This is a genomic window from Paraburkholderia aspalathi (genome assembly GCF_900116445.1).
Taxonomy (GTDB): Bacteria; Pseudomonadota; Gammaproteobacteria; order Burkholderiales; family Burkholderiaceae; genus Paraburkholderia; species Paraburkholderia aspalathi.
In genome coordinates, this window is the sequence record NZ_FPBH01000004.1 from 115344 (window position 1) to 230686 (window position 115343).

The window sequence follows — 115343 nt, forward strand, 5'->3', positions numbered from 1 at the left end:
AGCCACAGGCCCGTCAGGATCGCGAGCACCGGGAAACCGAGCGTGAGCACCGTGCCCTGATGCGCGATGATCAACATCACGGTGATCAGCCACAGTAAGGCCTCCGGCAGCCACTCCTTGCGAGCGCCGGACAGTACCCGCTCCGCGTTATCGCCGCCTCGCGCAATCGTCGACATTGTTTAGAGGCCTCCGCGTGATTCGCGCGGGCCCGGGCGTTGGCCTTGCCCCTGGCTGCCCGCGCGAACTCGCGCCGGTTGGTTCACCGCGGTACGCGGCGCCTTTGCCACGGCATCGGCGTCGGCCGCAGCGGCCACAACACGTCCGCGCGACGCTGCGCGCGCCCGCAGCATCTCCTGCGTGATTCTCACGTGCTGCATCGCATAGTTCTGCGTGGTCAGATCGCGCGACAGCAAACCGGCGGCGGCCGCCTGTGCCTGGTGCAACGCATCCGCCGGCGAGGCGGCGAGCTGGTCCACCGCCTCACGCAACGCCTGCGGGTTGAACGGCGGGATGTAAGCCGCCTCGCCCGCCGGAAAGTAATCCTGCAACGCGCCGACGTTGGTGACCACCATCGGCTTGCCGACCGCCGCCGCCTCCAGCATCACGGTGATCCCTGAGGCGTGCGAATTCGGCCGCAGCGGCACGACGATCACGTCGGCCCAGTCGTAGAGTTCGTGCTGCTTCTTGATGCCGGAGAACAAAGCGATCTCCACGTTCGGCGCGCGCAGCGAGGCGGGAATCCGCCGGCGTGTCGCAAGCTTCACCGTATAGCGCGCATCGTTGCCGAAGGCCTTGATGAGCGTTTCCCAATCGCGGTCGCGATCGTTGCCGATCGCCGCGATGCGGATCGGCGTATGCGGCGTCCATTCGGTCGGCGCCTTCACGGGAAAGTCCTGCGTGTTCAGGCCGTACAGGAGCGGCTTCGCGTCGCGATTGAAAAAGCGCTGGCACAGCTCGGCGTTTTCGCTGGCGAGCGTCGTCAGCTGGTCGGCGCGCGTCATCAGCTTGCGATAGAGCCAGCTGCGCAGAATTCCATAGGAAGGCCATTTATCGAGCAGCCACACGCTTTGCGCCAGCAGCAAGGGGCTCGCATTAGCGCCCGCCTTGCGGCCACTCAGCAGCAGCATCAGCGCGGCGGACAGCCATTCCTGCTCGGTATGCGTCCAGATGACGTCCGAGCGCAGCATCTCGTCGCGGTTGCGCCACGTATGGATGAAGTCGAACCCGAACGCCGCCTTCAGCGCGCGGCGCAGCAAACGCACCGGTTTGCTTTCGCGCGCGTCCTGCGAATAGGTCAGCCTGAACGCATCGGATTCGGCATGGTGATACCCGTACAGGCAGCCGATGTTGTCGCCGGGCCGGTAAAAGCGCGGGTCGGCGCCGTAAAACAGATGAACGTGAACTTTCGTACTCATGCAGACACTCCGCTCTGCCGGTGGAAAGGGGCATCGGCCTGCGCGAGCAGGCGCCAGTGCCGATGCACGAACGTGCAGGACGTTGGGGACACGTGAGCGCTCTGGAGCTTCACGCGGTCCGCGACAACGCGCGACGCGCCTCATGCGCGCCGGTGCGCACCGCACGCCAGCGCGACAGCCTCAGGCTCGCCTGTTTCGACACCAGCGCAAGCGCGGCGTGCGTGAGGCCCGGATAAACGCGCGTGCCCACCAGCGTCCACCACCACCACGCAGTTTCGCGGCGCAGCGGCGGCAACTGGTCGCGCAGGATCAGGTGGAAGTTGAAGGCGGCGTTACGCAACGCCGCCATGGTTTGCGCGTCGCGCCGGTCGTCGTCGAAACGCTCGGCCGGGAAATGGTCGACGGCCACGCGCGGGTCGTACATCAGCTTCCAGCCGGCGTTCTTCACGGCGAGGCTGAAGGCCATGTCGTTATGAACCTGGGCACCCGCGCCACGCAGGCGCTGATCGAAACGGATCGTGCGGACCGCGTCGCGCCGGTAGCTCATGTTGGCGCCCTTCAGGATGTCGACTTCGCGTGCGCCGCCCACACCCAGGTGGTGATTGCCGATGATCTTGCCGTGCGCCGTGACCTTGCCGACCAGCGGCCGCTCGCCGTCGAGCACGCGGCCTTTTTCGTGCACCCAGTCGCGGCCGCCCAGCGCACCCAGGCGCGCGTCGCCTTCGAACGCGGCAGCAATCCGCTGGACCCAGTCGACGTGCGGCGCGGCGTCGTCGTCGGTGATCGCAATCACGTCGCCTTTGGCCGCATCCAGTCCGCGATTCAAAGCCGCGACCTGGCCCGGCACCTCCACCAACGCGACTGACAACGGCAACGTGCCCGGCACAGCGGGATCGCGCAGGCAGGTGTGGGTCGCTTCGTCGTCGGCGCGCGCGACCACCACCACTTCGTCCGGCGCGCGCGACTGCCGTTGCAACGCCGCAAGGCAGCGCGCCAGGTCGGCCGGGCGGCGGTAGGTCGGAACCAGTACGGTGACTTTCATCGTGATGTCCTTTTCTATCGTGTTTGCGCTGGCATCAGCACACTGGGCTCAGCCTCGTGGCTCAGGTGCTCAGATATTCCTGGACCGCCGCATAGCCACGGTCGTAGCCGCCGCGCGAGCGCGCCGGCATACCGTTGAAGATGCCGCCCTGCACGTGCACGCCGGCGGCGCGCAGGCGCTTCAACGCCTCGGCAATCTCGCCTTCGTTATGCACGCCCGAACGCATCACGAAGAAGGTCGAACCGGCATAGGCGCCGATGATCGACGCATCGGTCACGGCCAGCACTGGCGGCGTGTCGATGAGAATCACGTCGTAACGCTTGGCAAGGCCCTCCAGGTATTGCGGAAGACGCGGCGACATCAGCAGTTCCGACGGATTCGGCGGACGGCGGCCACACGAGATGAAGCTCAGGCCTTCGACGTTCGAGGCGCGGATCGCTTCTTCGAGCGAGATCTGCCCGCTCAGCAATTCCGACAGGCCGTTGTCCTGCGCGCCGCCCACATAACGTTCGAGCGCACCGCGACGCATATCGCCGTCGATCATCAAGACGCGTTTGCCCGAATTCGCGAGCAGCACCGCCAGATTGACCGTCAGGAAGCTCTTGCCGACGCCGGCCATGGGGCCGGTCAGCATGACGATGCGGTTCTTCGCGTCCATCATCGTGAACTGCATGGACGTGCGCAGACTGCGCAGGCTCTCGATCGTGACGTCCTTCGGCCGCGCATCCGCCAGCACCGAACGCAGGCGTTCGCCGCCGCGCTGGAAGCTGCTTTCGAGCAGAGCCTGTTCGGCGCTTAAGGGCACGAGACCGTACACCGGCAGATGGAATGCGCGCTCGATATGGTCAGGGTCGTCGATGCCCTTGAACATATTGCGGCGCAGGAACACGAAGCCGGTGCCGCAGATCAGGCCCAGAATCACGGCTGCCGAGAGAATCAGCACCTTCTTCGGCTTGACCGGCGCACCCGGACGCATCGCCTGGTCAACGATATGCACGTTGCCGCCGGTACCGGCCTTCTGCACCGACAATTCCTGCACGCGGTTGAGCAGCAGCACGTAGATGTCTTCCGCCACCTTCGCATCGCGTTGCAACTGCACGGCCTTGACTTCGGTTGCCGGCAGATCGCGGAAGCGGTCAGCGTATTTGGCGCGTTGCGCCTCCAGTTCGGCCATCTGCTGGCGCGCGGCCACGAGCATCGGATGGTCGTCGCCGTAACGCTCGGTCAGTTGCGCCATCTGCAGACGCAAACCGGCGATCTGCTGCTCGTACTGCACGCTGCCTTCGAGGTAGACCTTGGCTTCATCGCTCGCATTGATCGAGCCGGATTGACGCTGGTAAGCGGTCAACGCGGCTTCGGCGCGTTCGAGATCGGCCTTCAGGCGCGGCTCTTCGCTCTTCAGGAAGTCGAGCATCTTGCTCGCGTCGACCTGCTTGTTCGACACGTGCTGACGGACATACGACTGCGCGAGCGCATTGGCCACCAGCGCGGCGTGCTCAGGACTCTTGTCTTCCAGCGAGATCTGGATCACGCCGGTCTGCTTGCCCTGCTCCTGCACGGTGATCGCCGACTGGAACGCGGTGATCGCGTCGAGGTCGTTAAAACGCGTCACGGTGAACTCTTCACCCGGCCGGGCCACCAGCTTGTTGACGAGGATCGTCACGCCGCCGCCCTGCTCCTGCTGGCCCACCTGGCCGCGCAGCAGCAGCGTGCCGTTCTTTGCGTAGAGCTCGTAGTGCTGTTCGTCGAACACCTTCATCGTCAGCTTCTCGCCTTCGAGCGCCGGCACCACGTCGAGCGAATCGATGTCAGCCTCTTCGCCGCCCCAGGCGTACGAAGCCAGACCCAGCCACGGCTGCGCCGGCTGGCCCGGCGTCGCCAGATGCGCCGCAATGCTGCCGAGCAGCGGAATCGTCTTCGGCACGACGCTGAAGTTCAGCTTCAGTTGCTGGACCACCGGGCCGACTACGCCGCGACTCTTGATGATTTCGATTTCGGCATCGGTCGGCAGCGAAGTCGAGCCGGTGGTGATGGCCGCGCCCGTTTGCGTCTGCGTGAGCGCCTGCGAGGTGTTGTCGGACTGCTCGACCCGCACATGCGCATCGGCCGAATAGATCGGCTTGGCGAGGAAACAGTACGCGGCGGCCAGCGCGACGATCGCCGCGGCGATCGTGATCAGCCACCAGATGTCGTCGAGGATCACCTGCACCAGTTGCCCGAGGACGACGTCCTCTTCTTCGGTCTTGATTGGACCGGCCATGTGTGGAGAGATTTGGTTGCTCACAATTCGATCCCGTTTCGGTTGCTTCGGCGTGGGCTTCAGCGGGTGCTCTGGCATGGGCTTGCGCGTTTGCCTCGGCGTTTGCTTCGGTCCCGCGCCCTTTGAGAGCGGCGCGGGCCTGTCGACGGCTCAGACAGTAGTTATCTCGTCAACTGCTTCAGGTAGAACAACGTCTGTACGCTCGGCAGGACTTGCTGCAACACACGGTTGAACGTGGTCGAAGCGGCGGTGCCCACATACACGACATCCATCGGCTGCAACTGGAACTGGGACGACAGCATGATCGCGTCGGGCTGCGTCATGTCGAGGCGGTACACGTCCGGCGTGGTCGGATGCTCGCGCATGCCGCGCATCACGAAGATCTGGCGCGGATTGGCGTCCGTGTCGAGAATGCCGCCCGCCTGGGTCAGCGCGTCGGCGATCGTCAGGCGGCCCTTCACCATCGGCAGCTGGATCGGCGTCTTCACTTCGCCCATCACGAAGATGCGGCTGTCGTTGTGATCCGGCACGTTGATCACGTCGCCGTTTTGCAGCATGACGTTCTGCGTGGTGTCGCCCTGGTCGAGCATGCGGTTGGCGTCGAGCACGTACAGCTTGTTGTTGCGCGTGAGACGCACGCGCTGGATGTCGGCGTCGCTGTTGGTGCCGCCCGAGCGCGTGATCGCGTCGACCAGCGTGAGCGGCACGTCGCTGATGGCGAGCGGGCCCGGCGTCTTCACGTCGCCGGTCACCTGCACTTTCTGGCCGCGGTACGACAGCACGCGCACGTCGACCTGCGGATTGCGGATGTAGCGCACGAGGCCGGAGCTCAACTGATCGCGCACTTCGCCCACGGTTTTGCCCGCGGCCTTGATGCGGCCGACGAACGGGAAAAAGATCGTGCCGTCGGGGGCAATCGTCTGGCCGTACGGATCGGCCTGGCCCGGCAGCGCGGCGGTATACGGCTGCTGCAAGGCGCCGCCGATCGACTGCGTGGTGTTGCCGCCCGCGGACAGCGTGCTGCCCTGCGGGGTGGTCAATTCCGGGTGGTCCCACACGGTGATGCCGAGAATGTCCTGCGGCGAGAGCCGGTACACGTACTGCGACGGATCGCTATAGTGCGAAGTCGGCAGCGCCTGTTGCGCGGCAGTGGCTTGCGCCTGAGCTTGCGCCGCCACCAGCGGGCCGTCGATCAGATGCACCGGATAGGTTTCGTTAGCTTGCTGACTCTGGTGCTGGCCGTCGTCTTTCAGACGGGACGTGTCGAGATAATTGCCAGGTGCGGTAGCGCAGGCCGACAGAAAGGACGTCAGCAAAAGCGTGGCGGCGAGTTTCGAATTGACGTTCGCGAATGTGTGTGCAGTGCGTTTTTTCATCAGCATATTTTCTTCAGCCATCCCATGACCAGGTGTTCGATGAGCACGAGACTCTCCCTATAGTCGGCTTCCTTGCCGCCGTGCGGATCGGCGACGTCGGAATCGTCTTCCCACTTGCCGAGCGGATAGACCTTGCCGCGCGAAGCCGGATCGAGCGCTTCAACCGCGCTCACCTGCGAGCGCTCGCTGACGAGTACGAGATCGGCTGCGCGCACGAGCTGGCGGTCGAGGCGCCGCGAATAGTGGATGCCGGAGGCGACGCCCTGCTCGGCGAGCAGGCGCCGCATCACCGGGTCCATGGCGTGGCCGTTGGTGGCGCGGAGACCCGCCGAATGAAACGCGATCGGCGCTGAGGACGGCCGCGACGGCGCGCGCTGCCGGGCCTTGAACAGCATCTCGGCTGCGGGCGAACGGCACACGTTGGCGTGGCAGACGATCAGAACGTTGGCGAACATGGCGGGCTCCTTAGTGAGGCTTTGGCTACACGGCGGCTTATTGGCCAACTCATTGGCCAACTTACTGGCCGACCTCGGCCGTATCGGCCGCGTCTACCGTGACCGGCAGGCCGTTCGCACCGACTTTCGCCGGCGCATTGCGCAGCGCGTGCTGACGGCCGATCGCGTGATACTCGATACCGAGTTCGAGCAGCGCGTCCGGTTCGTACAGATTGCGGCCGTCGAAAATCAGCGGCGTGGTGAGGCTCTCCTTGAGCGAACCGAAGTCCGGACTCTTGAAGACCTTCCATTCGGTGAGGATTACCAGTGCATCGGCACCCTCGGCCGCTTCCATCTCTTCATTCACGAACGACAGGCGCGCATGCTGTTGCGGCACGTCCTTCAGATCGAGTGCGAACACGCGCTTCGATTCGTCGATCGCGACCGGATCGTAGGCCTTCACGCGTGCGCCGCGGCGCAACAGTTCGGCGATCAGCGGGCGGCTCGGCGCTTCGCGCATGTCGTCGGTATTCGGCTTGAACGCGAGGCCCCACACGCCGAAGGTGCGATCCGACAGGTCTTCGCCCAGACGGTCGACGATCTTCTGCGCAAGGATCTTTTTCTGCGTGTCGTTGACGGCTTCCACCGCTTCGAGAATGCGCAGATTGGCCTTGTGGTCGGCTGCCGTGCGAATCAGCGCCTGCACGTCTTTCGGGAAGCACGAGCCGCCGTAACCGCAACCGGCATACAGGAAGTCGTAGCCGATGCGCGGATCGGAACCGATGCCGCGGCGCACCGCTTCGATATCCGCGCCGACGCGGTCGGCCAGATTCGCGAGTTCGTTCATGTACGAGATACGCGTGGCGAGCATCGCGTTAGCCGCGTACTTGGTGAACTCGGCCGAACGCACGTCCATGTACAGCGTGCGTTCGCGATTGCGGTTGAACGGCGCATAGAGGCGCTTCATCAGCTCGCGTGCTTTTTCGCCCGGCACGTCTTCGTCGCAGCCGAGCACGATACGGTCGGGGCGCGTGAAATCTTCCACGGCCGCGCCTTCTTTCAGGAATTCCGGATTCGACACCACGGAGAACATGTGGCTCGCGTTGCGCGCGGCCAGTTCCTCGGCGATCACGTCGCGCACGCGCGAAGCCGTGCCGACCGGCACCGTCGATTTGTCGACGATTACCTTGAAGCCCGTCATATGGCGGCCGATATTGCGCGCGGCGGCCAGCACGTATTGCAGGTCGGCGGAACCGTCTTCGTCGGAGGGCGTGCCCACCGCGATGAACTGGATGTCGCCGTGCGCGACCGCGGCCTCGATGTCGGTCGAAAACTTGAGGCGGCCGGCCTTGCGATTGCGCGCAATGATTTCCTGCAGACCCGGTTCATGGATCGGCACGCCGCCGTTGTTGAGCACGTCGATCTTGCGTTGATCGACGTCGAGACAGAACACGTCGTGGCCGATGTCGGCGAGACATGCGCCCGTTACGAGGCCTACGTAGCCACTACCGATGATCGTCAGGTTCATGTATTACACCTCGGAAAATGGAGTTGATTCGGGAGAGCGGCCGCGCGTTGCGCGGCTGCGCCTCAATATGCGTTGCTGCCCACAAAGCCCTTCCACAGCGTCAGCACGACGATCTTGATGTCGAGCCAGAAGGTCCAGTGCTGCATGTAGTACAGATCGAGCTTGACGCGGCCCATCATCTTTTCGATGCGATCGGTTTCGCCGCGATAGCCGTTGATCTGCGCCCACCCGGTGATGCCCGGCTTGATCCGGTAACGGTGCATGTAGCCCTTCACCAGATCCTTGTAGATGTCGTCGTGTTCGAGCGCGTGCGGACGCGGACCCACGACCGACATCTCGCCGCGCAACACGTTGATGAACTGCGGCAATTCGTCGAGGCTGGTGCGCCGCAGGAACGCGCCGACCGCGGTGATGCGCGGATCGCGCCGGGTCGCCTGGGTGATCTTGCCGGCCTCTTCCTTGTGCATCTTCATCGAGCGAAACTTGTAGATCTCGAACTGGTTGCCGTCGATGCCCTTGCGCTTCTGGCGGAAGAACACCGGGCCCGGCGAGCTCACCTTCACCATCACCGCGATCACCAGCATCACCGGCGACAGCGCTGTCAATGCCGCCAGCGCGAACAGCCGGTCGAAGATGCGCTTGGGCAGCACGCGCAGATCGGTGATCGGCGAGGCGGCCAGGTTGATCGCCGGCACACCGAGCAGGTCCACCATCGGCTGATTGAAGAGCGTGAGGCTGCGAACGTCCGGAATGAAGCGGATGTTCACGAAGTCATTCTTCAGGTCCATCACGAAGCGATGGATCGCCTTCTCCTTCGAGATCGGCAGCGCGAGCCACAGTTCGCGAATCGCGCGCTGACGCACTAGTTGAAGCATCCGCGAGTAGTCGCGCTCGACCGGCACGCCTTCGATCGCATCGCTCGCATCCGGATCTTCATACGGGTTGATCGTGCCCTCCTCGTCGAACAGCACGACGGGGCTAAAGCCAGCTTCCGGGCGGCTGCGCATCTGTTCGATCAGGAAGCGCCCATACGGCGCGCCGCCGACGATCGCCACCGCGCGCTGATTGAAGCCTTCGCGGCGCAGTCCGCGCAGGATCGAATAGACGATCACCTTGGTGACGATCAGCAGCACGATCGTGGCGATCGCCCAGTAAAACAGCCACAGACGCGACAGGCTGTCCGAACGGTGCAGGCTGAAGCTGATCAGGATGCCGGTGATCTCCACCATCACCCAGCCGCCCGCAACGCGGCACAGCAGGTCGTACAGCGGCTTGCCGCGCCACGACTGATAGATCCCGAGCGCAGGGAAGAACACCACCACGAGCAGGCAGTCGAACGCGAGCGACACGCTTTGGACGTCGTCCAGCCACACCAATTTCCCGCTGTGCACGGCCGTCGCGATAGCCGCGCCGAGCGCGACCATGGCGATGTCGATGATTCTCGATAGAACGCTCAGCATGAGCTGCCCCTCAGTTCGTCAGTCAAGTGCCATCCGTTGGTTGGTTGAATTCCCGTCACACTCATCACGTCCTGCCACCGGGAGCGCAACGCCGGTATTCGCGCCCGCAGATCGATGCGCGGCGCGAAACTGATTGACCCGGTGTTAATTACCCTGCCGCTTTCCGGATTAAAAAAATTCCTGAACGGACGATCCGGAAAACAGGTGTCGAAATGAGTGAATACCCTTGTACAGGTATAGATAAAGCGGTATTAAAATTCGGACTGCAAGACAGCAAAATATCTCAAAATGTATCGGTCATTTTTTCGATATTTTTTCGGAATTTTGCGCGGCAATTGTTACCGATTTCGCGTTTGAGAGGCCGGTTTCTTGCCTTTCTGGAAGCGGATGTGAGCCAGGCTGTCCGTTTTCCTACGAAGCTTACGCCCCGCCTTTCGTCCCCATTCTGCGTCATTCCGCCGGATAAAAAAATCACCTGTTATTTTTTTCGGGTAATTTTTCTTTTTTAAAAATTGGCCGGACATTTTTTCTTCACGAAACAGCCAATTTTATTAGACGGTTTATATAGTTTCTATTTAACGCGCTTTTATTCATTCTTTACTTCGTGATAAAACTCGACGCATTCACCCAGCCTCGAGGAGTCCATCATGACAGCTCCGGTTACGGCCACACCTGCCGACACCCGGTCCACGCAAGCTATGCACCTAAACGTCAAGCTCAAAGTTCATCCCGTGATTCTGGCGGGCGGCTCCGGTACACGCTTGTGGCCGATGTCGCGCGAGCAGCATCCGAAACAGCTGATTGGCCTGCTCGGCGACGACTCGCTGCTGCAGTCGACCACGCGCCGGCTCGACGGGCTCGAAACGGGCCATCCGCTTGCGGAGCAACTCGTCGTGGTGGCCAATGAAGAACAGCGCTTCACCACAGCCGAGCAATTGCGGACGAGCGGCAAGCCGACCCGGCTGATTCTCGAGCCCGCCGGCCGGGATACGGCGCCGGCGCTAACGGTGGCCGCGCTTTCGATCGCCGCGCAGGACGAGGACGGCATCATGGTCGTGATGCCCGCCGATCACGCGGTAACCGACAGCGCAGGTTTTCATGCAGCGGTGGCGGCCGGCGTGCAGCATGCGGCAGCCGGCCATATCGTGACGATGGGCATCGTGCCGACGCGTGCGGAAACGGGTTATGGCTACATCCGCATTGGCGCGGCGCTTGGCATGCCTAATGACGCTCGCGCAACGGACGGCGATGCGGCCGGAAAGGTCGGCGCGCACAAGCTCGATCGCTTCGTCGAAAAACCGCATCTGGAACTGGCGCAGCGGTATATCGATTCGCAGGAATACTGGTGGAACAGCGGCATTTTCATCATGCGCGCCTCGACCTGGCTGAAGGCGATCCGCCACTTCCAGCCGGCGATTTACGAAGCCTGCGATGCGGCCTTCGCAGGCGGCAAAGCGGACGGCGATTTCTTCCGCCTGCAACGCGACGCGTTCTGCGCCTCGCCGTCGAATTCGATCGACTACGCGGTGATGGAGCAACTGGGTAACGATCAGACCGCCGCATCCGGCGTGGTTGTGCCGCTGCAAGCGGGCTGGTCGGACGTGGGTTCGTGGGACGCGATCTGGGACATTTCGGAGAAAGACGCCGATCGGAACGTGGGGCGCGGCCGCGTGATGTTCGAAGGGGCAAGCTCGACCTTCGCGCATTCGGAAGGACGCCTGATCGCCTGCGTCGGCACGCAGGATCTCGTGGTGGTCGAAACGGCCGATGCGATTCTGGTCGCGGACAAATCGCGCGTGCAGGACGTCAAGAAAATCGTCGGACGGATTCGCAACGATGGCGGACTGGAAGCGACCAACCATCGCAAGGTGCATCGCCCGTGGGGCAACTACGATTCCGTCGATACCGGCGAGCGCTTCCAGGTCAAACGCATCGTCGTGAAACCGGGTGCGCGACTCTCTCTGCAAATGCATCATCACCGCGCGGAACACTGGATCGTCGTGCGCGGCACCGCACTCGTCACGCGGGGTGAAGAGCGCTTTATCGTCTCCGAAAACGAATCAGCTTATATTCCGCTGGGCGTCACTCACCGTCTCGAGAATCCGGGCAAGATGCCGCTCGAAATGATCGAGGTGCAGTCGGGCTCATATCTCGGCGAAGACGATATCGTGCGCTTCGACGATACGTATGGACGTCAATGATTCACAACGAATGAAGCGGGAACCTGCGGCTGTTGCTCCTGACGGCCGCGGGGGTATTGCTGTATCGCTAACCGCCGTGCTCACCCCGCATGGGAGATGAGTTCTGGATAGGACGGAAAACGATCTGATGCACTGCTTTCGGTTGCGGTTGCAGGTGCGGCCGGTTCGCTGGGATAACGGCGCAGCGGTCCACGGAATGCATTGAGCGGACCGTGCAAAGGCCCACCGTGATTCACCGCGACCGGCTCCGGCACATGACGCATGGCCGGCAACGGACGCGCCGCTGCAGCAGCCGCCGCAGTGGCATTCACTGCAGGTGCGGCCTCGGCTGCAGCCTGCGTACGGCATTCACGGTCGATCCACTGCCGCGCCCATTCGAGCGCGTATTCCTCCGCCGCGTCGGCCTCGGCAAAGCGCGGGCCCACGAGGCCGGAACGCTCGACGCGTTTGCCGTCCTTCATGATCTCAGCCCACGCGCGATACATGGCGTTGGGCACCTGCTCCGCCGCAACGTAGATCACATAGCCGCGCCGGTCGGCGACCTGCGTGCCGCGTGGCGCGAGGCTCATCGACAGCGAGCTGCGCTGCTGATCTTCAAACTGTTGCGTGCGGCGTGCCGACGTGATGGCCGAATCCAGGCTGTGCATTGCCGCGCCCACCGCCCGTGCTTCTTCCATGCTTTGCAGACCGGCGCGCATGACGGGCCGGTGCGCAGGTGGCGCGGATGTCGAGCTGGCCGAAGGTGTACGCGACACCGGCGGCGCGTTTGTCATACCCGTCGTCATGCCCGACAACTGGCGCGTGATATCGGCGAACGGATCCGCCGAACGCCAGTTGCTCAGGCTGCTCGATACGCCGGGCGCCTGCCACGATTCGGGGCTCTTCCACGACACACCACGCAGACCTTCGTCGCGCACACTAGGGGTTTCGGCTACCGGTGCTGCCGGTTTGGCCGCGACAGGCGGCGCCGGTTGCGGGACGTACGCGAAGGTACGCCCGGTTTTGGACAACAGCCGAACCATCTCGAGCAGCGTGCCGTTTAACTGCCATTCTTCAAAACGGCGCCGGCATGTAGGACCTGACGGATAGCGGCCCGGCAGTTTCGACCAGGGTTCGCCAGTTGTCAGGATCCACAGAACGGCATTCGCCACGATACGCGGTTCGGCGCGGGGCCGGCCGCGTCGGTTCAGACGGACGGCCGGCTCATCAGAGACAAGCGCTGCCAGCAGCGCCCATTCGTCATTGCTTAGCTCATCGAAAAACATTGGGTTTTCTCCACGCAGCCTGGCCGGGCCGCGGCTTTGGGCGGCCACGGATTCAACTTTCACGATCCGTGTGCAGCCCGCGGTTGCACAAATATGTTTTGTACGTTCTGTTTGCGGGTCAATAGCGCACTGGGTTAGTGCGGTTTGTCCCTATTGCGAAGCACAAAACGTGGTCTCACTCGTGCATGGGAGAATTTGTGCACGAAGCATACCACCACCAGGGTTTGCGTGAATATGATTGAGACAAGTGTTACGGATGGAAACAATCTTGTCCTTTTTGCTGCGTCATTTCTCGTATTGCCGTAACAGAACTGCCGTCGGTTCCGGCGCCGAAAGACGCTGTTGCACAGCACAACAGCGCGGCAACGATGGCGAATTGCGTTTACGAAATTTATATTTGAGCCACAACGCATTTCGATGCATTTTGATGGCATTTCCGCCTGGCTGCGGGATGCCTGGGCGCAGTGTTTTGGCAGCAACTGGGTGACATCGAGGTGCGATTGCCGTCGAAGCGAACACAGCGCTTCTTCATGCCGTTCGCATTCCTCTCGACGCCGCGCGAGCGCGGCGGTTTGGTTTGCTTCTAACGCACGGGGTTCGCCGCGCCCTCACCCACCACGGTCATCCATGGGCGTACGCGCCAGCGCGTCACGAGCCCCGCGAGCACATACGGATCGGCTCTGGCAAAGGCTTCGGCGGCTTCGGGCGTGTCACCTTTGAAGAGCAGCACGGCCGTGTCCACAGGCTCGGTCAAGGCTCCGCCCAGTTGCAATTCACCGCGCTCGGTGGCCGCCCAGGCGAGCGCCAGATGGGCGTCGCGATACGTGCCACGCCTCTCGAGGTAGTCCGGCACGAGGTCATACATCAACAGGTAGTGCATGGCGAGCCTCCTTTGGCTTGCGTGACTGGGACGACGGGCGGCGCATCTGCGCGGGAATTTCCGTCAAGATTACCCCTGCGATCTTCAACGGGATTTTCTGCCGATTTCCTATTCATTTGCACCTGCAGCAATGCAAATTGGATGTTTAGAATTTGATCGCCCATATGGAATGACGACGGCCTAATTCATTTGCATACGCCTTACCAATTAATCCGGATTGCATAACTTATTCTTGCACTGCCGTGATTCGGCCGTTTTATCGCCCGGGAGCGCCGCCAACCCCGCTCCGTAGGGGAAAACCAGCGTGCTCGCGTGTCAACCGGAATGGCATTCCGTCCGTTCTGGCAGACAGCATTTGCCATAATGGACGTGCCGAGGGGTCCTGGACGCCGTTGACGCCCACGCGCATGAACGACCAAAAACGTTTTCACCACCGATGGAGTGTCACATGAAAATCCAATCCGCTATCGCTGCGCTGGTGCTGGGTACTGTCCTCGTTTCGCCGGTGTTCGCGCAGAACAGCCAGCAAACGAAAATGGCTGACTGCAACAAGCAGGCTGCCGACAAGAAAGGCGACGACCGCAAGGCTTTCATGAAGACCTGCCTGTCCGCGAAGCCGGCTGCCGCAGCGCCAATGAGCCAGCAGGACAAGATGAAGGCGTGTAACACGCAAGCGGCCGGCAAGAAAGGCGACGACCGTAAAGCCTTCATGAAGACCTGCCTGTCGTCCGCACCGGCTAACTAAACACGAGGCAATCGGCGCGGGCCCCACGTCACGCGCCTCGCCGCGTAATGCTCGAACAGAGCCGCGCCGTTTTCCGGCGCGGCCTTAGCCTTCCTTCTGTCCCGACGCCTGCGCTCTCTCGCCGCTGATCTCCAGGCGGCCGCCCTCGCGCTACCTCTCCCTTCGCAGCCCATCCGCGCGAACGCGCCGTTTTTCTTCTATGATGGCTGCGGAGACGGCCCACCCCCATACACAACATTAGACGGGCCGCCATCTTGTCGTTGGTGCTGCAGAGCATCGATCGGAGGCAAGGATGGTATCGAAGCATAAAAACCGCTGGTTGAGGCGGTGGTTGGTCGTCATCATTTTCTGGGCCGTGCCCGTGGCGATCGTTGCAGTCAGCGAGATCCGGGAGGAAATGGCGTATAACGCCGTCGACCTCGACCGTGCGCTGACCACCTGGAATTTCACCGACGCACAACGCGCCGCCGGCGCGCCCGCGCGCTGCCACGGCAAGCCCGACGAGGCGCAAGCCGCCGGCTGTCCGGCCGATGTGCTGGCGGCCAATGCGCCCCGCCAGCAGGACGCCCGCAACGAATACAGCGTGCGCCGCTCCACGCTTATGGGTTACCTCTGGCATGCGTTCGTCGGCTACTGGATCGTGCCGGCCGTCACGCTGTTCCTGATCGGCGTATTGATCGGCATGATTCGCCGCGTGCTGCGGCGCCCGCCGGTCAAAAGTCCGGCAAACCATGGGTGAGGACGCGGGTGCGAATGCAGCGTCGAGGCAACACTTTCAATTCGATTTCAATGCGAATCGTGGACGCGGAAAATCGGTAAAAACCGGTCTTCGATACGGTTTCAACCCGGCCGCCGATGAGCCGGTCCCTGGGCGATTCGATTCGCCGGAAGCCCATTCGAAGGCGCTGTCCGAGCGTCTTTCAACGCCCTCCCGCCACCGGTCAAAATTACAGCAGCGCGCCTGGCGATGGCTCGCAAACCCCCGCCCCGCAAGGCTTTTCGCCGAACGACGAAGTACGCTCTTCACGCTTGCGTGTGATATAACTTAAAAGCAGCCCGGCAACACCATATGAGGTTGCGCCCAGGAACCATGATGGAGAAAAACGATGCAAAGACGAAACTTCATGCTGAAGACTACCGCTGCGCTCGCTTTCGGAGGCCTTGCACTCGCTGGTTGTACGACTAACAGCGGCAACCCCAACACCCCCTCCACAGATGCCTCCAAACGCCAGTCGATCGACGCCAGTGTCGACGGCACCATGTCGCGCCTGTTCACGACCGTGAAGGGTTCGCGCGAACTCGTATCCAAGGCGCGCGGCGTCCTGGTGTTCCCGTCGGTACTGCAGGTGGGCTTCATCGTCGGCGGCCAGTATGGCGAAGGTGCGCTGCGCGTAGGCGGCGGCACGGTCGGCTACTACAGCACGGTTTCCGGCTCGTTCGGTCTGCAGGCGGGCGCGCAATCGAAGGCCATCATCTTCCTGTTCATGACGCAGGACTCGCTCGACTCATTCCGCAATGCCGACGGCTGGTCCGCGGGCGGCGACGCCTCCGTCGCGTTGGTGAAGATGGGCGCCAACGGCGCGATCGACACGACCACGGCAACGGCCCCGGTCGAAGTATTCATTTTGACCAATGCCGGCCTGATGGCCGATGTCTCGCTGCAGGGCACCAAGGTAACGCGCCTGAAGATCTAGGCGCGCGGTCCTGCGCTGTCCCGCGCGGTCCGGTTGCCGACCCCAGGCACAGCGGCAATAAAAAAACGGCGATGCGTAGTGCACATCGCCGTTTTTTTCAGACCGCCGTGCGGGCCGGTTTTACGCCGCTCAACTCCCCGACGTATCGATCACCTTGAAGCGCGAACGCTTCTGCGCGCGAATCACCGACTGATACGCATCCACATACTGCTGCGCCATCCGGTGCGACGTGAAGCGCTCTTCGAAGCGTTGCCGCACGCCCGCCCGCGGCATCTTATGCAGGCGATTGACCGCCGCCACCGCGCCGATCTCATCTTCGACGATAAAGCCCGTCACGCCGTCGTCGAGCACTTCCGGCACCGAGCCGCGGTTAAACGCAATCACCGGCGTGCCGCACGCCATCGCTTCGATCATGACGAGGCCAAACGGCTCCGGCCAGTCGATCGGGAAAAGCAGCGCATGCGCGCCGGATAGAAACTCGGCCTTCTGGTTATCCGCGATCTCACCGATGAATTCGACATGCGGCAAGTCCAGCAACGGCCGGATTTCGCGCTCGAAGTATTCGCGGTCGGCAGAGTCCACTTTCGCGGCAATGCGAATCTGCATGCCGCAGCGTCCGGCAATCCGGATCGCGGTATCGACACGCTTTTCCGGCGAGATACGGCCGAGAAACGCGAGGTACTTCTGCTCGACCGGTTGCGGCGTGTAGAGCTGCTCCGGCAGACCGTGATAGACGGTGGTAAGCCACTTGGCCTGCGGCAAGGGATGACGCTGCGCATTCGAAATCGAGATTACGGGCGCGGTGTTGAAGGTGTCGAACACCGGCTGTTGCTCGGGCAAATCGAGCCGGCCATGCATCGTCGTGACGAAGGGTGTCTCCTGGCGCTTGAAGACCGAAAACGAGTAATAGTCGAGGTGAAAATGCAGCACGTCGAAGTTTTCGGCCTGGCGGCGCACCAGTTCCATCAACAGCATATGGGGCGCAATGCGGTCGCGGATACCCGGGTCCAGACGCAGCGCGCGCGGCCAGACGGCTTCGAGCTTCGCGCTCGTAACGGAGTCGCCGCTCGCGAACAGCGTCACGTCATGGCCGAGATCGACCAGCGCCTCGGTGATATAGGACACGACGCGCTCCGTGCCGCCGTATAGCTTCGGCGGCACCGATTCGGTCAGAGGGGCGATCTGCGCAATCTTCATATTTTGTCTCCGTGAACTGACGGCTCGCGCCAATGGCGGTGCACGTCAGCGGCGCTGCTTATGACAGCGCCGGTCCTTCTCCATCAATGCAGTGGACGCCGGGCGTCCGCCTGCACCATCCGCATCACACCATTATTCACCAGGGTGGAACAAAAAGCCCCTAGCCTTGCAATTCCTGTGCGCTGTTACATTCAGCTTACATCCGATGGCGTGCCTATTATCCGCTCAGGTCCGTAGCTTAGGCCCGGGTAGCTCGCTTGCCTGTTGCCCTTGGCCGGATCGCCTCGCCACGGCTATCGCGCCGGCCATTTCCACGGCGGCAGGTCGCGATCGTCCGCGTCGGTGATGCGCGTGGCGCCGAAGTGCTTCTCGAGCACGATCGACTGGCTGCCGTCCTCCCGCTCGAGCGCCGCGATCAGCCGCGCCGCGTGCGACACCACCAGCACCTGGGAATGCGCGGAAGCACGCGCGATCAGGCGCGCCAGCGCCGGCAGCAGATCCGGATGCAAGCTCGTCTCCGGTTCGTTCAGCACCAGCAACGCCGGCGGACGCGGTGTGAGCAACGCGGCCACCAGCAACAGATAACGCAAGGTGCCGTCCGACAACTCCGCACCCTTTAGCGGCCGCAGCAGGCCGTGCTGCTGCATCGATACTTCGAAGCGGCCGTCCTGCGTGGCGACGTCGAGCTGCGAACCAGGAAAGGCATCGTCGATGGCGGCATCGAGCGCAACCGGGTCGCCGATCTCGCGAATGGTTTGCAAGGCGGCGGCGAGATCCGCGCCGTCGTTCGAGAGCACCGGCGTGTGTGTGCCGATCTGCGGCAAACGCACGGCCGCTTCGGCATCCGTACGGAAGTGGTCGTAAAAGCGCCACGAACGAATCTGCTCGCGCACCGTGATCATCTCGGGAGCGGTTCGTGGGTCGGAGAACTCCGTCATCATGCTGTCGAAGCTCGCGACAGGTTGAGGGATGGTTTGCCACTCCCCCTGCTCGTCGCGCGTACGTAGCGCTGCGCCATGCCGGTCGACCAGCAAGGCCGACGGCCGCAGCACCGGGCCGCTCCAGATGCACTCGCGTTTGATGGTGGGGTCGAGCGGGAAGCGGGTGGCCCTGTCGAGCGGCGGCAAGCCGAGATCGATCGCATAGCCGAACTCGTCGCCGGAAAATCCAAGCCGCAGACTCACCGGGTCTTTGCGGCGCGTGCCCTCGACGGGCAATTCCCCGGCCAGCATCGCGCGCGAGAAACGTTCGGGCCCAGCCCACAAGGTGGATTGCAAACCACCCTCACGCGCAAGCGATGTAATCACCCCGCCGCGCGCCGTCTCAGCCAGCAACCGCAATGAGCGATAGACGCTCGACTTGCCGCTGCCATTCGCACCCGTGATGACATTCAACTGCCCGAGCGGCACGATCAACTCGCGCAGCGACCGATACCCCGCGATGGCCAACGTCCTCAGCATGCGGCCACCTTTCGGTCAAACGCGCGCTTTGGCGCGTTCATTAAAACAACTCTGTTCAAACACACCATCACTTATGCCCACCGCCCTTGCCCGGTGTCTGCACGGGCACACTGCGCAAATCGTTCAGGAAGGTATCGCGCCACACGCCGAGATCGTTCTTGCGCAGCGCCGCCATATTGATCTCGTGACGCCGCTGGCGTGCATCGAGCGGCATTTGCAGCGCGCGCTGCAAGGCCTCGCACATGCCGATCGCATCGTGCGGATTGACCAGCAGCGCGCCCGTCAACTCCGCCGCCGCACCGGCGAAAATCGACAGCACCAGTACGCCCGGATCCTCCGGATTCTGCGCGGCGACATACTCCTTCGCGACGAGATTCATGCCGTCATGCAAGGGCGTGACAAAGCCGATCTGCGACTCGCGAAACAGCGACATCAGTTTCCAGCGGTCGTACTGCTGATTCAGATAACGGATCGGCGTGTAATCGAGGCCCGAATAACGGCCGTTGATGCGCCCTGCTTCATATTCGAGATCCTGGCGGATCTTCTGATAGGTGGCGACGTCCGAACGGGTCGGTGGCGCGATCTGCACGAGCGTCACGTTGCCGCGCCATTCGGGCGAGCGTTCCAGCAGTTGCTCGAAGGCACGAAAACGTTCGACGAGGCCCTTCGAATAATCGAGCCGGTCGACGCTCATGATCAGCTTGCGACCCTCCAGACTCTGTTTCAGGTCGAGCACGTGCTGGCGGCTTTCGTAGCGCTGCGCCTGTTCGGCGATTTCATCGGGGAACACGCCGATCCGATAGACACCCGTGCGCAGCTTGCGGCCGAAAGCTTCGACGTGATTGCCTTCGCTGACGGTGCCGCGCGCGTGGCGCGTCACGTAGTCGTGGAACGCAAGTTCGTCAGTGGCGGTCTGGAAGCCCAGCAGGTCGTAGCACGAGAGCGATTTCACCAGCTCTTCGTGCGGTGGAATGTTGAGCAGAATCTGCGGCGCGGGAAACGGAATGTGCAGAAAGAAGCCGATGCGGTTCGTGATGCCTTCGGAGCGCAGCGCTTCGGCGAACGGGATCAGATGGTAGTCGTGAATCCAGATCACGTCGTCGGGTTCGAGCAGCTTGATCAGCTTGTGCGCAAGCCATGCGTTGACGCGGCGGTAGCCCGCGTATTCTTCGCGCTCGTAGCGTGCGAGGTCGTTGCGGTAGTGGAACACCGGCCACAGCGTCGCGTTCGAGAAGCCGCGGTAGTACTGGTCGTAATCCTTGCGCGTGAGTCCGACGGTCGCAAAGGTTACCGCGCCGTCCTGCTCCAGCGTCGGACCGGCGTTGGCCACGGTCTCGCTCACCACGTCGCCGCTCCAGCCGAACCACACACCGCCCGCGTCCTTCAGCGCGCCGAACACGCCGACCGCGAGGCCGCCCGCCGACCCCTTGGTTTCCGTCGGCGTAGCGACACGATTCGACACGACGATCAGTCGGCCCATGTTGGTAGTCCTCCTTGGTTCGCACGGCGCGGCGTTCGCGCTTCAGCGGCTTGTGACGCCTCGAGCGTTGCAACACTTCGATGACGTCAAGCGGCCGAACAACACGCGATACCGCGCCAGGTTCGTGAGTCAGATGGACGGTTCGACCACATCGGCGTCCGATCAGTTGCACTCATCTGATCTGCGCGGCACGCGGCGCTACACCTTTTCCTTGACGTGCTGCAACGGATCGCTCGCCTGATGACGACCGGCGCGGCTTGCCACGGGATCGGCCTCGGTGTGGGCGGCAGTGCTGCCGGCGGGCGTCTGCGTGCTGCGCGGCACCCAGTCGGGCGCCTCGCTCTTGCCGGTTTCGAGTTCGGCCGACACGTCGGCGCGCGCCCGCGGCAGATACTGCGGATAGCGTTGCTGGACGAAGTCGAGCAGCCCCTCGCGCACGCGGCAGCGCAGGTCCCAGTTCAGACCGGAATCGAGTGAGCTGACCAGCGCGCGCAACTGCATCGCGCGCTCGGTGCCGTCGGTAACCTGCAACACCTGCACGCGGCGATCCCACTCGGGCGCAGCTTCGACGATGCGCGCGAGCTCTTCGCGCAACGGCGCAAGCGGCATCCGGTAGTCGACGTACAGGAACACCGTGCCGATGATCTGCGAACTGCTGCGCGTCCAGTTGGCGAACGGGTTTTCGATAAACCATTGCAGCGGCACGATCAGCCTGCGCTGGTCCCACAAGCGCACCGAGACATACGTGCCGGTGATTTCCTCGATACGTCCCCACTCGCCCTGAATCACGACGACATCGTCGAGCCGGATCGGTTGCGAGAGCGCGATCTGCAAACCGGCGATCAGATTGCCGAGCACTGGCCGCGCCGCAATACCGGCGACCAGACCGGCCACGCCGGCCGACGCCAGCAGACTCGCGCCGATCTGCCGTACGTTCGGAAACGTCATCAGCGCGCCACCCACGCCGACGATCACGATCACCAGCATCACCGAGCGCGCCAGCACGCGCGCCTGCGTATGGATGCGGCGCGCCTGCAGGTTGTCGGCGGTATCGAGCGGATGGGCCTGGATGATCGCCTCGCCGATCGCCGCCGCCGAGCGCACCGAAAGCCACGTGATTGCGCCGATCAACGCAATCGCGGCGGCGTCGCGCAGCGGCGTGATGAAGGTGAGCGTGTCAGGCGCTTCCCACCACACTGCCTCCAGCATCAGGATCACGAGCACGAAGAGCGAGGGCTTGTCGATATAGCGCAGCACGACGCTGGTGAGTGGGTACGGTCGCGCAATCCGCGTGATGATGTGTGCGCCGACTCGATGGATGCCCAGCGCCAGCACGATCGCGATGGCCGAGACGATCAACGCGCCGAGCCACGTATGCAACGGGGCTTCGGCGATACGGCTGAAGTCGTCGGGAGTTGGCATGGAGGGCGTGTTCCTCTTGGTTCGAAGGTGAACGGAATCGCAAGCCCGAAGCGCGACGGTGGCGTTGCGTGGGGCGGGCGCTACGCGGGCGAAGCCGTCGGGCCATCCATCGGCCGACCAGGCGGCAAAGCGTCGAGGAGGCGAGCATGAGCGCGAATGCCACGCTCCTCTGATGACGCTAACGCTAACGAGCGCTGAAGCAGCGGCACGCCGGCCAGGGTTCGATGCTTCCGGCGCGGCATGCCTGTAGACATCTTAGGCGTTCGTCCGCCAAGACCAGGGAAAGGTGCTCAGGCCGGCAGCATTCTGAATGCGGCCGGGTTTGAGCCAAAATCAACTACGCGATCAGCTACCGCTCTTGCAAGGAAATGCCTTGCCGAGCCCGAGCGAGATCGCCGTGCTGGCGTTGTAGCCCGCCACGATCGGATTCTCGGCGATGTACTTGCGTACCGCGTCGGTGAGTTGCGCCGAGCGCGCGTCCGGCGGCAGGCAGTAGTACTGGCCGACGCGCGGCCCGGTGGTGCCGCCGATTGCGTCGATCGTATTGAAGATGCCGTCGGCAGCTCCCTCGATATACGCGGCACACGCACTACGCGATGCCACATCGGTTTTCGTGCACAGCTTGTTGAGGTCGCCTCCCGTAAACGCGGCTGCCGATAGCGGTACGGCAAGCGCGCTGGCGAAAATCAAAGCCCGCAGCATGGTGTTCCTTTCCAGGGTCGTTTATCAGGCGGTCTTGCGCCGCATCGAACCGGCGCGCCTCGCAACGCGCCAAGTCGTCATTCTGCACTGTTTTGCGAAGCCGCAGGCATGCCAGCAGGTGCTATCTTCAGGCAAATTTTTGGTCCGGGGAACCGGCGGCCGGCTATCCAGCAGCCGGTTCTCCGGATTTTCTCGCAGTTCACTTCTGTTGCATCTGCTGCAGGCGCGCGGTGAGGCCTTCAACCACGTCCGGTTCCTTGTAGGTCTTCGCGAAATCGAGCGCGGTCAGGCCGATCTGGTTCTTCACCGTGAGGTCCGCGCCGTTATCGAGCAGGAGCTTCACCGTCGACACATGACCGCCGCGCGCGGCCATCATCAGCGGCGTGGTGCCGTTCGGCGAACCGGCATCGACGTAGGCCGAATGGTCGAGCAGCACCTTGACGATATCGTCGTGGCCGTTCGCAGCCGCGTAGTGCAGCGGCGCCCAGCCCTTCTTGTTGACTTCGGCGTCCTTCGCGATCAACAGGTTGACGAAGTTGAGGTCGCCGGCCAAGGCGGCCATCATCATCGCGTTCTCGCCGGCCTTGTCCTCGATCTCGATGTTGGTCTTCGGATTGGCGAGCAGCGCGGCGCCCACCTTGTCCGATTTCTCACGCGCGGCGAGCACTAGCAGCGGGATGCCCTGGTTGTCGACGCTGTTCGGGTCCATGCCCTTGGCAAGCAGCTTGTTGACGCCATCGACGTCGTCGAATTTCACCGACTTGATGAGCGAGTCGATCGGCGCGGCCTGAACGGGCGCCGCGACCAGCGAGCTCAGCGCGGCGCAGACGAGCGTAGCGGCCAGCGCGAGGCGCGAGGCGCTGCGGCGTGCCGAACCGAGGGCCGTTTGCGCTGCTGAAGTCTCTTGAAGCGCAGCCGTCGAAGTCGAATAATTTGTCATATTTTACTTTAGGAAACGTCCCTATCCATTTGATATTTATTGGCTTTACCGATCACACACCAGCCGGCGCGGGAATCTTGAAGAGCCGGAAGAAGTTTTGTGTCGTCGCGGCGGCCAGCGCCGTGTCCGCCATCTCGCGCTGTTGCGCGATGAAGCGTCCGACATAACTTACGTACGCAGGTTCATTAGGCTTGCCGCGATACGGCACGGGCGCGAGGTACGGCGAGTCCGTTTCGATCAGCAAACGCTCGAGCGGCACACGGCGCGCGACGTCCTGCACGTCGGTCGCGCTCTTGAACGTGACGATGCCCGACAGCGAAATGTAAAAATTCTGCGCCAACGCCTGCTCGGCAACCGCCCACGGCTCGGTGAAGCAATGCATCACGCCGCCCGGCTCGCTCGCGCGCTCCTCGGCCATGATGCGCAGCGTGTCTTCCGACGACGAGCGGGTGTGGATGATCAGCGGTTTCTTCGTGGCGTGTGCCGCGCGGATATGGGTGCGAAAGCGCTCGCGCTGCCATTCCATATCGGCGATCGTGCGGCCTTCCAGACGGTAGTAGTCGAGTCCGGTCTCACCGATCGCGACCACCTTCGGATGTTCGGCCAGCTCAATCAGTTCGGCGAGACTCGGTTCGCGCATGTCCTCGTGATCGGGATGCACTCCAACTGACGCGTAGACGTTCTCGTACTGGTCGGCGATCGCCAGCACGGACGGCAGCGTCTCCAGATCGACCGATACGCACAGCGCATGCGTGACCGAATGGCTGCGCATGTTCTCGAGCACCTGCGGCAGGCGGTCGGCGAGTCCTTCGAAGTTGATATGGCAGTGTGAATCGACAAACATGATGATGTCCTGCTGATAAGTAGCTGGGTGTGAACCAGGCTGTAAATCGTGGCCGTAAATCAGGCCGCGGCCGGCTCGAGCCGCTTGCCGAGAATCACCAGATCGCGCTCTACGCCGTCCAGCACCGCGACGCGCGGCAGCGACCCCCATGTGTCGAAACCGAAGCCGCGGAACAGGCGCAGGCTCGCGTCATTGTGGCCAAAGATAAAGCCCAGCACGGTGTCGATGCCGAGCGTCGGCGCCACTGCCAGCGAGGCGGCCAGCAGTTGTTTGCCGAGCCCCTTGCCACGCGCGCTTTCGTCCAGGTAGATGCTGACTTCGGCGGTGCGCAGATAGGCCGGGCGGCCGTAGAAATCCGAGAAGCTCAACCACGCGATCACTCGGCCGGACTGCTGCGGATCTTCCACCACCCACAGCGGACGCTTGTGCGGCCCGTGCGCATGAAACCACGCCAGACGGCTTTCGACGCTGACCGGTTCGAGATCGGCAGTGACTTGCCGCGACGGCACGGTCGAGTTGTAGATGGCGACGATCGCGGGCAGATCGTCGAAAGTGGCATCGCGGTAGGAAAGGCTCATGGTGCTTTGACGTGAGATGGAAGGCAAATCAGCGGACGGATGCACAGGTCGGCGCGGCGGGTTAAGGCACGCCAGCCTTGCACACACCGTCGGCCACCCAAGTTGATTTATGCAAACAGCTCGCGGTAGCCGATAAACAGTTCTTCGAACACCAGCCGCGCGTTCAGCGGATGGTTCTCGACAGCGCGCTGGCGCGTCACGGTGCGCATGAAGCGCGCGAATGCGCTGGCATCGGCTTGCGACGCACAGCGCGACAAGGCAGTCGACGCCTGCGGAAAATAACGCGGTGCGCCGGCCGTGCGCTGCGCCAGCAAATCGTACATCCAGCGTTGCAGCCAGCCGAGCACGAGTGGTACCGGCAGCTTCTGCAGCGCCTCGCCGCAGGCGAAGGCGTCGCAATCGGCGCCGGCGGCCAGTTGCTTCAAGGTCCAGTCGCGCAGCGTGCGGTTCTCGTCACTCGCGAGAGCGAGGGCCGTGAGCGGCGCACCGCCGGCTTCGGCGAGCAGCACTGGCGCTTCGGCGACGCCTTGCGCGGCGAGCCACTTCGTGGCGACTTCCGGCGCGGGCATCGTCATCGGCCATTGGCGGCAACGGCTGATGATGGTGGGCAGCAGGCGGTCGACGCGCGCCGACACCATCAAAAACACCACGCCGGCCGGCGGCTCTTCGAGCGTTTTCAGCAGTGCGTTGGCCGCGGCGATGTTCAGCCCCTCGGCGGGATACAGCACGACCACACGCGCACCGCCACGGTGCGACCCGACGCCGACGAAATCGAGCAAGCCACGAATCTGCTCGATCTTGATCTCCTTGCTGGGCGCGCGCGTTTTCTTGCCTTCATCGCCGTCGGCCTTTTCGGCTTTTTCGTCCGCGGCGCCGGCGAGTCCGGCTTCGGCGGCCAGCGTCTCGGGCACGATGATCCGGTAGTCGGGATGATTGCCCTGCGTGAACCAGTTGCAGGCGACACAGGCGCCGCACGGCTCACCGTTGGCCTGCTGGGCTTCGCACAAAAGCCCCTGCGCGAGGTGCTGCGCAAAGCGCAGCTTGCCGATCCCCGCCTGGCCATGCAGCAGCAAGGCATGCGGCCAGTGCCCACGCAACTGCTGCAGGCGGTTCCAGTCATCGGCTTGCCACGGATAAATCATTGTTTCTCTTTTAAATCAATCGGTTGACGACATTTTATGAGACATAACACGAACTTCGCCATCCGTCATAACTCAGGATTATATTCTTTTAAAATCAAAGAACTGCAATCAATTCTTCAAGCTGCTTCTGAATTCGTGCGATGGTCTGCGAAGAGTCAATGATAGCGAACCGGTACGGCGCTTCTTCCGCGCGGCGCAGATATTCGGCACGGGTGCGGTTGAAAAATGCCTCCGACTCGCTTTCGAAGCGATCCGGATCGCGCGCGGCGCTGCGCCGTTCGCTGGCCACCTCCGGCGTCAGGTCGAACAGCACCGTCAGGTCCGGCTGAAAACCGCCCTGCACCCAGCGCTCCAACGTTTCCAGCTTGTCGCGCGGCAGGCCGCGGCCGCCGCCCTGGTACGCGAAGGTCGCGTCCGTGAAGCGGTCTGACAGCACCCAGTCGCCGCGCGCAAGCGCCGGCTCGATCACCTCGGCCAGATGCTGGCGGCGCAGCGCGAACATCAGCAATGCCTCGGTTTCGAGGTCCATCTTCTGATGCAGCACGATTTCGCGGATCTGTTCGCCGAGCGACGTGCCGCCCGGCTCGCGCGTCATGACGACCGAGCGGCCGGTGCTCGCGACTTTCTCTTCGAGGCGTTCGCGAAACCAGCCCAGATGGGTGGTCTTGCCGGCACCGTCGATGCCCTCAAACGTGATGAATTTGCCCCGCGCCATCATTGCCCTCGAATGTATTTGTCCACGGCCTTGTTGTGATCGCCGAGGGTGTCAGAAAAGATACTGCTCCCGTCGCCGCGCGAAACGAAGTACAGCGCGGTGGATTGCGCCGGGTTCATCGCCGCCTGCAGCGATGCGACACCGGGCAGCGAGATGGGCGTTGGCGGAAGCCCCATCCGGGTGTAGGTATTGTAGGGAGTGTCGGTCTGCAGGTCTTTCTTCCTGATGCGGCCGGCGTAGCTGTCGCCCATGCCGTAGATCACCGTGGGGTCGGTTTGCAGCGGCATGCCCACGCGCAGACGGTTCGCGAACACGGCCGCGACCATCGGACGGTCCGATTTCTTGCCGGTTTCCTTTTCGATGATCGACGCCATCGTCAACGCATCATACGGAGTCTTATACGGCAAGTTCGGCGCACGCGCGGTCCACGCTTCGTCCAGACGCAGCCGCATCAGACGGTACGCGCGGCGATAGATGTCCAGATCGCTGGTGTTCTTGTCGAACAGATAGGTGTCCGGGAAAAACAGCCCCTCGCCGTTGCCGATCGGAGCTTCCGGCGCGTTGATCGCGTTCATCAGATCGGTGTCGCTCATGCCGGCCGTGTCGTGCTTGAGCGCCGGATTGGCGTCCAGCTCGGCGCGCATGCGCTTGAAGGTCCACCCTTCGATGATGGTCGCCACGTATTCGTTGACGTCGCCGCGGGCGATTTTTTGCAGCACTTCGTACGGCGTGATGCCCGTCTTGAACTCGTAGTTGCCCGATTTCAGGTCGCTTTGCAGACCGAGCAGCCGCGTCATGATAACGAACAGCTCAGGCTCGACCGGCACGCCGCCGCGATTGAGCTGCAGCGTGACGCTGCGCAGGCTGCTGTGCGGCTTGACGGTGACATCGAGTTGCGCGGGGGTCAAATCGAGCGGGCTGGTGGCCCAGTGATATCCGCCTGCGATTGCGGCTGCGGCCAGCACAATGACGATTGAGCCGGCGACGAAACATTTCTTCAGAAGGGTCATGCGAAACTGGGCTGGGTTGGACCTCATATAATACTTGTTTGCCTTAGCTAAAGTCAGAATTGACTGTTCCCGGAATCCATGAACACACCGCTCGCTACCGCTTCAGGCACGCTTTCAGTTGCGCCCGCAGTTGCTCACACGGGTACCGCCGCCACGGCACAGGCTTCCGCGCCCGTCCGACTTCCAGTCTTGCCGCGCCCCGCCGCTGACGAATTCGACGCTGTCATCGGGCAAGGCGCCTACATGCCGCTGACGCAGTTCGGCGTGATCGACGCAACCGGTGACGACGCAGCGAGCTTCCTGCACGGCCAGTTGACCAACGACACCCAGCATCTCGACGCCGCCAATGCGCGCCTCGCGGGCTATTGCTCGGCCAAGGGCCGGCTGCTGGCGTCGTTCCTGACGTGGCGCACCGGCGAGACGATCCGCCTGCTGGTGTCGAAGGACGTGCAGGCCGCCGTGCAGAAACGGCTGTCCATGTTCGTTCTGCGCGCCAAGGCCAAGCTGGTTGATGCGAGCGGCGAACTGGCGGTGGTGGGTCTGGCGGGCGACGTGCGCAAAGCGCTTTCCGGTGTGTTCGACGCGTTGCCCGACGGCGTGCACGTCCAGGTGGACGGCACGGCGGGGTCGCTGATTCGCGTTCCGGATGCGCTGGGCCGGCTGCGCTATCTGTGGGTTGGCCCGAAGGCCGCGGTCGAGGCGCGCCTGCCCTTGCTCGACGAAAAGCTCAAGCGCGTGTCGCCGGCGGTATGGGATTGGCTCGACATTCGCGCAGGCGAACCGCGCATCACGCAACCGGTGGTCGAGCAGTTCGTGCCGCAGATGGTCAACTTCGACGTGCTCGGCGCGGTCAATTTCCGCAAAGGCTGCTATCCGGGTCAGGAAGTGGTGGCGCGCAGCCAGTATCGCGGCACGATCAAGCGGCGCACCTCGCTTGCGAACGTGACGGGCGAACTCGAGACGGTCAAGGCCGGTACCGAACTGTTCCACTCAGCCGATCCGGGCCAGCCGTGCGGCATGGTGGTGAATGCGGCGTCGGCGCCGGAAGGTGGCGTCGACGTGCTGGTGGAGATCAAGCTGGCGGCGCTCGAAGGCGGCACGGTGCATCTGGGCGCGGCGGAGGGTCCGGTGCTGACATTCCTCGCGTTGCCGTATGGGTTGCCGACTGAGGTTTAAACGCCCCAACCCGAGCGGCGCAATCGAGCGCCGCTTTTTCATGGCATCTGTCTCTGTTCCGCCACCGTCCCCACCGGGAGACTCCACCCGATGTGCCTGATCGTTTTCGACTGGCGGCCCGATGCGGTCGACGGACCGCTCTTCACGCTCACCGCGAATCGCGACGAATTTTTTCGCCGCACGGCCGAACCGATCGGCTGGTGGCATGACGCACCGACCGTGCTGGCCGGACGCGATCTGGTGGGCGGCGGCACGTGGCTCGGCATGTCGCGCGATGGCCGCTTCGCCGCGCTGACCAATTACCGCGCGCCGCACGAAATGCGCGCCGATGCGCCGACCCGCGGCACGCTTGTCAGCGACTGGCTCAGTGCCTCGGCAAAAGACTCGCACAACGGCACGCACGAAACGCCGCTCGAGTATCTGCAACACGTCGCGCAAACCGGCGATATCTACAACGGCTTCAATCTGCTCGTCGGTGACTGGACGCGCCGCGAACTCGGCTGGTACTGCAACCGGTCGAACACCGCGCCCACACTGCTCGAGTCCGGCACGCACGGTATCTCGAACGCGGTGCTCGATACCGCCTGGCCGAAGCTGGTCAAAAAGCGTGCGGAACTGGGCGCCATGCTTGCGCGTGATGCGATGCCGACGCTCGAACGCCTGATCGATCTGATGCGCGATCCGCACCTCGCACGCGATGACGAATTGCCGTCCACCGGTATTCCCCTCGAACGGGAGCGGGCGTTGTCGGCGGCGTTTATCGAAACGCCGGAGTACGGCACGCGCGGCACGACCGCGGTGCGCGTGGTGGCGCATGGCGAGGTGATCAGCGTGGCAGCCGCCGAACGCAGCGACGATAACGGCTCGCATCGGATCGTGCGGCCCGGAGACTTCGAACGAAGCTTTGCGTTCAACGTTGAACGCGAGATCGCCTGAGGCGCTACCAGCAGCGGCGATTACTCCACGCCAAACGCCACCCGCAATGCCGCGGCGGCATCCGCATGCGCCTCTGCGACCTCGGCTACGTAGCCACCCATCTTGAAGAACTCGTGAATCATGCCCGGGTAACGTTTCAGCGTGACCCGGTTGCCCGCTGCGCGCAGTTTCTCCGCATACGCATCGCCTTCGTCGCTTAAAGGATCGTATTCGGCGGTCGCGATCCATGCCGGCGCAAGGCCGCCGAAATCAGGTGCGCCGCGCGTGCCGTCGAGCGGCGCGAAACGCCAGTCGTCGCGGTCACTTTTATCGCGCACGTATTGGTCGAAGAACCATTGAATCGTGTCGCCCGACAGCAGGAAGCCATTGGCGAGGCGCGAGTGCGAATCGGTTTGCTGATAACCCGTGGTACCCGGATAGATCAACAATTGCAGCGCGAGCTTGATGCCCGCGTCGCGTGCCAGCACTGCGCACACCGTTGCCAGCGTTCCACCCGCGCTATCGCCACCCACGGCTAGCCGCTCCGCATCGATGCCGTACTCCGCTGCATGCGCGTGCAGCCAGGTCAACGCATCGAATGCGTCTTCAACGGCGGTGGGAAATTTGTACTCGGGCGCGAGCCGGTAATCGACCGACAACACCGTGCACTTGCCGTCGCGCGCGAGCATCCGGCACAGCGCATCGTGCGTATCGACACTGCCAACCGTGAAACCGCCACCGTGGTAATACACCAGCGCCGGCGCAGGCTCGGCCCAACTCGGCTCAACCGGCTGATAAAGCCGCGCGCGAATCGTCGCGCCGTCGCGCGTCGGCACGCGCAGATCTTCGATCGCGAACATCGGCGCACTCGCAATCTCCAGAATCGGCGCGCTTTTTTCGTAGGACGCGCGCGCCTGTTGTGGAGTCAACTCGTGAAGCTGCGGGCGTTTCGCGCGCGCGATCATGTCGAGCACCTGCTCGATTTTCGGGTTCAGCGGCATTGGGCGTCGGGTGGCGCGTGGGCGGCGAAGGTTAGTGGATCAAAAGTGAGAAAACAGCACCTAGCCTGCATTCTTCACTTCGGGCTTCAGCGACATCGGATCAGTCGGGTTACGCAACTGCTCGATGTCCTCATGACGCAGCTTCACCGTCGCCATGATGCCCGGATGCGTGACGATGTAGAAACGCCGCGCAGCGATCGCTTCGAACGTGATCTCAGCGACGTCGGCCGCGGTCAGCTTGCCCGATTGCACCGCGCGTTGCAGTTGCTTGCCGGCGGCGATCTGCGAGCGGGTCGGCCTGCTATCGTTGCGCAAATCCGCGGGCCTCGCGCGTTCCGCATCGGCGATGCCGGTCGGCACGAAGGCCGGGCACAACAATGAACAGCCGACTGTGCCGCCCTCCGTACTCCCGGCTTGCGCCAGCTGCAGGTCGTGGTAAAGCGTCTCCGTCAACGACACGACGGCATGCTTCGAGGCGTTGTAGATACCCATCGCAGGCGGCGACAACAACCCCGCCACCGACGCCGTATTGACGATATGCGCGGGTTCGTTCTGCCGCAACATGATCGGCGTGAAGGCGCGCACGCCGTGCGCGACACCCATCACGTTGACGTTGAACACCCACGCCCAGTCGTTCGCCGTGCTTTCCCAGAGGAAGCCGCCCGAGCCCACGCCCGCATTGTTAAACAGCAGATGGACTTTACCGAAGGCATCGAGCGCCGCTTGCGCGAGCGCTTCGACCCGGGCGGCGTCGGACACGTCGGTCGGCACGCCAATCGCCTCCGCACCGCCGGCGCGCAATGCGTCGACGGTTTGCGCGAGCGCCTCGGGATTCACATCGGCCAGCACGAGCTTCATGCCGAGCGACGCGCCCTTCTCCGCGAACGCCCGGCCGAAACCGCTTGCCGCACCGGTGATCACCGCCACCTTGCCTTCAAATTCGAACATCCTTCCTCTCCTGGATTTAGCGGTCGGGGATTATCGGCTGGGAACCGTCTCAGCCGATACGTTTATCGGCTGGACGCCATCGACATCTCCCGCATGCGCGGCTCGACGACCGCCGAGCTTAGATCAGCTTGACGAGCTGCTTGCCGAAGTTTTTGCCCTTCAGAAGACCGATAAACGCCTCGGGCGCCGCATCGAGCCCTTGCGCGATGGTCTCGCGATATTGCAGCTTCTTCTGCGCGACCAGCGTGCCAAGTTGCTTGAGCGCTTCCGGCCACACATCCATATGCTCGCTGACGATGAAGCCCTGTACCAGCAGCCGCTGCGTGAGCATCAGCGACGGATGCTTGAGCGGCATCGGCTGGCCATCGTAGCCCGCGATAAACCCACACAACGCGATGCGGCCGAACGCATTCATGCGCGCAAGCGTCACGTCGAGCACTTCGCCGCCAACGTTCTCGAAGTAGCCATCTACGCCGTCCGGCGTCACGGCTTTGAGCTCCTGATACAGGTTGCCGGCCTTGTAGTCGACGCAGGCGTCGAAGCCGAGTGTCTCGACCACATAGCGGCACTTATCCGCGCCGCCCGCGATACCGACCGCACGCGCACCGGCCAGCTTCGCCAGTTGCCCGACTACGCTGCCCACGGCGCCACTCGCCGCGCTGACCACCACCGTGTCACCCGCCTTCGGCACGATAATCTTGTTCAGGCCGTACCAGGCAGTGACGCCGGGCATGCCGACCGGGCCGAGATAGGCCGACAACGGCACATGCGTATCGTCGACCTTCTGCACGCCCGCACCGTTCGAGGTGCCGTACTCCTGCCAGCCGAACATCGCGACGACCTTATCGCCGACCGCGAACTTCGGATTCTTCGACTCCACCACTTCGCCCACCGTGCCGCCGATCATCACTTCGTTCAGCGGCTGCGGCGCTGCGTACGACTTGCTGTCGTTCATCCGACCGCGCATATACGGGTCGAGCGACAGGAAGTGATTGCGCACGCGGAATTCGCCTTCGGCAAGCGGCGCCAGCGGCGTTTCGACGAGCCTGAAGTTATCGGGCGTAACAGCGCCTTGCGGACGCGAAGCCAGCACGAGTTGACGGTTGATCTGGGGCATGACGATCGTCTCCATGAGTTACCGATGTGATCGGCGAATAGTTCGAACCAGCAGCGTCTGCAAAAGAGGAGTCAGCGCGCGGCGCTCGACACGCACGCTATTCGTCCGGTGATTAACCGTCGCTTGGACCGGGTTTCGCCGAAGGGTCGCTGCGCAGACGCTGTTGCGTCACGTCGCGGCCCACGGCGAGGCGCCGCATGTATTTGAAAGTGCCGAGTGCTTTGGCGACGAAGTGGCCTTCGCTGTCGCGGATCTCGCCTTCGCAATAGGCCATGGTGGTCGAGCGGTGCAGCACGCGGCCGGTGGCGCGCAATTCGCCGCGGCCCGGCTGCATGAAGTTGACTTTCATCTCGACGGTGACCACGCCGACGCCGTCACCGGCCAGACTGCGCGCGGCCATCGCGAGCGCGACGTCGGCGAGCGTCATGGTCACGCCGCCATGCGCGACGTCCCACGTGTTCATGTGATCGGGTTGCAGCGGCAACACGACTTCGCTGGCGCCGTCCGCCGCCGACAACAACTGCGCGCCGAGCCGGTCGACGAACGGGCTTTCGGGCAGCGTCGCGCTGCTCGCTTTGGATGAGGATGAGTCGGTCATTGCGGATTTCAGATTTCGTAGTCGACACATTCACGCGATTCACGCACCGCACCGGTGAAGCCCTTCAGCGCCTGGTGCTTCGGATGGACCTGATAAGCGTCGAGCGCGGCCTTGTCGGTGAAGTCCGACACCATCACGATGTCGTAGGTCGATTCGAGGCCCGGTGCCGCGATGCCCACTTCGAGCTTGAGCATGCCCGGAACAATGTCGCGGCAGCCTTCAAGTTTTTCTTTCAGCTTCAGGACGTTTTCAGCACGCGACGCACCTTCGGCGTGTTCTTTGAGTTTCCACATCACAATATGACGGATCACAGAATCACCTTCTTCGATTCAATTCGTGGGGCCAGGACTCGGCACAGCAGGAAATCATAACCGCTACGGCGTTCGCGCATGCGCCACCCTCCGTGCCGCCAGACGCCCTAACCTGCGCACCGCGTCATCGGCCTCATCGAGATCCGTACTCGGGCAACTCAGGCGAATGAAATGATCGAAGCGCCCGGCGTTCGAAAACACCGTGCCCGGCATCACGCGAATGCCTTCGTCCAGAGCCGCATCGAAAAAAGCAGCCGATGACACGTCACGCGGCAGCTCGATCCAGAAAAACATGCCCCCGCCCGGCGGCGTAAAGCGCGTGCCCTCGGGAAACGAAGCGGCGATTGCTGCGGCCATCCGTTCGCGCTGAATCCGCAGACGGTCGCGCAAACGCCGCAGATGCCGTTCATACGCATTCGTTTCCAGAAATTCGGCGAGCACGACTTGCGACAACTGCTCGTTATGGCGCGACTGCGCGAACTTGAGCATGCCGATGCGCGGATGCCAGCGTCCGCCGTTGATCCAGCCGACCCGCATGCCAGGTGCGAGCGTCTTGTTGAACGACGTGCAATGGATCACCGTGCCGTCGGTGTCCCAAGCCTTCAGCGATCTGGGCGGCTGCGCGGCGTCGGAGAGTTCGCGGTAGGGATCGTCTTCGATCAGCGGAATGCCTGCTCGCGCGCAGAGTTCGACGAGCTGTGCTTTGTGCGTGTCGGGCATCACGCTGCCGAGTGGGTTCTGCAGATTCGGCACGACCACGACCGCCTTGATGTCGGGATGCGTTTGCAGTGCGAACGCCAGTGCTTCGATGGCAATGCCGGTGGTTGGACTGGCCGGAATTTCGAGCGCACGCAGGCCGAGGCTTTCGAGCACCTGCAGCAAGCCAAAGAAGCACGGCGATTCGACCGCAACCGTGTCGCCCGGCTGCGTGACCGCGCGCAAAGCCAGGTTCACTGCCTCGATGCCGCCGTGGGTCATGATCACGTCGTCCATGCCGATCTGGATGCCGGCGTCGAGCGCACGGCGCGCGATGATGGCGCGCAGTTCAGGATCGCCCTGATCGGGTCCGGCCGCGGTCAGCAAGGTCGGCCGTCGGCGCAAAGCGCGCAGTGCGGCTTTCTGCAAAGCGTCGGTGGGATAAAGATCGGGCGATGCGGTGGCACCGCCGAGATTCAGCGCGTCGGGATAGCGCTGGAATTTCGACACGATCGCCGAAATCGCCGAATGGATACCGACGAACTGCGCGGCGCCGGGCGCGACGGCAAGATCGGGCTCGGTTGCCGCGGGCAGCGCCGCCGTTTGACGGGCGCGCACGAAATAACCGGCACGCGGCCGGGCGTCGATCAGCGCCGCGCGTTCCAGGGTTCGATAGCTCTCGGTCGCGGTTGCGAGGCTCACGCCGTGCCGCTGCATGAAGGCGCGCATCGACGGCATGCGGTCGCCGGGACGCAGCACACCGTTATCTATGGCGCGGCGGTATTGGTCGGCCAGTTGGCGGTAGAGGGGGCGGCCATCCGGGGGGCGGCCGTCGGCGGGCGACGCTTCCGTGCACGTTGCCGCTTGTGCGTCGGGTATCGAGGTAGAAGTGCTCATGAGCCGATGGTGCGGATAGTTAGGGCGTGGCGACAGATACACATCCGCGAGATTCCAACCGATACAGCACGTTTAAACCTCGCCTTGTACCGGTTCACATTGTCCATTATTGCGCCTGTTTTCACCTGGACGGACTCAATAAGCTGTGTGGCATGAAAACGGTTTAAAGGAATCGGTCATGCCCCTCACTCAGCCTCGCACCGGTTTACCTCACGATGCCACCACCTCGCGCGTTGCCGGCGGTCAGATGGCCGTGCACGATCTGCGCGCACGAACCTCGATCGTGGCCGTCGAAGGTGATCTGCAACTCGCCTTTCGCGATCATTCTCTCGCGTTGCTCGGAGACGCCGTGCCGGTCACGTCGGTCACGCTGCACGAAGGCGAACGCTATGTTGTGCCACAGCGCGGCATCATGTCGATCAGCACAGCGCATGCAAAATCCGCCGTGTTCGTCGTCGAGCCATGGCGCGCTGAACACGAATGGCACCGCTCCATCAGCCAAGCCGTGCGCAAGCTGACGAGCCTCGTGAAAACGCGGCTGCAGCGCGCCACCTGAAGCGTCGCTACCGGCGCACAACGGCCCGCTACAATGCATGACCCAAGCCGCTTCCTTCGAGGTGCCGGTCATGCCCTTCTTCCGCGTACTGCTGTCCCGCCCCGACGCCCGTTATGCCCGTTACGCCCGTCTGGCCGCGATCCTCGCCGTCATCACGCTGGCGCTCAACGGCTGCGCCGGTCTGTTCGGCGGCGACCCTTTGCGCGTGAGCGTGGCCGGCATCGAACCGGTCGACGTTCAGGGTCTGGAGATGCGCTTCAACGTCAAACTACGCGTACAGAATCCCAATGAATCCGCTGTCAACTTCGACGGCGTGTCGCTTGCGCTCGAACTGAACGGCAAGCCGTTCGCCAGCGGCGTCAGCGATCAGAGCGGCACAGTGCCGCGCTTCGGCGAAACGGTCGTCAACGTACCGCTGACGGTGCCCGCCTTCGCCGCGGTTCGTCAGGCATTCGCCTTCGCTGGCGCCGCGCAGTCGGGACAGATTCCGTACATCCTGCGCGGCAAGCTTGCGGGCGGGCTGACAAGCACGACACGTTTCGTCGATCAAGGGACGTTGAGCCTGCCGGCGCTCGGTATGGCGTTGCCTTGATTTGGCCCGGTTCGCGCCGCCAGTCGTCGCGCTAGTGATGCATGCCCAATACCAAAACAAGCCCGACCCACGCGTATAAAAAACGGGCGCCGTAGATTCAATGCCTGCACATCCCATCGCACCGAACCACACGACACCCGCTTTTAATCAAACCCGCTCTCGCGCCTGATCACACCACTTCGAACAGGCCCGCCGCACCCTGGCCGCCACCGATACACATCGTCACGACGACCAGCTTCGCACCGCGCCGCTTGCCTTCGATCAGCGCATGGCCGGTCAAACGCGCGCCCGACACGCCATATGGATGGCCCACCGCGATCGCGCCGCCGTTCACGTTCAGACGGTCTTGCGGAATGCCGAGCTTGTCGGCGCAATACAGCACCTGCACCGCGAACGCCTCGTTCAGCTCCCACAGGTCGATGTCTTCGACTTTCAGGCCCGCCTGCTTGAGCAGCTTCGGCACCGCGAACACCGGGCCGATGCCCATCTCGTCCGGCTCGCAACCGGCCACCGCAAAGCCGCGGAAAATGCCCAGCGGTTGCAGTCCTTCGCGCTCCGCGACCTTCGCGTTCATCACGACGCAAGCCGACGCGCCGTCCGAGAACTGGCTCGCATTGCCTGCGGTGATCACGCCGCCCGGCATCGCGGTACGAATCTTCGACACGCCTTCGAGCGTCGTGTCGGCACGAATGCCTTCGTCGGCGCTGACCGTGACTTCCTTCGTGAAGAGACGCCCGCTCGCTTTGTCGGCGACGCCGGCCAGCACCGTCAGCGGCACGATCTCGTCCTTGAACTTGCCGGCTTCGAGTGCGGCCGCGGCGCGCTGTTGCGAGCGCACGCCGTATTCGTCCTGACGCTCCTTCGAGATCGAGTAGCGCTTCGCGACGTTCTCGGCGGTCTGCAACATCGACCAGTAGATTTCCGGCTTGTTCTGGCTGAGCCAGCCTTCGGTCACCATGTGGCGGTTCATCTCGTTCTGCACGCACGAGATCGATTCCACGCCCCCCGCGACGAACACATCGCCCTCACCGGCAATCACGCGTTGCGCGGCCAGTGCGATGGTTTGCAAACCGGATGAACAGAAACGGTTCACCGTCATGCCCGGCACGCTAACCGGCAAACCGGCGCGCAGTGCGATCTGGCGCGCGATGTTCATGCCCGTCGCGCCTTCCGGATTCGCGCAGCCCATGATCACGTCTTCAATGCGCGCCGGGTCCAGCTTCGCGCGCTCGACAGCGGCCTGCGTCACATGCCCGCCGAGCGTCGCGCCGTGCGTCATGTTGAAACCGCCGCGCCATGATTTGGCGAGGCCCGTACGGGCGGTCGATACGATTACGGCATCAGTCATACATCTCTCCTGTGTCGACCCGAGTTGGCGCTCTAGCTCTTACTCGGGTCCCATGCAAAGCGGTCGCCCAAGTTGGTGCTCTAGCTGTCGACCCGAGTTGGCGCTTTAGCGCTTACTCGGGTCTCATGCAAAGCTCTTACTCGGGTCCATGCAAGTTGGCTAGTGATGGCGGGCGCGCTGGCAGATCGCCCAATCGCCCCACTTCATTCATTTCACTCATTTCGCCTGAGCGGCGGCGATTCAGCCGTTGAACCCACGGCCCTTCGCCGCGAGCTCCGCAATGCTCGGCGCCAGTTGCCACGCATCGCCATTCGGGCGCGACGCATAGCGGCGAATCGCGCGCTCGACGTTGTAGAGGCCGACCGTATCCGCGTACAGCATCGGACCGCCGCGATAGAGCGGGAAGCCGTAGCCGGTCAGATAGACCATGTCGATATCCGACGCCTTCGACGCAATCCCTTCCTCGAGAATCTTCGCACCTTCATTGACGAGCGCGAACACGAGACGCTCGACGATTTCCTCGTCGCTGATCTTGCGGCGCTCGGCGTTGATTTCCTTCGAGAACGACGTGATCATCTCGTCGACCACTTTCGACGGATACGCCGTGCGGTCACCCGCCTTGTAGTCGTACCAGCCGCCACCGGTCTTCTGCCCGAAACGCCCCGTCTCGCACAGACGATCGGCGATCTTCGAGTAGTGCATGTCAGGATGTTCCTGATAGCGGCGCTTGCGGATCGCCCAGCCGATGTCGTTGCCGGCCAGGTCGCTCATGCGGAACGGGCCCATCGCGAAGCCGAACTTCTCGATCGCCTTGTCCACTTGCGCGGGCAATGCGCCTTCTTCGAGCATGAAGAGCGCCTGACGGACGTACTGTTCGATCATCCGGTTGCCGATGAAACCATCGCACACGCCCGAGACCACCGCGGTCTTCTTGATCTTCTTGGCGAGCTTCATGACGGTGGCGAGCACGTCTTTCGCCGTGTCCTTGCCGCGCACCACTTCGAGCAGCTTCATCACGTTGGCGGGACTGAAGAAGTGCATGCCAACCACGTCCTGCGGACGCTTGGTGAAAGCGGCGATCTTGTCGACATCCAGCGTCGACGTGTTCGAGGCCAGGATTGCGCCGGGCTTCGCCACTTCGTCGAGACGCTTGAACACCTGCTCCTTGACGCCGAGTTCTTCGAACACCGCTTCGACGATCAGGTCGGCGTTTTTCAGGTCTTCATAGGAGAGTGTCGGCGTGATCAAGGCCATGCGTTGTTCCAGCGCCTCGGGCTTGAGCTTGCCTTTCTTGACGGTGGCTTCGTAGTTCTTGCGGATCGTGCCGAGGCCACGATCAAGCGCTTCCTGCTTGGTTTCCAGCAGCGTGACCGGAACGCCCGCGTTGATGAAGTTCATCGCGATGCCGCCGCCCATCGTGCCGGCGCCTATCACGGCCACCTGCTTGATGTCGCGCACCGGCGTGTCCGACGGCACGTCGGGGATCTTGCTCGCCGCGCGTTCGCCGAAGAACGCATGGCGTAGCGCGTGGCTTTCCGGCGTCTGCACAAGCGCGATGAAGCATTCGCGTTCGAATGCAAGACCCTTGTCGAAACCGTTCTGCACACCCGCTTCCACCGCGTCGATGCACTTCAGCGGCGCCGGGAAATTCTTCGCAATCGCCCCGACCGTATTGCGCGTGAACTGGATGAAACCGGCGGCATTCGGATGCTCGATCTTGCGGTCGCGCACCTTCGGATGCGGGCCCGTCTTCGCGCCGACCTTGCGGGCAAACGCGAGCGCGGCTTCGGCCAGATCGCCTTCCACGACTTCATCGAACAGGCCTGAATCGGCGAGCTTTTCCGACAGTACCGGCGCGCCGGAGACGATCATGTTGAGCGCGGCTTCGAGGCCGATTGCGCGCGGCAGACGCTGCGTGCCGCCCGCGCCCGGCAGGATGCCGAGTTTGACTTCCGGCAGCGCGATCTGCGCGCCGGGTGCGGCGATGCGGTAGTGCGCGCCGAGCGCCAGTTCCAGCCCGCCGCCCATGGCGACGCTATGAATCGCGGCGATGACCGGCTTGGCGCTGCCTTCGACGGCCTTGATAACCGTATGGAGGGTCGGTTCCTGAGTCGCCTTCGGCGTATTGAATTCGGTGATGTCGGCGCCGCCCGAGAAGGCCTTGCCGGCGCCCGTCAGCACGATCGCCTTGATGGCCGGATCGTTCTGCGCGCGCTCGATCCCTTCCACGATGCCGGCTCGAGTCGAAAGGCCGAGCCCGTTTACGGGGGGATTGTTCAGCGTGATGACGGCCACGCCGTCATGAGTTGTGTAGTCCACTGCCATCTGCCTGCCTCCGTGCGATGAGGCGGCGCATGACGCGCCGCCTGTCCGGTTGATCGAGTCGGCTCATTGTCCGACTTTAGCTCCGATTTCCCCGGGGTCAGCAGGCAGAATACACAAAAAAGCACGCTCGTTCAATTTATCGTTAGACGGGGTTTCCCCTGGCAAGCGGAGTCAGGGGGCAATCCTTCTCGTCTTCGAGCGCGGACGGCAGGATGTGGTCGCGGAAAATGTCGCGCAGTTTGAGTTTCTGCAGCTTGCCGGTGGCCGTATGCGGGAGTTCGTCGACGAAGACGACGTCGTCGGGAATCCACCATTTGGCAACTTTGCCGTCGTAGAACGCGAGCAGTTCCTCGCGTGTCACCTCGAAACCCGCACGCTTGACAATCACCAGCAACGGCCGTTCGGTCCATTTTGGATGCGCACAGGCGATGCACGCGGCTTCGGCCACCGCCGGGTGCGCGATCGCGACGTTCTCGATGTCGATCGAACTGATCCACTCACCGCCCGACTTGATCACGTCTTTCGAGCGATCCGTGATGTGCAGGAAACTATCACGGTCGATGGTGGCGACGTCGCCGGTCGGGAACCAGCCGTCCACCAGCGGCGAATCGTCCTTGCGGAAATACCGGTCGATCACCCACGGGCCGCGTACGTGCAGATCGCCGAACGCCACACCGTCCCACGGCAGATCGCGCCCGTCTTCGCCGACGATCTTCATATCGACGCCGTACAGCACATGACCCTGCTTTTCGAGCAATTTGCGCTGCTCTGCCAGGGGCCGCTGACTCTGTTCCCACGTCAGTTTCGACAAGGTGCCGAGCGGCGACATTTCCGTCATGCCCCATGCATGGATCACCTGTATGCCGTATTCGTCTTCGAAAGCTCGCAGCATGGCCGGCGGGCAAGCCGAGCCGCCAATCACCGTGCGATTCAGCGAAGAAAAACGCACCTTGGCTTCGCGCAGATAGTTGAGCAAGCCGAGCCACACGGTCGGCACGCCGGCCGAATACGTGACGCGCTCGTTTTCCATCAATTCATACAGCGATTTACCGTCGAGGTCCTTGCCGGGAAAGACCAGCTTCGCCCCGGTCAGCGGCGCGGAATGCGGAATGCCCCAGGCGTTCACATGGAACATCGGCACGACCGGCAGCACGGAGTCGCGCGCGGACAGGCTCATCGCGTCGGGCAGCGATGCACCGAACGCGTGCAGCACCGTCGAGCGGTGCGAGTACAGCGCGCCTTTCGGATTGCCGGTGGTGCCGGACGTATAGCAAAGATAGGAGGCCTGCCGTTCGTCGATAGCCGGCCAGTCGTAATTCCCGTCCTGCGCGTCCACCAAGGTTTCGTAGCTCAGCACCGGCGTTTGCATCGCCGGCAGATGCGCTTCGTCGGCCAGTGCGATCCAGCCGCGCACTTTCGGGCACTGCGGTGCCAACGCATCGACGAGCGGTGCGAACGTGGTGTCGAACAGTACGTAGGCGTCGTCGGCGTGGTTGATGATGTAAGCGATCTGATCGGGGAAGAGCCGCGGATTGATCGTGTGACACACGGCGCCGAATCCTGTCGTGCCGTAATACGCCTCCAGATGCCGGTAGCCGTTCCAGGCCAGCGTGGCCACCCGCTCGCCGGGTTCGACGCCAAGCGCGATCAGCGCCTGCGCCAACTGCTTCGCGCGCTTTTCGCAGTCGCGGTAGGTGTAGCGATGCACGTCGCCTTCGATGCGCCGCGACACGATCTCGGTGTCGCCGAAATGCCGCGCGGCATGCGCGAGCAACGAGGACACGGTGAGCGGCACGTCCATCATCTGGCCAAGCAGCGGCGTCGTCATAAAGAGAGGTCTCCTCGCCTTGTTTGCGTCGTTGGGGTTGTAGCTCGGGGGCCGCGCGCACTCCGCTGCGTCGCGCGCGACGCTTAAGGTTGGTCCGCAAGGGACGCTCCGGTTGGTCGCGCGGCCGTGCTCTGAAGCGGCGCGGAAGCGCTCCGGCAGGAGACGTCCGGCACGCAGGCGTCTGTCCGGCCAAACCTCGGACTGAGAGCCGGCCAGCACCGCCGCGGGCGCGGACTTACAATATCGGTTAATCCAGAGGCGCTCAACATGTCGTTTTCCCCAAGCATTGCAGGGTTATCCGGGCCTTTAGCGGCTCTTTCCGACGCACTGATCACCTCGCCCGAAAGCGCATTCGCGCGGCTCGGCAGCGTGTTTCTGACGCGGATGCCGGCTGCGCCGCTGAGTGCGCCGTACGTGGTCGGGTTCTCCGCAGAGACCGCCGCGCTGCTCGGTTTAGAGCCCGGGCTCCAGAATGATCCGGGCTTCGCCGAACTGTTCTCAGGCAACGCCACGCGTGAATGGCCTTCCGAAGCGCTGCCGTATGCGTCGGTGTATTCAGGGCATCAGTTCGGCGTGTGGGCGGGCCAGCTCGGCGACGGCCGCGCGCTCGGTCTCGGCGAAGTCGAACACGATGGCCAGCGCTTCGAGCTGCAACTCAAAGGCGCGGGCCGCACGCCCTATTCGCGCATGGGCGACGGCCGCGCGGTGCTGCGTTCGTCGATCCGCGAATATCTGTGCTCGGAAGCCATGCATCACCTCGGCATTCCGACCACGCGCGCGCTGTGCGTGATCGGCTCCGACCAGCCGGTGCGCCGCGAGGAAGTCGAGACCGCGGCGGTCGTCACGCGCGTCGCGCCGAGTTTCGTGCGCTTTGGGCACTTCGAGCATTTCTATTCGAACGATCGCGTCGATGCACTGCGCGCGCTCGCCGATCACGTGATCGAGCGCTTCTATCCGCATTGCCGCGAAACCGACGATCCGTATCTCGCCCTGCTGAATGAAGCCGTGAATTCGACCGCCGATCTGATGGTCGAGTGGCAAGCCGTGGGCTTCTGCCACGGCGTGATGAATACCGACAATATGTCGATTCTCGGTCTCACGATCGACTATGGCCCGTTCGGTTTCATGGACGGCTTCGACGCCGGCTACATCTGCAATCACTCTGACTCGCAAGGCCGCTACGCGTACAAGATGCAGCCGCAGATTGCGTACTGGAACCTGTTTTGCCTCGCACAAGGGCTGCTGCCGCTGCTGGGCGTCCAGCATGAAGAAAGCGTGCGCGGCGAGAAGGCGATCGAAGACGCGCAGCGCGTGCTCGGCGGCTTCAAGGAGCGGTTCGCGCCGGCGCTGGAAAAACGCATGCGCGCCAAGCTCGGCCTCGAAAGCGAGCGCGATGGTGACGACACCCTGATCAACCGTCTATTCGAAGTGATGCACGCCAACCGTGCGGATTTCACGCTCACCTTCCGCAATCTGGCGCGTATTTCGAAGCACGATGCGAGCGGCGACGCGCCGGTGCGCGACCTGTTCCTCGACCGCGCCGCATTCGACGCGTGGGTGAACGACTACCGCGCGCGACTGTCCGAAGAAACACGCGACGACGCCGCGCGCGCCATTGCAATGAACCGTGTGAACCCCAAATTCGTACTTCGTAATCATCTGGCAGAAACGGCGATCCGCCGGGCGAAAGAGAAGGACTTCTCCGAAGTGGAACGCCTGGCAGCCGTCCTGCGCCGCCCGTTCGACGAGCAACCGGAAAACGAGGCGTATGCGGGGCTGCCGCCGGATTGGGCCAGCTCGCTGGAAGTGAGTTGCTCTTCGTGACGAGCCCCCAGAACAATCTTGAGACAGGAACCCCGACCATGAACAAACCCGACGACCTCAACACCGGCGCCCCCGCCGTGCAGAAAGACGACGCCGAGTGGCGCAATCAGCTCTCCGACATCGAATACCAGGTGACGCGCCATGCCGCCACCGAGCGCCCCTTCACCGGTCGCTATCACGATCACTGGGACCGCGGCATCTATGACTGCGTCTGCTGCGGCACGCCGCTGTTCGAATCGGACACCAAGTTCGACGCCGGCTGCGGCTGGCCGAGCTACTTCAAGCCGATCAACGGCGAAGTGATCGCCGAGAAAACCGACCGCACGCACGGCATGCTGCGCATCGAAGTGCAATGCAAGAACTGCGGCGCGCATCTTGGTCATGTGTTCGAAGACGGACCGGCGCCGACCGGTCTGCGTTACTGCATCAATTCGGCTGCGTTACAATTCGAGCCCAAGTAACGCAGCGTGGAGTCCGGCGCCCGTTGAATGATGCGCGGCCGGCGTCTGTCATCAGGCGCGCGCCGGCCGCGACACCCTTCATCCGGCTTGCAATCCGGTCACCCCAGCGGTCAGCCGGCGGTCGACCCGGCACGGCAATCATGCTACGAACAGCGCAATGCGCCGTTCCCGGCTGCCGCGGCGGGTTTTAAGCAGCATCCCTGCCACCGACGCCCCGCGCCGCGTCCCCAATTCTCCAACTCTCCAACCCACTCTCCGAATTCCCGACCAGATAATGAAATTCCTGTTCGATCTGTTCCCGATCATCCTGTTCTTCGTCGCCTTCAAGATCTGGGGCATTTTCACGGCGACGGCAGTGGCGATCGTCGCCACGCTGGTGCAGATCGCGTGGGTGGCATTCCGCCACCGCAAGGTCGATCCGATGCTGTGGGTGAGCCTCGGCGTTGTCACCGTGTTCGGCGGCGCGACGCTCGTGCTGCACAACGACACGTTTATCAAATGGAAGCCGACCGTGCTGTACTGGGCGTTTTCGGTCGCGCTGATCGTCTCGCAACTGGCCTTCAACAAGAACCTGATCGAAGCGATGATGGGCAAGCAGATCACGCTGCCGCACGCGATCTGGGGCAAGCTGAACATCGTCTGGGCGATTTTCTTCGTGCTGCTCGGGCTGGTGAATCTGTTCGTCGCGTACAACTACACGACTGACCAGTGGGTCAATTTCAAGCTGTTCGGCGCCACCGGATGCCTGGTGGTATTCATCGTCGGACAGAGTTTGTGGCTGTCGAAGTATATGAAGGAAGAATGACATGACGAGCGATGTGTTCATGCACGCCACCACCGCCGAGCGCGCCGCGCTGATCGAGGCGCGTCTTACCGCGGCGCTCGCGCCGGTCGCCTCGATCCGGATCACGGATGACAGCGCGCAGCACGCGGGCCACGCCGGCGCGTCCGCCGGCGGTCATTTCTCTGTCACGATCGTGGCTGCCGCATTCGCCGGGAAAGCCCGCGTGGCGCGGCATCGCATGGTGTATGATGCGCTGGCCGATGCCATGCAGCGCGGCATTCACGCCCTTGCAATCACGGCGTATACGCCCGAAGAATTTGCTTTGTTGCCCCGCTAGGAAACCTTTCGATGACCTTGAAGAAAACCCGCCTTTGGGTATTGCTGGCTGCATTTGCGGCCGCACCTGCATTCGCACAGAACATCGCCGTCGTGAACGGCACGCCGATTCCGAAAGCACGCGCTGACGCGCTGATCGATCAACTGGTTCATCAAGGCCAGCAAAACACGCCGCAACTGCAAATGGCCGTGCGCGAAGAGCTGGTGAACCGCGAGATCCTGATGCAGGAAGCGCTGCGCCGTGGCCTGCCGAATCGTCCGGACATCAAGGCGCAAATCGCCGTCGCGCAACAAACCGTCGTGCTGCGCGCGCTGATCGAAGACTTCGTAAAGAACAACACGCCGACTGACGCGGAAGTCACCGCGCGTTACAACGCGCTGATCAAGGACGCGGGCGGCAAGGAATATCACCTGCACCACATCCTGGTCGACAATGAACAGCAAGCGAAGGATCTGATCGCCAAGATCAAGGCCGGCGCAAGCTTCGAAGACCTCGCCAAGCAATTCTCGAAGGACCCGGGATCGGGCAAGAACGGCGGCGACCTGGACTGGTCGGACCCGAAGGCCTATGTACCTGAATTCGCGGACGCGGCCACGCACCTGCAGAAAGGCCAGATGACCGACACGCCGGTGCACACGCAATTCGGCTGGCACATCATCCGTGTCGACGACGTGCGCAACATCACGCCGCCGCCGCTGGAACAAGTGCGTCCGCAGATCGTGCAGCAGATCCAGCAGGAAAAGCTGCAGGCGTTTGAAGAAGGCCTGCGTAAGAACGCGAAGATTCAGTAAGCGGTTTTTGCGCTGCTGCGTCGGAATAAAAAAACCGCCCTCGGGCGGTTTTTTTGTTTCTGCGGGTTCTGCTTTACTTCGCTTCTGCTACAGCGAGGGGACCGCCGCGACGAGCGGCGGCCCTCATCGCATCATCAACCCAGCCAGCGGCGTGCGTTCTGGAACACGCGCAGCCACGGGCTCGCGTCCGTGCTGCCCTCGCCCCAACCTTCCGGATGCCAGCTCATCTGCACCGCGCGATGCACGCGCTCGGTGTGCGGCATTAGCACGCTGAAGCGGCCATCAGGCGTCGTGACCGACGTGATACCGTCCGGCGAACCGTTCGGGTTGAACGGATACTGCTCCGTTGCCTGCCCACGGTGATCGACGTAACGCATCGCCACGGCCACCTTCGACGCATCGCCTTGCTGCGAGAAGTCCGCGTAACCCTCGCCGTGCGCAATCGCCACCGGAATGCGTGAGCCTTCCATGCCGGCGAAGAAGATCGACGGCGAAGCCTGCACCTCGACCAGCGAGAAGCGCGCTTCGAATTTCTCCGACTTGTTGCGGGTGAACTTCGGCCAGGCTTCCGCGCCCGGAATCATCGAAGCGAGGCTGCTCATCATCTGGCAGCCGTTGCAGATGCCCAGCGCGAACGTGTCTTCGCGACCGAAGAACGCAGCGAACATATCGGCGAGTTGCGTGTTGAAGCGAATTGCCTTCGCCCAGCCTTCACCGGCACCCAGCGTGTCGCCGTATGAGAAGCCGCCGCACGCCACCGCGCCGGCGAAATCCGCCAGGTTGGCGCGGCCGGCCAGCAGGTCGCTCATGTGCACGTCGTGCGCGTCGAAGCCGGCGCGGTCGAATGCATAAGCCGTTTCGAGGTGCGAGTTCACGCCTTGCTCACGCAGGATCGCGACACGCGGACGTGCGCCCTTGCCGATGAACGGCGCGGCGACGTCTTCAGAAGGATCGAACGTGAGGACCGGCGAGATGCCCGGATCGGCGGCATCGGAGAGCGCGTCGTATTCGGCATCGGCACACGCCGGGTTGTCGCGCAGACGCGAAATACGCCAGCTCACTTCGCTCCACGCACGATGCAACTCGGTACGCGGCGCGTCGTAGATCTTCTTCGCGTCGCGATAGATTTCGATCGTGTCACGATCGTTGATCTTGCCGATCACGTGCGAGCACGCCGACAGACCGTGTTCGCGCAATGCGCCCAGCACCGCGTCGCGGTCCGCTGCGCGCACCTGAATCACGGCGCCAAGTTCTTCGGTGAAGAGCGCGCGGATCGTGCGGTCTTCACGACGGCCGCTGGTCTGCTTCGCCCAGTCTTTCGCATCGCCGTAATCGGATTCATGGTTCGGATCGAGCACCAGCATGTCGACGTTGAGCGACACGCCCACGTGACCCGCAAACGCCATTTCGCAAACCGTCGCCCACAGGCCGCCGTCCGAGCGGTCGTGGTACGCGAGCAGCTTGCCGTCGCTATTGAGTGACTGGATCGCGGTAAAGAAACGCTTCAGATCTTGCGGATCGTCGACGTCCGGCACCGTGTCGCCAACCTGCTGTGTGACTTGCGCGAGGATACTGCCGCCCAGACGATGCTTGGCGCGGCCAAGGTCGATCGCGATCAGCACGGAGTCGCCCGCGTCGCTTGCGCTGCGCAGTTGCGGCGTGAGGTGCTTACGCACATCTTCGACCGGCGCAAATGCCGAGATGATCAGCGAGACCGGCGCGACGACTTCCTTCGCCACGCCACGGTCTTCCCACTTGGTGCGCATGGACAGCGAATCCTTGCCCACCGGAATGCTGATACCCAGCGCCGGGCACAGTTCCATGCCGATGGCCTTGACCGTGTCGTACAGCGCGGCGTCTTCGCCTGCTGCGCCGCATGCGGCCATCCAGTTGGCCGACAGCTTGAGCTTATCGAGCGACGCAATTGGCGCCGCCGCGATGTTGGTGACCGCCTCGCCGACCGCCATGCGGCCTGACGCCGGCGCGTTGATCACGGCGAGCGGCGTACGCTCGGCCATGGTCATCGCTTCGCCGCGGAAGCCTGCGTAGTCCATCGTGGTAATCGCGACGTCGGCCACCGGCACTTGCCACGGGCCGACCATCTGGTCGCGCGCGGTCGTGCCGCCCACCGAGCGGTCGCCGATCGTGATCAGGAACGACTTGCTGGCAACCGTCGGATGACGCAGCACGCTGACCGCCACTTCCGACAACGCGATGCCGGTGACATCCACCGGTTCGAGCTTCTGCTCGACACGCTTCACGTCGCGATGCATGCGCGGCGCCTTGCCGAGCAGCACTTCCATCGGCATGTCGACCGGCTCGTGTGCGGTGTCGCTGTTCGATTCGGAGTCGATCACCTTCAACTGACGTTCGGCCGTAGCCGTGCCGACCACTGCGAACGGGCAGCGCTCGCGCTCGCACATGGCCTGGAAGGCCGGCAGATCAGCCGGCGCAATCGCCAGAACGTAACGCTCCTGCGCTTCGTTCGACCAGATTTCGCGCGGCGACAAACCGCTCTCTTCCAGCTGGATCTTGCGCAGATCGAAGATCGCGCCTTTGCTTGCGCCGTCCACGACTTCCGGGAAGGCGTTCGACAAACCGCCCGCACCCACGTCGTGAATGCTCAGAATCGGGTTCTTCTCGCCGAGCTGCCAGCACGCGTTGATCACTTCCTGCGCACGGCGCTCGATTTCCGGGTTGCCGCGCTGGACCGAGTCGAAGTCGAGTTCGGCCGTGTTGGTGCCGGTCGCCATCGAGCTGGCGGCGCCGCCGCCCATGCCGATGCGCATACCCGGGCCGCCGATCTGGATCAGGAGCGAGCCTTCCGGCAGATCGTGCTTATGCGTGTGCTGATCCGAAATATTGCCGATGCCGCCGGCGATCATGATCGGCTTGTGATAACCGCGCACCAGACCCGCGACGTTTTGCTCGTAGGCGCGGAAATAGCCGCCCAGATTCGGCCGGCCGAATTCGTTGTTGAACGCGGCGCCGCCGAGCGGGCCGTCGATCATGATTTGCAGCGGCGACGCGATGCGGTCAGGACGGCCATACGCTTCGTGCTTGTCGTCCGGGTTCCGGTGCGCCAGCGGCTGCGCGGCGTCACGGGCGTTTTCCCATGCTTCGACGCCATCCGGCAACTCCAGATTCGACACCGTGAAGCCCGCCAGACCCGCCTTCGGACGCGCGCCGCGGCCCGTCGCGCCTTCGTCGCGGATTTCACCGCCCGCGCCGGTCGAGGCGCCCGGGAACGGCGAGATCGCGGTCGGGTGGTTGTGCGTTTCCACCTTCATCAACGTGTGCGTCAGTTCGACGTTACGGCGATAGTGTTCGGGCAGCGCGCCGGGTTCAGCCGGCGCGCGCGGGAACCAGCGCTCAGCCACGCCGCCCGCCATGATCGCCGAGTTGTCCGAATACGCGACGATCGTGCCCTGCGGGTTCAGCTTTTCCGTGTTGCGGATCATATTGAACAGCGAGATGTCCTGCTTCTCGCCGTCGATCGTCCAGTCCGCGTTGAAGATCTTGTGACGGCAATGTTCGCTGTTGGCCTGCGCGAACATCATCAGTTCCACGTCAGTCGGGTTGCGGCCGAGTTTCGTGAAAGCGTCGACCAGATAGTCGATTTCGTCGTCCGCGAGCGCAAGGCCCAGTTCCGTGTTCGCCGCTTCCAGCGCACCGCGGCCGTTGCTCAACACGTCGACGGTTTGCAACGGCTTGGCCGGCAGTTCGTCGAACAGATGCAGCGCGTGGTCACGCGAGGGCGCCACGCTTTCGGTCATGCGGTCGTGCAGCGCTGCGGCGACGGCCGCGCGGGCTTCGTCGGAGAGCGCCTTCTTGCCGCCCAGCAGACCGCTTTTCAGCGTGACCGTGTATTCGACGCCGCGCTCGATACGGCGCACCTGCGTGAGACCGCAGAGGTGGGCAATATCGGTTGCCTTGCTGGCCCACGGCGACACCGTGCCGAAGCGCGGCACCACGAGGAAGGTTTCGGCCGCGCCGCGCTCTTTGGTTTCTTCGAGCGGATCGCCGTAATGCATCAGCGCTTCGATCTTCGCGTTGTCTTGCGCTGACAGCGGATTTTGCGCATTGACGAAGTGCAGATACTGCCCGCGCACGCCGGTGATGTTGGCGTCGATGCGCGTAAGCGTCTCGAGCAGGCGGGTTTGACGGAAATCGGAAAGGGCCGAAGCGCCGGGGAAACACGAGAAGTGGGCCATGGACTTGACGTTGCGTCGCTAATGATGCCGATGAGTCGCGCGTGAAGGCGACGTGAGGCGGAAAGGAAGTCCGAGATTATACCCCGGGAACGGCCCTCCAACGGGCGTCGCACCAGGGTTTTGGCGGGGTTTGCGTGGCCGGTCTGCCGTTTTGACTGCTATCATTCGCCCTTTCACCAGATCGGCGCGAGCAGCCTGAGCAATCCCGGGCCGTGCGCCGCATGCCACGCTTAACGGGAACGCGGCGTTTCGGCGTCCCGCCGGCAAATCGAATCAGATCATGGATGTCATCGTCATTGGCGGCGGGATTGTGGGCGTCGCCACCGCTTATCAGCTGCGCGCGGCCGGTCACCGGGTATGCGTCGTCGAGCGTCACGCAACGGTCGCGCAAGGCGCGACCTATGGGCACGGCGGCACCGTGCTGCCGACCCCGCTCGACGTCTGGTTCGGCCCGACTTTCATGGCGAGCCGTCAGGCCGCCAAAAACGGCGTGATCAGCAAGACCGGCTTTAACGGGCCGGTGCGCCAGTTCGTCAAGCAGCTGACCGCGTTGCAGGAGCCGGAGGCGTTCAGCCGCCAGTACGCGCGGCTGCGTCCGTTGATTGAAACATCGCGCGAGGCGATGGCTGACGTCGAAGCGCGCTTCGGGCTGGAATTCGAACAGGCGAGCGGCCTGCTCTATCTGGTGCGTTCCCCGCAGGAATGGCAGCAGACCCAGACTGCGCTCGAGCTGCTGCGCCAATACGAAGTCCCGCACCATGTGCTCACGCCGGCCGAATGCGCCGCGTTCGAGCATTCCGTGCGGACCGAGCCAGAATTCGCCGGCGGCGTGCTGTTCGACCACGAGCGTACGGCCAACTGCCCGCTTTTCGCGAAACTGATCAAGCAGACCCTCGATACACAAGGCGGCGTGCAATTCATGCTGGGCTGCGAAGTCTCGGCGATCCGCCTAGACGGTCAGCGCCCTGCGGTAGAACTGGCGCCGCGGCCCGGCATGGCATCGCGTTCACGCGAAGTCGACGTGATCAACGCCGATGCGATCGTCGTTGCTGCCGGTTACGGCAGTCTGCCGCTGCTCGAACGCCTGGGACTGCGGCTGCCGCTGCATCCGCTCCGCCTGCATAACCTGGTGGCGCCGATTGCGCATGAGGAATGCGCACCGCATGTCGCGATTGTCGACGCGGTCAAGCGGATTACCGTCAGCCGCATGAATCATCGCCTGCGGATTGCAGGCGGCGCGGTTTTGCAGAGCGCCGGGCAGATCGACAAACCGCTCGGCGAAACATTGACGAAGGAAGCGCTGGCGCTGCTGGGCCAGGCGACCCACGACTGGATTCCGGGGGCCGCCCGGATCTCCGCGGCTCTACCGTGGGAAGGCGTCAAACTGCTGTCACCGGACGGTTTGCCGGTCATCGGCAATGCGCTTCATCCGCGCCTGTTTGTGAACGCCGGCCACGGCCCGGCCGGTTGGGGCCTGGCATGCGGGGCGGGTAAGCTGATCGCCGACCTGATCTCGGACAAGACCCCCGACGTCCCCGCGGACACGCTGGCGGCGCTGCGCGCGGACCGATTCCAGTAATTGGCGCGGCGGGAGCGTATCGGCACTACCATAGTGGCTCCCAACGCTTCCTCACCTTGCCCAAGGTGAACTCCAAGCCTCGCCATGACAGTGCCCGAATCCACGCTCCCGACGCTAATCAGCCCGCATAAGCGGGCGTTGCCGCTGCTCTCGCTCACCGACCTGCGCATCCTTGAAACCCAGGCCGCGGCGGCACTGCCTCAGCACACCCTGATGTCTCGCGCCGGCAAAGCAGCCGCGAGCTACCTGCAAGAGCTGATCACCCGCGACACCTCGATCGAAAAATCGAAGCACAAGGTATGGGTCGTAGCCGGCCCGGGCAACAACGGCGGCGACGCATTGATCGTGGCCGCGGAACTGCACCGGGCAGGTATCGCCGTAGATCTTTGCATGCCGCTTGAAGTCAAGCCGGACGACGCCCGCTGGGCGCTCGACACCGCCCGTGCCGCAGGCGTGGCCATCACATCGACGCCGCCGGCTTCGCTGGAAAGCTATACATGGCTGGTGGACGGCATGTTCGGCATCGGGTTGACCCGTCCTCTGGAAGGTGTCTTTGCTGCCATCGCCCGCCAGCTTTCACAACGCACGAAAGCGAAATCCAGACGAGGCGGTGTGCTGGCGCTCGATACGCCGAGCGGCCTCGACAGCGACACCGGGACTGTCGTCGGCGAAAAACTGGACCAAGCCGGCGGCCAGAACGACAATGTCGCAGTCCACGCCACCCATACGATCACCTTCATCGGCGCAAAGCCCGGCCTCTTCACGGCGCAGGGCCGTGATCTTGCCGGCACGGTAACGGTGGCGCCGATCGGCATCGACAGCAGCACTCGCACGGCCGTGCAACTCAACGCGCCGGCCCTGTTCGCCGACTTCCTGCCGCCGCGCGACTTCGCCACCAACAAGGGCACCTTCGGCAGCCTCGCCGTGGTCGGCGGCGACACCGGTATGTGCGGCGCGCCGATCCTCGCCTCGCGCGCGGCGCTCTATACCGGTGCCGGCAAAGTGCATGTTGCCTTGCTCGGCGACGGTGCCCCGCCCTACGATCCGCCACATCCCGAACTGATGCTGCATGCAGTCGACGATCTGCCGCTCGACAAAATGGACGCCCTCGCCGTCGGCTGCGGCATGGGTCAGCGCGACATCGCCACACGTGTCATGCACGACGTGCTGACGCTCGACGTACCCAAACTGTTCGACGCCGACGCGCTCAATCTGATTTCGACAGACCCATCGCTCGCGGCCGAAGTCACCGCGCGCGGCGTACAAGGCGATCCTTGCGTGCTCACGCCGCATCCGTTGGAAGCCGCGCGCCTGCTCGGCACGGATGCGCGAGGCGTGCAACGCGACCGCCTCGCCGCAGCGCGGGCATTGGCTGCGCGCTTTGCCGCGGTAGTCGTGCTGAAAGGCACGGGCACGGTTATCGCCGCGCCGGACGGCCGCGTCGCGATCAATCCGACTGGCAATGCCGCACTCGCGACAGGCGGCACCGGCGACGTGCTCGGTGGCATCATCGGCGCACTGCTCGCCCAGCATCTGCCGCGTTACGAAGCCGCGCTGGCAGGCGTCTACCTGCATGGCCTCGCCGCCGACACGCTGAGCGCGCAAGGCCACGGCCCAGCCGGATTGACGGCGGGTGAACTCGCCCCGATGGTGCGCACTTTGCTCAACCGTCTGTTCTATCCGGCAACGGGTGGATGAGTCAGCGGGTGAATGAAGCGCCCCATGCAGCGCATCAAACGGGGTGCCCTGAACGTGGCGCCTCATCCCACAGTTTGCATGGGACGCCCAAACCGCTGCCACCCGTCACACAACGCCGTTATACTGATTGACTGCGCCGCCCGTCGGATTCATCGCGGGTTACGGCGAAATTTCGGTGGGCCGTTCGATCTCCTGGCGGACTCGCGAAGTTTCCCCGCAACCCACTACGAACCCCACCGCGCGGCATCGCTCTAACAGCATCGTTGCATCATCCTCGGCAGCGCTTCACGCGCGTGCCATTCTTCGTGCCCCTTCGTTAGACGGACGCTATGACGCAGAACTCGCTCCCCTCCTGGTCCTCGCTGCAAACGCATTACGAGAAGATTCGCGATGCGCACATGCGCGACTGGTTCGCCCCTGAGAACGATCCCGCCCCTACCCGTGCTGAGCGCTTTGCGTTCGCGGGCGGCGGTCTCGCGGCCGATTTTTCGAAGAACCGCATCTCCGACGAAACCCTGAAACTGCTGGTGCAACTCGCGCGCGAAGCCGGCGTCGAGAAACGCCGCGACGCGATGTTCGCGGGCGAAGTCGTCAACCCGACCGAAGGCCGCGCCGCGTTGCACACCGCGCTGCGCGCCACTGATCCGAAAGCGCCGTTCCATGCGGAAATCCAGGCGGAGCGCGCCAAGATGGCCGCGTTCGCCGACAAGGTCCGCAGCGGCGAGTGGACCGGCTATACCGGCAAACGGATTCGCTACGTCGTGAACATCGGCATCGGCGGCTCGGACCTCGGGCCCAAGATGGTCGTGCACGCACTGCATCATCTGGCCACGCCGGAGATCACTACGCACTTCGTGTCGAACGTGGACGGCGCGGATCTGTACAACGTGATGCAGCAGATCAATCCCGAAGAGACGCTCGCGATCATCGTCTCCAAGACTTTCACGACGCTCGAAACGATGACCAATGCGCGCTCGCTGCGCGACTGGTTCATCGAAAAAGGTTGCCCGGAGAGTGCGCTGGCGAAGCACTTCGTCGGCGTGTCGGCCAATCCTTCTGAAGTGGTCAAGTTCGGCATCGCGAAAGAGAACGTGTTCGAGATGTGGGACTGGGTCGGCGGGCGTTATTCGCTGTGGTCGGCAGTGGGTCTGTCGATCATGATCGCGATCGGCCCGAAACAGTTCGACGAATTGCTGGCCGGCGCCAACGAGATGGACCAGCATTTCCGCGACGCGCCGCTCGAAAAAAATCTGCCGGTGCTGCTCGGCATGATCGGCATCTGGTATCGCAACTTCTTCGGCTCGCAAAGCTATCTGGTCGCGCCGTATTCGGAAGCGCTGCATTTCCTGCCGTCGTATCTGCAACAGCTCGAAATGGAGAGCAACGGCAAGTCGGCGCGCCTGGATGGCGTGATGGTCGACTATCCGACCGCCGCCGTGACCTGGGGCGAACCGGGCACGAACGGTCAGCATGCGTTCTTCCAGATGCTGCATCAGGGCCCAACGATCGTGCCGATCGACTTCATCGCCGTGTTGACGCCGGAGCATCCGCTCGTCAGCCATCATCCGAAGCTGCTGGCGAACTGTTTCGCGCAAAGCGAAGCGCTGATGCTCGGCCGCACGCTCGAAGAAGCGAAGAAGGTGGCCGGTGCGGACAAGCCGGAACTGGCGCCGCATCTGGTGTTTCCGGGCAACCGTCCGACGAGCACGTTGCTGGTCGATGCGCTCACCGCGCGTTCGCTCGGCGCATTGATCGCGCTGTACGAGCACAAGGTGCTGGTGCAGGCATCGGTATGGGACATCAATCCGTTCGATCAATGGGGCGTCGAGTTGGGCAAGATCCTCGGCAAGGTGGTCGAGGCGGATCTGACGTCGGCAAGCGTCGATGAGAAGAAGCATGACTCGTCGACGTCGGCGTTGATCGCGCGGGCGCGTGCTGCCTTGAAGCGATAAGCGTGAGCGGCGCGCTTGCTCGTGCCGCATGCGCTGATTGCTCACGCCCGCGTGGTTAGCGGCGTTGCGTTATCGAGTTGCGTGAGAGGAAAAGCAAAGCGGGCCCTTGTGGCCCGCTTTGCTTTATACGAACGAGTGACGCTTGGTTGGCACGCTTCTCAGGCCAGACGTCCCGCTTCGATGGTCACCGTCGTATCGCAGCGGCGCGCCAGTTCGATGTCGTGCGTGACGAGGATCAAGGTGGCGCCATTCGCGCGGTTCATCTCGAACATCAGATCGATCACCGCGTGACCGGTGGCTGCATCGAGACTGCCGGTCGGCTCGTCGGCGAACAGAATCGCCGGATGCGTGACAAAGGCTCGCGCGAGCGCGACCCGTTGCTGTTCGCCGCCCGACAGCAGCTTCGGATAATGCGCAGTGCGTTTGGCGAGTCCCACCTGCTCCAGCAGTCCGCGCGCACGCGCCGCGGCCTCGCGCGTACCGATGCCGCCTTGCAGTTCGAGCGGAAGCGTGACATTTTCGAGCGCCGTCAAATGCGGCATCAGTTGAAACGACTGGAACACGAAACCGACCGAGCCGCTCCTCAACGCGGCGCGCTCGTCTTCGTCCAATTCGGTGAGCTCGCGGCCGAGCAGCCGAACCGAGCCCGAGCTTGCGCTGTCCAATCCTGCGAGCAAGCCGAGCAGCGTAGACTTGCCCGACCCGGATGCACCGACGATCGCCACACTGCTGCCGGCATCGATAGCAAGATCGATGTCCTCGAGAATCGTCAGCTCGCCTGTTGCATCCTTAACCTTCTTGCACAAACCCCGCACTTCAATGACTGGATCAGTTTTGTTTAGCATGGTGAAGCGTAGGTTGAAAGTGCGCGCCGTAGCGACGGCGCTGACTACTGCATTCGGCCCGGCCGTGCTGGCCGCAACCCTGTTTTCGTTGCCCTTCACAGCCCATGCGGCCAACCCGCCCGAACAGGCCAAGCCGGTGATCGTCGTGCTAGGCGACAGCATCTCGGCCGAATACGGCTTGCCCCGCGACACTGGCTGGGTTGCCTTGATGCGCCAGCGCCTCACCGATGAGCGAATCGATTATAGCGTCGCCAATGCAAGCATCAGCGGCGACACCACCAGCGGTGGCCGGGCGCGCTTGCCGGCGCTTCTGCAGCGGCTCAAGCCGAGTATCGTGATCGTCGAGCTCGGCGCCAACGATGCGTTGCGCGGCGTGCCGCTCTCCACCACCGAAGACAACCTGCGCACGATCATCGAGCAGGCTCAACAAGGCCACGCGAAGGTCGTGCTGGTCGGCATGTACGTACCACCCAATTACGGCCCCGACTACACGCAAAAGTTCCACGGCCTGTACGGCGAACTCTCGAAGCAATTGCGCGTGCCGCTGGTGCCCTTCTTGCTGGCCGGCATCGCCGACAAACCGGAAATGTTTCAGGCGGATCAGATCCATCCTACGCAGCAGGCACAGCCAGTGCTACTCAACAACGTGTGGCCGGCTATCAAGCCACTCCTTCGCACAAGTTCGCCGCACTGAAAAGCTCGCTAACAACTTGTTTCCGGTAATTGGGGAGCGCGGATCGGCAAGATCGCTCCAACTTTCGTAATCCCGCGCAACCCGGCTCGATTCTGAGCGACTTCTGAGGAGATAACGTGAAATATTTACCGTTAATCGCTTTGACCGTGGCAATTTCTGCATGCGCCGCTCAACCGCCGGCAGGTGTCCAATCCGTGGGCCAAAGCCAGCAGCCGCCGAAGGCCGTCGCTGCGTGCATCGCGCACAAATGGGCCGATAGTTCACAACAGCAAGTCCTGTCGCAAGACGTCATGGCTAACGATCAGGCAATGGATGTCTATGTGCCGGGTCAGCAGCCGCCTAACGGCGCAGCCGCCGTCGTACGGCCCTCCTACAGCGGTCCGGGCTCGTGGGTCGGCTTCCGCGCCAATGGCGCTGCGGGCAGCGACGCCACCAGTTCGATCAGCGCCTGCCTCTAGGCGGCTGACGGCATAACAAGCCGCGCTCCCAGGCAGACCGTTTGACGCGCTTGCACGTGTCAAATGAAAAAGCCCCGCAATTGCGGGGCTTTTTTGTGGCTGCGCGCTTTACCTGCTTGCGCGCTCACGCTAGTGGTAGTGCTTATTCGCCGCTCGCCTGCGCATTGCTGCTGTCGAGCGAGCCGTAGAACTTCACCTTCGAACGGGCACGCAGCGATTCGACGTAAGCCTCAGCGTCGGATTGCGCATCGACTTGCGCAATCTGCTGCTGCGCTGCAGCCAGACGCTGCGGATCGATAGGTGCGCTTGCAACGACCGCGTTCACGCGATAGATCGCATAACCGTCGCCGCCGAGGTCCACACCGACGTACGCAGGTAACTTTTGCGCGTCTGCCTTGTAGATTGCACTCAATGCAACCGGCGGCACACCTTGCGCGTCGTTGCGCGACACCTTCAGCGGCGACGAGAAGCCCGTCGTGGCCTTCGACTTATCGAGCTCCGCCAACTTCGCGATGCCTTCCTTGTGAGCGGCCTCGTTCGACTGAGCCGCGATCACTTTCTGACGCACCGCGTCCTTGACGGCGTCGAGCGCCGGCACGGCTGCAGCTTTGTAATCCGTCACGCGCGCCGCGATCAACGTGTTACCGCCGACATCGATCGCTTGCGTGTTGTTGCGCGCGGTGACTGCATCGCTCGCGAACACCGCAGCGAGGAACTTCGCGTTGTTCAGCGGGCTGTCAGGCGGCAGCTTCGGATCCGGCTGCGGCGTGACCGTGGCCGTTTGCAGTTGCAGCTTGTACTTGTCGGCAGCCGGCTGCAGGCTCTTCGCCTTCTCGTAAACGATCGACGTGAAGCCTTCCGAGTCGTCGCTGAATGCCTTGCTCGCCAACTGCGTTTTCAGGTCTTTTGCGATTTGATCTTTCACTTCGTCGAACGGCTTGGTGACGGCCGGCTTCACGTCCGTGACCTTGACGATGTGATAGCCGAAATCGGTCTGCACGATGCCGCTGACTTCGTCTTTCTTGAGACCGAACACGGCGTCGTCGAATGCCTGGCCACCAGCGATCATGCCGCGACCGAAGTAACCCAGATCACCGCCCTTCGACGCCGAACCCGGATCCTGCGAATTCTGCTGCGCGATCTGCGCGAACTGGTCCGGATGCGCCTTGACCTGTGCGAGCACCTCGTCGGCCTTCTGCTTTGCCTTGGCCTTGTCAGCTGCGCTTGCATCTTTTGGCGCGGCGATCAGGATGTGGCTCGCGCGCACCTGGCCGTCCGTACGGTAATGCGCGATGTTGTCGTCGTAGTACTTTTTCAGATCAGCATCGCTCGGCTGCACAGCAGCCGACAACGTTGCCGGCGACATCACAAGGTACTGGATCGTTGCCGTGGCGGGCGTGGCGAAGTCGTTGCGATGCGCGTCGTAATACGCCTGAAGTTGCGCGTCCGTGGGCTGCACCTTCGCTGCATAGTCGCGCGGATGGAACGCAATGCCCTGCACTTCGCGTTGCTGTTCGGCGAGCTCAGTGAGATGCTGGGCGAGCGTCTTCGACGTGAAGGCGCTGCCTTGAATGCTTGCAGGCAACTGCTGCGTGGCAATGCTGTAACGCACACGTTCGTCGTACTGATCGGGCGTCATGCCTTGCATCGCGAGCAGCTGCTTGTAGCGGTCGACGTCGATCGAGCCGTCAGGATTCTTCAGCGACGAGATCACCGGATCGTTCAACAGCACACGGCGCACGGCGTCGTCAGACGCGGTCAGATGCAGGCGCTGTGTTTCATCAGCCAGCACGCGCTGCTCGATCAGACCGTCGAGCATTTCGCTACGGCGCGCAGGCGTATCAAACGACTTCATGTCGAACTGCGCACCGAGCATTTGACGGGCTCGGTCGAGTTGCTGACGCATCGCGTCGTCATACTCTGCGCGAGTAATCTTGTGGCCGTTGACGCTGGCGACGTTTGCACTTTCGTCAAAGAAGCCGCGGAAGCCTTGAATACCCACAAAACCCAACCCCGGCACAATGACGAGGATGAGCATGAACATCATCAGGCGTTTGTGATTGCGGAAAAAATCGAGCATGCGTGAGGGAGTGCCAAAAACAGAACGCCCGATCTTACAACAGCGGGCAATAAAAAAGGCGAACCGGAGTTCGCCTTTCGTGGATACTGGCGGAGTGGACGGGACTCGAACCCGCGACCCCCGGCGTGACAGGCCGGTATTCTAACCGACTGAACTACCACTCCTTATACTGCACTTGTACTAAACAGAACCACTATGCCAAATCTGAAACTGGTGGGTGCTGAGGGGTTCTAGGAAGCCCTCGCCCGGCTTGTAGGACAAGGCTTTGCCGCAGTTCGATCCTGCAAATACAACGAAAAATACAACGAGCAGAGATTTTGCCTCGAATGTCGCTAGGCCGCAACAGAAATTTGCTCTTCTCCGATTCCGCGGAACGGAATCGGGAATATCGCCTGGTGTCGACCAGAAGCGGTCTCTTGTGATGGCGGGTCACATGTTCGCTTTGGTTCCGATGTCGGCCGGCTGACATATACGAGCGACCACGTGGGATGCGAGACCGGCGCGGAACTAGCATCCACATTCAATGGCGTATATTCGACAGCCATAGATAACGATTCCGACAAAGGGTTGCCAGATGGCAAATGGAACGGGTGGAGTTGCGGTCGCGCCGCAGCCATTTAGTGATGACGACGTGCTGGAAGCACACTTCCACTTGGAAGCGGCGACAGAGGGCACCGAGCATGCACGAAAGCTCTTCCTGCGAACGTACAGGCTCGCTAACGCTCAGACGAGGACTTGGCATGCAATGCCAGAGGAAGAATGGCCGCTGCTGGCGACCGTCCTTCCGAACAGAATTATCATGCGGCCGATCCATGTGAATCCGCATGCGCAGCGCTACCTGACCCCAAAGAACGGGTGTTTCGCTACAGTCATCTACATCGATGAGGAAGGCGACGAGTTGCCGGATGACGCTGAAGCTGCCGCGTTGCGCGTTGAATCACGCTTAGTCTGGGGTCTCTTTGACCCTCCCGGTAATGGCCTCGGTCTGAACAGGAATCTTGACCCTGTGTGGCAAGGTCTATCGCGGATTCAGCACGCCGAAGTCCTGGTGATCAGCCGGCACCCGGAAATGCACGCTAAGGACGGCGTGATTTCGATTGGCACGCAGGAAGTCGACAGGCTGCGCCGCGCCTTCAATCGGGTCACGACGAACGGCCGTAAGCTTATTCGTCAAACAAAGCAAGGCATTGTGCACGACGACATGCTCACAAGGCTTGATCCCGAACGATTCCGACGAGTCGTGCAGGTGAACCCACCCCTGGCCGAGGTTCGACGCGAGGGGGCGAAGCAGGCTGCAGCGCGAGAGCGTGCCGAGCGTCGCTCCAACGTGCAGGCCGTGCGCAAGCAGCTCGGTGAGCTAGTGACGGAGGCTCCCCAGGAGCTGATGATGCTGCATGCCGAGATTGAACGGGTGACGCTCGCGACTATGATTGAGGCATTCAAGGCGAAGTTCACCAGTAAGCTTACCGAACCAGACTGGCAGGCATTCTTCGAGCAGAACAAGCTCGTCCTAAGCATGGCTTTTGCGCGTCCCGTCGAGCTGACTCATACGCAATTCCACGCAAAGGGTTCTACCTTGACCGGTTCAGGTGCTCAGATCGGCGACTTCCTGTTCAGGGAATATGGCCAAGCACTCGCCATTGTTGAAATTAAAACTCCGGAGACGGCCTTGCTACAGGGCACGGCCTACCGCGGGCAGGATGTCTTTGGGCCGAACTCGGAGCTCTCTGGTGCGGTGAGCCAAGTGCTGTTTCAGCAGAGCGAGCTTAGGCAACGCTGGATGACTCATGTAAACGACAATCCGGCACTGCGCCCGTCCGGTGCCGATGTCATCAAATGCGTGGTCATCGCAGGCCGCCTGCCCACCGATCCAAGCAAACTGCGCAGCTTTGAGGTGTTCCGAAACGCGTGCAAGGACGTTGACATCGTTACCTTTGACGAACTGCTAGCGAAGCTCGAGTTCCTGTACAAGCAACTGACTCCGAAGCCTGAACCAGACCTGTTCTGACCCAGAGACCCGCCCGGTAATGTCGGACGCGCTGGATGCACTGCCATGCTACTAGACGCTGCCATTTTCCCTCCCTTTAACGCTGTCGCAAGGACGTCAGTATGCGTGTGCAGGAATACGCTGGATGCGGCTGTCGAACAGACGAATGGGCAAGTGAAATGACGATACGCCACGGCACGCCCGGCTCCAGTGAAAACGGCTTTTGCGGGCGACAGACGCTGGTCCTTGTCTCGCGGCTGGCAAATGCTAGCTCAGACGTCGCGCAGCAGACGCACGCGATACCGGTGCCATACCAGCGCGCCGTCCGTGCGTCTAGGGCTGCGCCTGGGATGGTCAAAAAGCAGACCGGCCTGCGCAGGATAGGCACTCGCGAAGACGGCGGCCGCGATTCCACACGGCTTCGGACCGATGGGGACAATAAACATCCGCTTGCCGACACCCAGCGACGCTCTTGTTCGTTCAAGACATTCGAATGCGGCTTCCGGATCATTCGCGGAGCAGTATTCGATTACCAGCGGGCCTTGCTGCAGCCTCGGTAGATGCGGAATGATGGCGTCGAGTTCCCATCCGGGGCGATACGCCGGAATTCCAAAGACCACTTTGACTTCCTTGTCTGCGATCATCTGGTGCTCTTCAAGGGCCCGGTCGAGTCTTTCTGGTTCAAAGCCCAGAAAGAACACACCGGCCTCGAGATCGTCACTGCCCAGATCAACGACCGAGCGAGGTATGGGCTGATAGCCTTGAGTGGTCTCGGTGAGCGCAAACTGATCGCCTCCAGGATGCGTGCGGGTGTAACTTTCAGGCTCCACGTAGACCACCTCGATCGTGCCCGACTGCATCTCCACCAGCCCGCTCACCAGCGCGAACAGCTCCGCATATCCGAGTGTCGTCGCTTCGAGCACAACGGTCGACGTGTCATAGGCTGAAAGGATCTGTCCGATTCCGTCCGCATTGGAGATCCGGTCGCCAATCGAGATGGTCATGTCTTCGACGTTGTACCGTACGGGAACATGCACACACCCTTCGCCCCACGCGGCAACCACCAGCTCACCACGCGCGTCAATGACATCTCCGTGGAACAGCGTAATTTGCGGCCTGACACCCAATGCGTCAGCGCTCGGTGCGGTCGAAGTATCAAAACGGATCAACATTGGTCACAGGAGGTCCAGTTGGTGGAACTCGGTATCAGGAAGATTCCGTGCGAAGACCCGGGCAAGATCGCGGAAGTCCCCCTCGGTGCCCATCGCAAGCGTGTGGAACTGTTCGACGGTCAGATCGATCTTGCGCTTGCGACGATAGCCGACTACGGTCTGCTCAATCCATTCTCGGCGGCATCGCTGCCCGTCCAGGCCGCAGTGGGCGGCACTCACCTCATCAGCAACCGCGCCGACCTGCTGAGCGCTTCGAATCTGCTCTCGCAAGCGGCGCTCGACGAGTATTCCTTCACGCGCAATCTTTATCTGCAAAGGCGGCGCGCGCTTTCATCGAAACCGGGCGACCCCGCAACACTCCCCGCCTATGGCGACACCGCATCCCGGTAGGCCTTGAGCCCGCGCAAAGACGGCCGGCAAAATGCGCCGGTAAGTGTCGGGTAAGCCATGCACGCTCAGCATGACGGTTATGTCTATTCGGCGGCGAACCCGCGTGTCATGAAACTCACCACTGCAACAGCGCTGCGCGCAAACATTGTGCTCTTCTTGGTTTCCACAGGCATAGCCATCATCCCCTGCCTGAGCCTTGACTTGCTGTTCGGCCTGCCCGACAGCGGTACTGCCACGTTGCCCTTCCAGGGTGGCACCTTTGCCGTGGCACTTCTGATCATGCTGCTGCTGCTGCGCTGGTGGGCGCGGAGAGCGTTCGATGCTGCCGTAGTGGCATGCAAGGTTGAAGTGCGTAAACAACCCGGCGTTAAACCACTGATTGCCGATGATTGTCGCCGTGCGTGGCTGGTCCAGTTGCACCTCGAACTGCATGGTCGTCAATGTGGCGACTGATTTCGCCTGGCGAACCGGCGGCAGCACCCGTTCTTCACGACTCGCGCTGCCCCACGCTCCGGAACCCGATATGAGGGGCGCCGGACAGCCCTTTAGACGGAAACAATCATGAAAACGCTCGGGTATTGTCTGCTCGTCGGTTTGCTGCGGCTCCTGTCAGTCCTGCCGTACCCGCTGGTTGCCCGCGCCGGCAGCGGTCTCGGCGCAGCGCTGTATCTGATACCAAGCCGTCGCAAACACGTGGCGCTCGTCAATCTGCGGCTGTGTTTTCCGCTGAAAACCGAGCATGAGCGCGAGCGTCTTGCGCGCGCGCATTTCCAGCATGTCGTGCGCAGCTATCTGGAGCGAGGGCTTCAGTGGTTCGGGAGCGCCCGCGCGATTGACCGGATGGTCGAGATGGACAGCCGCATCGACCTCCACGATCCGCACGCCCCACCGACGATTTTCATGGGCTTCCACTTCGTCGGCATCGAGGTGGGTTGCATGCTGTATTCCTCTCAACTGCCCGTCGCGGCGCTCTACACGCGCATGTCGAATACGCGCGTCTGCGAGCTCGCAAAACGTCAGCGTGGACGGTTCGGCGCGAACATGATCGAGCGTAGTTCGAGCGCGAAACACATCGTGAAGCTCTTGCGCTCAGGCACTCCAGTAATGCTGGCTGCGGACATGGACCATGGCACTTCGGGTTCCGTGTTTGCCGCGCTGTTCGACGTGCCGGCATGTACGCTCACCTCCGTATCACGGCTCGCAAAACTCGGGGGCGCGCGCGTCGTGCCCTTCGTAACCGAGGTGTTGCCGAAATTTCGCGGCTACAGGCTCACCATCTTTGAGCCGCTCGAAAACTATCCTACGGACAGCGAGTCGCACGACGCACGCACGATGAATGCCTTCCTTGAGCGGCAAATCCTACGCTTTCCCGAGCAGTATTACTGGGTGCACAGGCGCTTCAAACATCGTCCGGCAGGTATGCCGGCGGTCTATTGAAATCCAGGGGCCATGTCATGAAAGTCGCCGTATGCCTGACCACGTTTAACCGCATCGACTGTGCGCGCATCTCGATGGAGATCATCAAATTGAACTGGCAACGAACGTGGCCGGTCGTACATGCGTGTTCTCACGCCACTTACGAACCCTATCTGGAAGATCTGCTCCTGCGACGGCCACCACGCCCCTTGACGACAGGGGCACTCGACCTCCTGGTGGCTTCGATCCAGAGCGCGGTTGAACGTTTCGATCCCGACTTCGTTGTGCACCTTGAAGCAGATACCTGGATCATGGACCAACAAGTCATCATCCGATATCTGCACAAGTTGCGGGCCGATTCGGACTCGGTGATCGCGGCCTCTTCCTGGAGCGACGATCGCGCACCTGCATGGAAACACTCCCAGAAATTGGGCAAACGGGAGCGCCATGCACTTGCGCGCATCTTGAGGCCACTGGGTTTCGGATATGGCATCCGCCAGACCCGGACCATTTCCACGCAGTTCTTCGTCGCGAAAGTAACGCCTGTGTTCGTGCAGATGATCTCAGAACTCCGTGCTCGCGAGCGTGATTTCCTCGAAAAGGTGCTTTATTCAAAGGTCATCCGGCATTTCGGAGCGAAAGCAATTGTAGGGATGCCCGAGCGGGAACCCGTTCATCCGGGATTCCGCAATACCTGCGAAGCACTGAGCCTGTACTGCCAGCATTGGCCAAGTGGCGAGGATGCGCCGTCGCTCGATAAAGAACCGCTCATCGATCCCGCCGACCGGCCTCATGGGAAAAAGGAGAGTCTGGCGGCAGCGCGATTCGCGCTGCAGGGCCCTTACATGCAACGGCTGCTGGAGAGTGGCGATTTACGATACTACAACGGCGATGCGCGACGGTCGTGAGCATGCATCTGAGAAAGCCGCAACCGCCATCCTCTCGTACAGATCGACCCAGCAAGCCGTACATGGACACGCTGTTCCGTGAGACGCCCCCTCCCCGCTCGATACTCGTGATCTGTACGGGCCGCATCGGCGACGTGTTGCTTGGCACGCCTGCAGTGCGCTCGCTAAAAGCCCACTGGCCCGACGTGCAGATCGATATGCTGGTATTCGACGGTACGGGTGGGGTGCTGGAAAACAATCCTGACCTCCGGGGTGTGGTCTCCATCGCGCAACGCGCACCACAGGTAGAGCGCGTTGCCGAGGCCCGCAAACTCTGGCGCCGTTACGATCTCGCCTGCTCACTGCGCACGTCCAGCCTCGCCAGCTTCCTTTGCTGGATGGCGGGGAGGAAGCGGATTGGCATTGTTGGTGCCGCTCGCAAAACCTGGATCAAAAGGTTAGTGCTAAACCGCTTTGTGGTCGATCGCGATGACAGCCTGCACGTGGTCCAAAGCAGTCTATCGCTCATGGGCCTTCTTGGGATCACGCCCTGCTTCGACGTCGTCCCGCCAGCCATGCTCAATCGCCCGGAGCAGCTCGCGCAACTCCATCTGCTTCTCAAATCCGCGGCCGGCCAGCCCTATGTTGTCGTGCACGTGTATCCGCGCTTCGCGTACAAGATGTGGCACGCCGAAGGCTGGCTCGCGCTCATCGAATTCCTGCGTGCGCGCGGCTATACGATTGTTCTGACAGGCGGACCAGCGGAAGATGAAGTAGCGTATGCGTGCGAGATCGGAGAGCGGGCGGGAGGTAACATCATCAATCTGGTGGGAAAGCTAAGCCTCGCTGCAACCGCCGAAGTGATTCGACGCGCGAGGCTCTTCGTCGGTCCTGACACGTCCGCCACGCATATCGCGGCGGCTACCGGCACCGCGACCCTCGCCCTGTTCGGTCCATCGAATCCGGTTCGCTGGGGACCGTGGCCGAAGGATTGGACCGACAGCAATCCCTGGGGGATATCCGGTTCGGGGCGACGCGGCAACGTCTATCTGCTTCAGGGTGCTGGCGCCTGCGTACCCTGCAAGCTGGAAGGCTGTGACGCCCACATTCACAGTCGGAGCGATTGCCTGCTGAAGCTGGATGCCGATCGCGTGATCGATGCGACGACAGAATTGCTGGGCATTGCGCCTGACCAGAAACGCCGAATCCCAATCGTCGCGCGATCCTTCGCTGGCGCGCGCCTCGGAATGGCAGACATGGATGACCGCGCGGTGCCAATCAAATTCTGATTTCTTTCTGGAGCTTACCTGATGAGCGTCCTTCGTTTTGCCGCACCGCTGGTTCTATTCGCTGCCGCGTGTTCATCAGCGTGGTCCTACGCCAGCGTTCAGCCGGTGCCAGTCGTAGAGTCCAATACGCTCACGCCCAACCAGGCCACTGCATCTGGCCCGAGAAATACTGCGCAGCCTGTGGATAGGCCAGTGCTTAGCATCGGGGTAAGCGATCCCAACACACAGTTGATCCTTCCGCGGCTCCTCACCGATATCATCAATGCGGTCAATTCGCGGGTGTCTGCTAACGACTTTCTGCGCAACGTGAGGCACGACATGTAGCCCTTCTGTTTCTATGACCGTTCGATATCCATCAGTTAGGCAAAAATCGCAATGCCTCGGCTGCACCTTAGTGCCGGAGCCATAGTTGCTGGCCACGGCCTGACCGGCGCACAGCAATACTGTCGAGCGCAAGCGACATACTGATGTTTCTACCCCGTAAGTTAGCCGTCATCTTTTTCAGTTCGTTCGCCTTCTTCAGAATGTCGTGCTCAAGCTGCAGTTGCCGGCTGTCGCGTCGAAGCGATTCCACCTGTTGCTCCAGTTTCGCACGCTCGTCGTCCGGTGCTGGCTTCTTCTGGCGTTTCATGGATGCTGGGGCTTCGCGACCGAGTAGCTGGTTCTTCCAATTGTGTAAAGAGTCGGCCTGCTCACGCCTGCTTTCCGGGCAACCAGGCGCGCGCTTTCCTCTCTGGTGCACAGCTCGATGACTGCCGCCCGCTTCACCTCCAGAGATTTCGGAACGCTGCCAGTTGCTCTGCCGACAACGCGCTTTCTGATAGGGATGCAGCTCTTCGATCCAGGCTGCGAGCGTCTCGCGTCCCGGATAGCCTAAAGCCCGTAAGGTTGCGGCAGCACAGCGGTCATGGCTCAAATAGTGATCGACGGCCGCCTTCTTCTGTTCAGCAGAATACCTGGGCCTCTTACGGACATAGCCAGCCTGTAGATCATGGCATTGTTCGTATTCGCGATGCCACGCTTTGAGAGAATCCTTTGTCGGGTAGCCCAATTGCCGGATGGTGGCCCCCGAGCCGCTTGCCCAGCTTCAAGTAGAGTCGGACCGCTCGAATGCGATCTTCGTATGAGAACATGAACTACCTCCAAGTAGTCCAAGATTTGTCCGCACCCCAGCCCGGCAGATTCGCCCCGCTCTTGTCGATCGTCACCGTCTCCGGCACGCCGTTTCCAGCGATCGCCTTTTCGAAGTAGCGCCGGGCAGCGGCCTTGTCCCGCTTGGCACGGAACAAAAGTCGACCGTTTCACCGGCTTTACCGACGGCGCGATACAAGTACCTCCATTCGCCCTTGACCTTGAGTGGAGTAAGAAACAGGGCGTAGTCGAACTATTTCCCTGTTTCTCCTCCCCGGTAGGGTCGAGAACTGGCGCGCGCACGGTAGGCTCCGGTGGTTTTCCCCACCGCTTTCGCGGTAGACCTCAGTCCGGCTGCCATAGTCACGTTTCCAGCTCCCGCCACGTCGAACGCAGCGGGCCGATTTCCGGCACTACGCTCTCCTGTTCGCTTCATGCCAAGGTTTATGGGACCTATCATGCCGGGCGCGCTTTCGGTGTGACAGCACGGCGGACCCGGTAGCCGTCGAACAGCCCCAGTTCCTCATACAGCCAACGCCTACTCCACCGCTTCCAGCCGAAGCCGCTTCGGTTCCGGGATCGCCCCATGTGACGCCGGATCTTCTTTTCCACCCAGTCCTTGATGAAGTTAAAGCACTCGTTGGAGTCCCCCACAGCGAAGTATTGCACCCAGCCCCGCAGTACCGGGTTGATCAGTTGCACCACCCGATTTACCGGCTGCGACTGGTATCGCCGGAATATCTCCTTGAGCTTGCGCAGCAGCGCCGTACGCTTCTTCAGCTTCGGCGTGTAGTGCGCTCGCCACGCCCGTGTCCTGAAACTGCGGAGTTGACGGAAGTCAAACCCCAGAAAGCCGAAGCTCTCCTTGCATCTCAGATCCACAGTGCGGCTCTTCTCCTCATTGACCTCAACCTGCAGTTTGGCAAACTCTTCCCGAAGTCGCGTGGTCACCGCCCTCGGCAGCCACGCATGGCGCGGATGGGCATCGATCAGCACCACCAGATCGTCAGCGAATCGGGCATACTCGACGTAGGTGTACTTCCCGTTGCGCGTGGCTTCTTTCGCCCGCTCCAGCATACGGTCTACCTCAGTGAGATAGATGTTACTGAGCAACGGTGAAATCACCCCGCCTTGCGGAACGCCTTGTTTGCCCGACGCCGTCAGCATCAGCTTCAGCAGATGCATGACGTCCCGATCATTGACCCGACGTACTACCTTTTCGAGCAGCAGATGATGCCGCACGGTGTCAAAGTAGGCGCGCAAATCCAGATCTATGATCCGGGTCTTCCACTGGACGATTGCCGTCGCCACCCGTTGCACCGCTTCATGCGCAGTACGCTTGGGACGATAGCCATACGACCCCGGCTGGAAATCTGCCTCGAAGATCGGCTCCAGTATGAGCTTGAGCGCACCCTGGACCACGCGATCGCGGATAGCCGGAATCGACAGGACGCGGACCTTGCCCCCGTCCTTCGGTATCTCCTGCCGCCGTGACCGCAGTGGCCTGTAGGTGTGCCCCGTCAATTCGCCCTGTATCTGCTCGAGGAACGCCTCTACGCCTTGCGCCTCGATGGCCTCGAACGTTACTCCGTCGATACCCGGAGCACCGTTGTTCTTTCTGGCCAGCGCGTACGCTTCGCGCAGCGTCTCCATCTTGCAAACATGGACGTATAACCCCCAGAAACGCCAGGACGGTTCAGCCTTCGCCTTGACGTATATTCCTCGTCTCAGGTCCTGCAAACTGCTGGACGCCTTTGTCATCTCGTCCTTGCCTCCCATGTTGTCGAGGACGTTACCCCGGGCGGTCACCCAAATTCCTCCGGGTGTGGTCACTTCAAACTCCCCCACCTTGCGGTCCGATCTGAGCAAGCCGACGTCGCCGATCGCACCACGTAGCAGGACGTTATTTTTACCTCCTTGGCCAGCCCGGGAGGTGGGAGTTGAACGTCTTGAAGCCGCATCAGCAAAGTACGGTGTTCACGTTGCTGGAACTCAACAAGAGCCAGCGCGAGATTCATCGGATCACTGGAATCGACCGCAAGACGATCCGCCGCTACACGGCGATCTTCGCTGCACGCACAACTGCGTCCGCAAATTCCCCCATCCCCGCGACCATCGGCTTGGGCCCCTCAGATCAAACTCCTCCACTCCCGCGACCACCGGCTTTTCAGGCCGGGCCTGCCGAAACGCATAGCTTCGATTTTGCCCGCTCGTTGTGCGAGCCGCACCGGAAATGGATCGAAGAACAGGTTCGTCTGCAGCGAAACGCCCAGGCTATCTATCAGGACCTTGTCGACGAGTTCTCGTTTGCTGCGAGCTATGAGAGCGTCAAACGGTTCGTGCGGGCGCTGCGACACATCGATCCCGCGCAATTTGACCGGCTCGATTTCCTGCCCGGCGAGGAGGCCCAGGTTGACTATGGCGAGGGCGCTCCGACCCGCGATCCGAAGACTGGACGCTATCGGCGACCACGGCTATTCGTGATGAAATGTGGTCGGCCACATTTCATCACTAATGTGGCGCTTGGTCATATGTGGCCATGATCGCTCCCAGCTGTTCCTGTCAGTGCGAATCGCGGGATGAGCGCCACATAACAAAAGGCAGATACTGATCTCCTCTTCATTGAATGAGGATGGCGGATCATGTTCGAATCCCTTTACACTCGTCCATGGATTCTCGCGAAGCACCGCAACGCACCACTTGCCGTCGAGCGCGAGAAGTTCTTGCAGCACCTTGCGAACAGGAATCTGGCAGTCCGCACCCTTCAGCTGGTTGCCTGCGAGCTATTAACAATAGTTCAATGGATGCCCATCGGGCGTCGCAATCTCACCGTGTCGCAGATTGAAGCCGCAGCTGATTCTTGGGCGAGGCATCAACGCCGGCGCAAACGCGCTCGTGCGCTACGCTCGTCGCGTAAAGCCTTTAAGTCTATCGCCGTAGGATGGATGGCATACCTCGGCAAGTTAGCGCAACCCCGACGCAAGAGGAGCCGCTACGCAAAGCTAGTCGAACCATTTGAAGCGTTCATGCGTGATGAACGCGGTCTGGCTGAGGCAACCATTCGCTATTGTTGTTGGCATGCGGAGAAGTTTCTCGACTACCTGGGTGAAGCAGACCTGTGTCTAAAGACGATATCCGCGTCGCAGGTCGACGTGTACCTGTCCCACAAAGGAGCAACCGGTTGGAGTAGAGCGTCGTTGTTGACTTGCGCCAACGCACTCCGCAGTTTTTTGCGATATAGCGAACAGCGCCGCTGGTGTGGTCGGATCTCGGCGGGCGTTGTCGTTCCTCGAGTTTATCAACAGGAGCGATTGACGCGCGGTCTGGAATGGCAAGCCGTGCAACAGCTCATCGCGAGCAGCGCAGGCGACAGTCGTCGCGATATCCGTGATCACGCCATCCTCATGCTATTAGCCTGGTATGGGCTGCGCAGCGGCGAAATCGCCAGTCTTCGACTCGAAGACGTGGATTGGGAGCACGATACGTTGTGGGTCAGACGCCAGAAACAGAGGCGAACTGAGCAATATCCTCTGACCGCAATCGTAGGTGAAGCGCTTCTTCGCTATTTGAGAGAGGTCCGACCACGCTGCGACTGCCGGGAGCTGTTTCTGACACTGAACGCACCGTATCGACCGCTACCGCACAGTTCTCGATACTACATCGTGCGTAGTCGGCTGGACGCCTTGGGGATTCAATCCTCCAGGCGAGGACCTCACTGCTTGCGCCATGCCTGCGCCAATCACTTACTTGCCAGCGGCTTCTCCCTGAAGCAAATTGGCGACCATCTTGGACATCGCAGTGCCTACGCGACGCGAATCTACGCAAAAGTCGATCTGAGAGAGCTTCGTCAGGTGGCAGAAATTGACATTCGGGGGCTGCTATGAAACTCGACGACTGCGTTGCCAACTACATCGAATACAAGCGCGGACTTGGCATGCGGTTTATAACTGAAGACCGCATCCTTCGTGCATTCTGTCGGGCTGTGGGTGACGCCTCGACCGCAAGCGTGAGTACGGACCAGGTGCTTCGGTTTCTATTGGTGAACGGTGAGCGGACACGTTTCTGGGAAATCAAATATTCCGTGCTCAAGGGCTTTTACAGCTTCGCGATCGCCCATGGCTATGCACAGCGCGTGCCTTTGCCGCCAACCATGAAGCGACAACCACAGGCGCTGGTGCCGTATATTTATTCTCGTCAGGAATTATCTTCGCTGTTCGCAGTTGCCGCCGGGCCGTTTCCTCGACAAGCCCGCATGGAACCGTATGTGCTTCGTACGTTGCTGGTGCTACTTTATGGAGCAGGTCTTCGCATCAGCGAGGCATTGTTGCTGAAGCTGGACGATGTAGATCTGGAGCAGGCTCTGATTTGCGTCCGCGACACGAAGTTTTACAAGACGAGGCTGGTTCCCCTTGGTACTGACCTCAACGCCGTCATAAGCGAATACGTTGATCGACGTAACAAAGTATTCTGCTCCGATAAGAATGCTCCATGTTTCGTCTTCAAGGACGGCAGGCCGTTGTCACGCGGGGCAGTCGAAAAGACGTTCCGGCACCTCTGCCGGTCCGTTGGTATCGAACGCGCAGGCGGACCGCGAAATCAACCTCGACTTCATGACCTGAGGCATACGGCGGCTGTTCATCGCGTCATTGCATGGTATCGCGGTGGCGAAGATGTTCAACGGTTGCTATCGCATCTCGCGACCTATCTCGGTCATGTACACATCGTGGCTACGCAGCGATACCTTACCCTTACGCCAGAGTTGCTCGGCGAAGCCAGTGCTCGATTCGAGCAGTATGCATCGGAGATCGATCATGAGTAACACGGAAATGCTGGGACCGTGGCTCCGTCGCTTTCTTCTGGAGTATCTCGTTTCTGAACGGAACCTCGCGCTCAACACGCAGCGGAGCTATCGGGACATGCTGGTGGTCCTGTTGCCGTTCATGGCGAAGAATCTCACTAAGCCTGTCGATCAACTTCGCGTTCTGGACCTCTCACCAAAGTTGGTGCGCGCGTTTCTCTCGCATCTTGAAGAGAAACGTCACTGTGGTACCGGAACTCGCAATCAGCGCCTCGGCGCCCTCCACGCGCTTGCTAGATTCGTCGGCGAGCACAGTCCGGAGCATATCGATTGGTGTGCGCAAATCCGCGCGATTCCCTACAAGAAGGCGAGCCAGGCAACAATTAGCTATCTCGAGAAGCGGGAGATGGAAGCTCTTCTGAACGCGCCGGACCGTCAAACAGCACAGGGCCGCCGCGACTACGCTTTGTTGATGTTCCTCTACAATTCTGGTGCGCGAGCAAGCGAGGCAGCGTCGCTCCGCATTCGCGATCTTGACGGCTACAGAAAGTGCGCGTGTATCACCGGAAAAGGTGGGAAACAAAGGATATGCCCATTGTGGCCTACAACCTTCAATGTACTCGATCCGTTGATAGTTGACCGTGATTCAGCTGAACCGGTATTCCTGAATCGCTATGGCAAGTCGATCACTCGATTCGGCATCCACACGTTAATCGAACGCTACGCCCTGCGGGCCAGAGAGCAAGCTCCTTCGCTGGCGTCCAAGCGGGTCAGCCCGCACCTCATTCGGCACACAACAGCCACTCATCTACTGCGTGCCGGTGTGGACATAAACACGATCCGCGGATGGCTTGGTCACGCCAGCCTCAACACGACGAACGTTTACGCGGAGATAGACCTGGAGACGAAGGCGAGAGCGCTGGCGAGTTGCGCTCCAACTACTCAACGTGCGAGGAAATCGTGGCGCTCACAGCCGACACTAATGGACTTCTTGCGTAGCCTTTAGGAGGATTTTATGTGGCGCTCATCCCGCGATTCGCACTGACAGGAACAGCTCGAAGCGATCATGGCCACATATGGCCAAGCGCCACATTAGTGATGACGTTGCGCTATTCGCGCCACAGTTTCCGGCGGGTTGTCTGGAAATCCGGGCAGGAGGTGTGGGCGCGACTGCACGAAGAAGCGTTCCGCTATTTCGGTGGCTGTGTTCAGTACGTCGTCCTCGATAACCTCAAGGAAGGGGTTATTACGCCGGACCTGTACGAGCCGGAGATCAATCATCTTTACGCCGCGATGCTCGAGCACTATGGTGTCGTCGCTGACCCTGCACGCATTCGGGATCCGAACCGCAAGGGTACGGTCGAGAACGCGATCCGGCATACGCAGGGCACCGCACTGCGTGGCAGGAGTTTCGACTCAATCGAAGAGCAGAACGCGTTCCTCGTGCGCTGGGAGGCGAACTGGGCATCGAAGCGCTTGCATGGGCGCGCCCGCCGTCAGGTCGAGTCGATGTTCGAGGAGGAGAAGCCGCACTTGCGGGCATTGCCCCCGACTGGATTCCGCTATTTCAAACAGGTGGTTCGCACTGTCTCCGACGACACTACCGTTCGCATCGACCACAGCTGGTACGCGGCCCGTCCTGCCGCGATTGGCAGCACGGTGCTGGTGCGCATCTTCGATTCAACCATTGAAGTTCGCGATCGGCAGACACAAGCGCTGCTACGCATTCACCCGCGCTTCACCGAGCCCGGTCAATTGCTACTACCCGAGGACGAGCGTCCGTTCAACCCGTCCCGGCAAACGGCCTTCCTGCTCTCAGCTGCAGGGGACATCGGGCCGCAAACGAAAGCACTCTGCCAGAGGATGTTTGACGCCCAGGGACGCGTTGGCCAGCGGGGTATGTGGGGCATCGTCGGTCTCGCGAAGAGATACCCCACCCGCATCGTTGAACAAGCCTGCGGCCAGGCACTGCAGTATCACCTTCAATCCTACAAACAGGTTCGCAAGCTGGTCGAGCGACTGTTCGAGCATGCGCTGGAACAACTTGATCAGGTGCCCCAGTTCGCTTTGCCTCTTACCCAGGATCACGCGCTAATCCGTCCAGCGGCCGAATACGGCGAACTGTTCAGTCTCGGCGCGCGACAGCAACTCAACCCATTGTCGGTGAACAACGGAGAGACCAACGAATGACCATGTCGATGCCCGAAATCGAGCGTTCGCTCAAACAGCTCCACCTGTCTGGCGTGCGCGACACGCTGGAGACCCGCGTATTGCAGGCGCAGGCGGCAAATCAACCGTTCCTCGAAACCTTCTCGATCATTCTGCAGGACGAGCTGGACCGTCGCCAGTCCCGGCTGATCGAACGTCGGCATAAGCAGTCCGGTCTTGACGAGAAGCTCACGTTCGCCGAGTTTGACTGGACATTCAATCCGAAACTCCCGCGTCAGGCGTGTCTGGAGTTGCGAACGCTGAAGTTCGTTTCTGCTGGCGAGAATGCACTTCTCATCGGCAAACCTGGCACGGGCAAATCGCACATCGCGAAGGCCGTCGCCAACCAGGCCGTGATGCAGGGCTATAAGGTCCAGTATCTGGAGACCGACGACTTCTTTGCGCGTTTCAGCCTGAGCGAACCCGACCAGCAGGAGAAACGTCTGCGCAACATTCTCGACTGCGATCTGCTGATTCTGGACGACCTGTTTCTGTCACGATCGATTCCGGATGCCGCTGGTGCTCTACTGCAAACCCTCGTTCATCAACGATACAAACTACGCCGCAGCACCATGGTCACGTCCAACCGCGTTGTCCAGGACTGGGGTGCCTACCTCGGTGATAACACCATGAGCAGCACCATTCTCGACCGACTCATGCACCATTGCCACTCGCTTGAATTCGACGGCCGAAGTTACCGCCTAAAGGAGGCTGCTGAAACCCTTGCGCGCAAAACTAAAGCGAGCTAAAAAACAACCTTGTCCTGCTGTCGGGTGGAGGAGTTTGCGCGACCACAAGTGGGGGAGTTTGAAGTGACCATCCGGGCGTTACAAACAGCAGGGCCCCTTCGCTCTTCCGGCGTTACCCGGTCTCATCGCTAGTACGGACCCATCCGCCACCCTCTCGCCTTCGGTCCACTTCCCGGGTTCGCCGGTTATAGGACCTACCTTGCTCCGGCGATTTCGCGCCGGGGCGAGGAGGGCTTCTCCAGTTGCTCAGCATGTCCTTGTCATCGTGCCGTCGCTTCCACCCCGCCGAAGTGGAGTAGCCGTATCGGTCAGATTTCGGCTACCCATGCTGCCTTCGCCCTCACGGTTGCAGGCTCGGCCTTCGGGTCTCTTCACTTTCGAGGCCACATTCACGTTCATCTTCATTACGGCCCGATGACTCGCACGTCCCCCAAGGAGACGGCCGTCGATAGGCTTCAGAGTCTTGGTTTCCCGCCACCCTGCTATCCAAGCTACGGGGCTTCTGACTTCTACCCCGGCAGGTCTATCCCCTGCTGAACACGCCAGCCTTAGCTGGACGCACAACCGTGCGTAAACCTCTCGATTTACACGGCTCGTCCCAGCCATTCTCCCGTCATCTCGCGATGACAGATCGACGCGGAAGGTAGATGCTCATCCCGGTTTCCCGGTTGGCGGCAACCTTCTCTGAGCTGAGTCATCCCCTTCGCTCCACTCGCATTACACAAGTTTCAACACTACTACGGGATAATCCGCCCCCTTCATGTGCATCGGTACTTTCCCCCTTCGTGGGTCCCACTTATAAGGTTTTCCCTTGGCATCACATGAAGAGTTCCCAAGTTCCGCACCCGAGCCCGGATTCGAGTCACGCCGCCTATACACCGGACACCACGTGGCCAATAAGCAGGTGGCCGCCACGCTGATCCCGGGGGTAACGGGCGCCCCCAGTTTTGATGTCGTCTAAGTTGGTTTCGATGCGTCGTCAGCGGTTCACTTTCGTTCGTCTCTCTAATCCATACATGACGTGTTTGATCACGCCTTTTGACCGTAACGTTCACCACCGCAGCGTTTCCGACTGAAGCAGCTTACGGCTGTTTGAAGTCAGTTCCTGCAAACCGACCTCGGAGGGTCTTCCTCCATCTCGAGTACAGCATCGTGTTCAGAATGCAAACACGTTCATGGCACAACCCGTTATCCAACCTGTACCCCCTGATACTGCCAGTGCGTGAACTCTCGCGGGTAAGCCTTCTTCATCTTGTGCAACCACTCTTCACTGCGCCGCTTGTGCCGTCGCAGAGTTTTGTACTTGCGCTGAGCCCAGCGCACAAGCTTTCGGTCTAGATACCGACAGAGCCCATGCATGGCTGTCCGATAGAAGGCCCCATAGTAGTTCCACCAGCCACGTATCGTGGGATTACATTGCTCGGCTAGTTCGACCAGTGGTTTGGACGTTTGGCGAGGCAGCCGCCACCCGCGCACCGTCTGTCTCATCCGTTTCAGGGCAACAGGACTGACGCCGGGCAGGAAGCTGGTAGAGACCTGCCCGTACTTCGTCATCACCCTTCGCGGACGATACAGAAAGCCCAGAAATGTGAAGGTCACATTCGGATAGGTTTGGGTGCGGCTTCTGTCCTTGCAGTACACGATCTTTGACTTCTCAGGATGCATCGTCAGCCCACACTCCGCCAGCCGCGAAGCAATGGCGTGCATGACCTCCTGCGCCTGCTCCTCGCTGCGGCAATGGACCACCGCATCATCGGCATAGCGTGCAAAGGGACACTGCGGGAAGTGACGCTGCATCCAGGCGTCAAACGCATAGTGCATGAACAGATTCATCAGGATCGGACTGACCACGCCCCCCTGCGGGGTACCGCGATCCCGCGGCAAGCGGGTACCCTGTGCAGTTTCGAATGGCGCAGTCAGCCACCGCTCGATATACATCAGGATCCAGTCCTCTTTGATGTGCTTGCGGACCGCCTTTAGCAAGAGGCCATGATCGATTTGATCGAAGGCCGCCTTGATATCAAACTCCACCAGCCAGTCATACTTCCAGCACCTTTGTCGGGTGATGGCGACCGCCTGTTTGGCCGATCTACCGGGCCGGTATCCATACGAATCCGCATGGAATAGTGGTTCGAGAATCGGTTCAATGAGAAGCTTGACTGCGGTCTGCCCCACTCGATCGCTCACCGTGGGCACGCCCAACTTACGAATACCGCCCGTTGCCTTTGGAATCTCCACTTGCTTGACCGGCGGCGGGAAGTACGACCCCGACGACATCCGGTTCCACAGCTTGTACAGATTCTTCGACAGGTCCTGCTCGAACATCGCGATAGTTTCATCATCGATACCGGCAGCACCCCGGTTGGCCTTCACTCGCTGGTACGCCTCCCAGATCGTTCGCTTAGCAATGTCATAAGGTTTCGTTGATGTCATGTCACTCCTCCCCGACAAGCGGGTTGGTGACCTTCGTCAACCGGATAACGCTGCCCCTTCGCTCCACCCTCATTACAAGGGCTTCAGCACTACTACGGGCAGCTCCGCCCCTCGTTGCGGCATCGGTATTCTTCCTCATGGTATTGGCCATTTGTCATTTCCCTTTCCATCCGCAACAAGGTTCTCACGTTCCATACCGAAGCCTGTATTGAGCTCATGCCGCCTCTACGCCGGCTGCCGCCAGGTCCGTAAACAGGTCTCGTCCTGACTGATCCTGGAGCGACGAAATGACCCCAGTTTTGACAGCAACTTAATGGATTAACGACGCATCATCGAACGGTTTGCTTTCGCTCATCTTCTCAACACATACCTGCCATCCTTACGGATGACTTTTCCACGGTCGCTCACCACCACGCCTTTTGAACGCAGCAGCACCGGGTGGTTTGAAGCCTGCTCCTGCAAGCCGGCTTCGGGAGGCCTACTCCCATCTTCAGTACAGCACCACAAGCTTTCGCTTGTGTTCGTGACACACTTTCGTCCATCCGCCAACTTCGGGCGACCCTTTTTTGCGCGGTCCGAACGCCTTTCCCAGTACAGGTAGCAACTTGATGGCCCGGCGGCGGACCGTCGAATGGTCGACAGACACAGCCCGCTCGGACATCATCTCTTCCAGATGGCGATGGCTCAACGGGTAGGCGACGTACCAACGTACGCACGTCAGCATTACGCCCGGTGGGTAATGCAGCCGTTTGAGCGCCTTGCTCAAAACGGCGTTGGGTGTCTTGACCATTCGTACATCGTTCGTCTTGGGACCTCTCACCATAGCAGACGCGCTTACCGCGACAGAACCCTAATTCTGGTCCCAGGTTCAGGTTAGAGTTACGACCAAAACGAGCACGGCGACAATCCGCAAGTGGTCTACAGCAAGACGGTAAACCGCGTCCCCTCTCCTAGACTACTCACCGTCAACCGCCATTCGTGCGCCAGAGCGATTTCTTTGCAAATCGCGAGCCCGAGGCCGGCGCCGTCGTGCCGCGCATCCGGGGCACGCCAGAACCGCCTGAAAAGAAAGGGAAGGTATTCCTGCCTGATGCCAGGCCCCTCGTCCCTCACCTGGATCGAGACGTCATCGATGATCAGCGTGATGACGCTATTGGGCGGCGAAACATTGATCGCGTTCTCGACGATGTTCTTCAGCAGGATAAAGAGCGCACTCCGGTCCGCCCAGATCGACGATGGCGCATTCAGTGTCTCCAGCTCAAGCTTCACGTGTTTCCGGTCGGCCCGTCGCTCCAGATAGCCGACGACGTCCTGCGCGACGTCCACACTGCTTACCTCGCCAAAGGTAAGGTTCTGCGATTCGCTGACTTCAGCCAGATGCAGTAATTGCCGGACCTGGCGCGCCATCAGATCGATCTCGCGAAACAGCAGTTCCTTGTCCTCGATCTCGGGCTGCAGTTCGATCTGGCCACGGATCAGAGTCAGCGGCGTTTGCAGTTCATGCGCGGCTGACGCCAGAAACTGTTGCTGCACCGTGAAACCATTTTCGAGTCTGCCGAGCGTCTCGTTGAAGGCGCTGATCAGCGGCCTGATCTCGCTCGGAATCCCCTCGGAGGACAGGCGTGTCGTCAGATTGCGCGGCGTGATCAGCGCAGCGGCGCGCGACGCCTGCCTGAGCGGCTGGAGTACCCGATGCACGGTAAAGGTCAGCGTCAGCCCGAAAATGATCGTCGCAATGAAAAACGTGATCCGGACGATGTCCGGTATCGGAGCGATCTTCACGCCGATCAGCGCCTGGTTCAGGCGCTGACTCGTTGCGGTCTGAATGTAATAGACCGCCTGCCCGTGTGGAACCTGCTGCGTCATTATGTCGAACGGTTTGCTGTCGATGCTCGCCTGCACGATCCTGCCGTTCGCGGTGGCAGGATCGCCCTCAAGCCATGGACGACTGTCTCGCGTGTCGCCCGACGCGAACAGCACGCTGCCCCGCTCATCAAGCACGCGATATTGGAGTTCAGTGGGCGCCGCGTTGAACAGCCACGCCTCGCGGTCGGGAAGCCGTACCGAGACCAGATGGCCGGCATCGTCGAAGACGAGCCCGTCTACAACATGCATGACCTTCTCCCGCTGTTCGCTGCGACCGAGCGTCTCCTCCGGGAAGTGACTGAACACGTAGATGACGAGGGTGGCCAGTACGGTCAGGCAAATCGCCAGCGCGGCAATGCTGGTCAGCCACAGGCGCGCGGACAGACTTCGAATCCAGTGATTGAGCATGTCGAATGAGTAGCGGTTGGCTGTCGGTGCTGGATGAGCGCCGGCGGGTTAGCAATTTACCTGAGGCCGGTTCGAACCGGCTCTGCCACGGACGGCGGCATGGACGCCTGGTACTTTCGCGACACGCCAGAGCTCCAGTCGTCCGATCCCGGACGAAACACATACCCCTTTGCGCGCACCGTCTGAATCAGTCTCGGCACGGCGGCGTCCTGCTCGATCCGTCTGCGCAGACGGTGCACCCACACGCCCACGGCGGCCAGCCGGGGCGGCGTATCGGGCCAGATGCGCTGCGCGATAACCTCTTTCGATAAAACCCGCCCGGGCGCACTCGTGAACAGATTGAGCACCGCGTACTCGGTCTGCTGGAGCGGAACCGGTTCGGCCTGAAACGTGAGGCTGCGCGATGCGTAATCCAGTTCGAAGCCGTTGAAACTGAACGGCCGCTTGAGCACCGGGTCTTGCAGGGGAGTCTGTACAGTGCGTTTTAGCACGCAGCGGATTCTGGCCAGCACTTCATGGACGTTGAACGGCTTGCAGATGAAATCGTCAGCGCCGCATTCAAGGGCCACAATGCGCTCCGTGACGTCATCCCGTTCGCCGAGCATGATGACCGGCAGGTCGTCGCCGCCGCGTCGCAGCGCCTGCAGCGCGGCAAGGCCGCTGCCCCAGGTCGCGCCGCTCGTCATCACGATCAGTGCCGGCCGTTCCACCTCCACGCGCTGTGTGACCTTGCCAGGTTCGTACAGAACCGCGACATCGAAACCGCTCGACTGCAGGTAGGTGCGCAGCGCGTCACGACACGCGGGATCGCTGTCGACTATCAGAATCAGCTGTTTCATACGCCCCTCTTTGCTGACACAGGTTGGTCGGGCAAATCGCCCGGTCCGTTTTCGTTGGCGGCCTGCAGCGCGAAACCTGCGCCACGGATGTTTGCGAGCCGCGTCGTGGAGCCTAGCGTCGTCAGCTTCTTGCGCAACCGGTGCAAGGTCACTTCCAGCGCGTTGGGCGTCACCGCCTCGCCCAGGCCCCAGGCTGCATGTTCGAGTGCCGCGTGCCGTACGGTCCGGCCGGCCGCCTTCACAAGGCACAGCATTATCTGCAATTCGGCGGGCGCGAGCAGGACCGCCCCGGCACCGCGGCACATCGCGCGCTGCTGCGGATCCACGATGATGTCGGCGAACGACAGGACCAGTTCCGCCAGCGTCGGCGGCCGGCGCATCAGCGTGCGTACCCGGGCGACCAGTTCACTCATCGCGAACGGCTTGGTCACATAGTCGTCGGCGCCGCTCTCGAGGCCGTCCACGCGGTCATGCAGCGCATCGCGTGCGGTCAGCATCAGGCAGGGCGTCATCTGGCCTGCTGCACGCAACGCGCGCAGGAAGGTAAGCCCATCCCCGTCAGGCAAGCCGCGGTCGATGATCAGCACCGCGTAGTCGCCCCGGTTCACACCGTAGCTGGCCTCGGAGACAGTAGAGAACAGATCGGTTTCGATTCCCGCAGATGACAGGGCCTGGCGCACCATCGCGGCCAGGCGCTTGTGGTCTTCGATCAGTGCGACTCGCGACATGACGCTGCGCTCATTTGAATTGATAAAGGTAGCCGAGCTTGACCTGAGGAATGTATCTCTTTCCGACGATCGGGCTGTCGGTGATGCCGCTGCTGAGATGGGTCACCCCTAAATCGAAACTCACCATCTGATGGCGGGTGAACCTGTAGTCCACTCGCGTACCGATCGACATGTCGTAGGACGCCTTGCCCGTGTATTCGGGGCGTCCCGCCTGCACCTCCGACGGCCGTACGCCATAGTAATAGTTGACATATTTGCTGCTTAACCATTCAATGCCGGCGTGCGGCTCGACTGACCAGTTGCCCAGATCGAAGGACTTGCTGAAGTCGAGGTTAGCCGTCTCACCCTTATTCCCTCCCAACAGGTAGTCGCCCGACAGCGTACCGAACGCGGTTTTCCATGCGAGCGCCGGACCATACCAGAACGCGCCGCTGCGGTTCTCCATGCCGTTCAGGATCGGCGCGTCGGACCCCTTGTAGCCGCCGAAGACGTCGAACTTGCCGCGCAGCGTGACGGTCACATCGCTCCACTTGCCGACCTTCAGATCGACCGTGGTGCCGAAGGCGTGCACCCATTTGTTGTCGAAGGAAATCAGCGGAATCGCCGCGACCCGGCTGCCGTCGCCTCGGTAGGGCGACGACTCGATTCCGACTGCCGCGCCGAGGCCCCAGTGCGTCACATTCGTCGCATTGCTCAGCACGGTGAAGCCGCTGTCTTCCGCCTCGGGCGGGTCCGCACTGACACCGTCTGCCCAGGCCGCGCCCGAATACAGAAAGGCCGATGTGACGGCCAACAGCAGCGGGTGCTTACGGCGGAGAGTTTTTTTCACAGTCGTTCCTACAAGTGGATGGATGAGACGCAATCGACTTTAGGACCGGCCGACTTACCCGTTACTTACTCACAAAAAGGCGGCGAATCGAGCGAGACGCGGCGCAAGCTTCGCGCAGAAGCGCGGCTCAGCGGGCAGTCCCCCGCTCGTATCGCGCCCGTGGACCTGCCGGGCAACCGGGCAACCGTGCGCCGCAGGGCGTCGAGTAAGAGAACACGACAGGCACCGCCAGCAGGCTGAGCGCCGCGGAGGTCAACAGGCCGCCGATCACCGCAAAGGCCATCGCTGTCGGAAACTCGCGTCGGCGCCGAAGCCGAGCGCGCTCGGCAGCATGCCCGCGGTCATCGCTACCGTCGTCATCACGATGGCCCTCGCGTGCTTCATGCAGGCATCTGCGAGTGCTTCCACCATCGGCACTTGCCGCAGCTGAAGATTGCGGATCGTGTAGCCGAGAGCCGTCAGCCAGACCTCGCTGACGGATACCAGGCGCCCTTCTGAATCGATCGAATGCAACATGGCCGGGGTGGCCGCATACAGCATCCGGTAGCATCGCTCGTCGGTATCCAGCGTTGCTTGCCTGGACGATTCGTGATCCAGTGTGGCGAGGATGGCATTCGTGAGTTCAAGCAGCGCCGAGTCGTATTCGGCGGGCATCCGCCCCACCCACCTCCCTGGTAAAGGCAAGCAGGAGCTCGCCGAGCCGAACCGGCTGCTCCTGCTGGATCCAGTGACCGGCGCCGTCGATCAGCTCGATGTCCCGCATTCTCGTCGTCGCCTTCGTCCTCATGAGCTCGAGCGCGCCCGGCGCCGAATAGGTGCCCCAATCGCTCTTTGCGCCAATGAAGAGCGACGGAACGTCGATCGTCCTGCCCGAAAACAGGCGCAGCTCAGCGTTCAGATCAGGATCGGAAAAGACGCGATAAGCCTGCAGGGCACCCTGGAACCCTGTGCGGCCGTACTCCTGCGTGTACACCCGAAGTTCCGGCTCGGTGAGCCATTTGCAAGCCATGACTTCGGCGGAGGAAGGCTGGAATGGAGCAACGGTCTCGGGCATCGTCTTGCCGAGATCCATGACGTAATAGGTGGGCATCTGTGCAAGTTCTGCTGCGGTCAGCGCTTTCAACGGATGCGGCGTGTTTCCCGGCCAGTCGGCGCTCTTGACATAGAAAAACGCACGAAGAAACGCGTGCAAGCCCTGAGGAGGGTTCCACATGTCACGGTTCGCCTCCCGTGTGCTCAGGTATTGCTGGTAATACTCTCTCGGCGGGTCGAGCGCCGCCAGCGCAGCCGCTAACTTTTGATTGCCGGTGTTCGGTTGAACCGACGATGCCTCGCTTTGCGCAGTGTTGAACGGAAGCGTCGGCGCACCGGGGAACGGCGCGCTCATCAGCACAACCGAGGGAAAGACGTCAGGCCGGGCTAGCGCACAATAGGCCGCCACGGGCGAGCCCAGATCGTGGCCGACGAGCATTGCCGTACGCCGATACCCCAACGCCAACACCAGTCCGAGGGCGTCGCGCGTCATGTTCAAAAAGCTGAAAGGCGCCAGCGGGGCGTCATAGTCGTTCACCCAACCGGTGGTGCGTCCAAAACCCCGCTGGTCGGGCGCCACGACATGGTAGCCGGCATCAGCCAGGATGGGGATCAGGTGTCGCCAGCCGTAAGCCAGATCGGGGAAACCATGCAGAAGCAATGCCAGCGGCCGGCCGGGGTCCTCGTAACCTGCCTCGAGAACATGGACATCGAGGCCGTTGACCCCATGGATCATGCGCGAGCGGACGCCCTTGGGAAGCGTTCCCTCGCCATATGTGGATGTGGACAAATCAATTCCTCCTATGAGGTTTGCGCGGGCGGGTCGGATGAAAGAGGCAAACAGGCTGAGCGCGCCCATCGCCAGGACGGCTCGTCGGGACGCCGATGGCTTGACGCCAAGTGGATCACTCATGAGGGAACGACCCGTCCGCGCGCAAACGCTGTCTTCAGCTTCAGCGATAACGCACGCGACGAATGATTCGCACGGCAACAGGGCGATCGAGCACGATCAGCCCCGGCACGAAGACGCTGTGCATGCGATGAACGCAAAAATCCGCACATTTCGCCTTCAGTTATTCCTGCCGCAGTCCGGGCAGGCTGCGCATCACGGAACGAACCTTCCTGACTTGCAATTGGGTCGAGGCGCATCGATGACTCCTTATATGGTGATCGCCATAGTATAGTAATCACCATAGAATCATCAAGCGGAACATGCTATGTTCTCGGCATGCCACGTACGACTGATGCCCGCCCTCGCGCCATTGCCACCGCCCAACGGCTGTTTCGCATCCAGGGCTACACTGCGACCGGATTGACCCAGATCCTCGAAGAAAGCGGTGCGCCTAAAGGATCGTTCTACTTTCACTTTCCACGCGGCAAGGCACAACTCGCAGAAGAAGCAATCGATGACTACGTTGCGAATAGGATTGCTGTGTTGCGTAACATCTCGGCGGATACGACGGGTGACCCTCTGAATTTTGTTCATCAGATTTTCAGCACATTTGCGGCCGAAATGGTCGCCTCTGATTTTCGGTATGGATGTCTGATGCAGAATCTGGCCAATGAGCTGCCCGCGCTCGACGCTGAGTTAACCAAACGCGTAGCGCGCGGATTTGCTGAGTCGACCGAGATTATTGCGGAGCATTTCAAGGGGTGCGGCTTCGCTCCCGCGCGCGCGTCCGCTACGGCAGCCGCATTGGTAGCCGCCCTCGAAGGCGCGCGGACTATCGCCCGCCTCGAACGCACGCCGGCTGTATTCGAGGCGCTGGCAGAGGTTAGTGCCCAACGGTGGGCGGCGCCCGGGGATTGATGGACTCCAAACGGGGAGCAACGGGCCCGCGCTATCTTCGCGGCCGTCGCCGCCCCACAGCTCATCGCGAGAGGCCGTTTGGACGCGTCCTTCTGCGTTCAGGTTGATCGGCTCATTCCCCCGATTCCTGCAATTGCCCGCAAGTCCCGAGGAAGGCCGCCCACAAACAGCGAGGTGATCCACTGGATAAACGCCTCGGTCCGCGCGGGCGCGAACTGTCTGGACGGCCGAACGAGACAGATTCCTTCGTCTGCGTCGAAACGCCATTGTGGCAAGACCTGGACCAAGGTGCCGGTTGCGAAGTCGGAGACCATCGCCCAGTCGCGGAAACCGACGATGCCAATACCGCGGCCCGCTGCTTCGAGCAGGGCGCCTATGTCGTTCGAACGATAGGTTCCAGCCGGCATGATAGTCTCGTGCCAGTTGTCTTTGCGCATCCGCCATTCATGCGTCGAGACGGGCCCGGTGTAGCGAAGCAGGTTGTGCCCCGACAATGCGGCTGGAGACGCGGGAACACGGTGACGCTGCAGATAATCCCGCGAGTTGTCGGGCGTAAGCAGTGGGCCGTCGAACGCGACGGTGAGAGTCGCACGCGAACGGATCGCTCAAACGGAAATCAGCCGTCGGGCGTAGGTTAGATCCGCCGAATCATCGGTCGTCGCTTCCCAAACTGGCGTATCGTTGCTCGTCAGCAGACGTTCAGCCGCCGACTGCGAAAGACCGCTTCTTTAATTGGGCGGGATGTCAAGGGTCGAGATGCATCTGCCCGTCGTCTGCATAGCTGATGTTGGCCCTAGCGGCCGACGACGAGCAGGGTGAGCACCCATAACTCGCCACCCACATCGCTGACGAAAAATTCGTCCACCATTCCGGCGCGGAAAAACGCTTTGGCTTGCGCCGGCGTCCACATCTCGAACTCCTGCTCGAACAGCTCGCCCGGTGTCGCCATGCAATCGCCTCCGGCCGTCGGGCGGCAGTGTACCAAGACGTTTCCGCAAAATGTCGCGAGGGAAAAGAAAAACGAATGGTGTCAACCGTTTCCCCGGGGAAACGGCCAACTTTCGGAGACGAGTCCTGATATCCCGCTGGCGCAAATACAGGACAGTTACGGTCCTGGCCGCAACCGGTGAATTGCGCTAACCATCTGCACTGTGACCATCTTCATGAACAAGCAACTCGACCACAGAACCGTTTCCCGGCCGGCTCTCGATTTTCAGATGCGCGTGCATCATCCTCGCCCGCTCGGCCATCCCCAACAGTCCATACGACCCGAGGCGGCGCACTGGCATATCGAACCCTTTTCCGTTGTCTCTCACGACCAGTTCAATTTTAGAACCCGATTTGGTGAGCCTGATCTCTACGTGCGACGCAGACGCGTGGCGTAAGACATTCGTCAATGACTCCTGGACGATGCGAAAAATTCCTGCCGTACGCATTTCAGACAGACGCGGTTCAGGACCCACCGCACTGAGTCGACATGAAATCTCCGTGCGACGGCTGAAGTCGTCCGCCAGCCACTCAAGTGCAGGTACGATCCCCAGGTCCAACGCAGCGGGCCGCACTTGATTCACCACACTGCGTACAACGCCCATGATCGTGTCGAGGAGCTTTTTCATCTCGTCGGCCTTTTGCGCCGCAATCGAATCAGGCAACAGTTCTTGCCTTAAAAGCAACACCTCCGTTCTCAAAGCGGTAAGCAGTTGTCCCAGCTCATCGTGCATCTCCATTGCGATGAGCTTTCGCTCACCTTCCCGAACGGCTTCAAGGTGAACGGACAATGCCTCGAGCGCAGATAACGCTGGCAATCCTCGCGGGGTGTGTTTGCTCATTCGGCCGACCTTCAATTCGAGCAGCTTGCGATGGTGGGGTAATCGTACTTTTCGTGCGGAATCTGGCGGTAGTCGCATGCAGAGCAACTCGCAGCAAGGCTCAGCGGCTCCACGGTTTTCGAGCAATCGGAGAACGCGCAGATCGTTGATCGATAAGGGGTCTCAGGATCAAACCGCCAGAAATTGCACGAAAAGTACGATTACCCCGAAAGGCGCATCTGATGCGCTACTCGATGACCAAGGTTCATGAACTAGCATACCCGGTACTCCCGGTGGAGCTGGAAGAGGCAGAATTGCGAACGGTCTACACGCCCAGCGCAGCCGAGATCCGGTTCGTTTTTGGCCAGTTCCGTCAGGCGCCTACGCGCGTGCCGGTCCTCGCGCAATTGAAGCTGCTGCAGCGCCTCGGGTACATGCCGGTAGTCTCGGATGTGCCTCCGGTCATCATCGAACACGTATGCACCGTGCTCGGCGTCCGCCCGCTGCCGCGCACCACCCTCGCGCGCTACGATCGCTCAGGCAGCAATTCCCGGCACCAGAAAAATCCTCCGTGAGTTCGTCCGGATTCTTCGTCGACAGCACTACACACGCCTGGCTGGCTGATATCGCCGCGCACGCGGCCAGGACCAAGGCGGAGTTGCCGGACATCGTCGACGTGATGCTGGAAGAGCTGGTCCGACGCCGCTACGAGCTGCCGCCGCTTGCGACGCTCACCCGGAGCGCTGGCCACGCCCGCAGTCAGCTCCACGAATCGATTTACCGCGCCTTCGTCGATTCTCTCGATGATGATCTGAAAGCCCGTGTCGACGCGCTGTTTCTGGTCCGGCGCGGCCGAACACAGTGGGACGAACTCAATCGCGAACCGAAGCGGCCCGGACCACGCGAGATCGCGCGTTTCCTCGAGCACATTCAGGCCATGAACGCGTTGGCCGATGGCTTGCCGCCCGTGCCAAGCGTACTCTCGGTCGCGAAGCGCATGCAGTTCGTCACTGAGGCACGCCCCACTTGACGTGCACGAAATGCGGGCGCTGAAGCCTGCCAAGCGCTACTTCATGCTCGCGCAACCTCAGAAAGCGCTCGACGACGTCGCCGAGATTTTCATCAAAACCGTGCGCAACCTCGAGCACACCGCCAAGCTGCGAGCCCAGCAGTACCAGCTCGCGCACGCCGACCAGTTGCAGTCGCCCGTCAGCAAGTTCCGCGACGTCCCGAACGTACTGCAGGACGACGAAACACCCGCTGCCATGCGCATCGCGCAGATGCGTGCCGCGTTGAACAACGATCCCGATGCTGTCCTGATTCGCTGCAACGAGCATTTTGCGCAGGCTGGCAATCACATCTTTCCATTCCTGCTCGCGCCGTACAAAAACCTGCGCTCGTTGTTACTCCAGTGTCTCGAGCAACTCTCGCTGAAGCCGAGCTCGCAGGACGACGCCTTACTTCGGGCGCTCGAGTGGATCGAGCAACTACGTACGTCGCGACGCGAATAGAGCGTCACGCTGCTTTGCGCGCGGGCGGCGATTGCAAACGTGCTCAATGTGCCTGCAGCAACGACTTTCATCTTCATTGCGATTCCTGTTTCTGGCAAAGGACGGTCTCCGCCGTTTGCAGCAGCTGGGTTTGTACCGGAGGGCGCCTGCAAAAACATCGTGCGACACATAGAATACCTTCGGCACCGAGAGGGACCGCTATTTCCTGCCGTCGCTCCACCCTGCTCGACAAGTTGGCATACCGCTTAACGTTGCCGGTCTGTGAACTCGTAATCCGCATTGAGTTTTCGGGAGTCTTTGCCCACCCGGCCGTTTTCCGATCTCGACATCTCCAACTGGGCGCGCAACATGCCGCGGTCCAGCTCCTTCTCCCACGCAGCGACCATGATTGTCGCCACGCCGTTCCCGATAATGTTTGTCAGCGCGCGGCATTCCGACATGAACCGGTCGATGCCGAGAATTAGCACCATCGCCGCGACCGGCACCGTCGGCACCACCGAAAGACTCGCGGCCAGGGTGATGAATCCCGCGCCAGTCACCCCAGTTGATCCTTTCGATGTCAGCATGGTCACCGCGAGCAGAGTGATTTCCTGCATAACGGTCATGTGCGTATTTGTAGCCTGCGCAAGGAACAGCACGGCGAGCGTCATGTAGATGTTGGTGCCATCTAGATTGAACGAATAACCCGTCGGCACGACCAGTCCGACAATTCCGCGCGAACAGCCGAGCCGTTCCAGTTTTTCCATTAATTGCGGTAATGCGGCTTCCGATGTCGACGTCCCTAGTACAATCAGCAACTCGTCTCTGATATATGCCAAGAAGCGAAATAAGCTGAACCCACAAGCCTTCGCGACCAGTCCCAGCCCGCACGCCACGAACAGAAACGCGGTTAGATAGAATGTGCCGATGAGTTTCATCATGGGCAGAAGGGATTCAATGCCGTATCGGCCGATGGTGAACGCCATCGCCCCGAAGGCACCGATCGGCGCAAGACTGGTGATCATGTGAACGATCTTGAAAAACGCCTTCGATAACGCGTCGATCAAGTCGATCACCGGCTTCGCCTTTTCGCCCATCACCGCGAGAGCGGAGCCGAACAACATCGCGATTAGCAGCACTGGCAAAATGTCGCCCTGTGTGAATGCGCCAACGAACGTGTCCGGGATGACATGCATCAGGAAGCCGGTCAGGCCTTCCCCGTGCTGGGCCTTCGCTGCGTACCCCACGATGGAGCTTGCGTCAAGTGTCGAAGGATCGACGTTAAAGCCCTTGCCCGGCTGGAGGACATGTGCGGCGAGCAGGCCGATCGCCAGCGCTATTGTCGATACAACCTCGAAGTAGATCAGCGCCTTCCCGCCGACGCGTCCGACCTTGCGCATGTCGTGCATGCTCGCGATTCCTGTCACCACCGTGCAGAAAATCACTGGACTGATGATCATGCGTACGAGTTTGATGAAGGCGTCGCCGAGCGGTTTCATCGCAATGCCGTCGGAAGGAACAAGATGGCCGAGTAGTATGCCGGTTATGATCGCGGCGATTACCTGGACGTAAAGTACCTTGTAAAACGGTTTCCTGACGGGCTTGGATCTCATGTCTCCTCCGTTATAATTGAAAGCGCGTCCTCACCACTTCATGGCAAGCGCCCGGAAGCTGTCGAACTCGCGTCGTTCTGAATGCGGCCGAAGCCGCGCGTGCTACATCACGGCAGCCCACGGATAGCGCTCAAAGTGGCGCTTTTCAAATATTTCGATGCCGGCAAGTTGCGTGCACGTAAGGTCGATCGTGTCCATCCCTTCGATCACCATGCGCTTATGGCGTACACCCAGCGGGAAGTTGAAGGTCTTGCCGCTTGCATTCGACGTCACGGTCTGCGCTTCGAGATCAATCTTTAATTCGGACTTCGGAGCTTTCACTGACTCGCGCAGCAGAACGTCAACCGCCTCACGATCCAGTTGCACTAGAAGCAGGCGATTATTCATCGCGTTCGAGTAAAAGATCTCCGCGAAGCTAGGCGCGATGACGGCCTCGAAACCATATTGCTGAAGGCCCCAGACTGCGTGTTCGCGGCTTGACCCACAACCAAAGTTCGATCCCCCGATTAGGATCCGCGCGGATTTATATTCCTGCCGATTCAATACACACGAATCGATAGGGTCGCCATGTTCATCGAAACGGAGGTCGTAAAGAAGGCCTGCGCTCAAGCCAACCTTATCGATAATCCGAAGGAATTGCTTTGGCATGATCTGGTCGGTATCGAGATTCTCAATCGGTAACGGCGCGGCACTGCCTTCTATCACGGTCAACTTAGACATGGAAGCTCTCCAGCGTTCGGACATCAGTGATTTTGCCGGTCAGCGCCGCGGCGGCAGCCATCGCGGGGCTCATTAAATGCGTGCGCCCCCCCCGTCCTTGCCGTCCCTCGAAATTTCGATTGGTAGTGGATGCACAGCGTTCGCCCGCCTGCAGAAAGTCGTCGTTCATCGCTAGACACATGGAGCAACCCGGCTCGCGCCATTCGAAACCGGCGCTCTTCAAAATGTGTGCAATGCCTTCTGCTTCGGCCTGTCGACGCACTGATCCCGACCCCGGCACGATCATCGCTCGCACGCCCTGGGCGACTTTTCGCCCGCGTACAATCTCGGCGACGATACGCAGATCCTCGATACGTCCATTTGTGCACGAACCGATGAAGACGCGGTCGATCGGCGTTCCCGCGATAGGCCGATGTGATTCGAGATCGATGTACTTCAGCGCCCGCTGCAATGCCGCGGCGGCTTCGGGCGTGACTTGAGAAGCGGCGTCGGGAACGAGCTCGTCGACGCGCATTGCCTGATCAGGGCTCGTGCCCCAAGTGACGTACGGGGCGATTTCGCTCGCGTCGAAATGGTGCTCCGCATCGAAAGTTGCGCCCTCGTCCGACCTGAGCTGGGCCCAGTCGGTAAGCGCGGTCTGCCACGCGGCGTCATCGAGCGACGTTGCATGGGCGCGAACATAGTCAAAAGTCACTTGATCGGGCGCGATCAACGCGGCCCGCGCGCCCGCCTCCACAGTCATATTGCACAGGGTCATGCGAGCTTCGGCCGAAAGGGCGGCCACGGTCGATCCGGCGAATTCAACCGCATAACCCCTTGCCCCCTGAGCACCGATCTGGCTGATGATCCAGATGATCAAGTCTTTCGACGACGTGCCGTAAGGCAATGCGCCATCGATAGTGATACGCATGGTCTGCGCCACGCGATACACGAGCGTCTGCGTGGCAAGCACGTGCTCGACCTCTGACGTACCGATTCCAAATCCGAGTGCTCCAAGCGCTCCATACGTTGTCGTGTGGCTATCGCCGCAGAGGACGACCATGCCGGGTCGGATCAGGCCCAGCTCGGGTGCGATGATATGTTCGATGCCCTGCAGCAGATTATTAGCGGCGAACAGGCGAATGCCGGCTTCATCGCAATTGCGCGCGAGGTTGTCGGCTAGCAGCAACGATGCGGAATCACGAATCACGCGGGGTGATTCCGCGTGGGTCGGGATAATATGGCTAACGACGGCGAGTTGCTGGTGCGGGCGGCGCACGTGACGGTTCTTGGCCCGGACACCACTGAACGCTTGGGGGCTCGTGTACTCGTTCATCAGATGCAGGTCGACGTACAGTAGAACGTTCTGATCATCGATACGCGAAACCGTGTGCGTATCGACGAGTTTTCTATAGAAGGTTGTGGAGGTTGGCATGGTTTTAGTTTTTTAGGAACGGGAAGGCACACTCAATCAACAACTCGGGCGCTTCCTCAGGGATGTAATGACCACAAGGCAGCGCGCAGCCCGTGACGTTGTCGGAAAACGACTTCCATTCGGCGACCGGGTCGAAACACTTCTCAATCACGCCATCGGCGCCCCAAAGCGCCAGGAACTCGCACGCGATTTTTTGGCCGGTCGCGAGCGACTCGCGGTCGTGCTCCAGGTCGATCGTCACGCTTGCCCGGTAGTCCTCGCAGATGCCGTGCGCCGTGCCGGGGATCTGCAGGCATCGTAGATATTCCGCGTAGGCCTCGCGCGTGAACGGCCTCAGGCCCGCGCTGCGCGCCCCAATGGTCTGCTTGAGGTAAAGGTCGGCGTCGGCGTTGATCAGCGTTTCGGGAAACGGCGCCGGGCGCACCAGGAAGAACCAGTGCCAATAGGCGCGGGCGAATTCGAAGGAGGTCTGTTCGTACATTGCCAAGGTTGGCGCGACGTCGAGCGTAATGAGCTTTGTTACCGCCTGCGGGTGATCCAACGCCATGCGGGCCGCAACACGGCCGCCTCGATCGTGACCCAAGACCGCGAACGTTTCATGGCTCAGCGCGTGCATCAGGTCAACCTGATCTTGCGCGAGGCGGCGCTTTGAATAATTGCTGTGATCGGACAGACCTTGAGGCTTGCCGCTGTCGCCATAACCGCGAAGATCTGCGGCGACTACCGTGAAGTGCTGTGCCAGCGCCGGTGCGACCTTATGCCATATAGCGTGAGTCTGTGGATGGCCATGTAGAAGGAGCAATGCCGGCCCTGCGCCTCCGGTGATTGCCTTAATTTTGACGCCGTCGACGGTCGCCGATACGTCCTTGAATTTGTCGAACATCATTGCCTCCATCAGTTTTATGAAGTCTAATTGATGCGTCGATCGACATGATTTCTATTGAAGCAATCCAGTCTTCACTTTTGGGAACGAATCGAATGGACGGTTTTTCCGACCTTAGTCTCTTCGCGAGGGTGGCGCGGCATCGCAATCTAGCGGCGGCGGCGCGAGATTTGGGGGTTACGCCGCCCTCTATCAGCAAGCGCTTGGCACAACTCGAGCGGCGGCTAGGCGTACGGCTTCTGAACCGCACGACCCGCCGCGTCAGCCTGACGCCCGAAGGCGAGCTGTACCTGACGAACGGGTCGCGGATTCTCGATGAACTTGCGGAACTCGAGCAGTTGGTCGCGAAAAGCCGTGGCGAACCAGCCGGGTTGCTGCGCGTGAATGCATCGTTCGGATTTGGACGTACACGCGTGGCGCCGGCCATATCGAGGTTCGTCGCGCGGTATCCGACGATCAAGATCCAACTCCATTTGTCGGACAGACCGGTAAATTTGCAGGACGAAGGTTTTGACCTCGGCATTCGTTTCGGCGATGTCCCCGACGCACGCATCAATGCACGACTGCTGATGAAGAACCGGCGGATCGTGTGCGCATCGCCGGAATATCTGACGGCGTTCGGCGCACCAACAACGCCGCACGAGCTAACGCGGCATGCGTGTCTCGTACTTCGGGAGAATGAATCGGCTTACGGTACTTGGCACTTCACGCGTGGGAAAAAGAATGAGACGGTCAAGGTTGACGGGCCGTTAAGCAGCAACGACGGCACCGCGGTTCTTGAATGGGCGCTCGACGGACGCGGCATTGCCGTTCGTTCGCAATGGGAGACGGAGGCGTTGGTTCGGGATGGGAAGCTCGTCGTATTGCTCAATGATTGGACGCTTCCTAATGCGGACATCCATGCAATCTATCTTGAACGACATCAGCTGTCGGCCAAGCTCAGGACATTCGTCGACTTTCTCGGCGGAGAACTAGCAAGGCAGGACGTAGCAATCGGGGATCTATGACAATGGTCTTTATCCGGGTGGGAAGGTGATCCCGATAAAGACGCTGGTTCGAACGGCGTAACCGGTCGACCGCCTATGTCAACTTGGGCCCGCGACGCTGATCCGTAAGTCAGAGGGATGCCGCGCCGCGCGATCTCGCGCACCGGTTAGCCATTTGTTCTGTCCGCTGCAGCAAACAAGGGGTGTCGAGCAGGTTACGCAGGAAGCTACTTGCCTGGCGCGCAGCGATGTCAACAACGACCCTACTCAGATTGTGGTGACCGACTGTCAATCGGCGAGGTTTAGCACCAGCCCGGCAGCAACGGCCCATGTCAACGTCAACTCCGGCGCGCTTCGCGCGGCGAGCGCAGCGTGGCTGCAGAGCAAACCGAACGCCATTAAAACGACGATTCTCCAATGATTGTTTTTTAAAGAAAATTCAAAACAAACCGCCAGACTTAACACAGAAAGGACGAATACCCCACCGTGGAACGATCTCTCTGGATCTGCCCGGACCTCCCCACGCTCTCACATCATTGCCCCACGCGCGCGCGAATCGGGACCCACCCTGCCCGAGCCGCTTACGGCAAGCTCACCGCCACCGGCAGTCCTCTAGCGGGCTTCCGTGGGAGAGTGAGATCAAGTGAAATAAATCACGACTTCCAGCCTACTTATACTTATTGGGAGGGCCGCGAAAGAGGTCAGCATCTCCCGTTGGGTGAATCCTTGCGATGCGAGTGCTTGACAGCAAGGTTTCGACGCTGAGCCAAGCTAAGCGTCGCCGGCTACGGCGTAAATGGCAAGCTTCAGCGCTGGATTATCGTTCGCCTGAAAAGTAGCAAACTTGAACTTCAGATCGCCCTGAACCGGGTGGGTCATTGTCTTGACACCTGACACCGGTGCCCCCACCTCGTGAGAAGTCCACCATTCACTGAATTCCGGACAGCGCGTGCGCAGTTGTTCGACCAAGGTACCGAACGCTGCATCTCCCGCCCACAAATCGTGCGCGACCCGAAAGAGCGATACCATGCGGCGCGCTTCGTCTCCCCAAGTCTCACCGAACAGCCGCCTCGCCGCCGGGTCACCCAACATGTAGAGAAGTATGTTGCGTTCTTCACACGGGAGAAGCGCGAAGTCGGTAAATAGGTCGGCCGCCGCGTCATTCCACGCAAGGATGTCCCAGCGCTGCCCGAGCACGTAGGCGGGCTGTTGGAAACTCGCAACCAGATGGCTGATCGTCTCAGGGACAACTTCGATTACGAAGGCTTTGCGTTTCGGTGTTTCAGCAAGGGCGCGCAGATGAGACAACTCGGCCTTACCGAGCCGAAGTGCTTGGCCCAACGCCGAGATCGTCGATGCAGAGGGTGACACTGCCCGCCCCTGCTCGAGCTTTATATACCATTCAACGCTAATCCCGGCGAGTTGCGCCACCTCTTCACGACGAAGCCCTGGTGCTCGCCTGCGACGAAGAGTGGGAAGCTCAACGTCGCCAGGGAGAAGCTTCGTCCGGCGCGACCGTAGAAACTCGCCTAATTGCTTACTGCTGCGCATAGCATCCCTTTTGGTGGCACTCCGCAATACCAGTATCATACTGGCTCTTGTTGAGCGCGCCTTTCTTGTCAAAAATGCGCCTGAACAAAGGATAAGCGGAGAAAGCGCTCTCATGAAAACCGATGTAGATGGAACAAGCTGGAACTGGGTCAGGCAGGGCACGCTCGGGTCGCCCGTTGTGGTTCTGATCCACGCTGTTGGCCTGGATCTCTCCTATTGGGAGAAGCAGATCCAGCTCTTGGCGCCGAACTATGATGTGATCGCCGTCGATCTTCCCGGGCACGGTCAATCGGCCGCTCCATCAGCAGACTGGAGCTTCGAGAAGGCGGCGGCCGGTATCGTGGCTGTCCTCGACGACGCAGCCGTAAGAGCCGCACATCTTATTGGCCTGTCGATCGGCGGGATGATCGCGCAGGAAGTTGCCATTTCATACCCGGCCCGTGTTCGATCATTAATGCTCCTCGCGACCGCAGCCACCTTCTCCGATGAGGCACGCGCTGCAATGCTGCAGCACGCAGCACTTGCCGAAGCGCGGGGCATGGAAGCCGTTCTGCCTTTTGTTCATTATTGGGTTACCAGTGAGACAGCACGAGATCGGCCGGACATTATTGATCGCATCTCTCTGAGCGTGCTGCGTCTCGATGCATCGGACTATGCGCTGATTTGGCGAATGATCGCTGGCTTCGACGCTTCGGCGCGCTTGGGCACAGTTCGGTGCCCGACCGTTGTGCTCGTCGGCGACCGCGACCTTAACACGCCTGAGGCCTACGCCGTCTTACTTGCCGCTGCCGTTCATCAGGGTAATACTATCGTCCTACCAGGGGCATCGCACTTGATCCCCCTCGACCTCCCCGTAGAGACAGCCTCGGCTATCGAAAAGTGGCTGGCGCACGCTGAGTCACATTACGAAAAAGGTGCGCTTTAAAAGTACTTGCGGCGTCTCGTCGTTTAACTGTGTATTTCCTCCCAAAAACTTGACGACTGAAATCCGCGCGCTTGAAAGCTGAAAGTGTCCAGCCAGGCGCCCACACACATCCGCGGCGCCGCGCTTCCTGCTCTGCGAGCGTCATCAATGACTGCCGTGGCCGCTGCCACGCAGGCGTTCGGGAACAAACAGCTGCCCCAGTTGAAGCTGCATAGAACCGGTGTCACTCCATAACCCGCAGGCATAGCTTCCGTTCCTGGGTGCACCAGCGTGATCGCGAGCGGCTGCGGATTAACTGGACCAGCCCTATGCTCGTTGAATTGCCGCAGCGGCACACTGACCGCGTTGCGCATTTGCTGCGCGTCGGACACGTCGGCAATGACGATAAGTGGAGTCACTGCGCGCGGCCTCATATGTCTGGTTCACAATCTGTCGAAATATTCTGAGGCGAATGCGATCGCGCCGGCACCAGCCAGCACCGAAAGCCAGACGAGGGTCGTGTCAGTCGTGGGTACCCGCGCGCTTGCAGGCCGATTGATGACGACCACGCAGTCCGCCCATGCCGACTGTTCGGCGTTTTCGACAATAGACGTTGTCGCGAGCCTGCGGCCAACTACGTCACAAGGACAGCTTTGGCACCATCCGGCGACTCATAGGCCATGGCGAGTTCGATCTGATCGTAACGGAATTCCTTGCCGATTCTGGTTTTGAACATGGGATCGTCGATCACGCCCTCAAGCGTTTGCAGCGCCGCAACGAGGTTCGCCTGCTTCTTCACCGTCCGGCTTTCGAAATTGCTGAATCTCCTCATGCTCAGGTTCTTCATCATGAACAATACGGACTGAATAGAGACCGGCGCAGTGCCACCCAAAAACCCATAGGAATAGATCGTCGAATTCGTCGGCAAGCTGGGGGCGATTCCTGTCAGCAAGTCGCCGCCGACGCCATCGAATACCGCCGTCGTCCCCAGTTCGGTGGACAGCACACCAAGCGTGTCGGTGAAGCCCTCGGTGGTGACGATGACATGCTCCACGCCCAAGCGGCCCAGCGCGTCTCGCGCTGCGGCGTTGCGCACCAGGAAAATCGCCGGTATGTTTCTGCTGCGCGCAAGCGAAGCAAGCGCATAACCAGTGGCCGAGTTCCCAGCCGTGACGATGACGCCCTTGTGGCCCGCGTTGGCGATCTCTTCGAGAAAGGCGTATGCCGTTATGACGTTGACGAGTGAGCCACAATAGTCGCGCGTACTTACGTAGTCCGGCAGGATCAGACAGGTCGTATAAGGGACATGTGCCCGTTCGCACCAAAGCCCGACACTCTCCGAACTTCTGTCGAGCGACCGGTATATCGCCACCTGCTTGCCCGCATATTCAAGGGGCACGCCCGAACCCACCGCTGCCACGCGCCCGGCCCCCGACGCGCCCCAAACGCCATGCTGGTCCAACGCGAGCGCGTTACCGGCCGCTGTGGGCATCGTCAGGAAAGTCTTGTCGCCATGGTTGATCGCCGAGGCATCCATGTCTATCAGCACATGACCGGGCGCGGGCTCGTCCTGAGTCGGAATGTCACGAACCTCTAGCTCCCGGCCACGTGTTACACAAATTGCTTTCATTGTTCAGTCCTCTGGTTCAGGTGTCGGTGATTGCACACCCCGTAACCTAAGCAACTTCGCTTATTGCCGAAATGCTGTGTCGGGGCATACCATCCATTCCGTTCCAGAATTGATGCGGACAGCCCATATGGACCGATTGAACGCGATTCGTCTGTTTGTACGCCTCGTCGAACGCGGCAGTTTTTCCGCCGTGGGGCGTGAGGAAGGGATTGGACAGCCGGCGGTCAGCAAGCAGATCGGCGCGCTGGAACGGCATCTTGGTGCCCAACTCGTCTTGCGGACCTCGCGCCAGGTCGTTATCACGGACGCAGGACAAACCTTCTACGAGTCGGCCAAGCAGCTCGTGGACGCGTTCGACGCGCTCGAGTCGTCCGTAGGAGACCGCCAGCATTCGCCACGAGGCGTGGTCAGGGTCAATACGGCTCCGGCGCATGGGCGGCTTTGCATTACGCCGCTGCTACCTGGGTTCTTCCGTCAGTATCCGGACGTCGCGATCGAATTGTCGGTATCCGAGCGGCATGTCGACCTCGTCGGCGACGGTGTCGATGTGGCGGTCCGCCACGGGCGACTGGTGGACTCCTCTCTCACCGCACGGAAGCTGTCCGAGACAGACTTCGTGCTCGCGGCGAGCCCGGGCTATCTTGCTGCTCACGGTGTTCCGACGCGGCTTGCGGACCTCGATGAGCACACCTGCATCGTCTTTGCGAACGGCCGCGAGCGCTACCCCTGGTCGCTGAAGGTCGGGAGGGAGCTGGTCTCCTATGTACCGCACGGCTCGCTGCTGACTGGCGATGCGGAGCATATTCGCGCGGCGGTGCTGTGCGGGCTTGGCATTGCTCAGGCGCCGTTCTGGCTCATGGCGGAAGAAATCCGATCCGGCGACATCGAGGTGTTGCTGCCAGATCTGCAACCCGAGCGCGTCCCGATTCACCTTGTCTATCCGGCGGGTCGTCGAGTGCCGATGAAGGTTAGAGTTTTCATCGAGTATCTTGTTTCGGCATTTGCGCGTTCAGAGCTTTGAAACGCAGTTCAGTCACGTGTGGCTGTAAGTCGGCCAACGCGGAGACGCTGAATCGTTGGCAATCTACGGGTTGGCTTCGACTGTCTCTTCATGGGCCGACCTGTGCTTCACGTCCCGCATGCGTCAACCCACAGGCCGCGCATTGCACGTCAGACCATGACCGATCCCGCTCCGGTCAGACAACTTTCTCCAAACCGGTCAGTCAGCCAAATTCAGGTTTTGCAAACGGGAGTGCCACTAAGCGGCCGTTGGCGACCTCGCCCAATCGGCCACGAGCAGTCTCTCGAACTCGTCGGCGAACCTCTGTCGACGAGCGACGAGCCGCCATTTTTCGAGGCAACGACGCCCAATGACACGGCAGACGGGCCTACGCCCAACAGTGATTGTCGTTTAAGCGATTCGTTCGCGTCTCGTCACAGTCAGCAATGTGGTTGTGTCCCGCCTATCGGGACGCCGGCCTCGAGCCAGTTTTTGTCAGCCTTGACGACATTAGGGAAAACCCCTAGCATAAATCAGGTGTTAACCCTCATTTTGCTTTTCGCGTCAAGGCCGCGCCACTTTCAACGATGGGATACCCGATGAATTTTCATACCCGCAAATGGGTCAAGCCCGAAGACCTGAACCCAAACGGCACGCTGTTCGGAGGCAGCCTGCTGCGCTGGATCGACGAGGAAGCGGCGATCTATGCCATCTGCCAGCTCGCCAACGAGCGCATTGTCACGAAGTTCATGTCGGAGATCAATTTCGTCAGCTCGGCGCGTCAAGGCGACATCATCGAGCTCGGCATGACCGCCACGCACTTCGGGAGCACATCAATCACGCTGCGCTGCGAAGTCCGCAACAAGATCACCCGCAATAGCATTCTGACTGTCGAAAAGATGGTGTTCGTCAATCTCAACGAGAGCGGCGAGCCGGCACCGCACGGGCGGACGAAGATCTGTCATGCGGACGAGGCGTTTGCTCGGTACCCGCAAGACCGTGAACATATCGCCTGTTGTGCAGCCGCCGGCGGGCAACGCTGACAGTGCGCGTCGAAGCAGATACGATGCGCTGAGCGTCTTGTGCTGCCTGGTCATTGCGACGGGCATACAGCGGGCATCGCGCTGTAGCCCCGCGCGCGGATGAACCCAACTGGCTGCATGTATATGCGGCACTGGCACCCGATACTCGATGTCCGCGCTGTTCTTGGCGACTGAGATAGAGTGCGGACCGCCGCCCGTATAGATAAGACGTATAGGAGTCCGATGGGCGCTCGGCCTCGACCCGGACGTTGGCCATAAGAGAAAACATCGTTAGTCGCCTCCGGTTTCATGCCCATATGTTTAATCTGATCAACGTCAGGATGCTGTCGCGCGGCGCCACGCTGCTTGCGCCTATTTTCATCGCGGGACTCGTGACAGGTAACGCGATGTGGTTCCGCGTCGAAATCGCGACCGTTTCAGCGTTTATTGCGGCGGAGCGATCGCGCCTCGCCCCACTCGGGCTGCTGCTGCATTTGCTCGTCGTAGGCCTCGGTTTTGTCGCAATGACCATATCCGCCGGAAGGCCAGCTTTGTTCGTGATTGCGTCAGTGTTGCTCGCGATTGCCTGCGTGGCCGTCACTGCCGCGGGCACAGAGATGCGCTGGGTAGGCTCCTTCACCTTCATCCCAGTCCTCTACCTCGCCTGCGTCACGGCAAACGATGCGAACGGGCGGAATCTGGCGCAGCTTGGTCTCCTCGGTCTCAACACGCTCCCCTATCTGCTTTGCGCGGCACTACCCGTCATACTGGACGCGATCATTTCTTATCCTGCAAAGCGCTGCGCGGACAGATCGAACAGCCCTGGTTGGCTCGCCGTTCGGCAAGTCTCGGAAACACCGTCACCCGGCTGTTTCGAAGGGATGATCGCCGCTGCCCTTGCCGTTGGCGTCGCCGCATCGCTCGTCGAGTGGCATCACGTTCACTACGCGCAATGGCTGGTCTGGTCGGCCGCCAGCGTCGTCACCGGTGATGTCGCGACGGCGTGCGCCAAATGGAAAGACCGGATGATGGGCGCGATGGTCGGCGTGCCCGCCGGTATGCTGGTGGGAATCTTCATGCCACACGCCCCGCTACTCTCAGACGTATTGACGGCCGCGCTCGCATTGACGCTCGTCGCGTTCAATCAATATGTCATAGCATTCGGCACGAGATGCGCGCTACACGCCGTCGCAATCATCGTCGCTGGACATGCCCTTTTTTCAACCGACGACCGCGCGATAAACGTCGGTATTGGCAGCATGATCGGCATCGTCTTCGTGCTGGGAACGAACTTAATCAGGCGGTCGCTCAAAGGCCGGTGGCATCGTGCCGTCTTTGGACCTCACCATCGTTAAGCGCCGAATGGCGAATGGCCTCGTTGCTAACCAGGGTATCGGTCCCGGCGCACTCCTTTCAACCGAAAGTCACGTATGGATCGATAGCCGGTTCGTCGACTGCGTGCGACCTGTGCGCCTCACGTCACCACAGCTCCGGCCGATAATTGGAGCCATGAAAACCCGAACCGAATGACGCCAACGTCCTGACTTCGGTCATGAACGCTGTCGCCTACACCCCAGATACCGTCGAGGATCAGGTGTGAACGGCGGTCAGAATCCGGACAGCAGATGGGCGGCGTCGATCAGGAACGGGAACGAGTGTGATCTTCAGAGCGGTTTCGTGATGACTGGTCGGGATACCGATGGACGGCATCGGTACGACCTGGTGTTCCGTCCCAGAAATAACTTTGCATAAAATTAGATTGTTTCTATGATCGAGTCACTGTGTGTAAGAGGCGATCATGGGACGCAAAGGAATCGAGATTGTCGTATCCGAGCTGGAGCTAGGGAAGGTCTGCACAACTCGTTTTCAGAGCGCTGATTTTTTGACACTTGGGGCGTATCAGCCGTAAGCGTCTGCTGGCAGGTTGTTCGTCTGGCTTTTCAGGTATGACGACCTCCGTTTGCCGAGACTCACGGCCTTTACCTCCGAGCGTTTCACGCCTTGCGTAATGCCTTGCGTGCCATCCAGAGGTTGCCCAACGCAAACAGTGTCGTGATCTGCGCGGTGTTCTTCAACAATCCCCGGTACCGCGTCTTCGTATAGCCAAACTGCTGCTTGAGCACGCGGAACGGATGTTCAACCTTGGCGCGCACGCCAGCCTTCAGACGCTCAATCTGGTTGTATATCGCGTCCAGACGATTGTTCAGGTCCAGTTGTCGACGCTTGCCTGGTCGCATCGCTACATGCCAGCGTACCGGGTTCGCCTGACAGCGCTTCTCAATACCCTGATATCCGGCGTCAGCGTACACATCCTTTTCCTGGCCGTGCAACAGCGCTTCGGCCGCAATGATGTCGTGGACGTTGGCCGCCGTACCAATGACGGTGTGGACCAGACCCGACTCCGCGTCCACGCCGATGTGGGCTTTCATCCCGAAGTACCATTGATTTCCCTTCTTCGTCTGGTGCATCTCCGGGTCCCGTGTACCGGAGCCGTTCTTCGTCGAACTGGGTGCGGAAATCAAGGTCGCGTCGACCGCCGACCCTTCCTTCAACATCAAGCCTTTCTCGGTCAGGATCTCATTGACCAGCGTGAGCATCTGCGCGGCCAGGCCGTGCGTTTCGAGAAGGTGCCGGAACCGCAGAATCGTGCTCTCGTCCGGCAAACGCGTCATACCTTCGTTCAGCCCCGCAAACTCGCGATACAGCGGCACGTCATAAAGCGCCTCTTCCATCGCAGGGTCTGACAGACCAAACCACTGCTGCATGAAGTGGATCTGCAGCATCGTCGCAACCGGAAATGGTGGCCTTCCAGTCTTGCCCCTCGGATAGTGCGGTTCGATCAACGCAATCAACCTTGACCATGGCACAACGCGCCTCATCTCATCGAGAAATTCCCGCTTGCGCGTACGTTTCGTTGAAAGATCCAGACCAAGACCGAGCTGTGTCATCGACGAACTCCTTTAACTCGCCTTCTCCCAGGATAGGCCAACCAGACTTCAACGCCAGGACTTTTGCAGACTTTCCCTAGAACAATTGCTGTCAATGAGCCGCTCGCGTTCACTACCTCACTCTCTGGTCCGCAGGGCAAAGATTGTCTTGATGGCCGCTGACGGTCATAAGAGGCAGGAAATTGCAACGCAGTGCGACGTGACGCCGCCGGCGATCACGCACTGAAAGAAGCGGTTTGTCGCGCGGGGGCTTGCCGGCCTGCCTGATGAAGCCCGTCCAGGCCGGCCTCGCACGCATGACGATAAAGCCGTAGCGGAACTGCTGGCGAGGATACTGCATGAGAAGCCGGACGGTGCAACGCACTGGAGTGTGCGGTCCGCTGCTGCGCAGACAGGGATTCGAAGAGTTCGGTGGCCCGATATCTATCCTTGTTCGGTGTACAGCCCCATCAAAAAGCTTCATGCTGTCTAACGATCCCTACTTCGTAGAGAAGGTGCGCGATATTATCGGCTGTATCTGAGCCCGCCGACCAATGCCCTGGTGCTGTGCGTCGATGAGAAGAGCCAGTGCCAGGCGCTGGAGCGTACGCAGCCGATGTTGCCGATGGGGCTGGGCTATCTCGAGGGAGTGACTCACGATTGCGTCCGGCACGGTACCACTACTCTTTCGCCGCGCTCAATACGGCGACGTGGTTTGCTAGACTTCGTTGTAAGAGACTTGCACTCTTTACTCCTTGCCGGTCTCCCGGCGCACTGACAACATTACTTCGCTCTACGTCTGCGACTTATGGGCCTGCCGAATGGTCTCGTTACGGTGATGCTTACTAAGCCGGCCGTAACTCAAACTTGCTCCGGTTCCATAGAGTCGGCACGAAACTCGAAGCGGGCCTCGGTCCCCGGCTCGGCATCCGCGAAGATCAAGCGGCAACGATGCAAACGAGCAACTGCTAGCGCCAAGCTCAGCCCGAGGCCGCTTCCCGGCACACCCGCCGCAGCCCGGCCGCGAAAGAAGCGTCTGCCGACCAACGGCAGTTCGCTGGCCGGAATACCCGGGCCGCTGTCTTGAACGACAAGGGCCGGCCCAATCGGCCCGGCAACCGTTCGTACGGTCACCGTGCCGCCACGACACGAAAACTTTACGGCGTTCTCTACGAGGTTGTAGAACGCCTCGAAAAGCAGCTGTCCGTCTCCGGATACGAGCGGAACCTGCGCCAGCTCTTGCTTTAACAGAACGCCACGCTCGTCCGCGAACGGCTCGAGAATCTCACCAATCTTTTCAACTAGTAGCGCCAGCGATACCGCCGGGAAGCGTTCGGGCAACGCGCCGGCCTCAATTTCAGACAGCCTCAACAGCGCGGCGAATCGCATTAACGTGACGTCGATCTCAGCAAGCGCCCGATTCACAGGCTCGACGGCAGCGTGTTTCATGTCGCTGAGGTATTGAACGAGATGCAGCCGCGCGCGACTGAGAGGCGTTCGCAGATCGTGAGCAATGCTGTCACAGGCGCCTTTCACCTCTTGCATCAGCCTCTCGACGTCGTCGAGCATGGTGTCAACAAGATTGGCAAGCCGTCCGAACTCGTCTCGCCCGTTGTCCGCAAGACGCCGATGTAATTCACCACGCGCAATCCGGTCCACTGCCTCCATCACGTGGCTGATCCGGCGCGTTTGTCTGGCCGCGAGTAGGAGACCTGCCACGAACGTCACGCCGAACACCACGCCGTTCCCGACGAGCAGGCCGCGAAGAATCGAGCTACGAAGCGCCGTCACGTCGGATAAATCGCGCGCGATGACGAGAATGCGACCATGCTCGCGACGCTGCGCGAGGATCCGCGTCCGAACGGGCGCAGACCGTTCACGCAGGCCGATGCTGAAGTTTGCGGTGCCTGGCGATTCGAGGCGCCTGGCGGCGTCTGGCAGCGCTACGATGTCGCCGGCAACGCGTGATCCGTCTGCGTCGAATAGTCCGAAAAAGTTGATCGGTCGCTCCCGCGCCAATTGACTGTTGATTTCCTTCGGCAGGGCATCGGCGGGGATCGATGCGAAATAGCGCGCTTCCCACACTAGCGTGGAATCGGTCTGAATAAAAAGCGCGTTTGCCGAGTGCCAGTAGACGAAGGTTGAGAACAAAGAAGTCGCAACTATGAACACCAGCAGGTACACCAACAGCCCCCTGACGGCTGACATGCGCAAGACTGGCATCGCGGCGCCATTGAAGTTATCCAATTCGATACCCCTCGTTGCGGACGGTGTGAATGAGTTGAAGCTCGCCCGGCAGCGCGAGTTTCCTGCGCAGCCGCGCGATGTGGACTTCAATGATGTTGGTGCCGGGATCGAAGCGATACTCCCAGACGGCCTCAAAAATCAACGGCCTCGACAATACTTTTCCCGCGTGTTCCATGAGGAAGTCAAGCAGCCTGAATTCTGCCGGCGCGAGTTCGATTGTTCGGCCGCCGCGCCGGGCTACCCGTGCGAGCAGATCAAGCTCGAGGTTGTCGACACCTCTCGTCGTGGCAGACCGGGATGCACTGTGTGCGCTACGTCGCAGTAGTGCCTGGAGCCGGACAGCGAGTTCGCCGCGATGATACGGCTTGACCAGATAGTCGTCACCACCAGCCCGAAGCCCGCGCATGCGCTCGTCCACATCGGACAGCGCGCTGATCATCAGCACGGGAATCAGACATCCCGCATCGCGTAGAGCTCGCACGACCGTCGTGCCGTCGGCATCCGGCAGCATCCTGTCGAGCGTAATGGCGTCGAACGCATCGTTAAGAACTCGCGCAATGGCGTCGGCGCCGTTGTCGAGTACGGCTACTTCGAAACCTTCCGCTTCGAGCGTGCATCGAATATCGCTGGCGGTGACGCCGTCGTCCTCTATCACGAGCACACGCGGCGGTTGACCGGGCGCCCTGTGCCGGCCTGACGCAACTTTCATGCTGCTTTCACCGATTAAGGATCATTAACCTACTTGCGAGGCCGCCATTGCTACAGTGGTTTGCATCGAACGCAGCACCGCAAGTCCCGATATTACCTGTTCGATTTGAACCATGTTTTCGAAGCGAGGATCTCATGAAAAATTTCTTTACGCCATTTCAGCGACGCGGCGCGGCCATGCTCGCGCTTGTGTCGGCACTCGTCGCAACCCCTACCCTTTCCTTCGCCCAGACCGGAAGCCACTCATCACCTACACGCGCACAGGTTCGCCAGGAACTGGTCGACCTCGAATCGGTGGGCTACGACCCATCGCGCGGGGATGACGCCGATTATCCGGAAGATATCCTAAATGCGAAACAGCGGCTTGCTCGAAATCATAAGGATACCAAACAGAAATGTGTCCTTGCTCGAGCTGAGACGAATTAAAACGTGTATCGCACATGCGTTCTCATCAATTTCATGCGCTGACCGAACGTCGGCTACTCAGATGCGGAGGATTCTCATGACTCAATCCAATATCCAAAGTCCCGTGCGCAGGCATTTGGTCGCGAGCGGGCTCACGCTCGCCGGTTCCCTTGGACTGGGCTTGCTGCACCAAGCTCAAGCCACGATGAGCGTGTCGCCGCCGTCAGGGACTTTGCCCGAAGCTGCTCAGGCAGCGAACATCCATTTCTTCCCCGGTTTCAAGCAGCAATTCATCAACACCAGTGGAGCTACAATTAACACGCTCGTCGGCGGGGACGGTCCGCCGTTGCTTCTGATTCACGGCCATCCGGCAACCCACGTCGAGTGGCACAAGATTGCGACGCAGCTCGCGAAACGCTTTACCGTCGTATTGACCGATCTGCGGGGCTATGGCGATTCGAGCAAGCCCGACGGCGGCCCGAATCACGTCAACTATTCGAAGCGCCTGATGGGACTGGATCAGGTCGAAGTCATGCGGGCGCTGGGATTCAAAAGGTTCCAGGCAGTTGGGCATGACCGCGGCGCCCGCGTTCTGCACGGCATGTTGATTCACTACCCGCAAGCCGTGCAACGCGCAGTGATGCTCGATATCGCTCCCGCCGACCAGATGTATGCGCACACCGACGAGTCTTTCGCGACGCGTTATTTCTGGTGGTTCTTCCACATTCAGCCGGCGCCGCTGCCGGAGCAGATGATCGGGGCCGTGCCTGAGCAATACCTGCGCGCGCATCTCGACGTTCAGAGCAAAACGCCGGGTGCCGTGACGCCCGAGGCATTTGCGGAGTACCTGCGCTGCTATCGCAACCCTGCGTGCATCCACGCAGTCTGCGAAGACTACCGGGCGACAGTCACCGTTGACCGCGAGGACATCCACGCCCATCCGCAGCGCGTTGCCACACCGGTCCATGTTCTGTGGGGCGCCAAGGGCACGGTGGGCCAGACCTTCGACGTGCTCGCCCTCTGGCGCAAGGAAGCGCAGAACGTCACCGGACACACATTGCCTTGCGGTCACCTGATACCCGAAGAAGTCCCCGGCCAGTTGATCGATGCGTTGAACAGCTACCTGCAGGTGTAGTACTGCCCTACAGCGCGATCACTTCAGGCATTCCTGCAGGAACGCACACGGCCTCGGCCACTCTGAGACGTTCGGCATGCTAGTCAGGCTCGTCGGAACACAGCTACTCTCGTTCAAGCTGTTCGACTAAGCAATGAGGGCTTCGGTAAGGCTCCTTAGCGCGTGACAGGAACCGTTTGCGAGGCAATGGGATTTTAATCGCAACGGAGCTGCCGAAGGCGCCAAATTCTTTGCTTGGATGCGGGCTCGCCGTCTGAATCAGTGTTCGGCCGGAATGATCGGACGTGCATTTCCAAATGCCGGACGATCGCTAAAGGATCGGATAGATCAGGCCGCGGCCCTGCGCCACGATCCGGCGGGTCAACGTCGCTTCCTGGGACACAAAGCGATCGGAACATCACTCATTGTAAAAATGCCCGCAGTCGCGATGGTCACCCGCCTACGGGCGGCTCGCTCGTCATCAGCGAAACGGTCTACGCCCCACGACAAGGTCGTAACCAGTTCGAACAGTTCTTCTGCGGTCACAGCTTTCACCGCCATGCCCGCGGATTTTGCAGAGTCGAGAAGTACACGGGTTTCCTCGATGAGGCGCGAGCTCGCCGGTTTCATCGACGATTCCGGATCGCTCCGTGCAGAGGCGACACAATACGGCAAGTCATGCCAGATGCGCAGTTGCCACGTCAAGCGCAGCAGCCACTCGGCAAGCGCATCGCGCGGACTAAGCGAGCGCGAGAGCTCGCCGGCCTCGGCCAGCAAAGCCGCAATGTTGACCTCCATGACCGCCGCGAGCAAGTCGTCGCGGGTCGGGAAATTTCGATAAAGCGTAGCGTTGCCAACGCCAGCACGGACGGCGATGCCGTCAAGCGACGCCAGCACACCCTCTTCCTCGAATGTCTCACGGGCCGCGACGAGGATCGCGTCACGATTGCGTTGGGCATCGGCACGCATCACGCGCGGTGCTTTCTGGGGCGAATTACGCGCAGCACACATCACATCTCTCTTTGACAAAGCGGGGAGTATCCCCGTATATTGATAATTCCGGGGAGCATCCCCGTTTAGACAGGAGGATACATGAAGCAGTCACTTGCGGGTAGGGCGGTGTTCGTTACGGGTGCCAACGGTGGGTTGGGAGAACAGTTCGTGGAGCAGGCGCTCGAGCGCGGCGCCAGGAAAGTATATGCCGCAGCGCGAAGCCCGAGGAGGTGGGTCGATGCGAAAGTCCAGGTCATCACGCTTGATATCACGAATTCGGGGGACATAGCCCGTGCAGTAAATGCAGCGTCCGACGTCGACCTGTTAATCAACAACGCGGGCATCGCGCCGGCGGGAGACTCCATAACTGGGTCTGAGGACGAGCTCCGCCGGATCTTCGAGACGAATTTCTTCGGAACACTCGCCCTCGCGAATGCCTATGCACCTGTGCTCGCCAGCAACGGCGGAGGTACGCTTTTAAATATTCTGTCCGCGGCTGCCTGGATCAGCGTGCCAACTGGCTACGCGGCGTCGAAGGCGGCGATGTGGTCGGCGACTAATGCGCTGCGAGCGGCCTTAAAGAGCCAACGAACGCAAGTGATTGGCCTTCTCGTCGGCATGATCGATACGCCGATGACCGCGCGGTGGGATGTCCCGAAAGTCAGTGCCGCGAGCGTCGTCGAAAAAGCCTACGACGGTATCGCGGATGGCTCAATGGAGATATTGGCCGACGAGGCGACACAGGGACTCAAGGCCCGGCTGAGCGTGAAGGGCGAAGAGCTGTATCCGTGGATGGAAGAGCAGCTCCAGGGATTCGTGCCGTAATCTCGCCGAGGCGCCTCACTGCGCGCGGCGCACTATGAAAACGGCTGGTACCGGACAATTCTCGCCCGCGTTTGCTAATCGCGCGAGCGGACTATCGAGGTAAGCGCGTCTGAGCGTCCGCTAATGAGAAGACTGAAGGTCCCTTGTGGGTCGGTAGTCCGCACTGACGACTGGCCGTTTTTCAGACAGCGAAATTCCTCTGGCCGCTTTCGGGCGCTGCATTTGAACGAGCCGACTGACGCAGCCGACCCGCAACGGTCGGTCGACTTGCCGCTTTGCGAATGACCGCTACCACGAGTACAGTGGCCGGCCGGGTCGTATATCGCAGACTTTGCCGATCAGCTTCGTGGGAGTTAGTCTATAGGCGGAACCGCCCCGTCGGTCAAGGTCTTAAGCAGACGCGCTCGACGGCGTTTGAGGTCGGCTATCTGGATGGAGGTTGCCGGCTCAACCAATGTACACGCGAGGAAAAATGGATAAGTTCGATGCGATGCGCGTCTTTATACGCGTGGTGGAATCGGGGACGTTCACCAAGGCTTCCGAGACCCTCAACATCCAAAAGCCTACGGTTACCCGACTGGTTCAGACGCTGGAAAACGATTTGGCGACGAAGCTGCTCAATCGCACAACCAGACGGGTCACTGTCACGCCCGATGGCGCGGCCTATTACGATCGCGCTGTGCAATTGCTAGCCGAACTGGAAGAGCTGGAAAATTCCATGAGCGGTGCCAAATCCAATCCGAAAGGCAGATTGCGCATCGATCTTCCGCGCCCGCTAGCTCATTCAGTTGTTATTCCTGCACTTCCAGACTTTCTTGCGAAATATCCGGATATCGATCTTGAGATTGGCGTCAGTGACAGTCCGGTCGACCTGATCGCTGAAAACGTGGATTGTGTCGTACGCATCGGCACATTGACCGATCAATCACTGGTGGCCCGGCGAGTTGGCATCAGCTACTTCGAACTATGTGCATCGCCAGGATACTGGAAGAAATTTGGTAAGCCGAAGCATCCGAGCGAAATCGGCCGTCACCATACAATGATTCACATGGTCTCGGCGAGGACGGCAAAGCCATTTCCAATCACCGCTCGTCACGGCAAAGAGGTCATTGATATTCGGGGCAAAAAAGTCGTCCGTTGCAACGACGTGTCGACTTGCACCGATCTTGCCACAGCGGGGCTCGGAATTATCAATGGGGGAACCTTTATGACCGCGCCACTGATTGCATCAGGCGAGCTGGAGCGTTGTCTCGAGAAATGGCAGCTTCCCCCTATGCCCGTGTCGATCGCATACCCTCCCAATCGGCATCTCGGTAACAAATTACGTGTCTTCGTAGACTGGATCGTCGAGCTGTTTGCCACGCATCCCTCGCAGCAATCGCCACGTGGCTAATCCATATTGACGATGCTACGCGGCCCTCGGGTACGACACGCAACTACCCGAGGTCAATCAAGCTCGCTGGACGGCGAGCGCCATCTTGCCAGCCCCAACAGCAACCACACTGCCCTCTGATCACACATCGAGGCGCTAGTCCTGACGACTCTGGTTGCCGCCCGCTCGTCGCAGTCCTGTCGACCGCACCCGCTCTCAAGAACGCTTTCCCCGTGTCATTGACCGTGCGATTAGGGGGTATTTCGACAACAATCTTTTAATAGACCAAGAGTTTCTCCCCACGATCGGAATCCCTAGACTGCTTTCAAACGGCGGAAACACGTTCCGACGAGTCCAATTCACCACGCGATTGTGAGGAAGCAGATCATGAAGACGACAGATACAACATTCGACCAGGTCATGACACGGCCGACGAGTCCGCGGACCGGGTTGTCTCACGCTTTGACCCTCGGGATGACGGCTGGCATTGCCGCCGGCTTCATCGTTCTTGTTCCGGTTTTAATCCTGCAGTTGGCTCGAGGCGTCGGCATTATTCCAGAGATGCAGCTAGCTGCCAGCAGCCTGATGGGCATGGTTGCCTACGCAGGCGCTGCCGGCCTGATCGTGGGAACCTTGCTTCACTTCTTCGTATCGATCGTCCCGGCGATCGCCTACGGGCTGGTCGCGTGGCGCTTTCCAGTGGTGAACCGCCTGTCGTGGATCGCCGGTCCAGTGCTCGGCCTCATCGTGTTCTTCTTCATGGGCTTCATCGTATTGCCACGCAGCGCATTTACCACGCCCGCGTCGGTTTCGCCCATGCCGTTTCTGCCCGCGCTGCTAATCCATATGCTCGCGCTCGGCCTGCCGATCGCGCTGATCGTCCGGCGCGGATGGGACGTCGCGTGACAACATCAATCGATGTCCGAGTCTAATTCAAAACGACGCGTACTTTCAAGCAAAGAGGAAACATAAAATGATTGGCATTACTGGAGCAAATGGCAAACTTGGCCAATTGGTGATCAGGGATCTGCTGAAAATTATCCCCGCAACTCAGATCGTTGCGGCAGTTCGAAATCCGGAGAAAGCCGACAACCTGCACGACGTGGGCGTCCATGTGCGCGAGGCGGATTATGATCGTCTGGAAACCCTGATCGAGGCTTTCAAAGGTGTGGAGAAGCTGCTGCTCATATCGGCCGTACAACCGGGCGAAAGATTCAGGCAACATCGGGCCGTGATCGATGCAGCCAAGCGAGCCGGCGTCAAGCTGATTGCATATACGAGCCTGCTGCGAGCAGACACTTCGAAGCTGATTCTTGCTGGCGAACACCTGCAGACCGAAGAATATCTAAAGTCCTCTGGCATGGACTTCGTATTGTTGCGCAACGGCTGGTATCTGGAAAACCATACGGAAACACTTGCGTCGGCGTTGAGCCAATCCGCAATTAAAGGTAGCGCAGGACAAGGCCGATTTGCCTCTGCCTCGCGGGCCGATTACGCAGGCGCGGCAGTTACGGTCCTGACGCAACCAGGTCACGCCGGCAAGACCTATGAACTTGCGGGAGACCATGCCTATTCGATGTCGGAATTGGCCGAGGAGGTGTCGAAGGAGGCCGGTCGTCAGATCGTCTATGACGATCTGCCACCTTCCGACTATGAGGCCATGCTATTGAGCTTTGGTCTGCCAAAAATGATCGTCGATGTCGTTATCGATGCGGACGTGAATTCGTCGAAAGGCGAGTTGAATAGCGCCTCTGGTGATCTGTCCAGACTTCTCGGCAGAAACACGACGCGCCTCTCCGAGGCCGTCAAGGCTGCGCTGCAGATCTGACCCGATGGTTTCAGAACAAGAAAGCCGGTCAGAACCGATCGATCAGGGCCTAAGAGAATGTTTCAAGTGCGACGCGTGTCGCCGTCCGCCGGACGTAAATCGGCAACGTAGTGGATGGCAAAGCTCTTCTCTGCCTTGTCACATTCAACAACCCGAGGATCGGAGATTGAAGCTGTGACCTGCTGTACGACCAGCAGTTGCCTACCCGGACGTGCGCGACTGGTAACGGTCGGGTTCGAAGCTCCGGGAACGACGTACCCTCTCTATGGGCGGTTCACCCGGGCGACCGGGCAGGGATCGACACTGCCAGCAGCCGTGCGGTGTGGGGGCCAGGCAATTTCCGCATGCACAACATATGTGAACTGTTGATAAACCTCGTTAGTCTCGAAGAGCCAAAGCTGCTGAAAGGCTCTGACCAAAATGGTGGATGGCCGGTTGCATCTCTTTGAATTGGATGCACGTCGTCACGGTGCCATCGGGGAATAGACAGGTGCTAAACGGATAGATCCGTGCGAAGTGCTCGGGTCGGCAGGGATGGGAACGCGGGAACCCCGATTCTCCGCCCTTGTTCCGGTTCAAAGGAACGGCGGCAGGTGGACCGTGAGGAACACTGTTGGGGAAGCGGGGGTGAGAACGCGCAAGAAGCGAAGGGTTGCCTGTAATGGGTGACATAGGGGTTCAAGATTTGCCCCGACCTGAAAGGGTGCTGACGTGCGCGTGGTGCGGCTGTCGTTGGCCTGCATCAGGGATTCATCAAAGGGATGCTTGAGAGAGACCGGTTGGACTACGGTTCAGCGCCCTTGTCCCGGCAACGGGACGAATCGACGATGTAAAGCTGGCGAAGGTTGTGGATGCACAGGCACAACCGGCATCAATGTGATGCTTAATGCCGTGCGCGAGCCGTATGCGGGGAAACTCGCACGTACGGTTCTTCGGGGGCCGCGTTTCCGGGAGGGAGCGCGGCTACCCTCTAAAGAGTCGTCCGACCGCTGAAGCGTTCGCCAGCAGATCAGGCAGCACGCGAGTTTAAGGAGCCCTTCATGGATGTCGGCACGACGCTCATATCGAGTGCGAAGGCGGCGAAATCCATGCAGCCACGCATTGGTTCGCTCGACGACCCAGCGGACTTTACCGAGACCGCTGCCATGGGGTTTGCCACGCCGGGCGATCGATGTGGGGATGCCGGCGGCGTGCAAGGGCCGACGATACTTGTCGTGGTCATAAGCGCGGTCCGCATAGCCCAAGGGCTTAACCGCCCGTCTGGACCTATCGCCGCCGAGAGTGCGCTGTCGTAGTAGGTCACGACGCCAGTTTCTGGATTGTAGCGCAGACCACCGAGCACATAAATACGGCCATTGTAGGTCGTTACAGCATGATATGCCCTGGGCTCAGTAAGCGCCGTCTTGGACCGCCATGGGCAGAAAACAGGCACATTTGTTGGCATCCACGATTGCCGACAATCGAGATCTTCAGCCCAGCCATTGCACTGACGGAAGACAAGTAATTCGAACAGAAGCGCGGTACGTTTCATGTTGGCAGCATTACTCCCTTCACTTTCAAATTCCGGGACGCCGGAACCACAGGAGGTGTCAGGAATTTTGTGTGCTGAGGTCGGTTAAAAATCTCAGCTGATGGCGGCGGTGAATCGCTCGCCGAACAGGATGGCGAACTGATTGACTGCTTGCCGCCAGGTGATAGGTGGCATCTTCCAATCCTTTTCGATGTTGCGCAAGGCCAGGTACAGCAGTTTGCTGGCGGCTTCGTCGCTCGGAAAGTGACCGCGGTTCTTGACGATCTTGCGCAACTGCATGTGCATGCTCTCGATTGCGTTGGTCGTGTATATGATTTTGCGCACCTCCGGCGGATAGGCGAAGAACGGGATGACTTGCTCCCATTGGCGCTGCCACATGGCAGCCACCGTGGGGAATTTCCTGCCCCATTCGCTTTGAGAGAAGGCTTGCAGCGCCGCCTCGGCGGCTTCGGCGGTGGCGGCCTGATAGATCGGCTTGAGCGCAGTCGCCAACGGCTTACGGTCCTTCCAGCTCGCCAGATTCAGCGAATTGCGGATCAGATGCACGATGCAAGTCTGGATCTGGGCAGCCGGATATACCGCTTC

97 protein-coding genes, 1 tRNA gene and 10 pseudogenes (2 of these 108 cut by a window edge) are annotated in these 115343 nt (G+C 61.1%); 45 read left to right on the forward strand and 63 right to left on the reverse strand.

Annotation, left to right across the window (positions count from 1 at the left end; translation table 11 throughout):
- The 8 genes from BM438_RS07900 to BM438_RS07935 form a co-directional block, all read right to left on the reverse strand.
- Nucleotides 1–176 carry the 5' portion of a glucose-6-phosphate isomerase gene (locus tag BM438_RS07900; RefSeq protein ID WP_093633743.1) on the reverse strand. It extends 1285 nt beyond the left edge of the window, so 176 of the gene's 1461 nt are visible here — the first part of the coding sequence; its start codon is at nt 174–176; its stop codon lies off the left edge, out of view.
- Between the two features lie 3 nt (nt 177–179).
- Complete coding sequence (locus BM438_RS07905) at nt 180–1415, reverse strand: glycosyltransferase (protein WP_093633744.1); 1236 nt, start codon at nt 1413–1415, stop codon at nt 180–182.
- 109 nt (nt 1416–1524) lie between these two features.
- The gene (locus BM438_RS07910; protein ID WP_093633745.1) at nt 1525–2457 is read right to left on the reverse strand and encodes a glycosyltransferase family 2 protein; all 933 of its coding nucleotides are present in this window, start codon (nt 2455–2457) and stop codon (nt 1525–1527) included.
- 61 nt (nt 2458–2518) lie between these two features.
- Complete coding sequence (locus BM438_RS07915) at nt 2519–4717, reverse strand: polysaccharide biosynthesis tyrosine autokinase (RefSeq protein ID WP_093633746.1); 2199 nt, start codon at nt 4715–4717, stop codon at nt 2519–2521.
- A gap of 161 nt (nt 4718–4878) precedes the next feature.
- Nucleotides 4879–6099, reverse strand: coding sequence for a polysaccharide biosynthesis/export family protein (locus BM438_RS07920; protein ID WP_093633747.1), 1221 nt, complete (start codon nt 6097–6099; stop codon nt 4879–4881).
- On the reverse strand, nt 6093–6548 hold the full coding sequence (locus BM438_RS07925; RefSeq protein WP_093633748.1) for an arsenate reductase/protein-tyrosine-phosphatase family protein: 456 nt from the start codon (nt 6546–6548) through the stop codon (nt 6093–6095). The genes BM438_RS07920 and BM438_RS07925 overlap by 7 nt, the downstream gene beginning before the upstream one ends.
- 61 nt (nt 6549–6609) lie before the next feature.
- Nucleotides 6610–8055: a UDP-glucose dehydrogenase family protein gene (locus BM438_RS07930; protein ID WP_093633749.1), complete on the reverse strand. Its 1446-nt coding sequence runs from the start codon at nt 8053–8055 to the stop codon at nt 6610–6612.
- A 62-nt stretch (nt 8056–8117) separates the two neighbouring features.
- Nucleotides 8118–9515, reverse strand: coding sequence for an undecaprenyl-phosphate glucose phosphotransferase (locus BM438_RS07935; protein WP_093633750.1), 1398 nt, complete (start codon nt 9513–9515; stop codon nt 8118–8120).
- A 647-nt stretch (nt 9516–10162) separates the two neighbouring features.
- On the opposite strand from BM438_RS07935, the gene BM438_RS07940 reads away from it, so the two are divergent.
- Complete coding sequence (locus tag BM438_RS07940; RefSeq protein ID WP_093633751.1) at nt 10163–11716, forward strand: mannose-1-phosphate guanylyltransferase/mannose-6-phosphate isomerase; 1554 nt, start codon at nt 10163–10165, stop codon at nt 11714–11716.
- 80 nt (nt 11717–11796) lie between these two features.
- Here BM438_RS07940 and BM438_RS07945 read toward each other — a convergent pair whose 3' ends face one another.
- Complete coding sequence (locus tag BM438_RS07945; protein WP_093633752.1) at nt 11797–12981, reverse strand: transposase; 1185 nt, start codon at nt 12979–12981, stop codon at nt 11797–11799.
- Nucleotides 12982–13564: 583 nt separating this feature from the next.
- Nucleotides 13565–13861 carry a YciI-like protein gene (locus BM438_RS07950; protein ID WP_093633753.1) on the reverse strand — a complete coding sequence of 99 codons (297 nt, stop codon included), beginning with the start codon at nt 13859–13861 and terminating at the stop codon, nt 13565–13567.
- A gap of 448 nt (nt 13862–14309) precedes the next feature.
- Here BM438_RS07950 and BM438_RS07955 point away from each other — a divergent pair, with 448 nt between their 5' ends.
- The 3 genes from BM438_RS07955 to BM438_RS07965 all read left to right on the forward strand — a co-directional run bounded on the left by BM438_RS07955 (nt 14310) and on the right by BM438_RS07965 (nt 16300).
- Nucleotides 14310–14606: a PsiF family protein gene (locus tag BM438_RS07955; RefSeq protein ID WP_093633754.1), complete on the forward strand. Its 297-nt coding sequence runs from the start codon at nt 14310–14312 to the stop codon at nt 14604–14606.
- Between the two features lie 292 nt (nt 14607–14898).
- Nucleotides 14899–15345: a hypothetical protein gene (locus tag BM438_RS07960; RefSeq protein ID WP_093633755.1), complete on the forward strand. Its 447-nt coding sequence runs from the start codon at nt 14899–14901 to the stop codon at nt 15343–15345.
- Between the two features lie 367 nt (nt 15346–15712).
- Complete coding sequence (locus BM438_RS07965; RefSeq protein WP_093633756.1) at nt 15713–16300, forward strand: BPSL1445 family SYLF domain-containing lipoprotein; 588 nt, start codon at nt 15713–15715, stop codon at nt 16298–16300.
- A 129-nt stretch (nt 16301–16429) separates the two neighbouring features.
- Here BM438_RS07965 and BM438_RS07970 read toward each other — a convergent pair whose 3' ends face one another.
- The 11 genes from BM438_RS07970 to mltG all read right to left on the reverse strand — a co-directional run bounded on the left by BM438_RS07970 (nt 16430) and on the right by mltG (nt 27790).
- Nucleotides 16430–17497 carry a glycosyltransferase family 4 protein gene (locus BM438_RS07970; protein WP_093633757.1) on the reverse strand — a complete coding sequence of 356 codons (1068 nt, stop codon included), beginning with the start codon at nt 17495–17497 and terminating at the stop codon, nt 16430–16432.
- Nucleotides 17498–17790: 293 nt separating this feature from the next.
- A complete protein-coding gene (locus tag BM438_RS07975) occupies nt 17791–18957 on the reverse strand; it encodes an AAA family ATPase (protein ID WP_093633758.1) in 1167 nt (388 codons plus the stop codon).
- A gap of 67 nt (nt 18958–19024) precedes the next feature.
- Nucleotides 19025–20437 carry an alpha,alpha-trehalose-phosphate synthase (UDP-forming) gene (gene otsA, locus BM438_RS07980; RefSeq protein WP_093633759.1) on the reverse strand — a complete coding sequence of 471 codons (1413 nt, stop codon included), beginning with the start codon at nt 20435–20437 and terminating at the stop codon, nt 19025–19027.
- A gap of 198 nt (nt 20438–20635) precedes the next feature.
- Nucleotides 20636–21859, reverse strand: coding sequence for a mechanosensitive ion channel family protein (locus BM438_RS07990; RefSeq protein ID WP_093633761.1), 1224 nt, complete (start codon nt 21857–21859; stop codon nt 20636–20638).
- Between the two features lie 345 nt (nt 21860–22204).
- Nucleotides 22205–22561, reverse strand: a complete 357-nt coding sequence (locus tag BM438_RS07995) for a Rap1a/Tai family immunity protein (protein ID WP_054042704.1) — start codon at nt 22559–22561, stop codon at nt 22205–22207.
- A gap of 199 nt (nt 22562–22760) precedes the next feature.
- Nucleotides 22761–23501, reverse strand: a complete 741-nt coding sequence (locus BM438_RS08000) for an ankyrin repeat domain-containing protein (protein WP_093633762.1) — start codon at nt 23499–23501, stop codon at nt 22761–22763.
- 52 nt (nt 23502–23553) lie between these two features.
- Nucleotides 23554–24345, reverse strand: a complete 792-nt coding sequence (locus BM438_RS08005) for a TatD family hydrolase (protein WP_093633763.1) — start codon at nt 24343–24345, stop codon at nt 23554–23556.
- A 59-nt stretch (nt 24346–24404) separates the two neighbouring features.
- Nucleotides 24405–24923, reverse strand: a complete 519-nt coding sequence (locus tag BM438_RS08010; protein ID WP_093633764.1) for a GNAT family N-acetyltransferase — start codon at nt 24921–24923, stop codon at nt 24405–24407.
- Nucleotides 24924–25030: 107 nt separating this feature from the next.
- A complete protein-coding gene (locus BM438_RS08015; protein ID WP_093633765.1) occupies nt 25031–26065 on the reverse strand; it encodes a DNA polymerase III subunit delta' in 1035 nt (344 codons plus the stop codon).
- Nucleotides 26066–26159: 94 nt separating this feature from the next.
- Entirely contained in the window at nt 26160–26780 is a 621-nt protein-coding gene (gene tmk, locus BM438_RS08020) for a dTMP kinase (protein ID WP_093633766.1), read from the reverse strand.
- The gene (gene mltG / locus BM438_RS08025; RefSeq protein ID WP_093633767.1) at nt 26780–27790 is read right to left on the reverse strand and encodes an endolytic transglycosylase MltG; all 1011 of its coding nucleotides are present in this window, start codon (nt 27788–27790) and stop codon (nt 26780–26782) included. The genes tmk and mltG overlap by 1 nt, the downstream gene beginning before the upstream one ends.
- 78 nt (nt 27791–27868) lie before the next feature.
- On the opposite strand from mltG, the gene ygfZ reads away from it, so the two are divergent.
- Nucleotides 27869–28966 (forward strand): CAF17-like 4Fe-4S cluster assembly/insertion protein YgfZ, encoded by a 1098-nt coding sequence (ygfZ, locus tag BM438_RS08030; RefSeq protein ID WP_093633768.1) that lies wholly within the window; start codon nt 27869–27871, stop codon nt 28964–28966.
- Between the two features lie 90 nt (nt 28967–29056).
- Nucleotides 29057–29902, forward strand: coding sequence for an NRDE family protein (locus tag BM438_RS08035; RefSeq protein WP_093633769.1), 846 nt, complete (start codon nt 29057–29059; stop codon nt 29900–29902).
- Between the two features lie 20 nt (nt 29903–29922).
- Here the strand turns inward: BM438_RS08035 and BM438_RS08040 are convergent, their stop codons facing one another.
- The 6 genes from BM438_RS08040 to BM438_RS08065 form a co-directional block, all read right to left on the reverse strand.
- Nucleotides 29923–30882, reverse strand: a complete 960-nt coding sequence (locus tag BM438_RS08040; protein ID WP_093633770.1) for an alpha/beta hydrolase — start codon at nt 30880–30882, stop codon at nt 29923–29925.
- A 60-nt stretch (nt 30883–30942) separates the two neighbouring features.
- Complete coding sequence (locus BM438_RS08045; protein ID WP_093633771.1) at nt 30943–31830, reverse strand: SDR family oxidoreductase; 888 nt, start codon at nt 31828–31830, stop codon at nt 30943–30945.
- A 118-nt stretch (nt 31831–31948) separates the two neighbouring features.
- Entirely contained in the window at nt 31949–32947 is a 999-nt protein-coding gene (locus BM438_RS08050) for an NADP-dependent oxidoreductase (protein WP_093634049.1), read from the reverse strand.
- Nucleotides 32948–33059: 112 nt separating this feature from the next.
- Nucleotides 33060–33545, reverse strand: coding sequence for a PaaI family thioesterase (locus tag BM438_RS08055; protein WP_054042689.1), 486 nt, complete (start codon nt 33543–33545; stop codon nt 33060–33062).
- An 8-nt stretch (nt 33546–33553) separates the two neighbouring features.
- A complete protein-coding gene (locus BM438_RS08060; protein ID WP_093633772.1) occupies nt 33554–33856 on the reverse strand; it encodes a Dabb family protein in 303 nt (100 codons plus the stop codon).
- A 63-nt stretch (nt 33857–33919) separates the two neighbouring features.
- On the reverse strand, nt 33920–35449 hold the full coding sequence (locus tag BM438_RS08065) for an aminotransferase-like domain-containing protein (RefSeq protein WP_244179282.1): 1530 nt from the start codon (nt 35447–35449) through the stop codon (nt 33920–33922).
- Between the two features lie 178 nt (nt 35450–35627).
- Between BM438_RS08065 and BM438_RS08070 the strand changes: the two genes are divergently transcribed.
- Nucleotides 35628–36005, forward strand: coding sequence for a hypothetical protein (locus BM438_RS08070; protein ID WP_093633774.1), 378 nt, complete (start codon nt 35628–35630; stop codon nt 36003–36005).
- Nucleotides 36006–36075: 70 nt separating this feature from the next.
- Nucleotides 36076–36597, forward strand: a complete 522-nt coding sequence (locus BM438_RS08075) for an LEA/WHy family protein (protein WP_093634050.1) — start codon at nt 36076–36078, stop codon at nt 36595–36597.
- 169 nt (nt 36598–36766) lie between these two features.
- Here the strand turns inward: BM438_RS08075 and BM438_RS08080 are convergent, their stop codons facing one another.
- The 3 genes from BM438_RS08080 to BM438_RS08090 form a co-directional block, all read right to left on the reverse strand.
- Complete coding sequence (locus BM438_RS08080) at nt 36767–37945, reverse strand: acetyl-CoA C-acyltransferase (RefSeq protein WP_093633775.1); 1179 nt, start codon at nt 37943–37945, stop codon at nt 36767–36769.
- 240 nt (nt 37946–38185) lie between these two features.
- Nucleotides 38186–40270 (reverse strand): 3-hydroxyacyl-CoA dehydrogenase NAD-binding domain-containing protein, encoded by a 2085-nt coding sequence (locus tag BM438_RS08085; RefSeq protein WP_093633776.1) that lies wholly within the window; start codon nt 40268–40270, stop codon nt 38186–38188.
- 142 nt (nt 40271–40412) lie between these two features.
- Complete coding sequence (locus BM438_RS08090; RefSeq protein ID WP_093633777.1) at nt 40413–42098, reverse strand: 3-(methylthio)propionyl-CoA ligase; 1686 nt, start codon at nt 42096–42098, stop codon at nt 40413–40415.
- A 267-nt stretch (nt 42099–42365) separates the two neighbouring features.
- Here BM438_RS08090 and BM438_RS08095 point away from each other — a divergent pair, with 267 nt between their 5' ends.
- From BM438_RS08095 to BM438_RS08115, 5 genes are all read left to right on the forward strand, one after another.
- Nucleotides 42366–43922 (forward strand): protein adenylyltransferase SelO, encoded by a 1557-nt coding sequence (locus BM438_RS08095; protein WP_093633778.1) that lies wholly within the window; start codon nt 42366–42368, stop codon nt 43920–43922.
- Nucleotides 43923–43960: 38 nt separating this feature from the next.
- Nucleotides 43961–44383, forward strand: a complete 423-nt coding sequence (gene msrB, locus BM438_RS08100) for a peptide-methionine (R)-S-oxide reductase MsrB (RefSeq protein ID WP_093633779.1) — start codon at nt 43961–43963, stop codon at nt 44381–44383.
- 274 nt (nt 44384–44657) lie between these two features.
- Complete coding sequence (locus BM438_RS08105) at nt 44658–45188, forward strand: septation protein A (protein WP_054042677.1); 531 nt, start codon at nt 44658–44660, stop codon at nt 45186–45188.
- Between the two features lies 1 nt (nt 45189).
- Nucleotides 45190–45504, forward strand: coding sequence for a BolA family protein (locus tag BM438_RS08110; protein ID WP_054042675.1), 315 nt, complete (start codon nt 45190–45192; stop codon nt 45502–45504).
- 11 nt (nt 45505–45515) lie between these two features.
- Entirely contained in the window at nt 45516–46295 is a 780-nt protein-coding gene (locus tag BM438_RS08115) for a peptidylprolyl isomerase (RefSeq protein ID WP_054042673.1), read from the forward strand.
- 134 nt (nt 46296–46429) lie between these two features.
- Here the strand turns inward: BM438_RS08115 and purL are convergent, their stop codons facing one another.
- The gene (gene purL, locus BM438_RS08120) at nt 46430–50509 is read right to left on the reverse strand and encodes a phosphoribosylformylglycinamidine synthase (protein WP_093633780.1); all 4080 of its coding nucleotides are present in this window, start codon (nt 50507–50509) and stop codon (nt 46430–46432) included.
- Between the two features lie 280 nt (nt 50510–50789).
- On the opposite strand from purL, the gene BM438_RS08125 reads away from it, so the two are divergent.
- From BM438_RS08125 to pgi, 3 genes are all read left to right on the forward strand, one after another.
- A complete protein-coding gene (locus tag BM438_RS08125; protein WP_093633781.1) occupies nt 50790–52088 on the forward strand; it encodes an FAD-dependent oxidoreductase in 1299 nt (432 codons plus the stop codon).
- Nucleotides 52089–52172: 84 nt separating this feature from the next.
- Entirely contained in the window at nt 52173–53786 is a 1614-nt protein-coding gene (locus BM438_RS08130) for an NAD(P)H-hydrate dehydratase (RefSeq protein WP_093633782.1), read from the forward strand.
- 329 nt (nt 53787–54115) lie between these two features.
- Nucleotides 54116–55738: a glucose-6-phosphate isomerase gene (gene pgi / locus BM438_RS08135; protein ID WP_093633783.1), complete on the forward strand. Its 1623-nt coding sequence runs from the start codon at nt 54116–54118 to the stop codon at nt 55736–55738.
- Nucleotides 55739–55896: 158 nt separating this feature from the next.
- On the opposite strand, the gene BM438_RS08140 is transcribed toward pgi, so the two are convergent.
- Complete coding sequence (locus BM438_RS08140; protein WP_093633784.1) at nt 55897–56583, reverse strand: ABC transporter ATP-binding protein; 687 nt, start codon at nt 56581–56583, stop codon at nt 55897–55899.
- On the opposite strand from BM438_RS08140, the gene BM438_RS08145 reads away from it, so the two are divergent.
- Both BM438_RS08145 and BM438_RS08150 read left to right on the forward strand, forming a co-directional pair.
- Nucleotides 56582–57277, forward strand: a complete 696-nt coding sequence (locus BM438_RS08145; RefSeq protein ID WP_093633785.1) for an arylesterase — start codon at nt 56582–56584, stop codon at nt 57275–57277. The genes BM438_RS08140 and BM438_RS08145 overlap by 2 nt on opposite strands.
- A 116-nt stretch (nt 57278–57393) precedes the next feature.
- Nucleotides 57394–57735: a hypothetical protein gene (locus BM438_RS08150; RefSeq protein ID WP_093633786.1), complete on the forward strand. Its 342-nt coding sequence runs from the start codon at nt 57394–57396 to the stop codon at nt 57733–57735.
- A 142-nt stretch (nt 57736–57877) separates the two neighbouring features.
- Here BM438_RS08150 and BM438_RS08155 read toward each other — a convergent pair whose 3' ends face one another.
- Entirely contained in the window at nt 57878–59815 is a 1938-nt protein-coding gene (locus tag BM438_RS08155; RefSeq protein WP_093633787.1) for a SurA N-terminal domain-containing protein, read from the reverse strand.
- Nucleotides 59816–59902: 87 nt separating this feature from the next.
- A tRNA-Asp gene (locus tag BM438_RS08160) sits at nt 59903–59979 on the reverse strand.
- A 410-nt stretch (nt 59980–60389) separates the two neighbouring features.
- Here BM438_RS08160 and BM438_RS08165 point away from each other — a divergent pair.
- Nucleotides 60390–61823 carry a Shedu immune nuclease family protein gene (locus tag BM438_RS08165; protein ID WP_093633788.1) on the forward strand — a complete coding sequence of 478 codons (1434 nt, stop codon included), beginning with the start codon at nt 60390–60392 and terminating at the stop codon, nt 61821–61823.
- Between the two features lie 251 nt (nt 61824–62074).
- Here BM438_RS08165 and BM438_RS08170 read toward each other — a convergent pair whose 3' ends face one another.
- Nucleotides 62075–62974, reverse strand: coding sequence for a hypothetical protein (locus tag BM438_RS08170; RefSeq protein WP_093633789.1), 900 nt, complete (start codon nt 62972–62974; stop codon nt 62075–62077).
- A gap of 21 nt (nt 62975–62995) precedes the next feature.
- On the opposite strand from BM438_RS08170, the gene BM438_RS46130 reads away from it, so the two are divergent.
- The 5 genes from BM438_RS46130 (at nt 62996) to BM438_RS08195 (ending at nt 66956) form a co-directional block, all read left to right on the forward strand.
- On the forward strand, nt 62996–63364 hold the full coding sequence (locus BM438_RS46130) for an MlaA family lipoprotein (RefSeq protein WP_244179283.1): 369 nt from the start codon (nt 62996–62998) through the stop codon (nt 63362–63364).
- Nucleotides 63365–63472: 108 nt separating this feature from the next.
- Nucleotides 63473–63817 (forward strand): hypothetical protein, encoded by a 345-nt coding sequence (locus tag BM438_RS08180; RefSeq protein ID WP_143131666.1) that lies wholly within the window; start codon nt 63473–63475, stop codon nt 63815–63817.
- A gap of 108 nt (nt 63818–63925) precedes the next feature.
- Nucleotides 63926–64801 (forward strand): lipid A biosynthesis lauroyl acyltransferase, encoded by an 876-nt coding sequence (locus BM438_RS08185; protein WP_093633791.1) that lies wholly within the window; start codon nt 63926–63928, stop codon nt 64799–64801.
- A gap of 17 nt (nt 64802–64818) precedes the next feature.
- On the forward strand, nt 64819–65688 hold the full coding sequence (locus tag BM438_RS08190; protein ID WP_093633792.1) for a hypothetical protein: 870 nt from the start codon (nt 64819–64821) through the stop codon (nt 65686–65688).
- 62 nt (nt 65689–65750) lie between these two features.
- A complete protein-coding gene (locus BM438_RS08195) occupies nt 65751–66956 on the forward strand; it encodes a glycosyltransferase family 9 protein (protein WP_093633793.1) in 1206 nt (401 codons plus the stop codon).
- A 496-nt stretch (nt 66957–67452) separates the two neighbouring features.
- Here BM438_RS08195 and BM438_RS08205 read toward each other — a convergent pair.
- The 3 genes and pseudogenes from BM438_RS08205 to ltrA (BM438_RS08215) all read right to left on the reverse strand — a co-directional run.
- A pseudogene (locus tag BM438_RS08205) lies at nt 67453–68089 on the reverse strand (transposase); the annotation flags it as partial.
- A gap of 45 nt (nt 68090–68134) precedes the next feature.
- Nucleotides 68135–68319, reverse strand: a pseudogene (locus BM438_RS08210) (DDE-type integrase/transposase/recombinase); the annotation flags it as partial.
- A gap of 224 nt (nt 68320–68543) precedes the next feature.
- Entirely contained in the window at nt 68544–69920 is a 1377-nt protein-coding gene (gene ltrA, locus BM438_RS08215; RefSeq protein WP_244179284.1) for a group II intron reverse transcriptase/maturase, read from the reverse strand.
- Between the two features lie 107 nt (nt 69921–70027).
- On the opposite strand from ltrA (BM438_RS08215), the pseudogene BM438_RS08220 reads away from it, so the two are divergent.
- From BM438_RS08220 to istB, 6 genes and pseudogenes are all read left to right on the forward strand, one after another.
- A pseudogene (locus BM438_RS08220) lies at nt 70028–70573 on the forward strand (IS21 family transposase); the annotation flags it as partial.
- 156 nt (nt 70574–70729) lie between these two features.
- Complete coding sequence (locus BM438_RS08225) at nt 70730–71971, forward strand: tyrosine-type recombinase/integrase (protein WP_244179285.1); 1242 nt, start codon at nt 70730–70732, stop codon at nt 71969–71971.
- Entirely contained in the window at nt 71968–72906 is a 939-nt protein-coding gene (locus BM438_RS08230) for a tyrosine-type recombinase/integrase (RefSeq protein ID WP_093633795.1), read from the forward strand. Before BM438_RS08225 ends, BM438_RS08230 begins: the two co-directional genes overlap by 4 nt.
- Nucleotides 72899–73891: a tyrosine-type recombinase/integrase gene (locus tag BM438_RS08235; RefSeq protein WP_093633796.1), complete on the forward strand. Its 993-nt coding sequence runs from the start codon at nt 72899–72901 to the stop codon at nt 73889–73891. Before BM438_RS08230 ends, BM438_RS08235 begins: the two co-directional genes overlap by 8 nt.
- Nucleotides 73892–73980: 89 nt before the next feature.
- A pseudogene (gene istA, locus BM438_RS08240) lies at nt 73981–75075 on the forward strand (IS21 family transposase); the annotation flags it as partial.
- On the forward strand, nt 75072–75842 hold the full coding sequence (gene istB, locus BM438_RS08245; protein WP_093633797.1) for an IS21-like element helper ATPase IstB: 771 nt from the start codon (nt 75072–75074) through the stop codon (nt 75840–75842). The pseudogene istA and the gene istB, both read left to right, overlap by 4 nt.
- A gap of 1188 nt (nt 75843–77030) precedes the next feature.
- On the opposite strand, the gene ltrA (BM438_RS08250) is transcribed toward istB, so the two are convergent.
- The 8 genes and pseudogenes from ltrA (BM438_RS08250) to BM438_RS08290 all read right to left on the reverse strand — a co-directional run bounded on the left by ltrA (BM438_RS08250) (nt 77031) and on the right by BM438_RS08290 (nt 84713).
- Nucleotides 77031–78275, reverse strand: coding sequence for a group II intron reverse transcriptase/maturase (ltrA, locus tag BM438_RS08250; RefSeq protein ID WP_093633798.1), 1245 nt, complete (start codon nt 78273–78275; stop codon nt 77031–77033).
- Nucleotides 78276–78805: 530 nt separating this feature from the next.
- A pseudogene (locus BM438_RS08260) lies at nt 78806–79065 on the reverse strand (IS6 family transposase); the annotation flags it as partial.
- A gap of 128 nt (nt 79066–79193) precedes the next feature.
- The gene (locus BM438_RS08265; protein WP_093633799.1) at nt 79194–80549 is read right to left on the reverse strand and encodes a sensor histidine kinase; all 1356 of its coding nucleotides are present in this window, start codon (nt 80547–80549) and stop codon (nt 79194–79196) included.
- A 56-nt stretch (nt 80550–80605) separates the two neighbouring features.
- Complete coding sequence (locus BM438_RS08270; RefSeq protein WP_093633800.1) at nt 80606–81388, reverse strand: response regulator transcription factor; 783 nt, start codon at nt 81386–81388, stop codon at nt 80606–80608.
- On the reverse strand, nt 81385–82116 hold the full coding sequence (locus BM438_RS08275) for a response regulator transcription factor (protein ID WP_093633801.1): 732 nt from the start codon (nt 82114–82116) through the stop codon (nt 81385–81387). The genes BM438_RS08270 and BM438_RS08275 overlap by 4 nt, the downstream gene beginning before the upstream one ends.
- Nucleotides 82117–82126: 10 nt before the next feature.
- Complete coding sequence (locus BM438_RS08280; RefSeq protein ID WP_093633802.1) at nt 82127–82945, reverse strand: MipA/OmpV family protein; 819 nt, start codon at nt 82943–82945, stop codon at nt 82127–82129.
- A gap of 65 nt (nt 82946–83010) precedes the next feature.
- Nucleotides 83011–83353, reverse strand: a pseudogene (locus tag BM438_RS08285) (efflux RND transporter permease subunit); the annotation flags it as partial.
- A gap of 214 nt (nt 83354–83567) precedes the next feature.
- On the reverse strand, nt 83568–84713 hold the full coding sequence (locus BM438_RS08290) for an alpha/beta fold hydrolase (RefSeq protein ID WP_093633803.1): 1146 nt from the start codon (nt 84711–84713) through the stop codon (nt 83568–83570).
- Between the two features lie 492 nt (nt 84714–85205).
- On the opposite strand from BM438_RS08290, the gene BM438_RS08300 reads away from it, so the two are divergent.
- Nucleotides 85206–85787, forward strand: coding sequence for a TetR/AcrR family transcriptional regulator (locus tag BM438_RS08300; RefSeq protein ID WP_244179286.1), 582 nt, complete (start codon nt 85206–85208; stop codon nt 85785–85787).
- 98 nt (nt 85788–85885) lie between these two features.
- Here the strand turns inward: BM438_RS08300 and BM438_RS08305 are convergent, their stop codons facing one another.
- From BM438_RS08305 to BM438_RS08310, 3 genes are all read right to left on the reverse strand, one after another.
- On the reverse strand, nt 85886–86389 hold the full coding sequence (locus tag BM438_RS08305; protein ID WP_093633806.1) for a LysR substrate-binding domain-containing protein: 504 nt from the start codon (nt 86387–86389) through the stop codon (nt 85886–85888).
- Nucleotides 86390–86580: 191 nt separating this feature from the next.
- Complete coding sequence (locus tag BM438_RS45425; protein ID WP_167378339.1) at nt 86581–86736, reverse strand: hypothetical protein; 156 nt, start codon at nt 86734–86736, stop codon at nt 86581–86583.
- Nucleotides 86737–86923: 187 nt separating this feature from the next.
- The gene (locus BM438_RS08310) at nt 86924–87616 is read right to left on the reverse strand and encodes a sensor histidine kinase (RefSeq protein ID WP_167378340.1); all 693 of its coding nucleotides are present in this window, start codon (nt 87614–87616) and stop codon (nt 86924–86926) included.
- Nucleotides 87617–87849: 233 nt separating this feature from the next.
- On the opposite strand from BM438_RS08310, the pseudogene BM438_RS46950 reads away from it, so the two are divergent.
- Nucleotides 87850–89103 (forward strand): annotated as a pseudogene (locus BM438_RS46950) (DUF4158 domain-containing protein); the annotation flags it as partial.
- A gap of 248 nt (nt 89104–89351) precedes the next feature.
- Here the strand turns inward: BM438_RS46950 and BM438_RS08320 are convergent.
- The 4 genes from BM438_RS08320 to BM438_RS08335 all read right to left on the reverse strand — a co-directional run bounded on the left by BM438_RS08320 (nt 89352) and on the right by BM438_RS08335 (nt 93715).
- Nucleotides 89352–90698, reverse strand: coding sequence for a dicarboxylate/amino acid:cation symporter (locus tag BM438_RS08320; RefSeq protein ID WP_093633808.1), 1347 nt, complete (start codon nt 90696–90698; stop codon nt 89352–89354).
- A 102-nt stretch (nt 90699–90800) separates the two neighbouring features.
- Nucleotides 90801–91418 (reverse strand): 3-isopropylmalate dehydratase small subunit, encoded by a 618-nt coding sequence (leuD, locus tag BM438_RS08325; protein ID WP_093633809.1) that lies wholly within the window; start codon nt 91416–91418, stop codon nt 90801–90803.
- Nucleotides 91411–92832 carry a 3-isopropylmalate dehydratase large subunit gene (gene leuC, locus BM438_RS08330; protein WP_093633810.1) on the reverse strand — a complete coding sequence of 474 codons (1422 nt, stop codon included), beginning with the start codon at nt 92830–92832 and terminating at the stop codon, nt 91411–91413. Before leuC ends, leuD begins: the two co-directional genes overlap by 8 nt.
- 4 nt (nt 92833–92836) lie before the next feature.
- A complete protein-coding gene (locus BM438_RS08335; RefSeq protein WP_093633811.1) occupies nt 92837–93715 on the reverse strand; it encodes an alpha/beta fold hydrolase in 879 nt (292 codons plus the stop codon).
- A 95-nt stretch (nt 93716–93810) separates the two neighbouring features.
- Between BM438_RS08335 and BM438_RS08340 the strand changes: the two genes are divergently transcribed.
- A complete protein-coding gene (locus BM438_RS08340; protein ID WP_093633812.1) occupies nt 93811–94722 on the forward strand; it encodes a LysR family transcriptional regulator in 912 nt (303 codons plus the stop codon).
- A gap of 750 nt (nt 94723–95472) precedes the next feature.
- Here BM438_RS08340 and BM438_RS08345 read toward each other — a convergent pair.
- Nucleotides 95473–96291 carry a helix-turn-helix transcriptional regulator gene (locus BM438_RS08345; protein WP_341865744.1) on the reverse strand — a complete coding sequence of 273 codons (819 nt, stop codon included), beginning with the start codon at nt 96289–96291 and terminating at the stop codon, nt 95473–95475.
- Nucleotides 96292–96364: 73 nt separating this feature from the next.
- Between BM438_RS08345 and BM438_RS08350 the strand changes: the two genes are divergently transcribed.
- Nucleotides 96365–97177 (forward strand): alpha/beta fold hydrolase, encoded by an 813-nt coding sequence (locus tag BM438_RS08350; RefSeq protein WP_093633813.1) that lies wholly within the window; start codon nt 96365–96367, stop codon nt 97175–97177.
- Between the two features lie 23 nt (nt 97178–97200).
- Here BM438_RS08350 and BM438_RS44715 read toward each other — a convergent pair whose 3' ends face one another.
- Together BM438_RS44715 and BM438_RS08355 are read right to left on the reverse strand one after the other, a co-directional pair.
- A complete protein-coding gene (locus BM438_RS44715; RefSeq protein ID WP_143131667.1) occupies nt 97201–97575 on the reverse strand; it encodes a hypothetical protein in 375 nt (124 codons plus the stop codon).
- Nucleotides 97576–97790: 215 nt separating this feature from the next.
- Nucleotides 97791–98786, reverse strand: a complete 996-nt coding sequence (locus tag BM438_RS08355) for an alcohol dehydrogenase catalytic domain-containing protein (RefSeq protein ID WP_093633814.1) — start codon at nt 98784–98786, stop codon at nt 97791–97793.
- A 127-nt stretch (nt 98787–98913) separates the two neighbouring features.
- On the opposite strand from BM438_RS08355, the gene BM438_RS08360 reads away from it, so the two are divergent.
- The 3 genes from BM438_RS08360 to BM438_RS08370 all read left to right on the forward strand — a co-directional run bounded on the left by BM438_RS08360 (nt 98914) and on the right by BM438_RS08370 (nt 102163).
- Entirely contained in the window at nt 98914–99807 is an 894-nt protein-coding gene (locus BM438_RS08360; RefSeq protein ID WP_093633815.1) for a LysR family transcriptional regulator, read from the forward strand.
- Nucleotides 99808–100385: 578 nt separating this feature from the next.
- Complete coding sequence (locus BM438_RS08365; RefSeq protein WP_093633816.1) at nt 100386–100829, forward strand: acyl-CoA thioesterase; 444 nt, start codon at nt 100386–100388, stop codon at nt 100827–100829.
- 248 nt (nt 100830–101077) lie between these two features.
- Nucleotides 101078–102163, forward strand: coding sequence for an FUSC family protein (locus BM438_RS08370; RefSeq protein ID WP_167378341.1), 1086 nt, complete (start codon nt 101078–101080; stop codon nt 102161–102163).
- Nucleotides 102164–102802: 639 nt separating this feature from the next.
- On the opposite strand, the gene BM438_RS08375 is transcribed toward BM438_RS08370, so the two are convergent.
- Entirely contained in the window at nt 102803–103756 is a 954-nt protein-coding gene (locus tag BM438_RS08375; RefSeq protein WP_093633818.1) for an IS5 family transposase, read from the reverse strand.
- A 94-nt stretch (nt 103757–103850) separates the two neighbouring features.
- Here BM438_RS08375 and BM438_RS08380 point away from each other — a divergent pair.
- Nucleotides 103851–104470, forward strand: a pseudogene (locus BM438_RS08380) (IS630 family transposase); the annotation flags it as partial.
- A gap of 126 nt (nt 104471–104596) precedes the next feature.
- Here the strand turns inward: BM438_RS08380 and BM438_RS45430 are convergent.
- Nucleotides 104597–105472 carry a sensor histidine kinase gene (locus BM438_RS45430; RefSeq protein ID WP_167378342.1) on the reverse strand — a complete coding sequence of 292 codons (876 nt, stop codon included), beginning with the start codon at nt 105470–105472 and terminating at the stop codon, nt 104597–104599.
- 90 nt (nt 105473–105562) lie between these two features.
- On the opposite strand from BM438_RS45430, the gene BM438_RS45435 reads away from it, so the two are divergent.
- Nucleotides 105563–105703, forward strand: coding sequence for a hypothetical protein (locus BM438_RS45435; protein ID WP_167378343.1), 141 nt, complete (start codon nt 105563–105565; stop codon nt 105701–105703).
- 271 nt (nt 105704–105974) lie between these two features.
- Here BM438_RS45435 and BM438_RS08390 read toward each other — a convergent pair whose 3' ends face one another.
- Nucleotides 105975–106691, reverse strand: coding sequence for a response regulator transcription factor (locus BM438_RS08390; protein ID WP_093633820.1), 717 nt, complete (start codon nt 106689–106691; stop codon nt 105975–105977).
- A 176-nt stretch (nt 106692–106867) separates the two neighbouring features.
- Between BM438_RS08390 and BM438_RS08395 the strand changes: the two genes are divergently transcribed.
- Together BM438_RS08395 and BM438_RS08400 are read left to right on the forward strand one after the other, a co-directional pair.
- Nucleotides 106868–107116, forward strand: a complete 249-nt coding sequence (locus BM438_RS08395; protein WP_093634054.1) for a DUF4148 domain-containing protein — start codon at nt 106868–106870, stop codon at nt 107114–107116.
- 76 nt (nt 107117–107192) lie between these two features.
- Nucleotides 107193–108230 (forward strand): alpha/beta fold hydrolase, encoded by a 1038-nt coding sequence (locus BM438_RS08400; RefSeq protein WP_244179292.1) that lies wholly within the window; start codon nt 107193–107195, stop codon nt 108228–108230.
- 360 nt (nt 108231–108590) lie between these two features.
- Here the strand turns inward: BM438_RS08400 and BM438_RS08405 are convergent, their stop codons facing one another.
- Nucleotides 108591–109220: a TetR/AcrR family transcriptional regulator gene (locus BM438_RS08405; protein ID WP_208620628.1), complete on the reverse strand. Its 630-nt coding sequence runs from the start codon at nt 109218–109220 to the stop codon at nt 108591–108593.
- An 81-nt stretch (nt 109221–109301) separates the two neighbouring features.
- On the opposite strand from BM438_RS08405, the gene BM438_RS08410 reads away from it, so the two are divergent.
- The 4 genes from BM438_RS08410 to BM438_RS08425 all read left to right on the forward strand — a co-directional run bounded on the left by BM438_RS08410 (nt 109302) and on the right by BM438_RS08425 (nt 113227).
- Nucleotides 109302–110027 carry an SDR family oxidoreductase gene (locus BM438_RS08410; RefSeq protein WP_093633821.1) on the forward strand — a complete coding sequence of 242 codons (726 nt, stop codon included), beginning with the start codon at nt 109302–109304 and terminating at the stop codon, nt 110025–110027.
- A gap of 472 nt (nt 110028–110499) precedes the next feature.
- Complete coding sequence (locus BM438_RS08415; RefSeq protein ID WP_093633822.1) at nt 110500–111420, forward strand: LysR family transcriptional regulator; 921 nt, start codon at nt 110500–110502, stop codon at nt 111418–111420.
- Between the two features lie 366 nt (nt 111421–111786).
- Nucleotides 111787–112305, forward strand: coding sequence for a DUF4407 domain-containing protein (locus tag BM438_RS08420; protein ID WP_244179293.1), 519 nt, complete (start codon nt 111787–111789; stop codon nt 112303–112305).
- 67 nt (nt 112306–112372) lie between these two features.
- Nucleotides 112373–113227: an SDR family oxidoreductase gene (locus BM438_RS08425; protein ID WP_093633824.1), complete on the forward strand. Its 855-nt coding sequence runs from the start codon at nt 112373–112375 to the stop codon at nt 113225–113227.
- Between the two features lie 974 nt (nt 113228–114201).
- Here BM438_RS08425 and BM438_RS45440 read toward each other — a convergent pair.
- From BM438_RS45440 to BM438_RS08435, 3 genes and pseudogenes are all read right to left on the reverse strand, one after another.
- A pseudogene (locus tag BM438_RS45440) lies at nt 114202–114465 on the reverse strand (transposase); the annotation flags it as partial.
- Between the two features lie 95 nt (nt 114466–114560).
- Nucleotides 114561–114758: pseudogene (locus tag BM438_RS46955) on the reverse strand (hypothetical protein); the annotation flags it as partial.
- Between the two features lie 93 nt (nt 114759–114851).
- On the reverse strand, nt 114852–115343 hold the end of the coding sequence (locus BM438_RS08435) for an IS256 family transposase (RefSeq protein ID WP_093633825.1). 777 nt of this gene lie beyond the right edge of the window; the window shows 492 of its 1269 coding nt (coding positions 778–1269); the start codon falls outside the window, past its right edge; it ends in the stop codon at nt 114852–114854.

Coding starts and splice junctions, on each gene's coding strand:
- BM438_RS08075 (WP_093634050.1), top strand. CDS start 36,076: ATGCCCTTCTTCCGCGTACTGCTGTCCCGCCCCGACGCCCGTTATGCC.
- BM438_RS08180 (WP_143131666.1), top strand. CDS start 63,473: ATGAAACTCACCACTGCAACAGCGCTGCGCGCAAACATTGTGCTCTTC.
- BM438_RS07995 (WP_054042704.1), bottom strand. CDS start 22,561: ATGCTGCGGGCTTTGATTTTCGCCAGCGCGCTTGCCGTACCGCTATCG.
- purL (WP_093633780.1), bottom strand. CDS start 50,509: ATGGCCCACTTCTCGTGTTTCCCCGGCGCTTCGGCCCTTTCCGATTTC.
- BM438_RS08345 (WP_341865744.1), bottom strand. CDS start 96,291: ATGATACTGGTATTGCGGAGTGCCACCAAAAGGGATGCTATGCGCAGC.
- ygfZ (WP_093633768.1), top strand. CDS start 27,869: ATGAACACACCGCTCGCTACCGCTTCAGGCACGCTTTCAGTTGCGCCC.
- istB (WP_093633797.1), top strand. CDS start 75,072: ATGACCATGTCGATGCCCGAAATCGAGCGTTCGCTCAAACAGCTCCAC.
- msrB (WP_093633779.1), top strand. CDS start 43,961: ATGAACAAACCCGACGACCTCAACACCGGCGCCCCCGCCGTGCAGAAA.
- leuC (WP_093633810.1), bottom strand. CDS start 92,832: ATGCCAACCTCCACAACCTTCTATAGAAAACTCGTCGATACGCACACG.
- BM438_RS45425 (WP_167378339.1), bottom strand. CDS start 86,736: ATGGCGACACCGGGCGAGCTGTTCGAGCAGGAGTTCGAGATGTGGACG.
- BM438_RS07955 (WP_093633754.1), top strand. CDS start 14,310: ATGAAAATCCAATCCGCTATCGCTGCGCTGGTGCTGGGTACTGTCCTC.
- BM438_RS08145 (WP_093633785.1), top strand. CDS start 56,582: ATGGTGAAGCGTAGGTTGAAAGTGCGCGCCGTAGCGACGGCGCTGACT.
- BM438_RS08360 (WP_093633815.1), top strand. CDS start 98,914: ATGGACCGATTGAACGCGATTCGTCTGTTTGTACGCCTCGTCGAACGC.
- BM438_RS08110 (WP_054042675.1), top strand. CDS start 45,190: ATGACGAGCGATGTGTTCATGCACGCCACCACCGCCGAGCGCGCCGCG.
- BM438_RS08340 (WP_093633812.1), top strand. CDS start 93,811: ATGGACGGTTTTTCCGACCTTAGTCTCTTCGCGAGGGTGGCGCGGCAT.
- BM438_RS08140 (WP_093633784.1), bottom strand. CDS start 56,583: ATGCTAAACAAAACTGATCCAGTCATTGAAGTGCGGGGTTTGTGCAAG.
- BM438_RS08230 (WP_093633795.1), top strand. CDS start 71,968: ATGAAACTCGACGACTGCGTTGCCAACTACATCGAATACAAGCGCGGA.
- BM438_RS08040 (WP_093633770.1), bottom strand. CDS start 30,882: ATGCCGCTGAACCCGAAAATCGAGCAGGTGCTCGACATGATCGCGCGC.
- BM438_RS08290 (WP_093633803.1), bottom strand. CDS start 84,713: ATGATCCATGGGGTCAACGGCCTCGATGTCCATGTTCTCGAGGCAGGT.
- BM438_RS45435 (WP_167378343.1), top strand. CDS start 105,563: ATGCTCGCGACGCTGCGCGAGGATCCGCGTCCGAACGGGCGCAGACCG.
- BM438_RS07975 (WP_093633758.1), bottom strand. CDS start 18,957: ATGCTGAGGACGTTGGCCATCGCGGGGTATCGGTCGCTGCGCGAGTTG.
- BM438_RS08015 (WP_093633765.1), bottom strand. CDS start 26,065: ATGATTTATCCGTGGCAAGCCGATGACTGGAACCGCCTGCAGCAGTTG.
- BM438_RS08405 (WP_208620628.1), bottom strand. CDS start 109,220: ATGTGTGCTGCGCGTAATTCGCCCCAGAAAGCACCGCGCGTGATGCGT.
- BM438_RS07935 (WP_093633750.1), bottom strand. CDS start 9,515: ATGCTGAGCGTTCTATCGAGAATCATCGACATCGCCATGGTCGCGCTC.
- BM438_RS07905 (WP_093633744.1), bottom strand. CDS start 1,415: ATGAGTACGAAAGTTCACGTTCATCTGTTTTACGGCGCCGACCCGCGC.
- BM438_RS07950 (WP_093633753.1), bottom strand. CDS start 13,861: ATGCACTACCTGTTGATGTATGACCTCGTGCCGGACTACCTCGAGAGG.
- BM438_RS08350 (WP_093633813.1), top strand. CDS start 96,365: ATGAAAACCGATGTAGATGGAACAAGCTGGAACTGGGTCAGGCAGGGC.
- BM438_RS08300 (WP_244179286.1), top strand. CDS start 85,206: ATGCCACGTACGACTGATGCCCGCCCTCGCGCCATTGCCACCGCCCAA.
- BM438_RS08365 (WP_093633816.1), top strand. CDS start 100,386: ATGAATTTTCATACCCGCAAATGGGTCAAGCCCGAAGACCTGAACCCA.
- BM438_RS07990 (WP_093633761.1), bottom strand. CDS start 21,859: ATGCCAACTCCCGACGACTTCAGCCGTATCGCCGAAGCCCCGTTGCAT.
- BM438_RS08185 (WP_093633791.1), top strand. CDS start 63,926: ATGAAAACGCTCGGGTATTGTCTGCTCGTCGGTTTGCTGCGGCTCCTG.
- BM438_RS08125 (WP_093633781.1), top strand. CDS start 50,790: ATGGATGTCATCGTCATTGGCGGCGGGATTGTGGGCGTCGCCACCGCT.
- BM438_RS08420 (WP_244179293.1), top strand. CDS start 111,787: ATGAAGACGACAGATACAACATTCGACCAGGTCATGACACGGCCGACG.
- BM438_RS08005 (WP_093633763.1), bottom strand. CDS start 24,345: ATGTTTGTCGATTCACACTGCCATATCAACTTCGAAGGACTCGCCGAC.
- BM438_RS08395 (WP_093634054.1), top strand. CDS start 106,868: ATGCTCGCGCTTGTGTCGGCACTCGTCGCAACCCCTACCCTTTCCTTC.
- BM438_RS08275 (WP_093633801.1), bottom strand. CDS start 82,116: ATGTCGCGAGTCGCACTGATCGAAGACCACAAGCGCCTGGCCGCGATG.
- mltG (WP_093633767.1), bottom strand. CDS start 27,790: ATGACCCTTCTGAAGAAATGTTTCGTCGCCGGCTCAATCGTCATTGTG.
- BM438_RS08080 (WP_093633775.1), bottom strand. CDS start 37,945: ATGACTGATGCCGTAATCGTATCGACCGCCCGTACGGGCCTCGCCAAA.
- BM438_RS08045 (WP_093633771.1), bottom strand. CDS start 31,830: ATGTTCGAATTTGAAGGCAAGGTGGCGGTGATCACCGGTGCGGCAAGC.
- BM438_RS08090 (WP_093633777.1), bottom strand. CDS start 42,098: ATGACGACGCCGCTGCTTGGCCAGATGATGGACGTGCCGCTCACCGTG.
- BM438_RS08155 (WP_093633787.1), bottom strand. CDS start 59,815: ATGCTCGATTTTTTCCGCAATCACAAACGCCTGATGATGTTCATGCTC.
- BM438_RS08130 (WP_093633782.1), top strand. CDS start 52,173: ATGACAGTGCCCGAATCCACGCTCCCGACGCTAATCAGCCCGCATAAG.
- BM438_RS08310 (WP_167378340.1), bottom strand. CDS start 87,616: ATGAGCAAACACACCCCGCGAGGATTGCCAGCGTTATCTGCGCTCGAG.
- BM438_RS07965 (WP_093633756.1), top strand. CDS start 15,713: ATGCAAAGACGAAACTTCATGCTGAAGACTACCGCTGCGCTCGCTTTC.
- BM438_RS08115 (WP_054042673.1), top strand. CDS start 45,516: ATGACCTTGAAGAAAACCCGCCTTTGGGTATTGCTGGCTGCATTTGCG.
- BM438_RS08225 (WP_244179285.1), top strand. CDS start 70,730: ATGTTCGAATCCCTTTACACTCGTCCATGGATTCTCGCGAAGCACCGC.
- BM438_RS08415 (WP_093633822.1), top strand. CDS start 110,500: ATGGATAAGTTCGATGCGATGCGCGTCTTTATACGCGTGGTGGAATCG.
- BM438_RS08375 (WP_093633818.1), bottom strand. CDS start 103,756: ATGACACAGCTCGGTCTTGGTCTGGATCTTTCAACGAAACGTACGCGC.
- BM438_RS08105 (WP_054042677.1), top strand. CDS start 44,658: ATGAAATTCCTGTTCGATCTGTTCCCGATCATCCTGTTCTTCGTCGCC.
- BM438_RS08390 (WP_093633820.1), bottom strand. CDS start 106,691: ATGAAAGTTGCGTCAGGCCGGCACAGGGCGCCCGGTCAACCGCCGCGT.
- BM438_RS08095 (WP_093633778.1), top strand. CDS start 42,366: ATGTCGTTTTCCCCAAGCATTGCAGGGTTATCCGGGCCTTTAGCGGCT.
- BM438_RS08270 (WP_093633800.1), bottom strand. CDS start 81,388: ATGAAACAGCTGATTCTGATAGTCGACAGCGATCCCGCGTGTCGTGAC.
- BM438_RS08195 (WP_093633793.1), top strand. CDS start 65,751: ATGGACACGCTGTTCCGTGAGACGCCCCCTCCCCGCTCGATACTCGTG.
- BM438_RS08425 (WP_093633824.1), top strand. CDS start 112,373: ATGATTGGCATTACTGGAGCAAATGGCAAACTTGGCCAATTGGTGATC.
- BM438_RS08085 (WP_093633776.1), bottom strand. CDS start 40,270: ATGGCAGTGGACTACACAACTCATGACGGCGTGGCCGTCATCACGCTG.
- BM438_RS07940 (WP_093633751.1), top strand. CDS start 10,163: ATGACAGCTCCGGTTACGGCCACACCTGCCGACACCCGGTCCACGCAA.
- BM438_RS08410 (WP_093633821.1), top strand. CDS start 109,302: ATGAAGCAGTCACTTGCGGGTAGGGCGGTGTTCGTTACGGGTGCCAAC.
- BM438_RS08235 (WP_093633796.1), top strand. CDS start 72,899: ATGAGTAACACGGAAATGCTGGGACCGTGGCTCCGTCGCTTTCTTCTG.
- BM438_RS08165 (WP_093633788.1), top strand. CDS start 60,390: ATGGCAAATGGAACGGGTGGAGTTGCGGTCGCGCCGCAGCCATTTAGT.
- BM438_RS07910 (WP_093633745.1), bottom strand. CDS start 2,457: ATGAAAGTCACCGTACTGGTTCCGACCTACCGCCGCCCGGCCGACCTG.
- BM438_RS08000 (WP_093633762.1), bottom strand. CDS start 23,501: ATGACAAATTATTCGACTTCGACGGCTGCGCTTCAAGAGACTTCAGCA.
- BM438_RS07945 (WP_093633752.1), bottom strand. CDS start 12,981: ATGTTTTTCGATGAGCTAAGCAATGACGAATGGGCGCTGCTGGCAGCG.
- tmk (WP_093633766.1), bottom strand. CDS start 26,780: ATGGCGCGGGGCAAATTCATCACGTTTGAGGGCATCGACGGTGCCGGC.
- BM438_RS07960 (WP_093633755.1), top strand. CDS start 14,899: ATGGTATCGAAGCATAAAAACCGCTGGTTGAGGCGGTGGTTGGTCGTC.
- BM438_RS08065 (WP_244179282.1), bottom strand. CDS start 35,449: ATGAGCACTTCTACCTCGATACCCGACGCACAAGCGGCAACGTGCACG.
- BM438_RS07920 (WP_093633747.1), bottom strand. CDS start 6,099: ATGCTGATGAAAAAACGCACTGCACACACATTCGCGAACGTCAATTCG.
- BM438_RS07915 (WP_093633746.1), bottom strand. CDS start 4,717: ATGGCCGGTCCAATCAAGACCGAAGAAGAGGACGTCGTCCTCGGGCAA.
- BM438_RS08010 (WP_093633764.1), bottom strand. CDS start 24,923: ATGAGCCTTTCCTACCGCGATGCCACTTTCGACGATCTGCCCGCGATC.
- BM438_RS08265 (WP_093633799.1), bottom strand. CDS start 80,549: ATGCTCAATCACTGGATTCGAAGTCTGTCCGCGCGCCTGTGGCTGACC.
- BM438_RS08050 (WP_093634049.1), bottom strand. CDS start 32,947: ATGCCCCAGATCAACCGTCAACTCGTGCTGGCTTCGCGTCCGCAAGGC.
- BM438_RS08055 (WP_054042689.1), bottom strand. CDS start 33,545: ATGACCGACTCATCCTCATCCAAAGCGAGCAGCGCGACGCTGCCCGAA.
- BM438_RS07930 (WP_093633749.1), bottom strand. CDS start 8,055: ATGAACCTGACGATCATCGGTAGTGGCTACGTAGGCCTCGTAACGGGC.
- otsA (WP_093633759.1), bottom strand. CDS start 20,437: ATGGGCCGACTGATCGTCGTGTCGAATCGTGTCGCTACGCCGACGGAA.
- BM438_RS08170 (WP_093633789.1), bottom strand. CDS start 62,974: ATGTTGATCCGTTTTGATACTTCGACCGCACCGAGCGCTGACGCATTG.
- BM438_RS08190 (WP_093633792.1), top strand. CDS start 64,819: ATGAAAGTCGCCGTATGCCTGACCACGTTTAACCGCATCGACTGTGCG.
- BM438_RS08035 (WP_093633769.1), top strand. CDS start 29,057: ATGTGCCTGATCGTTTTCGACTGGCGGCCCGATGCGGTCGACGGACCG.
- leuD (WP_093633809.1), bottom strand. CDS start 91,418: ATGTCTAAGTTGACCGTGATAGAAGGCAGTGCCGCGCCGTTACCGATT.
- BM438_RS07970 (WP_093633757.1), bottom strand. CDS start 17,497: ATGAAGATTGCGCAGATCGCCCCTCTGACCGAATCGGTGCCGCCGAAG.
- pgi (WP_093633783.1), top strand. CDS start 54,116: ATGACGCAGAACTCGCTCCCCTCCTGGTCCTCGCTGCAAACGCATTAC.
- ltrA (WP_093633798.1), bottom strand. CDS start 78,275: ATGACATCAACGAAACCTTATGACATTGCTAAGCGAACGATCTGGGAG.
- BM438_RS08335 (WP_093633811.1), bottom strand. CDS start 93,715: ATGTTCGACAAATTCAAGGACGTATCGGCGACCGTCGACGGCGTCAAA.
- BM438_RS08070 (WP_093633774.1), top strand. CDS start 35,628: ATGCCCCTCACTCAGCCTCGCACCGGTTTACCTCACGATGCCACCACC.
- BM438_RS08355 (WP_093633814.1), bottom strand. CDS start 98,786: ATGAAAGCAATTTGTGTAACACGTGGCCGGGAGCTAGAGGTTCGTGAC.
- BM438_RS08320 (WP_093633808.1), bottom strand. CDS start 90,698: ATGAGATCCAAGCCCGTCAGGAAACCGTTTTACAAGGTACTTTACGTC.
- BM438_RS07925 (WP_093633748.1), bottom strand. CDS start 6,548: ATGTTCGCCAACGTTCTGATCGTCTGCCACGCCAACGTGTGCCGTTCG.
- BM438_RS08400 (WP_244179292.1), top strand. CDS start 107,193: ATGACTCAATCCAATATCCAAAGTCCCGTGCGCAGGCATTTGGTCGCG.